Origin of the sequence: Arminella tubonensis, from assembly GCF_003240585.1 — a bacterium.
In the GTDB taxonomy this organism is placed as follows: domain Bacteria; phylum Pseudomonadota; class Alphaproteobacteria; order Rhizobiales; family Rhizobiaceae; genus Rhizobium; species Rhizobium tubonense.
The window spans coordinates 110,790-223,357 of record NZ_PCDP01000001.1 but is presented as its reverse complement, the minus strand read 5'-3'; the positions used below and the strand labels follow the sequence as shown (position 1 = coordinate 223,357).

The following is a 112,568-nucleotide window of genomic DNA, read 5'->3' as shown; positions in this document are numbered from 1 at the left end:
GCTCCGAGGTTTCCGGCCGTTTCGATCTGGCACGGAAACGCTGATCGGGTGGTGTCGAGCAGCAATGCCGATGCGTCGGTGTCGCAGTGGCTTGGCGTTCACGGGTTGAAGAAGACGGCGAAGCCGAAGAAGCAGAACTTCGACGGCGGAAATCGCCAGCAGTGGCTGGATGCCAACGGGGTGCCGATCGTCGAACTGGTGGTATTGGATGGATTTGGCCACGGCATGCCGGTAGGGCAACCTACAAAAGCAAAGCGCCCCGCCAACGAGACGGAGCGCTTTATGTTGCCGGCGGCGCTTTCCGCGGCCGAAGAGCTCATCAAATCCTGGAAACTCGGCCGGCTCTAGGGGTCGGTTTCGGAGTGTCTGACGGCTAGTTCTGCTGTACGGAGACACCGTTCTTGTCGATATTCATCTGTATGCCATCGGGCTTCTTTTCCTCACGATAGAGGTAGGTGCCAAGACCGATGACGACAACCACGAGTGCGCCGATGATGAGATATAGTCCGCTTGAACGATTCAATGATTGTCCCCTGACAAGATGATGATTCCGCAACGGAAACGCGCTCAAGGCGTTTTCGTTCCAGGGCTCGTTGCAATTTTTGCTTGCGGGTTCAGTCGTCGTTCGTGGCGTTCAGGTTTTCAGGCCGGATGCCCTCTTCCTCGTCCCACGACTTCATGCGTACGCCTGGTCCGCCCGAATCCTGGCTGCCACTCGGCAGGAACAGGATGCCACGCGCCTCGAGGGCGGCGCGAACGGCCGTAATCGCCTTGGCATCGGCGGATGCAATATCGCTTTCGATGGTTTGGATGGAGGCGACCGGCAGCTTGCTGTCAGCCGCCAAGTCTTCCGTGCTTAACCCGACCATGGCGCGCGCGCCACGTATTTGTGCTGCTGTTATCATGCCTGAAATTCTAGGGCTCTTTCGGACTTTCGCAAGAGGGCAGGCACATGATAGCCAAGCAGATCGAAATAGATTTCCTCTGTCTGATCGGCCATGCCGGCAATCGTGTAACGATCCTTGCGACGTCGCGCTTCGGCAGTAAACGACTGCAGTCTTTCCGCGTTGGCAAAGTCGAGCATCGCATCGGCGAGAGGTGAGGGATCGTCCGTATTGGCGATCATCAGTCCATTCCTGCCGGGATCGAGAACCATGCGGGCGCCACCGACATCGGTGAGTAGCAGCGGTTTACCGCCAGCCGCGGCTTCCAGCATCACATAGGACATGGCTTCATAGCGGCTCGGCATGACGACGACGTCGAACGCGTCTATTGCCGCGGGGCCCGGGATGTCGCTTCGAAGTTGGGCGCGACCCGTCAGCCCGGCCGCCATGATCCGCGCTTCGATGTCGGCGGCCATCTCGCCGGTGCCGATCATCAAGAGACGCGCGTTCGGCAGTCTGGCGGCGATCCGTGAAAAGGCATCGACAATGCGCTCGGGTGCCTTCTGCCTCGTCAGGCGTCCAACGAAGCCGAAGAGGAGGGCATCGGTGGGAATGCCGTAGCGCGCCCGGATCGCGGCGCGCTGGCCAACAGGAGGCGACGCGACGCCGTTGACGACAACGCGAAGCCGCTGCTCCGGGATGCCGATCGACAAGGCGTGGTTATATTCATCGCGGGAAACACAGATGACGCGATCGGAGAAATGGGTGCCGAGCAATCGCTCGATGCCGCCGAAGATCACCCGGCCCTTCGATCCAAGCGTCGGGTCCATCGTTCGGAACGCGTGTGGGGTGTAGATCACCGGCGTATGCGGGCCCGGCAGGCGCAGACGGGTGAGGGCGCCGGCCTTCGAGCTGTGGCCGTGGATAAGGTCGAAGGGTCCATGCGCGAGCGCAATGCGCCTGATCTGCCGCCACGCCGAAATGTCGGAAAGCCCCGGTGATCGCTGCATGTCGACCGGGTGCACGGCATCCAGACCTAATCCTTCGAGCTCGGCGACAAAGCGGTCCTCGGCGCGAACGGGGGAATAGACGGCGGTCACTGAGTGGCCGCGGTGCTGCATCGCCCGGCAGAGATCGAGAAAGTGGCGGCCGGAGCCGCCGCCGCTCGGCTCGAGGACCTGGAGCAGCGACAGCCGCCTGAGGCGGATATTGACGTTCATCTGGCAATTTCCCCCCGCGCGAGACGGTACTGGTAGCGCTGTTCCAGCGCGCCGCAGCCCCAGACGATGCCGATCAGCATGTAGAGATGTCGCCAGTGGTCGGTATCGATGACGTTGCCGATGCCGACATGGCCGAGGATGACGATCCAGGCGATCATCAGGAAGGGCTGCCAGGGACGCTCCTTCAGGAGGTTGCGGAAGCCGATATAGATGGTCCAGCAGATCATGCTGACCCAGCAGGTGAAGCCGAGCCAGCCGTAAGTGGTCAGCGTCTTCAGCCAGATATTGTGCTCGTCCTCGCGGAAGAGCGTGCTGAAGACCAGTGGTCCGATACCGAGCGGCCGTTCCATCGACAGCATGAAGCCGATCCGGTGACGTTCGAAGCGTCCGAGGTGACCGCCGTCATAGTCCTGCACGAGCTGCGTCCGGGTCGAGAACAGGTCGCTCACCTGATGGAATTGCAGCGCGATGATCAGTCCGACGACCATCAGCAGGATGGCGGCCAAAGACATGACCAGGATGCGCAGCCGAAACGTGTTGCTGCGATGTTTGAGCAGCATGAAGAAGATCAGCGCGACGGCCGAAAAGCCGAATAGGCCCCACGCAGCACGCGAGAACGACAGGAAGATGCCCAAGGCGAGGACGGAAAGCCCCAGCGCCTTCAGCGGCGCCTTCTTGATATCCCCGATCAGAATCCCGTGAATGAGGTAAAGCGTCGGAGCGACCAGGTAGGGGCCGAAGACGTTGGGATCCTGGAATGCACCCATGGCGCGGTCATAGCGCGTGAAGATGCCGAAGCCCGGAAAGGCATGGAAATAGCCAAGGATACCAAGGCTTGCGGTGATGATGGCAGCGATGACCCAGGTATTGAAGATCAGCTTTAGCCGGTTCGCGTTGTCCTCGATGATGGCCGCGTAGAACACGGCGCTCAGCGCCAGGAAAGTGGAAACCGCGACGTAGATCGGCCCGTCGAGATGGCCGCCACCGAGATCGCGCATCTGGGTCAGCGACAGCATGCCGCCAACGTTGAAGGTCAAGAATAGCGCCAAAAGCGGCGCGACGCTGCGCGAAATCCTGAGGCCCAGGATGAACCAGAGACCGATGATGAGCGCAAGCCACAGCTCATAGGGCGCCGGCTCCGCTATCACGAAACCAGAGAGGAAGACGCCGAGTGCGACACAGGCCGTGCCGGCAAGACGCAGCGTGGCCAGCTGCGGTTGCGTGACCCTCGCATTGCTGGGTGCGATCGCGCTCAATATGCATTTTCCGTGTTGAGAAGGCGGAATGGGGTGAGGAACAAAATCTTCAGGTCAAACAGCAGCGACCAGTTCTCGATGTAGTAAAGGTCATAGGCGGTCCGGAATTTGATCTTGTCGTCATTGTCGATCTCGCCGCGCCACCCGTTGATTTGAGCCCAGCCGGTAACGCCGGGCTTCACGCGATGGCGGGCAAAGTAGCCTTCGACGACATCGCTGTAGGTACGGCTCTGGGTCTGCGCCAGCACGGCATGCGGCCGTGGGCCGACAAGCGACAGGTCGCCGAGCAGGACGTTGAACAGCTGTGGCAACTCATCGATCGAGGACTTGCGAAGGAAGCGGCCGAGCGGGGTCACGCGCGGATCGTTCTTGGTCACGGCGTTGCGCGCCGTCGGGTCGGACATCTCGGTGTACATCGAGCGGAATTTGAAGATATTGATGATCTCGTTGTTGAAGCCGTGGCGCTTCTGCATGAAGAACACCGGCCCCTTGGAGGTCGCCTTGACCGCGATGGCCGCGCCGACCATCACCGGCCAGAGCAGAACTAGCGCAAGCACGCTGAAGGCGATGTCGAAGATCCGCTTGGCGACGGAATCCCAATCACGGATCGGCTTGTTGAATATGTCGAGCATGGGCACGGCGCCGACATGCGAATAGGCGCGGGGACGGAAGCGCAGCTTGTTGGCGTGTGCCGCGAGGCGGATGTCAACGGGCAGCACCCAGAGTTTCTTCAAAAGCTGAAGTATACGGGCCTCGGCGCTCATGGGCAGCGCGATGATCAGCATGTCGATGCGCGTCAGCCGGGCGAACTCGACGAGTTCGGCCACCGTGCCGAGCTTCGGATAGCCGGCGACCACGACGGGCGAGCGCTTCTCGCCCCGATCGTCGAAGATACCGCAAATGCGGATATCGTTATCGGTTTGATTTTCGAGCGCCCGGATCAATTCCTTCCCGGCCTGACCGCCGCCGACGATCACCGCGCGTCTTTCCATCACGCCGTTTCGCGCCCAGTGGCGGATGCCGACGGCAAAGAGAATTCGTTCGATCAGAAGAAAGGCCGCGCCGACCAGAAACCAGGCGGTAATCAGGCGCAAGGAGTAGATATGATCGGCCCCCAGCAGCGCGGTGATTGCCGCAAGCGCGGCAAGCGGAACCGCCCAGGACATCAGGATGCGCGGCAGAAACCGCATCCGCGCACGCAGGGCAGGCAGCCTGTAGCCCTCGCCGATTTGAAGGATAGCGATCGTCAGCGCCGAAACCGTTGATGCGACAGTTGCCTGCACCAGAAAGAGTTTCGTCCCGAAGCCCATGTGGAGGTGAAAGACAGCGATGCCGATGACCAGCAGGGACAGGAATTCGAAGAGGCGAAATTGGCCGATAATCATCGTCGGCGTATAATTGCCTTCGCGAAGCTGATCGGCGATCTGACGAGCGAAAGAGTTGATGCCGCTGTCTTGCTCAACCTTTTCGCCTGCCTCGCGAGCCCGGACTTGCGCGACCTGCTTGCGGAGATTTTCGAGGTCGAACTGCTCGCGCTTCTCGATTTTAGTCATCGATTTTTCACCTGGTCATTGCCCAGGCGAAGCTCTAGCAAAAGGCCCCTAATGCACGCTTATGAAGATGAGTCGCATTTTATGCTTCGGCCGAAATACCCAGTATTTCATTGTATAATTTTAGGACATCCGCCGCCATGACCCGTGCGGAGAACACCGATTGGATCATCTTGGCCTCCGGCATTGTCTTTTCACGCCAGCGAGGTTCGGTGATCGCTTCAGCCATGATGCGCGCCAGATCGTCGGCGTCATTCGGCTCGGCAAGGCCGGGGCTCATTGGTCCGAGCGCTTCCGGAATGCCGCCGACCCTTGTCGCGATCACTGCCTTGCCCGCCGCCAGAGCTTCGAGAACGATATAGGGCATGGATTCGGCCCGAGAGGGAACGACGATGTTCTGCGACATCCCGAAGGCTTCTTCGATGCGCATGGCCGGCAGCATCCCGATCCGGTGGCCGAGGCCCCGTTCCGTCATCATGGTTTTGTATTTTTCCTTGTCAGGCCCGTCGCCGATCATCAAGGCGGACAGCGGCCGTCCGACCCGTCGCTCGGTTCTGGCGAAGGCATCCACAAACAGATCGGGACCCTTAAGGTCCCGCAGCATGCCGACATATATGAAATTCACCGAATCCGAACGGCTCGGCACAGGTCGGAAATCCCTTTCGCTGATGCCGTTGTAGATCAGCTGTGATCTGGTGATCGGCACTCCGATCTTCCTCTCATAGGACTTTCGCTCGAAATCGCAGATGAAGATCAGCGCATCGGTGAAGCGCTCCAGCAGGCGTTCCGCCGGCAGCACGAACAGACCTGGCAGAGAGAAACGCGAGAAGTGAAGGCTTCCGCCATGCGCGGTATAGATGCGGGCAACGCGATACCTGTTCACCTGCAAGGCTGAGCCGATGATGCGCGCCAGCACGCCGCCCTTGGCGCCGTGCCCGTGCAGCACATCCGGCCGCAAACTCTTGATCGTTTTGTAACCACTCCACAATGTCGCGACATCGGAAAGTCCGATGGACCGGGCGATAGGTATCCGTGTCAGACCGAGGGATAGAAAAGGCCGGATGTCCTCGAACAAGCCGTCCTCGTGTTCGCCGCCTGTCGTGCTGTCGCATAGGATGCCGACTTCATGCCCCGCTCTGCTGTGCTCTTCCGCCAGATCGCGGACATGGCGGAAAATTCCGCCGATGGGCGACCTGAAGCAATGAAGAATGCGAAGCGGCTTTGCCATGAACGATCAGAACAGCCGTTCTCGAACATAGATCGTGTCGCCGGCGAGAACCGGATCGGAAATCCTGACGCGACCGGTCATGACCTGGCCGTTGATCTTGCGGGTGACATCGGTGTTCCCCTGGTAGGCCCGCGGCGAAAAGCCCCCGGCGACCGCGATGGCGTTCTGGATTGTCATGCCGGGCACATAGGAATACTGCCCGGGCTGGCCGACCTCGCCCATGATGTAGACGGAGCGATAGCGGTCGACATCGATGGTGACGTCGGGGTCGCGAAGATAACCCTGCTTCAGCTTTTGTGCGATTTGGCCGGAAAGCTGCTGCGGCGTCTTTCCGCGGGCAGGGACCTGTCCGATCAGCGGGAACGCGATGTAGCCGGCCTGATCGACGGTGTAGGTGTTGGTCATGCCCTCGGCGTCGAACACGGTAATCCGCAGCCGGTCGCCGCTATCGAGCGTATAGGGCTGGATCGTTGCCTGACTGAAGGCTCTGGGCGCAGGCTGATAGCTCATGCAGCCGCTCAAGCCGAAGCCCAAGCCTGCAATGCCGACTGCCAGAAGGATCTTTGGCTTTGCGAAGGCCATCATGCGCTCACAGAAAAGTGGAAATCACAGACGTCGTTATCGATCCGTTAGGGTTAACGCTCAGTAAATTAAACGGGAAATTTCTAGGGTAGTTGCGATTTAAGGGGAGGCGGGGCGCCGACGGTACTTTAACGCTTGGGTTACCATAGTCGTTTACGGTGCGGCGAAACTACATCTCGGAGTGCGGTATGTCCGGCGCAAACAACAATCAGCAAGACGTCGACATTGATCTTGGACAACTCTTTCGCGCCGTATGGCAGCGTCGCGCCAAGGTCATTGTCATCACGCTTGTCGGTGCCAGTCTTGCTTTTGCCGCCGCCAAGATCATTTCTCCCGAATATCGCAGCGAAACCAGGCTCCTGATCGAGCCCCGCGCGGCGGCCTTCGCCACGACGACGACCGAAGGTGCTGCTGCCAATGCCGGTTCTCTCCTCGACGAACTGAACATCGCCAGCCAGGTGCAGATCCTCCAATCGGCCGATTTGATTAAGCAGGTCATCACTGAGCTGAAACTCTATGACCGTCCGGAATTCGAGGCGAGCGGCAAGAGCTCTGCGCTCTCCGACATTCTCGTCGCCATGCACCTGAAAAAGAGCCAACTCGAAAAGGCGCCGGAAGAGCGAATGCTCGACGCCTTTGTCGAGCGCCTCCAAGTCTACCAGATCAACACCTCGCGCGTCATCGGCATCAGCTTCACCTCGCGAGACCCGGAATTGGCAGCAAGCGTGCCCAACGCGATGGCGAAGGTATACCTGTCGACGCAGAGCGGGGCGAAGCTCGACAGCAACTCCGAGGCGACGCGCTGGCTCGAGCCGGAAATTGCCAGCCTTCGCGAAAAGGTCAGCGAGGCCGAGAAGAAGGTTGCCGACTATCGCACCGCCAACGGCCTGCTGCAGACGAGCGATACCAGCACTTTTTCGAACCAGCAGTTGACTGACATTTCCGGCCAGCTTGCCCAGGTGCGCGGCGACAAGGCCAACGCCGATGCCCGCGCTCAGGCAGTACGCAATGCCCTATCCTCCGGACGTTCCACCGACACGCTGGCCGATGTCTCCGGCTCGCAGAATATGCAGCGCCTGAAGGCGACCGAATCCAATCTCGAATCCCAGATATCGGACCTGTCGACGACATTGATGAACGGCCACCCCAAGCTGAAAAGCCTCCGTGCCCAGCTTGCCGACATCCGCCAGCAGATCGATCGTGAAACCAAGAAGATCCTTGCCAGTATCGAGAACGAGGCCAAGGTCGCCGAGCTGCGCGAGCAGCAATTGCTGCAGCAGTCGAACGTTCTGAAGGCCGACAGCGCCCGCGCCGGCGAAGACACCGTCGGCCTGAACGCGCTGGAACGCGAAGCGACCGCCGAGCGCCAGTTGCTGGAAACCTATCTCGCGCGCTACCGCGAAGCCGCATCCCGTTCCGACAAGAATTCGAGCCCCGCCGATGCGCGCGTGGTCTCGACGGCCAGCGCGCCGGCCGATCCTTATTTCCCGAAAGTCGTTCCGATCGTGGTCGTAGCGGCGTTGGCCACGTTCATCCTCACCTCCATCGTGATCATGCTGATCGAACTTTTCAGCGGCCGCGCGCTGCAACCGGTTCGCTCCGCCGACGAGGAGCCCGTCGTCGAGCGAAAGAAGATGCTGAGCGCCCGGCGCACCCCGACCAAGGTCGGCAGCCAACCTGCAGCGTCGGCAAGTATGCTCTCCGTTGCCGCCGACGACGAGCTGGCGCGCGAGATGGAGCAATCTGTCGATTTTGGCGCCGAGCCCGTTACCCGCTCGGCGGAAGAGCCGCCGGAGCCGGAAGAGGATTTTTCGATCCAGTCCGTGGCAGACTATCTGCTGCAGCGTAGCCCGAGCATTGTCATTGCCATTTCGCCCACCGGCGACAACGGTTCGACCGCCACCGTCATGCTGGCCCGGACGATCGCCGATGCCGGCCGGCGGGTGGTTCTCGTCGACATGACCGGCACGGCCTGCCCAACGCGATTGATGGCGGAAAAGCCCGGTCTGCCCGGTGTCACCGATCTTCTCTGCGGAGAGGCTGCCTTCGGCGATACGATCCATCCCGATCGCCTTTCCGACGCCCATCTGGTGCCGCAGGGTACAAGCGACGTGAAGCGCGCCATGCGGGGCGCCGATCGGCTGGCGCTGATCCTGGACGCGATGTCGTCAGCCTATGACATGGTGCTCGTTGAATGCGGCGCTGCCGACGTCGATGGCGTCGCCCGGCTCACCAGCAGCAAGGACGCGGAAATCATCCTGTCGATGCCCGAGCCGGATGAGGACCAGTTCATTGCCGCGATGACGGAGTTCCAAAAGGCTGGGTACGAACACTTGATCCTGATGTCCGGCTGGCGCAAGGACGCTCCTGGTTCGGAGCGCCATGCCGCCTGAGGCGGATGAGGGTCAATCCCTTTCCGCGTCATCCGGGGCGGCGCGACGAGCGGTCCGCGCCCGCAGGCGTTGGACAAAGCCATAAACCTGTCGATTGGCTTTGATGGCAGCTTTGGTGTGCGTAAGGCTTCGTTGCGCCAGAGCCGCGACCCGGCCGAGCGCCGAGATCGGCAGGATGACATCATGCTGCACAGTCTCGACCGGGCACCACGATCGCTTGTAGGTCTGGTCGCCGATTCCAAAGTCGAACAGCGCGATGCCCTGATGATGAAAATGCTCGATCATTAGCCAGAAAAGCAGCTCGCCCGGGCTCGTCTCCGGAACCAGCGTTTCGTCGATCGCGGCGAACTGGCAGATGATGTGATCGCCCTTGCGCGAAACGGCCGCAACCGCGGGAATATGCCCTTGATGCATGCCTTTCAGCTGCAGGGCATGAATCTCAAGCGCGACGTAGGCGCCATCATCGTTCCTAAGGCCGGTAAGCCCTTGCAGGAAATTCCGTGTTTCAGGCGATTGGAAAACGTCAGGGAGACCCGCGGTCTTGAAGCGCTCGGCCTTCAGGTCAAAGAAGAGTTGCAGCAACCGATGCCGATCCTGCGACGTGGAGGCGATCAGGTGGTCGTAACCACCTTTCTCATCGAGCATGCGTGTCTGCTGTCGATATTTCTTGCGGCGTCTCTTGGCGTTGACCTGCTTCAGGGTTGTCTCGAAGCTGTCGAGAAACGGCAGCTGGAAGGCATGGTTTTGATTTTCGATACTGGGCAGACTGGCCAGCGGACTTTGGTGGCCACGCCATTCGAATGGCACGTTCTGTAACAGCAGGACGTCGACCTTGCCCTTCAAGGCACGGGTGATCTGTTCCTGATGGAATGCCGCGAGGTGACCCACGCTCTCAAGAAATTCGACAGCGAATAGGCCGGTATTGATGTTGCTCCCCTGGGCGCCAATGAACTGCGCACGGCGTACCATGTTCGAGCGAACGATTTCCAGCGGCAGGATAAAGACCGTGCGCTCGCCGATCGATCCTCGGATGATCGCCAAAGGATTGCGGTAGACCTCGACCCAGGTCGCGCACCAGTCGAAACTCTGGTGGATCGATGCCAGGTTGTCCGTTTCCAGTGCCCGCCATTCAGCTTCAAGAGGCTGCATGCTGTCGACGATTTCTACCCGCAAGACATCGGCCCCCAACGCCTCCGGCGTAGCGTTGGCTGCGGACGCATCGATATTTTCCGCAAGCGTTCTTGCGGTTTGCCTGATATCCGGTTTCGGCATCTGCACCGAGGCGACTCCGATCGAGGGGTTTCGATGCGGATGATAGTCGGCGGACGGCGCATTTATGGTTTACGTGCGTAAGGCCGCCCGTAATTTCCGTCGACTAGGGTTATTCCGCCGTTAATCTCCACCGGACGATTATTGCTGCTTGGGGCCGGCCATCCATTTGATCAGCAGCATGGCAGGCAGGATCCAGAGCAGGCCGCTGAAGAAGAAATAGGTGAGGTGTATCCACCACGGAGAAGCGCCCAGCGCATTGACCGCCACCGTCGTTGCAATGAAGGCATAGCCGAGCACCAAGACGATCAACAGGATCGTGCCGATGAATTTGCGCAGGCGAACGGGCATGAATGAGATACTTTCGTGGTCGGTGGATAGCCGCCAGTTTCTTCCGCGACGGCATGCCGCAAAGGCTTGGGTCTTGTTTTGCACGGCCCCATGGGGCAAATCAACAGCCGGATCGAAGGAGACACCATGGCTGTCGCAAATATAACGTCGGAACAGGCCGTCCTTGGCGAAATGGCCCGCCAGGATCGCAATCGTCGGGCAGTCCGTATCTGGCTCGGCTTGGTGCTTTTGGCACTCTTCTGTCTCGTCATCGTCGGCGGCGCAACGCGGCTGACCAACTCGGGTCTTTCGATCACCCAGTGGCAGCCGATCCATGGCGTCATCCCGCCGCTGAATGCCACGCAGTGGCAGGAGGAGTTCGATCTATACAAGCGCATTCCGCAATTCCAGCTAATCAACAAGGACATCACCGTCGATGATTTCAAGAGCATCTTCTGGTGGGAATGGGCGCATCGGCTGATTGCCCGTGCCATGGGCGTCATCTTCGCGGTGCCGCTGATCTTCCTCTGGCTGACCGGCCGCATCGAAAAGCGCCTGCGCCTGCCGCTGATCGGCATCTTCCTGCTTGGTGGACTACAAGGCGCGATCGGCTGGTGGATGGTCTCGTCGGGGCTCGAGGCGCGCACAGATGTCAGTCAGTATCGCCTGGCAACGCATCTGATCACCGCCTGCCTGATCTTTGCGTCATGCATGTGGATCATGCGGGCGCTATCGCCGCATTCGAGCGACGCCGCACCGACCCGCTATTCGGCCAAGCTCGCGGGACTGATCGCATTCATGGCGCTCTTCCAGATCTATCTAGGCGCGCTGGTCGCAGGCCTCGATGCCGGGCTTTCCTACAATACCTGGCCGCTGATGGACGGCGCGGTCATTCCGGGCGGGCTATTCGCCGAAACGCCCGGCTGGATCAATTTCTTTGAAAACCCGAAGATGGTCCAGTTCGTCCACCGGCTCGGCGCCTACGCGCTGCTGGCCGTCGTCCTCATCAACATGATCGTTTCTCTGGCAACCGCCCCGCGCACAACCCATGCCCGCCGCTCGATCGTCCTCTTCGTGCTGGTCCTGATCCAGGCAGGCCTCGGCATTTCGACGCTGGTGATGCAGGTGCCCCTGGATCTGGCACTCACCCACCAGGCCGGCGCCCTCATCGTCTTCGGCTTCGCCATCGCCAACTGGCGCGGCTTCTATGGCGAGTATCCGCACGAGACCGTCTTGCAGGTACGTAGCTAGCGATTGGAATTTGGAGCGCTACGAGCAGGTGCGTAGCGCTCCTCCGCCAACATCCGCCGCACGATCTTCGCAAAGGCCAATCGTTCCGCGATATTCTCGTCTGCCTCCGCCGACTGCTTGTTCTCCATCGACCAGCATATCGACAATCCCGCATGCGCAGCCGCGTAGTGCAGGATCTTAATTTCTGAGCAAGAAATTGCCTCGGAAAAACGCGCCGTCAAGGTCGCAATCCGCGAAGGGTCGAGGATGTCACCGGCCGCGCCCAATGGGTTGCCGAACACATTTGCCACATCATAGGCGGGATCGCCGATCAACCCTTGTGGATCGATCGCCAGCCAGCCGCGCGCACCGCCTCCGATTATGTTGTCATGGTGCAGATCGCCATGTAGCGGCTTCACGTCGGTCTGGTTGCCGAGAATATCCTCCGCAAGGGTCGCCGTCCAACGCAGGATCTCCGCAAACGCGGGATCGATTTGACGCCCGGCCTTGGCGAACAACGATGTGAAATGTTTGCGAAGAGGTATCAGTTCGACCGCAGGAGGGGACGCCGACCCCGCGTGCAATTTATGAAGCACATCCAGAATGACATCCGTCGCCTTGTAGTCACCGAATTGACGCTGGAAGTCCCGCAGGAGCAGTCCACCTGCATCTTCAATGAGGCACGCATTCTGATCGCGATCGAGGAGGCGGATTGCGCCGTTGCCCTCGCGCCATTCGAGAAACGCCATGCCCGGCAGCTCGTTCATACCATCGGGCTTCAATATCTTGACGATGGCGGCAGGAGCATCATCCCGCTCGACGCGATATACAAGGCTGCTTCTTGTATCTGCAATCGCCACGGCGGTAGCGATCGCCCAACGCTTACGGAGACGAAGCGGGATATCGCCTTGGCTCATCGGCGTCACGCCGAAAGCATCAGATCCATGTTCTGAACCGCAGCACCCGAGGCACCCTTGCCGAGATTGTCGAGCAAGGCGACAAGATTGACCTGTGAGGTGCCAGGCGTCCCGAAGACGAACAGCCTCATAGTATCCTTGCCCTCGAGCTCCACCGCATTGACGCGAGGCAGTGCCCGGCTTTCGGCAAGCGGCACGACCTCGACGATGTCCTGACCGGCATAGTGCGCGGAAAGGGCAGCATGGATACTCTCCAGCGTGGCGCCGGGGACAAGACTGTCGAGATGCAGTGGTACTTGGACGATCATGCCTTGGGCGAACTTGCCCACCGACGGTGAAAAGATCGGCGCGCGGTCGAGCAGGCCATGCGTCGTCATCTCCGGCACGTGCTTGTGGTTCAGCGGCAGGCCGTAGAGGAAGTGAGGCGAGGTGATAGCATCCGCATGATCGGGATTTTCCATCTGCGCGATCAACTGCTTGCCACCACCGGTATAGCCCGAGACCGCATTGACCGTCACCGGATAGCTGTCCGGCAGGATACCGGCAACGCGAAGCGGCCGGATCAGGCCGACGGCGCCTGTCGGGTAGCAACCGGGGTTGGCGACCAGCCGAGCCCGCCTGATCTTCTCGCCCTGGTCCTTGTCCATCTCGGCAAAGCCATAGGCCCAGCTGGGATCGACCCGGAACGCGGTAGAGGTGTCTATGACGCGGACGTTGTTATTGGCGGAGACCATCTTCACCGCTTCGCGCGACGCATCGTCGGGCAGGCAGAGAATGGCGATATCGGCGCCGTTGAGCATGTCCTCGCGCATCGCGGCATTGCGCCGTTCCGCTTCCGGGATTGACAGAAGCTCGACATCACGGCGGTTGGCCATGCGCGTGCGGATCTGCAGGCCCGTGGTTCCGTGTTCGCCATCGATGAAGATCTTCGGTGCCATGTTCGTCCTGCGCTTTCAGTGGGTTCGCAATGTTTTCGGAATCAGTTTGGCATGCAGTTGATTCAAAATGATAACAGCCGGGTCAACGATTGTGGGAGCGTCGTTCGGCGTTGAGCCCGAGCATATACATCGCGACCGTGGCCCCTGCAATGGCAGTGATATCGGCGTGATCATAGGCCGGCGCGACCTCGACCACATCGGCGCCGCGGATGTCGAGCTGATGCAGCCGTTGCAACACCGCGAGAATCTTGGCGCTCGAAGGTCCGCCAGAAACCGGCGTTCCGGTGCCCGGAGCAAAGGCCGGGTCCAGGCAGTCGATATCGAATGTGAGATAGGCCGCCGCGCCCTTGGTGTGGGAGATGATATGCGAGGCAATCTCCGCGGCCGACATGTCTTCCAACTCATGGCCGTAGAGGATGCGAATGCCGCAATCCTCCGGCGCGTGAGTACGGACGCCGATCTGGATGGAACGATCCGGATCGATAAGTCCCTCCTGCACTGCACGGGCCACAAAGGAACCGTGGTCGATCCGCCCGTTGTTGTCCGGCCAGGTGTCCTGGTGCGCATCGAACTGCACCAGGGCGAGTGGCCCATGCCTCGCCGCATGCGCCTTCAATAGCGGCCAGGTAACGAAATGGTCGCCGCCGAGCGTCAGCAGGAACGCGCCGCTGTCGAGGATGATGTTCGCCTGCCGCTCGATCGCGTCAGGTGTGTCCTGGTGATTGCCGTAGTCGAGCAGGCAATCGCCATAGTCGATCACCGCCATCTCGGCGAAGAGATCGCGGTTGAAGGGGTATTGCGGGTCATTGTCGAAGATCGCCGAAGCGCGGCGCATGGCCTGCGGTCCGAAGCGTGCACCGGGCCGGTTCGAGGTCGCCGCGTCGAAGGGAATGCCCCAGACGACGGCATCGGCGCCGTCGAGCTGCTTGGTGAAGCGGCGGCGCATGAAGGAGAGGGCACCAGCGAAAGTCGGGTCGCTTGCTGCGGACCTCAGTTCCCCCGCGGTAAAGGCGTGGTCAATCGACTTGTTCGCCAAGGCGTTCTCCTTCCACGAGATCAAAAGAATAGGCGCGCTCGACTTTGGCGACCCGCACTTCGTAATGTTTGTACCATCTCTCGCGCCCGAGCTTCTGGGCGGCAAGGTGGGCGACGACATTCTTCCAGGCAATGATGCTCTTCTGGTCGCGAAAGAAGGCATTGGTAATGCCGAAGCCATCAGCCCTACGTGCACTTTCGATCCCGAGACAGCCGTCCTGGGCCAGCGCCAGCTCTTCCATCCGATCCGCCATCGCGCCATAGCCGTGGTCGCCCTCCGTGCGGGCGGATGAGAACGCGACGATATAGTAGGGCGGCTCCGGCGTGGCCGCGAAAGGCGAAGATTGTGTCTTACTCATGGCTCATGTCCTTAGGGACAAAAGGTCGTAAGCGACCGAGCGCCGGAATGCAAGGCGGGAGCGCGGCGACCCTCGAAGGAAGGGGGCTGGGGCGGGCGATGGTAGCCACACCTCGTGGTTCGAGAGGCTGCGATCTCCCCTTCTCCCCTCGGGGAGAAGGTGCCCGAAGGGCGGATGAGGGGGCTTCCGCGGGACTCTAAGCATCTGAAACGCAGAATCCAAACAAAGCAAACTCTCGCCGTGCCGCCCCCTCATCGCCTCGCTACGCTCGGCACTTCTCCCCGAGGGGAGAAGGGGGAGATCGCGGCAAGGGCGGCGGTAAGCCTCTGTCTCCGGCGTACGCGGGTGCCTAGAGCCTTCTCGGCAGATACGTCAGTGCAGATACTAAATGCCACGACTGAAATGCCTGGCAATGAAGTGGTCGATCGAGATGCGGCCCGGGCCACCGGCGATGATCACGAGGAAGCAGACGGCCCAGGTGCCATGGGTTGGCCAGGCGTCGGGATAGACGAAGATCTCGATCACTAGCGTCATGCCGAGAAGCGCCAGCGCCGACAGCCGGCTGGCAAATCCGATCACCAGCAGCAGCGGAAAGAAATGCTCTGCGAAGGCCGAGATATGAGCCGCAAGCCATGGGTCGACGAACGGCAGTTTGTATTCGGTCTCGAAGAGATAGACGGCGTTGTCGGTGACATGCCAGCCATCGACCTTCGTCTGCCCTGACTGCCAGAAGACGGCGGCGATCGAAAGCCGCGAAATCAGGGCAATGAGATCGTGCGGGATAAGGTCGAGGAGCCGGAGGATGGCGTAGAATTTTTGCGGCAGGGTTCGCACCGCCATCGGCTCCAGTGTCATTTCGTCGTTCATGGTCATTCTCCGGATGTCGGTTCAGCTGATCGCCGTGATCGCGCCGGCATGAAGGGCGCCGGCAAGGTTGGCGGAAAGATCGAAATCGTCCGCCTCTTCAGTCGCAAGCTCCATTGCGGTCCCAAGCTCCGCACCGTCGGCCAGCGCCTGAAGGAAAGCCGCGCCTCCGGGCGGGAGCCGTTGCACGAGAACGGTCATCTGCGGACGCACGATGAGCGCGTCTTCCCCGGCCCAATCCTCGATCGGCGTAAGGGTCATCTCGCCAACGTTCATCGCCCAGATGGTGACGGCAGGATGTCGCGAGCGGACGATCGAGGCCGAGGGATGCAGGGTAAACGTCAACGACGGAAGGCGCTCGGCGGGTAGGGATGCAAATGCCGATGTGTCCAGTGGAGCCGCATCGGCGGCGTGATAGGCTCTCCCGCGAGCCGCCTCGAGCCGGATGACGTCGGGCAGGTACCCCACGCTTTCCGCTGGCTCGAAGGTCTCGACGAAATCGGCGAATTCATCGCCGTAGTTCAAAAGCAGCGGCGAGCGTGGCGGATGAAGCCTGATGAATTCATGGGCCATCGCGGCGAAGAACTCTTCGCCGACGATCTTCTCCGCCATGGGGAAGCGCGACGCCAGCGCGCCGATGAGCCCAACCGCGACATTGTTGCGATAGACACGAAAGCGGCGTTCCGGGCGCGGGCCGTTCCAGGACGTAAGACCCTCCGGAACCGGTTCATCGGTGTCGAGCAGGGCGCCGGCGAACCGGGTTTGGATTGCGATGGACATGATCGTTCCTCAGGCAGCTCGGCGCGCGCCGCAGCGCTGCAGGTTCGCATTGGCGGCCTGTGCTTCGGCGGAAAGAATCGGCCACTCGGGCACGTCGTTGTCCCATTCGACCAGGCTCGCGATCGGTCCGGCCCGGGCGATCAACTCTTCATAAAGTGCCCAGACAGGATCTTTCACCGGCGTGTCGTGCGAGTCGATCAGCAGTGGTGCGCCTGTGTCGTCGACTGTTTCGGAATGGCCGCTCAGGTGAATTTCCCGCACCCATTGGACGGGAAAGCGGGCGAGGTAGTCGCGCGGGTCCATGCTGTGGTTGGTCGAGGCGACAAAGACGTTGTTGACGTCGAGCAGCAGCCCGCAGCCGGTTCGGTTAGCGACGGCGGCAAGGAAGTCAGTCTCGGCGATCGTGCTTTCCTCGAAAAGCAGATAGGTCGCCGGGTTCTCGAGCAGCATCTGCCTACCGAGGAACGTCTGCACCTCGTCGATGTGTTCACTGACGTGGGCCAGTGTTTCGTCTGTGTAAGGCAACGGCAGGAGATCGTTCAGGAACACGGTGTCATGGGTCGACCATGCCAGATGCTCTGAAAAACTCTCGGGTTCGTAACGGTCGCAAACGATCTTCAGGCGCGAGAGATGATCCTTGTCGAGCGGCTGCATCGAACCTATCGACAAGCCGACCCCGTGGATCGACAGGGCGTAGTCCTCGCGCAGACGACCGAGCTGGGCATGCGGTGGCCCGCCGGCGCCCATGTAGTTCTCAGCATGGACCTCAAAAAAGCCGATGGGCTGCCGTTCGGAATTGATCTGCGCAAAGTGTTCCGGTTTGAAACCGACACCGGCCCTGCGGGGAAGCTTTGATGATTTCATGGCGAAACTCCTTCGTGCGTTCGGGTGGCGGCGCGGCCGGGACAGCGCCGCCGGTCTTTGCGGAATTCAGATATGAACTTGGCTTTAGTGGAGGTTCAGACGGGGGCCGGGCCTGGCGTCAGGGTGCCGTGGCCATTCGGGGTCTTGGTTGTTTCGCAGGTTCCGCCCGGGACGAGCTTCCAGGAATTCTGCTGGTAGTCGACCTTTGCGGTGCCGGCGCAGGTCGTGCCCGCTCCTGCGGCGCAATCGTTCTGGCCCTTCATGGCAACGCCGAAGCACTTTTCCTTGGGCGCGGCCGAGGCCGGAACGCTGCCGAGCAATGTGAGTGCAGCGGCAACCGAGGCTGCAAAGGCGACTGCGGGAATCTTGGTCATGATAATCTCCGAAGTTCTTGTAATTTAGTGGGAGTGAGCGTCGGCGATAGATCAGGCCGCCGTCAGCGAGCCGTGGCCCTTGGGGGTCTTCATCGAGACGCAGGAGCCGGTCGGAACCAGCTTGAAGGACATCTTGTCGTAGTTGACCTTCGACTTGCCGGCGCAATCATGTTTGCCGGCCGCGCAATCGTTCTGGCCCTTGAGAGCAACGCCGTAGCACTTTTCCTTCGAGGTATCGGCAGCGGAGGCAGGCACTGCCGCAACGGATGCGAGAGCGGAAGCAAGCGAACCGGCAAGTGCCAGAGTGATGATGCTGGTCTTCATGATTTTATCTCCGTAACAAATGCGAGCCGTTATTGGCTTGCATCGACGTCTACGGAGCGCTCTCGGCAAACATTACACGCTGGGCGAAAAAAATTTCAAAAACGGAATTGTTACGATATCAAAGGCGCATCGAGGGAGAGCGACGTATGTGGGAACGATGCGTGCAGATATCCGGCTGCGCGACAAAGCTGAGAAATATGGCCGCTGCCGGTAACAAAACCGTGTGTTTCGCCGTAGTGAGAAGTGCTGAATGAATTATTCGGCGCGCGAAAGAGAGTGGGCGGACTGGATGCGCGCGGCTATGGCTGGCGATACGCAAGCCTATCACCGCTTCCTGTCCGCCGTGACGCCGCATCTGCGGGCCATGGCGCGCAGGCGTTGCGATCATTTTGGCGCGCCGCTGAGCGAGGCGGAAGACGTGGTGCAGGAAGTGCTGCTGGCGATCCATCTGAAGCGCGGGACATGGGATGCTTCGCGTCCGATCGGCCCGTGGATATCGACGATCGTCCGCAACAAGATGATCGACAGCCTGCGTCGGCGCGGGCGTCACGTGAACATACCCATCGACGATGTCATCGCGACACTGGAGGCGGAAGAACAGGTCGACGCCCTGGATCGGCTCGATGTCGATCACATGTTGGCGCTGCTGAAGGATCCGCAGCGCACGATCGTTCGCTCGATTTCAGTCGAGGGTACCAGTGTCCGCGAAACGGCTGATCGACTGAAAATGACGGAAGGTGCGGTGCGCGTGGCGCTGCACCGGGCCTTGAAGGCGCTGGCCGCCTTGTATCGGAGTGAAATTAGTGGAGACCAATGACTTCATCAACCTTCTAGCGCAGGATGCGCCGGTTCGCTCCCGGATCGGGCGGACGTTGGCGCTTGCGGCGGGGGTCGGCATTCTGATTTCAGGCGCGATGTTCTTCGCTGGCATCGGCTTTCGCGACGACATAGCAACTGCCATCCAGACGAACCGCTTCCTCTTCAAGTTCGTCTTCACGATCGCCCTGGCAGCGACTGCGTTCAGCCTGGTCTACAGGATCGGCCGCCCCGGTGTTCCGCTCAAGCTCTGGGGCTGGGCGCTTGTCGCTGCGCCGCTTTTGCTTGCTGCAGCGGTTTTCACTGAAATGGCTGTCATGCCGGCAGATAGCTGGAGCGCACGCATGGTCGGCCACAACGCCCGCTTCTGCCTGACCTTCATTCCGCTTCTGTCGATCGGGCCGCTCGCCTGCTTCCTCTTCGCGCTGAGGCAGGGCGCGCCGGAAAGGCCCGGCATCGCCGGTGCGGTTGCCGGCCTTGCCGCAAGCGGCATCGCCGCCACCTTCTATGCTTCGAACTGCACGGACGACAGCCCGCTGTTCGTCGCGCTCTGGTATCCGATCGCAATCGCGCTCGTCACCCTGGTCGGCTACATCGCCGGATCGAAACTGCTGCGCTGGTAGCGATCGAATATTTCAACGCTGTACAAACGAAAAGGCCGGGTAGAAACCCGGCCTTTTGCAAATTTGGATATCGAAGCGATTAACGCTTGGAGAACTGGAACGAACGACGGGCCTTGGCCTTGCCGTACTTTTTACGTTCGACCACACGGCTGTCGCGGGTCAGGAAGCCACCCTTCTTCAGGACCGGACGCAGGCCCGGCTCGAAGTAGGTGAGGGCCTTGGACAGACCGTGACGAACAGCACCGGCCTGGCCGGAAAGACCGCCGCCGGCAACCGTTGCGATGATGTCGAACTGGCCATCGCGAGCAGCAGCAACGATCGGCTGGCGCAGGATCATCTGCAGAACCGGGCGTGCGAAGTATGCGAGGTAGTCCTTGCCGTTGATGATGATCTTGCCGGAACCCGGCTTCAACCATACGCGGGCAACCGCGTTCTTGCGCTTGCCGGTCGCATACGAGCGTCCGAGCGAGTCGACCTTGCGAACGTGAACCGGAGCAGCTGCTTCCGACGACGTGCCGAGATCCTTCAGGGAAGAGAGGTCAGCCATTATCAGGCGCTCCTTGTGTTCTTGCTGTTCAGCGCTGCAACGTCGAGAGAGACGGGCTGCTGAGCTTCATGGGGATGGTTCGAACCGGCATAGACGCGCAGGTTCTTCATCTGGCGACGGCCGAGCGGGCCGCGCGGAACCATGCGTTCAACAGCCTTTTCGAGAACGCGCTCCGGAAAGCGGCCTTCGATCAGCTGGCGAGCCGTACGCTCCTTGATGCCGCCGGCATAACCGGTGTGCCAGTAGTAAACCTTGTCTTCGTACTTCTTGCCGGTGAATACGACCTTGTCGGCATTGATGACGATGACATTGTCGCCGTCGTCGACATGCGGTGTAAAGGTCGGCTTATGCTTGCCGCGCAGACGCATTGCGATGATAGAAGCGAGACGGCCAACGACGAGCCCTTCGGCGTCGATGAGCACCCACTTCTTCTCCACCTCTGCAGGCTTCTGGGAGAAGGTTGCCATGTTGTATACTCTCTTTTAGGACCCTTGACCCGAAGGCATCAGGGCGTTTCTTGTTGCTTGAATTGACGCGAGCGAGCTCACGTCAAAAAGAAAGCAGCCCCGGAAGGCTGCGATCTGGTGCGGCTTATAAGATGTTGGCGCGAACAGGTCAATATCGATAATTTGGACGATTGGAAAAATTCCGTAACAAAATCAACTAGTTGAATATACGGTATTATGGTACCACATTATTTGCCGGAATTGCATCTCACCTCAGCCTTAAAATCAGCACGCCGGCGGCGATGATGGCGCCGGCGATATAGCGCCAGATGCTCGATTTTTCCTTCAGCACGACCACCGAAATCACCAGCGCGAAAAGGATCGAGCTTTCGCGCAATGCCGCGACAGTTGCGACCGGCGCCTTGGTCATCGCCCAGAGCGCGATGCCGTAGGAAGCGATCGAGCCGCCGCCGCCGATCAGTCCGCGCCACCAGTTGTAACGAACATGGGCCGCGACCGCATAGACGCCGCGACGCGAGATCGCCCAGGCGAACAACAGCACCGGCGGCAACAGTGCCATCCAGAGCGTATATGAAATGGGATTGCCGGCACGGCGTGCCCCGATGCCGTCGACATAGGTATAGGTGGCGATGACGCAGGCATTGGCAAGCGCCAGCATGATCGCATGCCGGCCACCTTTTCGGGCTTCGAAGGCAAGCGTCAGGATACCGGCGCAGATCGTCATGACGCCGATGAGCGCCCCTCCGGACAGCGTCTCCTGCAGAATGAAGCCGCTGGTCGCGACGATGATCAGCGGGGCGACACCGCGCATCAGTGGATAGACGAGCCCGATGTCGCCGGCGCGGTAGGCGGCTGCCACCAGCTGGAAATACATGAACTGCAGGATGGCGGACGCGCCGATGAATGGCCACGCCGCGGGGAGGGGATAGGGCAGGAAAGCCAGAAACGGCAGGGCGGTGACCGCGCCGCCGGCCGATACCAATGCCGCATCGAGGGATTTGTTGGTCCCGGCCTTGATGATCGCATTCCAGGTGGCGTGAAGCAGCGCGCCGAAGAGAACGAAGGCGATCACATCGACGGACACGGATACCTCGGAACTTGTTGGTGCAGGCAGCAATGTGGCCGCATGTGGAAATATCCGCGCCATATGATCGGCAATAGCACGAAAGGCAACTTATTTTGCGAAACATGACTGCTTCTGAAATCTACCTTTACGTGCGTTGAATCTGAATTGTGCGCCGCACCATCCCAGATTACTTTTCAAGGCTTGCTACTCAACTATGAGATGTTACTAATAAGTACGTGAACAAAACATGCATATAACGGGTATATTATGGCATCGCGCAGGTCGGATAACACCGTGTTCCCGACGCTGTTCCAAAACGACACGATGGCCACCATTTCACAGAATCAAAATTAGAGAACAGTAACTAAACCATGCGATGCGCACGGCCTTCCAGCACGGGAACGGTCCACGGCAAATGCGGATCAAGGTATGATTATGCGGTGGTGATCGAAATCGGACGATGGGCGGCATATGTAGACCGGGCAGCTCTGGTCTCCCTTTGTCGGGATGTAGGTCCGGTAAGCGTAAAAGCCGATGTCGCAGGCATCGCGGTCTGCGACAAATCGATCGTACAGCGTCATGTTTCTAACGCGCTCGGCCGGATAGCGCAGGATGACCGCGCGTTCCCGCAAAATCAGCGCCTGGGCCTGGGGGCAGGTGTAGGACAGGGCGTTGTATCGGTTGATGGCGAGCGCCGGGGTCGCTGCCGTAGAGGCGACGACCAGACCAAGCAGAACAATCTTTTTCATCGGGATGATCCTGACTTCGACTATGATCCCTATATACGTTTGATCTGCCGAAAAAGTTCACCCGGATCAGGGCGTGAACGCAGTCGTGATCGAAGCCGGAGGAGGGTCGAGATGAACCATGATCACTATGACAATTCCTATATCGCCGATATTTTGCGAAGCGTGAAGACCATCGCGCTCGTCGGTGCATCGCCCAACGCTTTGCGCCCGAGTAATGAGGTCATGGGCTACCTGCTGTCCAGGGGATATCGCGTTATTCCCATCAATCCCGGGCAGGCGGGAAAAGAGATACTGGGCCAGACCGTCTACGCCAAACTTGGGGACATCCCCGAGCCCGTCGATATGATCGATGTCTTCCGCGCGCAGGAATTTCTATATTCCGTCGTGGACGAGGCGTTGGCGCTCAAGCCGCTTCCGTCCGTTATCTGGGGCCAGCTGGAAATTCGCAACGATGCGGCGGCGGCAGTGGCGGAAGCAGCCGGAATCAAGGTCGTGATGGACCGGTGTCCTGCCATAGAAATCCCGCGTCTGCTGGCTGCCTGAGACTGTCACCCGCGACATTGGGCGATGGATTTTCTACGACAGCGCGCAATCGGGGTAATATCGCGGTTAACTTTGCCGCTCGAGACGATATGATCCTCCACGCTCGGATAAAGAGCCACGGGAGGATATGATGGCGACCAATAAACCTGGCTTCGATACGCTGGCGATCCACGCAGGCGCGCAACCGGATCCGACCACCGGGGCACGTGCAACCCCGATCTACCAAACAACATCTTTCGTTTTCCAGGATTCCGACCATGCAGCCGCATTGTTCGGGTTGCAGCAGTTCGGCAATATCTACACCCGCATCATGAACCCGACGCAGGCTGTACTTGAGGAGAGGGTGGCAGCGCTCGAGGGGGGCACGGCAGGTCTTGCGGTGGCATCAGGCCACGCGGCGCAGATGCTCGTCTTTCACACCATCATGCAGCCGGGCAGTAATTTCGTCGTCGCCAACAGACTCTACGGTGGTTCGATCAACCAGTTCGGCCATGCCTTCAAGAACTTCGACTGGCAGGTTCGCTGGGCCGACCCGGCAGACCCGACGACCTTCGAGAACCAGATCGACGACCGGACGCGCGGCATCTTCATTGAGAGCCTCGCCAATCCCGGCGGCACCTTCGTCGATATCGCAGCCATCGCTGCGGTCGCAAAGAAGCACGGCCTGCCGTTGATCGTCGACAACACCATGGCGAGCCCATACCTCATTCGCCCGCTCGAACACGGCGCCGATATCATCATTCACTCGCTGACCAAATTCATGGGCGGACACGGCAATTCTATGGGCGGCGCCATCGTCGACGGCGGCACCTTCGACTGGTCGGCGTCGGGAAACTATCCGATGCTGTCGGAGCCCCGTCCCGAATATAATGGCATCGTGCTGCATTCCACATTCGGCAATTTCGCCTTTGCCATAGCCTGCCGCGTTCTTGGCCTGCGCGACCTAGGCCCCGCCATTTCGCCTTTCAATGCGTTCCTCATCCTCACCGGTATAGAGACGCTGCCGCTTAGAATGCAGCGCCATAGCGACAACGCCATTGCCGTCGCCCGCTGGCTGAAGACGCATGAGAAAGTGGCCTGGGTGAACTATGCCGGCCTCGAGGATGATCCCAACTACGCACTCCAGAAGCGCTATTCGCCGAAGGGCGCCGGTTCCGTCTTCACGTTCGGCCTGAAGGGCGGCTATCCCGCAGGCAAGACGCTCGTCGAAGGATTGGAGCTGTTTTCCCACCTCGCCAATATCGGCGATACGCGCTCGCTGGTGATCCATCCGGCATCGACCACGCACAAGCAACTGACCGACGAACAGAAGATCATCGCCGGCGCCGGCCCTGATGTCGTCCGGCTGTCGGTCGGTATCGAGGATGTGAAGGACATCATCGCCGACCTCGAGCAGTCGTTGTCGAAGATATAGTGAAAGGATGCCGCTGCGACCATTTGCGGTCGCGGCATCGGGGGGAAAGTATGCCAACTTATCTGAAATTGGATACCGCCGGGATCGAGCCGGAGACGGGTACGCCGGCCGCCGATCGCCTCGTCTCCGGCGCTCCCCAATTCACGACTTGGAATGTGGAGGAAGCCGAGGGCGGCCTCTATGCCGGCATATGGGAAGCGACCCCGGGCAAGTGGCGCATCGTCTATGACGAATGGGAATATTTCCACGTTCTTGAGGGGTATTCGGTCGTCACGGAAGACGGCGGCGAGGCTACCCACTTGCGCGCTGGCGACCGGATGATCTTGAGACCTGGCTTCAGGGGAACCTGGGAAGTGATTGAAACGACTCGTAAGGACTATGTGATCCGACTGTAGCCGATGGTTCGATCGAGCGAGCGACGGCCCATTTTTATTCGAAATTGCTAATGTTGTTAACCAGGCGTTTAGCCCGCTTAAACGTGGCCTCGCATCGGCGTGCTTAGTCCCGGAAAAAACGTGTCATTCGGCTTTCATGGAAATGTCATCAAACTGAAACATTGCGGCTATAGAGCCATCCCTGTCGCTGGGAGATTGACGCGTCCAATGAACCATCTGGCTATCCATGCGCCTGCTCCCTCGCCATCCTTTCATCACTTGAGGAAGTGAATTCATCATGATCGACCATAAATTCCGTTCGCTTTGCCTTTCCGCAGGCCTCGTCGTCGCCATGGCTGCTTCGGCCTCGGCTGCCGACCTCACCGGCGCCGGCTCGAGCTTCATCGCGCCGGTTATGTCCAAGTGGGCCGAAAACTATAAGGCTGCGACGAACAACGCCGTCAACTACCAGTCGGTCGGTTCGGGCGCCGGCATCAAGCAGCTCCTCGACAAGACCATCGTATTCGCCGCTTCGGACAAGCCGATGAGCGACGCTGACCTCGAGAAGAACGGCGTTGCCCAGTTCCCGATGATCTCCGGCGGCATCGTCGTTTCCTATAACATCGACGGCGTAAAGCCGGGCGAACTCGTTCTCGACGGCAAGACGCTGGCCGACATCTTTCTTGGCAAGATTGCAAAGTGGGACGACGCGGCCATCAAGGCCCTCAACCCCAACCTGAAGCTGCCTTCCACGGCGATATCAGTCGTTTATCGCGCCGACAGCTCGGGCACGACCTTCAACTTCACCGATTACCTGTCGAAGGTTTCGCCGGAGTGGAAGGAAAAGGCTGGTTCGAACACGACGGTCGAATGGCCGGTCGGCTTCGGCGCTAAGGGTTCTGAAGGCGTTTCCACCACTGTCAACCAGACGGCTGGTTCGATCTCCTACGTCGAATATTCCTACGTCGTTGCCAACCACATCGGTTTTGCGAAGATGAAGAATGCTGCCGGCAAGGTTATCGAGCCGAGCCTCAATACGTTCGAGGCTGCTGCTTCGAGCGCCGATTGGGCCCATGCCAAGAACTTCAACCTGATCGTCACCAATCAGCCGGGCGAAAAGAGCTGGCCGATTGCAGCTTCGACCTGGGTCATGCTTTACAAGAAGCCGGCCGATGCCGCTGCCAACGATGAAGCCCTGAAATTCTTCAAGTGGGCCTATGAGAAGGGCCAGAAGGAAGCGACTGGCCTGTCCTACCTTCCTGTTCCGGAAGCCGTTGTTAAGGTTGTCCAAGAGTCCTGGAAGAAGGACTTCGGCACGAAGTAATTTCGGCTGAGAAGTTGCGGCGGACAGGGTTTGGCCCTGTCCGCCTTTCGTGACAGGACAAGGGGAAATCGATGGCCGACGCGATTGAGACGGCTGGATTCCAGGCAGTGGATACCAGCGCCAGCACCAGGAAATTCCGGATACAGGATCGGATTTTCTATTTTATGACGCTTGGCTCGGCTTCTCTTGTCGTGCTTTTGCTGCTGGCAATCCTTGTGGTTCTTGTCATCGAAGCCTTGCCGACCTTCCAGACCTTCGGGTTTTCGTTCCTTTGGGGCACGAAGTGGAGCGCTCCCGCCGATATCTTTGGTGCTGTGCCGGCCTTGGTCGGCACATTGGTGAGCTCGCTCATCGCCATGCTGATTGCCGTTCCTCTGGGCATCGGTATCGCCATCTTCCTCACGGAACTTTGCCCCGGCAACCTGCGACGTCCGATCAGTACGGCCATCGAGCTTTTGGCCGGCGTTCCCTCTATCATCTACGGCATCGTCGGTCTGTTCATTCTCGTGCCGTTGATGCAGACCTATGTCCTGCCCTTCCTTATGATGACGATCGGCCAGGTGCCGTTGATCGGCCTGCTGTTCCAGCCACCGGCGCCGGGCGTCGGCCTGTTGACGGCAAGCCTCGTGCTGTCCATCATGATCCTGCCGTTCATAACCGCCATCTCGCGTGACGTGTTCAGCACCGTGCCGCCAATGCTGCGTGAATCCGCTTACGGCACGGGTATGACCACTTGGGAAGTGGCTCGCTACATCCTGATCCCCTATACACGTCGCGGCCTCGTCGGCGGCATCATGCTCGGTCTTGGCCGCGCGCTTGGCGAAACCATGGCCGTCACCTTCGTTATCGGCTCGGTGAGCCGTCTGCAGGCGTCGATCATCTCGCCGTCCACCACCATTTCCGCCCAGATCGCGAATAATTTCGGCGATGCCGACGGTCTGCAATTGTCGAGCCTGATGGCGCTCGGCCTGCTCCTGTTCGTCCTTTCCTTCTGCGTGCTTGCGGTGGCGAGATGGATGATCGGTCGCGTCGATTCGCTTTGAGGAAAGAACCCATGGAAAATGCAATTCGTCAGAATATCGTGTCGCGGCGCTATGGGAAGAACCGGGTGATGATGGCCTTGTGCTTCCTTGCGGCCATCGTCGGCCTGTTCTTTCTCAGCGTGATCCTTGTAAGCTTGCTTTACCGCGGCGTATCGGCGCTCAGCCTCGACGTGTTCACCATGTCGATCCCGGCCCAGGGCTCGCGCGGCGGCCTGATCAACGCCATCTACGGCACCGCGCTGGTCACCGGCCTTGCCATCCTGATCGCCGCACCGATCGGCATTCTCGCCGGCACCTATCTGGTTGAATATGCCAACGGCTCCAAGCTTGCCGAGGTCGCTAAATTCCTCAACGACATCCTGCTGTCCGCGCCTTCGATCATCATCGGCGTGTTCGTCTATGGCGCCGTGGTTGTACCCATGCACGGCAACTCTGCCATTGCCGGCATCCTCGCGCTGGCGTTGATCGCCCTTCCGGTCGTTAACCGCACGACGCAGGACATGCTGTTGCTGGTGCCAAATTCGCTTCGTGAGGCGACCGCAGCACTCGGCGCGCCGCGCTGGAAGTCCATGACGATGGTGATCTACCGTTCCGCCTGGGCGGGCATCCTCACCGGCATCCTGTTGGCCGTCGCCCGTATCAGCGGCGAAACCGCGCCGCTTCTCTTTACGGCCGGTTACAGCAAATTCATGAATTCGAGCCTGACCGGTCCGATCGCCACGCTGCCGGTTGCCATCAACACGCTCGCCGCCGATGCCGGCGAGGATCTCAAGCAACTTGCCTGGGCCGGCGCACTGATTATCACCCTTACCATCCTTGCCATCAACATCCTTGCCCGTGTCTTGAGTGGGCGCCGCCAGTGACGCAGCTGCCGAACGATAGGAATGCAACCATGAACATGAGCGATAACAATTTCGAGCGCGTCGCCGCACAGCCGGGGAAGGACGCCGTTTCCCGGTCGGGTCTCGCAACGCTCGCGAAACTTGAAGTGAAGAACCTCGATTTTACCTATCAGAACGGTCATCGCGTTCTGAAGGGTGTGAATATGGACATCCGCAAAAATGCGGTCACCGCCTTCATCGGCCCTTCGGGTTGCGGTAAGTCCACGCTGTTGCGCACTTTCAATCGGATGTATGATCTCTATCCGGGCCAGACGGTTGGGGGCGAGATTCTGCTGGACGGCAACAGTATTCTCACCAAGGACGTCGATCTGAACGCTTTGCGCGCCAAGGTCGGCATGGTGTTTCAAAAGCCCACGCCGTTCCCGATGTCGATCTATGAAAACGTCGCTTTCGGCATTCGGCTATATGAGAAGGTCTCCAGGGCGGAAATGGACGCCCGCGTCGAAGCGGCGCTGACGGAAACCGCGTTATGGAGCGAAGTGAAAGAAAAGCTGCACCAGAGCGGACTTAGCCTTTCCGGCGGTCAGCAGCAGCGCCTCTGTATCGCGCGCGCCATTGCTCTTCGCCCCGAAGTCCTGCTGCTCGACGAGCCGACCTCGGCTCTCGACCCGATCTCGACCGCCAAGATCGAGGAACTGGTTTCTCAGCTGAAGCGCGATTTCACGGTCGTCATCGTCACGCACAACATGCAGCAGGCAAGCCGCATCTCTGATAACACCGCCTTCATGTATCTCGGCGAACTGGTGGAATACGGTCAGACCGAACAGATATTCCAGGCGCCGAAGACCAAGCGCACGGAAGACTACATCACCGGTCGCTACGGCTGATATCCAAGCTTCGTCGTGCTTTCGAATGGCGTGCCCAAGGGCGCGCCATTTTTGCGTTCAGGCACATTGATCATGACTTGAGGAAGATTGGATAAGGGATTCGATGGATTCCCTTATCTCGCTTCGTTCACCACGCCAGCTCAAGCTTGTTCAGCCCGTGGAAGTGATAGACGTCCTTGACCTCAGGCGCCCTCGACAACTTCAACCCAGGCAACCGCCTGAAGAGAATGGGCAGCGCGATATTGAGCTCCAGCCGGGCCAGCGGCGCGCCGATGCAGAAGTGGATGCCTGCGCCGAATGACAGGTTCGGCGCCTCCTGTCGGTCCGGCTTGAAGGCGAGCGGATCGGAGAATTTGGTCGGATCGAGATTGGCGGCGGCCAGGATCATCGCCACCTTGTCGCCGCGCTGGAAGGAGACGCCGTCGATCTCGGCCGGCTCCAGCGCCCATCGCTGAAAAATATGGACAGGCGCGCAGATGCGCAGCGTTTCCCCGACCGCGCGTTCCGTCGCGGCATCGTCCTTGAAGATGTCCTCCGGAGAATGGCCGCTTTCGAGAATGGCGCGGACGGAGTTGCCGATTTGGTGGACGGTCGCCTCATGGCCGGCATTGAGCAGCACGATCGTTGTCGAAACGAGTTCCTCGTCGGTCAGGTACTGACCTCTGCGTTCGGTGGTGATCATATGGGTCAGGAGATCGTCGCGCGGATTGGCCCGGCGCTCGCGGATCACCGTTTTCACATAGTCGGCGAACTCCGCCGCAGCCTGGTCTGCCGCATCCTCGTCGTGGCGGGTCCGGCCGAACATGTACATGCGCACATAGGAATGCGACCATTTCAGCAGTTGCGGCCCCATTTCTTCGGGAATGCCGATCATCCGGGATATCATCGTGACGGGGATCACATCGGCGAAAGCGGACAGGAGTTCGACTTGGCCCTTGTGCTGGAATTCATCGATCAGCCGGTTGGCAAGTTCGGCGATCTCAGGCTTCATCTTCTCGACATGACGCGAGACGAAGGCGCGATTGACGAGGGTTCTGAGCCGCGTGTGTTCCGGAGGCTCGATCTCCAGAAGCGAATGCCGTTCGGCAAGATCAAAGTTCTTCAGGTGGGGCAGAGGTTCCGCCATCCCGAGCTCTTCGCGCGTCGCGATATGCAGGATCTGCCGCCCGAAGCGTCGGTCGCGCAAAAGGCCGTTCACATGGTCGTACCCGGTGAAATACCACTGCTTCTGCTGTTCCCAGTAGAAGGTAGGACAGTGGGCGTGGAGCGCCGCATAGACCGCGTTCGGGTTGCTGTAGAAAGCCGGGTTGCTGGCGTCAAGGGAAACGCGGCGCGCGGCTGCATCGATGGAAAGAAAGGGGGGTATCATCATGGTCCGAGGATTACCCCAATAATTCCGGGGAGAAAAGGCCCGACCCCCTACCTCCCGGAGAGGGTGCCCAGGCGGCGCAACGCGTGGATCTGGTCATCGAGGCTGGGCACGAGTTCGCCGCTGTTCGCATCCGGTTGAAGCTCGTGCGCCATCGCAGCCTCCTCCTCGTTGAAGACGATCGAGCAATTTCGTCCGGCACGCTTGGCGGCATAAAGGGCGCGATCTGCGGCCGAGACGAGCCTGTCCCATTCTGCCGCCGCCATCGGCGCGATTGCGATACCAACGCTTACGCTGGCTGTAACCAGCGCTGTGCCGGCCAGAAGCGGCACGCGGCAGAATTCAGTCCGGATCAGCTCGGCGATCGCCTCCGCCTCCGTCTGATCGCCGACCATGACAAACGCGATGAACTCCTCCCCACCCATGCGGCCGAACGCGCCGCCGCGCGGGATGAATTTTCGGGCCATGCGGGAAAATTCGCACAGCACCTTGTCGCCCGCCTGGTGGCCATGAGTGTCGTTGATGCGCTTGAAATGGTCGAGGTCGAATAGAAGTGCTGCGATCTTGCGCGACGGATCTGCGGCTTTCGCCGTCATTTGGCTGAAGGATTCCTGCAGTCCGCGCCTGTTGAGGACCGATGTCAGTGAATCCGTTATCGTGAGCGCCCGCAGGCGCCGTTCGGATCGCTCCATCAGCAGCCGCCCAGTGAGGGCGATGGACATCGTTATCAAAAGCGCGCTCCCAAGCGCGGAAACCGCGCGATAGTTCATGGCGGCGGTTTCAGACGGTCGCATGACGACCATGGCGAGCGCAACGAAGAAGCAAAGGCAGGCGAAGGCCATGAAGACGAAGGCAAGCGGTACCCGCACTGCTTCGCGGCCATACCTGGAAGGACGAACGGCCGCGGCGAGCAATGTCGCACCTGCGGCTCCGGCGAGATTGTAGAGCACGACGCGATTGGCAAAGCTCTCGCTCACCCAAGGCAGGAAGATGCCGGCCAGCCAGATTGCCGGAGGCAGCAGCGCCGACCATTCGGGCTTTCGCCGATCCATGAGGTAGAATCCGGCAATCCATGCACTTTCGCCCAGGAGCGCCAGCGCGTTGCCGATCCCGATGGAAAGGAGACTTGGGAGAAAGCCGCTCGCGGCGACGAGCGCAAAGCCGATGGCGCTGGTGACTAGACCCAGAGACCACATCAGATACACCCAGGCCTTCCGGTCGTGGTGCCAGGCAAGCAGTAGCACTGCCGCGAGCGTCACAGCCTCTGAGCACCAGATGGTCAGTCCTGTCGTGATGTTGAACACTGCGGTCGTTTCTCCTGCACCGCTCCATCAATACCGATATAGGTTGGCAAGTCCTTTACGCGCGTGACGAAGTCCTGCTCTGAGGCCCCCTCAGGCGATTTTTTCCGGCGCAAGGTAAATCAGAGGTTGTCGGGAAGGCGTTCACCCTTCCTTCACCTGCAGCCGAGAAAAACTGGCCGTGATGGCGCAGGCTAACCGCACATTAATTGCTATCTGGAAGAAAGCCGCTGGAAACCCTATCTGAGGTCGCCCCGCCGGCAATACGGTTCTTGACGTTATCCCTTTGCGCGTCTTGAAGTGCAGGGCAGGGACACTCTATGTAGGGGTGACAGATTTTTATTCGATTCCCGGCGTTTTCGCCGTCGGGTGCAAGTTTGACAAAGGACGCAAATGAGAAATCCAGTCGATACCGCTATGGCTCTGGTGCCGATGGTCGTGGAGCAGACCAATCGCGGCGAACGGTCCTATGACATCTATTCGCGCCTGTTGAAGGAACGCATCATCTTCCTGACCGGCCAGGTCGAGGATCACATGGCGACGCTGGTCTGCGCCCAGTTGCTCTTCCTCGAAGCTGAAAATCCTAAGAAGGAAATCGCGCTATACATCAACTCCCCTGGCGGCGTCGTCACCGCCGGCATGGCGATCTATGACACGATGCAGTTCATCAAGCCTGCCGTGTCGACGCTCTGCATCGGCCAGGCAGCCTCCATGGGCTCGCTGCTGCTCGCAGCCGGCGACAAGGACATGCGCTTCACGACACCGAATTCCCGCATCATGGTTCACCAGCCCTCAGGTGGTTTCCAGGGGCAGGCGTCCGATATCGAGCGTCACGCCCGCGACATCATCAAGATGAAGCGTCGCCTGAACGAAATCTACGAAAAGCATTGCGGCCGCACCTACGAGGAAGTCGAGCAGACGCTCGATCGCGATCACTTCATGTCCGCCGAAGAGGCAAAGGACTGGGGTCTGGTCGACAAGGTGCTGACGTCGCGTGCTGAAATGGAAGGCGATGCCGCCGCGTGATCATCCACATGGTGATGTCTTCATCGTCCACATGGTGATGTCTTCATCGTCCCGGTGGTAATGCCTTCATTATCCCCAGGGCAATGGCTTCATTATCCACGGGACGGTGTCTTCCGCGCCACAGTTCTATCCCATTTGTGATTGAATAGGGGTTTAATCTGGTACGGAACACGGTAATAGTAAGTGTTAATGCTATGTAGAGTTTTTATGACATAGCGTTCGGCATTCGAAGGGGAATTCGTTGCCACCGAGGCCCGGACATGATTGTGTGGGCCTCGTTCAGTACCCCGAGGAGCGCCTTCACCGGCAAGAGCTCCAATTCATGGAGCACGGTCGGCGGGCGCATTGAGTGGACCGCCATTTCGATCTGGAAATGCGGCGTGCTGGAAGGAAAGTGATATGAGCAAAGTCAGCGGCAGCAACGGCGGTGACTCCAAGAATACCCTGTATTGTTCATTCTGCGGCAAGAGCCAGCACGAAGTCCGCAAGCTGATTGCCGGACCGACGGTGTTCATCTGCGATGAATGCGTCGAACTTTGCATGGACATCATCCGTGAAGAAAACAAATCTTCGATGGTCAAGTCCCGCGATGGCGTTCCGACGCCGCAGGACATCATCAAGGTTCTCGACGAATACGTCATCGGCCAGAGACAGGCCAAGAAGATCCTGTCCGTTGCCGTTCACAACCATTACAAGCGCCTGGCGCACGCCTCGAAGAACGGCGATGTCGAACTGTCGAAGTCGAACATCCTGCTCGTCGGCCCGACAGGTTGCGGCAAGACCTATCTCGCCCAGACGCTGGCCCGCATCATCGACGTGCCGTTCACCATGGCCGATGCGACGACGCTGACCGAAGCCGGCTATGTCGGCGAAGACGTCGAAAACATCATCCTGAAGCTTCTCCAGTCCGCCGACTACAACGTCGAGCGCGCGCAGCGCGGCATCGTCTATATCGACGAAGTCGACAAGATTTCGCGCAAGTCCGACAACCCGTCGATTACCCGCGACGTGTCGGGCGAGGGCGTGCAGCAGGCATTGCTGAAGATCATGGAAGGCACGGTCGCCTCCGTACCGCCCCAGGGCGGACGCAAGCACCCGCAGCAGGAATTCCTGCAGGTCGACACGACGAACATCCTGTTCATCTGCGGCGGCGCCTTTGCCGGTCTCGACAAGATCATTTCTGCCCGTGGCGAAAAAACCTCGATCGGCTTTAGTGCTTCGGTCAAGTCAGCGGACGATCGCCGGGTCGGCGAAGTGCTCCGCGAACTGGAGCCGGAAGATCTGGTCAAGTTCGGCCTGATACCGGAATTCATCGGCCGTCTGCCTGTTCTGGCGACGCTAGAGGATCTTGACGCCGACGCACTGATCCAGATCCTGTCGGAGCCGAAAAATGCGCTGGTGAAGCAGTATCAGCGCCTGTTCGAGATGGAAGACGTGGAACTGAACTTCCACGAGGACGCCCTTCGCGAGATCGCTCGCCGGGCCATCATCCGCAAGACGGGTGCTCGCGGCCTTCGGTCGATCATGGAGAAGATCCTGCTCGATACGATGTTCGAACTGCCGGCTCTGGAAGGCGTTCGCGAAGTCGTGATCTCGGAAGAGGTCGTTCGCGGCTCCGCCCGTCCGCTTTACATCTATGCCGACCGGCAGGAAGAGAAGGCGAACGCTACCGCCTGATACTTGCCGTATTCCGGACCATTCTGGGGCTCGTCATCGACGGGCCCCTTTCTATTTGAAAAATCGCGCAGTTTTCTGATAAGGTTCGGGATAAGGTGGCCGTAACGCAGGTCGAGCCGTTGCGAAGAATTGAAGTCGCGGCGATGATGGAATGATTCTGTATGCGTCGGCGAACAGGTCGAAAGCCCTGTTTGCCCCGGTCACCGGTAGCGTTTTTGGAGAGCCGGTTGTTCCATGTGAGTTTATGTGTTCCCATTGTAATATGCCCGACACAATCCCGAGCGGCGGGCATGATGCATGGCTTGAAATCGACAGCGTGAAGCTCCACTTCTAACCCAAGTGAGAGAAGCTGGCCTTTCCGACATAAGGCCGGCAGAGAGCCCGGAAACGGGACGATGGAAAGGAATTGATATGACGAAGAAAACCTCTGCGGCTAACGAGAGCATTGCCTATCCGGTATTGCCGTTGCGCGACATCGTGGTTTTCCCCCACATGATTGTGCCGTTGTTCGTCGGACGGGAAAAGTCGATCCGTGCCCTGGAAGAAGTGATGGGTTCCGACAAGCAGATCATGCTCGTCACCCAGATCAACGCCAGCGACGATGATCCGGCACCCGATGCCATTCACAAGGTCGGTACGGTTGCCAACGTGCTGCAGCTCCTGAAGCTGCCGGACGGTACGGTGAAGGTGCTGGTCGAAGGCCGCGCCCGCGCCGAGATCGACAACTACACCGCTCGCGAAGACTTCTACGAAGCCATGGGTCATACGCTCGAAGAGCCTGATGAGGATCAGGTCGAACTCGAAGCGCTTAGCCGTTCCGTCGTTTCGGAGTTCGAGAGCTATGTGAAGCTCAACAAGAAGATTTCGCCGGAAGTGGTTGGCGCCGCAAGCCAGATCGACGATTACTCGAAGCTCGCCGATACGGTCGCGTCGCATCTGTCGATCAAGATCACTGAAAAGCAGGAAATGCTGGAAACAACCAGCGTCAAGGGCCGCCTGGAAAAGGCGCTCGGCTTCATGGAAGGCGAGATTTCGGTTCTGCAGGTCGAAAAGCGTATCCGCTCGCGCGTCAAGCGCCAGATGGAGAAGACCCAGCGCGAATACTACCTGAACGAACAGATGAAGGCGATCCAGAAGGAGCTCGGCGACGGCGAGGAAGGCCGCGACGAGATGGCCGAGCTGGAAGACCGCATCGCCAAGACCAAGCTGTCCAAGGAAGCCCGTGAAAAGGCCGATGCCGAGCTGAAGAAGCTGCGTCAGATGAGCCCGATGTCTGCGGAAGCAACCGTCGTGCGCAATTATCTCGACTGGTTGCTTGGCATTCCGTGGAACAAGAAGTCCAAGGTCAAGGTCGATCTCGCGGCTGCCGAGAAGGTGCTGGAAGCGGATCACTTCGGCCTGGACAAGGTCAAGGAACGCATCGTCGAGTATCTGGCCGTGCAGGCCCGCGCCTCGAAGCTGAAGGGTCCTATCTTGTGCCTCGTCGGCCCTCCCGGCGTCGGCAAGACCTCGCTTGCCCAGTCGATCGCCAAGGCGACCGGCCGTGAATATGTACGCATGGCGCTCGGCGGCGTTCGCGACGAAGCCGAAATCCGTGGCCACCGCCGCACTTATATCGGTTCGATGCCCGGCAAGGTCATCCAGTCGATGAAGAAGGCAAAGAAGTCCAACCCGCTCTTCCTGCTCGACGAGATCGACAAGATGGGCATGGATTTCCGTGGCGACCCGTCATCGGCTTTGCTTGAAGTGCTGGACCCGGCGCAGAACTCGACCTTCATGGACCACTACCTTGAAGTCGAATACGATCTGTCCGACGTGATGTTCATCACGACCGCCAATACGCTGAATATCCCGGCGCCCCTGATGGACCGCATGGAAGTCATCCGTATCGCCGGCTACACCGAGGACGAGAAGCGCGAAATCGCCAAGCGGCACCTGCTGCCGAAGGCCATCAAGGAGCATGCGCTGCAGCCGGAGGAATTCTCCGTCAGCGACGACGCCCTGATGGCGATCAGCCAGCAGTATACCCGCGAAGCAGGCGTTCGTAACTTCGAGCGCGAGTTGATGAAGCTGGCCCGCAAGGCCGTGACTGAAATCATCCGCGGCAAGTCCAAGTCGATCGCCGTGACTGCGGCGAATATCGACCAGTATCTGGGCGTTCCACGGTTCCGCCATGGCGAAGCCGAGCGCGAGGATCAGGTCGGTGTCGTAACGGGTCTCGCATGGACCGAGGTCGGCGGCGAGTTGCTGACGATCGAAGGGGTGATGATGCCGGGCAAGGGCCGCATGACGGTCACCGGCAATCTGAAGGAAGTGATGAAGGAATCGATCTCCGCGGCGGCATCCTATGTCCGTTCGCGTGCCGTCGATTTCGGCATCGAGCCGCCGCGCTTCGACAAGAGCGACATCCACGTCCACGTTCCTGAAGCGGCAACGCCGAAGGATGGTCCGTCGGCTGGCGTCGCGATGGCGACTGCGATCGTCTCGATCATGACAGGCATCCCCGTCAACAAGGATGTCGCAATGACCGGCGAGATCACGCTTCGAGGTCGCGTGCTGCCGATTGGCGGACTGAAGGAAAAGCTGCTTGCTGCCCTGCGGGGCGGTATCAAGACTGTTCTGATCCCGGAAGAAAACGCCAAGGACCTGGCGGAGATCCCGGACAACGTGAAGAACAACATGGAGATCATTCCCGTTTCCCGTATGGGCGAGGTGATCAAGCATGCGCTGATCCGCAGACCGGAGCCGATTGAGTGGGACGGATCGATCGAAACGCCCGTCATAGCCACGGTCGAAGGTGTGGACGATCTGGGGCAGACATTGGCTCACTAAGCCAGCGGTTGCCACATTTATGACAAATTGGAAAGAAACGCGGAAAAGGCCGGCATTTATGCCGGCCTTTTTTGTGAAAACTCCACCAGAGCGCTTGCTTTTCCTTATTTTGCAGGGCTTTTGGGTTGCGGCGGGCCTGAGCATACGTATTCTGCGCCCGGCTTACAGATGAGTCGTTTCATACCAGAAGAAAGGGATGGAAACATGAACAAGAATGAACTCGTGTCCGCAGTTGCTGAAAAGGCTGGCATCACCAAGGCTGACGCAGCATCTGCTGTGGACGCTGTTTTCGACGCCGTCCAGGGCGAACTGAAGAACGGCGGCGACGTTCGCCTGGCCGGTTTTGGCAGCTTCACCGTTTCGCACCGTGCAGCCAGCAAGGGCCGCAATCCGTCGACCGGCGCTGAAGTCGATATCGCTGCGCGCAACGTGCCGAAGTTCACACCCGGCAAGGGTCTGAAGGAAGCCGTCAACGGCTGAATCCATTCTCGTCTGACCGTCGCTGCCTGACGTCGCCGTCGGCGGCAGATGGTCAGCAGAGTTGAAAGAGGGTCCGGCTCGCGCCGGACCCTTTTTTCGTCTACCAGCGCTGGTGAACGTGCGGCGCAATCAAACGGTCGTAGATTTCCCGGGTCGCCGTCATGACATCGGCCGAAAGCGGCGAAAGGCTTGCAGCCGCTGCATTGGCCTTGGCCTGCTCGGCATTGCGGGCGCCGGGGATGACCACGGTGACCGCGTCGCTCATCAGTATCCAGCGCAAGGCAAAGGCCGCCATGCTCGCACCGGCTGGTACAAGCCTGCGCACTTCCTCGACTGCCTGGAGACCCACCTCGAACGGGACACCGGCGAAGGTCTCGCCAACGTCGAACGCCTCGCCATTGCGATTGAAGTTGCGGTGATCATCGCTCGCAAACTTGGTGTCCCGGGTGATCTTCCCGGACAACAGGCCGCTGGCCAGCGGCACGCGGACGATGACGGCAATTTCCTTGCGGCTTGCTTCCTGGAAAAACAGGTCGGAGGGGCGCTGGCGGAAGATGTTGTAGATGATCTGGATGCTGACGACGCCGGGGAATTCGATCGCCTTGAGCCCCTCTTCAACGGTCGAGACGCTGACACCGTAGCCCTTGATCTTGCCGGCCTTCTGCAGGTCGTTCAGCCCTTCGAACACGTCAGGCCGATAGAGCACCTCGGTCGGCGGGCAATGCAGCTGTACCAGGTCGAGGCTTTCGACACCCAGGTTCTTGAGGCTGCGGTCGATGAAGCCCTCGAGATTGGCCTTGGTGTAGCCGTCGGCGACATGCGGGTTGAGGCGTCGGCCAGCCTTGGTCGCCACCATCGGGCGTTGGCCGCCGCGGCTTTTCAGCACATCGGCGATGATCTTCTCGGAGCGACCGTCGCCATAGACGTCGGCCGTGTCGATGAATGTCATGCCCGCGTCGAGCGCCGCATTGAGTGCGGCGCGACCGTCCGCTTCGCTGACATCGCCCCAGGCGCCGCCGATCTGCCAGGCGCCGAAGCCGACATCGCTGACGATGAAGGGCGTGCGGCCGAATGCGTGATGTTTCATGAGAAAATCCTCCGTTTGCATTGGATGGCCTTGGCAGTAGCAGCCGAGCCGCTGCCGGGCAATCGACCACATATCGCAATGTCATGACATAGGCGGATGACAACACGAAACAACGCGGGAAAGCCCGGGATGAACAGCGGAAGCCGTATCAATCGCCCCATTATTTTTCTAGAAGAATACCTCAGATGTCGATCGATGACCGGAGCGCATGTCCTCTTTCAGTTTCATCCACGCCGCCGACCTGCATCTCGGCAGCCCCTTCCAGGGGTTGGCCTTGAAGGATGCCAATATCGCGGCGGTTTTTGTCGAGGCCAGCCGCAAGGCGTTTTCGACACTCATCGACCGCGCCATCGAGCGTCGGGTCGATTTCTTCGTCATCGCAGGTGATGTCTACGACGGCGACTGGAAGGACAACAAGATCGGTCTGTTCTTCAATCGCGAAATGGCGCGGCTTGAGCGTGCCGGAATTCCGGTCTTCTTCCTGCGCGGCAACCACGATGCGGACAGCGTCATCACCAAGACCATTACTCTGCCTTGCAACGTCTATGAATTCCCCACAGGCAAGCCGGGGTCCTTCCGGCTGGATCACCTGAAGGTCGCGTTGCACGGCCAGGGCTTTGCCGACCGCTCCGCCTCCGACAACCTCGCGCTCGCCTATCCACCGCCCGAGGCCGGTTGGTTCAATCTTGGCGTTCTCCATACCTCGCTCACCGGCAGGGAACCCCACGCGCCTTATGCACCTTGCTCCGTCGAGGATTTGCGCTCTCGCGGCTATGATTACTGGGCGCTCGGCCACGTCCACGACTACGAAGAAGTATCGACCGATCCCCATGTGATTTTCCCCGGCAACCTCCAAGGGCGTAGCATCCGCGAGCGCGGCGCCAAGGGCGCGGTCTTCGTCACGGTCGAGGATGGCCGCATCGCGCTGGAACGCCTGATCGTCGACGAGGCCCGGTTTGCACAGGTCGAGGTAGCAGTCGAGCCGGAGGACGATCAGTCCGCCATCCTGCGCCGGGTCGAACACGCGGTGCAGCCACTTGTCGGCGAAATGGAAGGCCGCATGATCGCTCTGCGGGTCCGCCTGGTCGGCGTGACGCCTCTGAGGGGCGCTATCGCTGCCAACCGCAATCAATGGCGCGACGAGGTGCAGGCAGCCTGTCACCGCTGCCACGAGGATATCTGGCTGGAGAAACTGGAACTGCGTCTCGATCAGCCTGCGGACACGGCAGGCGACACGGCGGTCGGCGCCTCGCTAGATCTCGGCCGATTGCTGGCTGAACATGCGGGCGACGCCGATCTTGCATCCGAGGCAGATCGGCTGGTAGCCGAGATCGCTGCCCGGCTGCCGAGCGGTTCCGGAGCGGGCGAACTGCCGCTCGACGACAGCATCGAGATGCTGGTCGAGGAGGCCCGCCAGCTTCTGCTCGCACGCGGGCAGGGGGCCGCCTGATCCATGCGCTTTAACAGGCTCGATATCATCCGCTATGGCGCACTGACCGATCGCGCACTCGATTTCCGCGCCGATGCTCGGCTGCACGTCATCTACGGGCCCAACGAAGCCGGCAAGTCGTCGGCCCTCAGCGCGATCTCGGATCTGCTATTCGGGTTCCCGCGCGGCAGCGCCCGCTTCAACTTTCTGCATGATGCCGCGACACTGCGTATCGGCGCCACGATCTCAGCCCGTGACGGCTCGAAACTCGACTTTCGCCGCCGCCGGGGCAACAAGAACACGCTGCTCGGAACCGACGAGAAGGAAGCAGCGCTGCCCGAAGACGCATTGTCGCCGTTCATCGGCAATCTCGGCCGCGATGTCTTCGAGCGCGCCTTCGGCCTCGATTCTGATCGTCTCCGGCTCGGTGCCGCCGCCATGCTGCAGAGCGGCGGCGAGATCGGCAGTCTGCTGTTTTCGGCGGCATCCGGCCTGACTGGTCTTTCGCGCCTGCGGCTGTCGCTCGACGGCGAAGCGGACAGCATCTATGCGCAACGGCGATCGAAGGATCGCTCATTCTATCAAGCGCTCGATCGCCACGACGAAGCCCGTAAGGCCGAGCGCGAAAACGAATTGAAATCCGGCGACTGGAAAAAGCTGGTATCCGAAGCCGCAGGTGTCGAAAGCGAACTCGCGGCGCTGCAGGCCGAGCGCCAACAGACCAAAACGGCGCTGGATCACCTGAAGATGTTGAAGAAGCTCGATCCCATGCTGCGGGAGATCGATATCGAGCAGGCGGCGCTTCTGGATTTCGCCGATCTGCATGCGCTGCCGCCGGGCTTCGAACAGCATCTCTCCGAGGCGCTGGACATCAGGAGCGCAAGCGAGACAGCCCTGCGTACCGCGGAAGACGATATCGCCCGTCTGGCAGATGAACTTGCCACATCGGAGCTGGATAGCGCTGTGCTCGATTCAGCCGGTGCCATCATGGGGCGCTATGCCGAAAAGGGCGCCTATCTGAAGGCCCGGGAGGATATTTCCCGCGTGAACGGCGAAGTCGAGGATTTCGACATCAAGCTGACCCAGCTCGCCCGCAAGCTCGGGCTGGAGGTCGATGGCGACGGCCTGGAACGTCGCCAGCCAGCCGAAGCCGATCTCGTGCGATTGCGTGTCCTTGCCACTGAAGGTCGGGAGCTGACGCGCAGCTATGCCGACATCCGTCGTCGGCTGCAGGAGGAGCGAAACCGCCTTGCCAAACTCGAAGGCGTCGACAGATCCGGCCGATTGATCGACCCGAAACCCTATCTCGACCAGATGGCGGCACTGCAGCCCGATCTCGCAGATTTGCAGCGGCTCGATAAGCTGCAGGTGAGCGCGGAACGGGAGGAGGCGGTGCTGGCGGAAGCCGTGGCGCGGCTGCAGCCTGATGTTGTCGATCTCGACCGGTTGCTGTCCACCGCCTTGCCGGACATTGCCATTCTGACCGAGGAGCGCCGCCGGATCGACGAATTGCGCACCGCGGCTCTGGATGCGGCCGCCAGGCTTGCCGCCCAGGAAGCGGAAAAGGCGGAACTCGAGAGTAGCCGCGCCGCGCTCGAAGGCGGTGGAACGATCGTCACCCGCGAGGACATCGCTGCGGCTCGTGCCGATCGAGACGTGCTGTGGCAGACCTACGCAAAGACTCCGGAGCCGGCCGCCGTCGCCCCGTTCGAACGGTCCATCGCGGAGGCGGACCGCTTGGCAGACCTGGCACTGGCGGATGCCGAACGTGTCTCCCGCCACGCCCAGATCACGGCACGGCTCGCCGCACTCGATCCGATGATCGTCGCGGCGCAACGTCGGAGAGACACCGCCGATGCAGCCCTTTCCGCGGCTAACGCAGAATTCCATGCGCTCTTCGCCGCCGTCGGCATCGTGCCGCTTGCGCCCGAGCGAATGATCGAGTGGCGACGCGCGGTCGACGGGCTCATCAAGCAGCGCCAGGTGGTGCACGGCCTTCAGGACGAACTGGCAACATTGCGCCTTGCCGGCGACCGGCTCGCACCGGCGCTGGCAGCGCTCGCCGAAGCTACGGGTCTTTCAGGCGGCGAATCGCTGCCGCCGAGGGCGCTTGGGCGGGCGTTGTTCGCGCATGTATCCGACCTCGGCCAGCGCTGGACGGACAGCCGCTCGGCCGAAGGCGAGCGTCTTTCGATCATCGAAGCAATTAGCAGGCACGAAGAACGCGAGACCGCGCTAAAGGCCGAGGCCGAGGATTGGCAAAACCTGTTCGCCGATGCGGCCGGTCGCATCGGCCTATCCGAGGGCGCCACCGTCGACATGGTCGAAGCCGCACTCGACCTCTGGAAAGAGGTGCCGCCGGCGCTGGCCGAGCGCGAAAACCGCCGCCGGCGCGTCCGCGGCATGCTGCGCGACATCTCCGCCTTCGAGGAAGCGGTGCGGGCGGTGGTGCGAGATGTGGCTCCCGAGCTTTCGTCTTATTCTGCCGATGCCGCCATGGATGTCCTCAGGGACAAGGCGATTGCCGCCAATGCCGATCAGCAGCACCGCACGGGCCTGTTGAAGGCCGTGGAGGCGGCCGAGCATCGCCTGGCGCGCTGCAGGCAAGCCGCAGCCACAGCAGAGGCGGCGCTTGCCGCGCTCGCCGCAGTCGTGCCTGACGCCGATGACCTGACACTGTTGTTGGCACGACTGCGCGAGCATCGCGATTTGCTCGGACGGCTCGCCGCCAGCCGCCGGCGTTTTCAGGAGCAAGCGGAAGGGCAGCCGGAAGATGTCGTTCGGGCTGGCCTGGTCGACTTCGTCCGTGTCGAGGCGGACCTCGAGATCGAGCGTCTGGAAGCTCTCGATGCGACCCAGCTCCGGCGCTTCGGCACCCTCTCGGCGCAGCTCGCCGAAAACGACCGTCAGCGAAAGGCTCTGGAAAGCGGCGTCAGCGCCGAATACGCCGTCTTCGAGAAACTATCCGCCGAGCAGGAAGCCAAGGATCTCGCCCGCCAGTGGGTGGTGCTGAAGCTTGCGGCGCATATGCTCAACGCCTCGATGGAGTCCTATCGCGAGCAGCAGGCCGATCCTGTCATGACGCGCGCCGGCGAGCTTTTCTCGCTGCTCACGGGCAATCGTTTCGCCCGCCTTGTACAGGACTACGGCGGCGACGATGAATTGCAGCTGCTGGCCGAGCGCACCGGTGGCGAGCGCGTGCCGCTCGATGGCTTGAGCGAAGGCACCGGCGATCAGCTTTATCTGGCGCTGCGGCTGGCCTTCCTGGAGGACTATTCCGCTCGGAACGAGCCGCCGCCGCTGGTGGTCGACGACATCTTCCAGACATTCGACGACGATCGCACCGCCTCGGGCCTCAGGGCGCTTGCGGGCACCGCAGACCGCTTCCAGACTATCCTCTTCACCCACGAGACGAGCGTGGTTGAGATCGCCAAACAGGAGATCGGAGCCGGCCTCGACCTCATCCGGCTCTGACGCTCAGCGCGGTCGCATATTCGTCGGTGACAGCCTTCATCGCTTGGTTGATATCCTTGTATGGCATAGGCTGACCAGCGATCGGTCGACAAACAACGTCAAAGCTACCAAGGGAGATTGGTCATGGAAATAAAGCCCTCCGGCTCACGCCCGTCGATGAAGGCGCCGGCAGAATATTTCACCGGTGCCGTGCATCAGGAGCCGCTGAATCAGGCGCCCGACCCAGCCCGCGTCCAAGTCGTCAGCGTCACATTCGAGCCCCGCGCCCGCACGGCCTGGCACACCCATCCCTACGGTCAGACCTTGATCGTCACCTCGGGCAAGGGCCTTGCCCAAACCCTAGGCGGGGAAATCCGCGAGATCAGCGTCGGCGACGTCGTGTGGTTCGCGCCGGGCGAAAAACATTGGCACGGCGCCAGTGCCGAAACTGCCATGACCCACATCGCCATCCAGGAAATGCAGGACGGCAAGGCGGCCGATTGGATGGAATATGTGACGGACGATCAGTACCGGGGAGGGTGAGGCGCGCCCATCCTGCAGTGCGCCGCATCGTATTTCGATGAGAGATCAAGGCAGAGAATCAATGTCGGTGTCGACGATTTCTTCGACAACGACTTGTTTCCCGGTCATCGGCGTCATCCGCCTGCACTTGCAGTCGATGCTCGATGCCATGTCAATGTCTTGAATTCGTGGGCGCGGGCGATAGATTCGTGTGGAACAAGGGTGTTGATGGGGAGGCCAAAAACATTTCGTGGTCTGTCATTGATTTGTATTCAAACCTGCTTGACACCAAAAGACGAACCCCGTAGTTAGCCGCTCATCGAACGGCAAGGCCGGTTTGATTGGGTGCGAAAGCATCCGGAGTACTTGAAATGAATTGCGGGTGTAGCTCAGTTGGTTAGAGTGCCGGCCTGTCACGCCGGAGGTCGCGGGTTCGAGCCCCGTCACTCGCGCCATTTCAAGTAAAGGCAGGTCGCGCCGCGACTGCTCTCTTCGGACTTTTGGCCAGGCCTCTAGGGGCCACCTTATATATGCGCGGGTGTAGCTCAGTTGGTTAGAGTGCCGGCCTGTCACGCCGGAGGTCGCGGGTTCGAGCCCCGTCACTCGCGCCATTTCAACACAAGTCCTTACGATGTCTAATGAATTTGCTGCACCTGCGAAACCGCTTTCCGGGCTCTTCGCCGATTTGCCGCGACATCATTGCATCGTCTTGATAAAACCGATTTAGCCGGGCTCCAAATGACGCATTCAAAAGCCTTGCGCCCGCGCTCCGGCTGCGCTAACCACGGCTTGTTGCAACACTCTTTCGCTTGCTGGGCAATTGCCCTGAAGCGCCGCCCGGCGCTCCCCCGCAGGCAGGGATGGACATGATGACTGGACTACTCAGTTCCTATATTCCGATAGCGATTTTCATTGGTATTGCCCTGGTTATCGGCCTGGCATTGCTGATCACTCCGTTCGCCGTCGCCTTCAAGGCGCCCGACTCGGAAAAGCTTTCGGCCTATGAGTGCGGCTTCAACGCATTCGATGACGCCCGCATGAAATTCGACATTCGCTTCTATCTCGTGTCGATTCTCTTCATCATCTTCGATCCGGAAGTCGCCTTCCTCTTTCCCTGGGCGGTGTCCTTCAGCGACATCGGCTGGTTCGGACTGTGGTCGATGATGGTTTTCCTCGCCGTTTTGACCATCGGTTTCATCTATGAATGGAAAAAGGGAGCCCTCGAATGGGAGTAGCACCAGGCAATTCGACGCTGGTCTCACCACAGCCCAAGGGCGTTATCGATCCCAGCACGGGCAAGCCTGTCGGCGCCAACGATCCGTTCTTCGGCGAGATCAACAATGAGCTTGCCGACAAGGGCTTTCTGGTTACGTCGACCGACGAGCTGATCAATTGGGCCCGTACCGGCTCGCTGATGTGGATGACCTTTGGTCTGGCCTGCTGCGCCGTCGAGATGATGCAGGTCTCGATGCCCCGTTACGACGTCGAGCGCTTCGGCTTCGCGCCGCGTGCCTCGCCGCGCCAGTCCGACGTCATGATCGTCGCCGGCACGCTCACCAACAAGATGGCGCCGGCTCTGCGCAAGGTCTACGACCAGATGCCCGAGCCGCGTTATGTCATCTCCATGGGTTCCTGCGCCAACGGCGGCGGCTACTATCACTATTCCTATTCGGTGGTCCGCGGCTGCGACCGCGTCGTGCCGATCGACATCTACGTACCGGGCTGTCCTCCCACGGCAGAAGCGCTGCTCTACGGCGTGCTTTTGCTGCAGAAGAAGATCCGCCGCACCGGCACGATCGAACGTTAAGGCAGGGGACGAACATTATGAGCGAGGCCCTGGACAAGCTTGCGTCCTATATCGGCGAGGTGCACGGCGACCTGATTTCGTTGTCCGAGATCAAGTACGGTGAACTCACGGTCACCACATCAGCCGACAAGCTGATCGCGCTTCTGCGTTTCCTTCGGGACGACGCGAAATGCGGTTTCATCAACCTGATCGATATTTGCGGCGTTGACTGGCCGCAGCGGCCGGACCGCTTCGACGTCGTCTATCATCTGCTGTCGCCGAAGAATAATCATCGCATCCGAATCAAGGTTCCAACAGGCGAAGAGCAGCCGGTGCCTTCGGCATGCGCGGTCTACCCGGGCGCCGATTGGTTCGAGCGCGAAGCATGGGACATGTACGGCATTCTCTTCACCGGCCATCCGGACCTGCGCCGCATCCTGACCGACTATGGATTCGAGGGTCATCCGCTGCGCAAGGACTTCCCGACCACGGGTTTCGTCGAAGTGCGTTACGACGATGCGGCAAAACGTGTGGTTTACGAGCCGGTCGAATTGAAGCAGGAATTCCGCAACTTCGATTTCCTCAGCCCCTGGGAAGGCACTGACTACGTGCTGCCGGGAGATGAAAAGGCGGCGAAGTGAAGATAAGCGTCATCAATCTGATTGGCGCTTTCGTCTACACCTCGTCCATTGATTATTGCCAGCGCGGAGCGCGTCGCCATGACAGAACATAACGTCCGCAACTTCAACATCAATTTCGGCCCGCAGCATCCGGCGGCGCACGGCGTCTTGCGCCTTGTGCTGGAGCTCGACGGCGAAATCGTTGAACGCGTCGATCCCCATATCGGCCTTTTGCATCGCGGCACCGAGAAGCTGATAGAGACGAAGACCTATTTGCAGGCGGTTCCTTATTTCGACCGCCTCGACTACGTGGCGCCGATGAACCAGGAGCATGCCTTTGCACTGGCCGTCGAAAAGCTGCTCGGCCTGGAAATTCCGATCCGCGGCCAGTTGATCCGCGTACTCTATTCGGAAATCGGCCGCATCCTCTCGCATCTGCTGAACGTCACGACGCAAGCCATGGACGTCGGCGCCCTGACGCCACCGCTCTGGGGCTTCGAGGAACGCGAGAAGCTGATGGTGTTCTATGAGCGCGCCTCCGGCTCGCGCATGCATGCCGCCTACATCCGTCCCGGCGGCGTTCACCAGGATCTGCCGCACCAGCTCGTCGAGGATATCGGCTCCTGGTGCGATCCGTTCCTCAAGGCACTTGACGACATCGACGATCTTCTGACCGGAAACCGCATCTTCAAGCAGCGCAACGTCGATATCGGCGTCGTCTCGCTGGAAGACTGCTGGGCCTGGGGCTTTTCAGGTGTCATGGTCCGCGGCTCGGGCGCTGCATGGGACCTGCGCCGCGCGCAGCCCTACGAATGCTATTCCGATCTCGAATTCGACATCCCGATTGGCAAGAACGGGGACTGCTACGACCGGTACCTGATCCGCATGATCGAGATGCGCGAATCGGTCCGGATCATGAAGCAGTGCGTCAATCGTCTGCTCGGCGATGCCAAGGCCGGTCCATTCTCGTCGCTCGACGGCAAGGTCGTGCCGCCGAAGCGCGGCGAGATGAAGCGTTCGATGGAAGGTCTTATCCATCATTTCAAGCTCTATACCGAAGGCTATCACGTGCCGGCAGGCGAGGTTTACGCCGCCGTCGAAGCGCCGAAGGGCGAATTCGGCGTCTATCTGGTGTCCGACGGATCGAACAAGCCTTACCGCTGCAAGATCCGCGCGCCGGGCTACGCGCATCTGCAGGCCATGGATTTCATGTGCCGCGGCCATCAGTTGGCCGACGTCGCCGCCGTCCTTGGCTCGCTCGATATCGTGTTCGGAGAGGTTGACCGCTGATGAAGCTTCTGCCCGTCGCCATGGCTATCGCGGCCCTCGTGTTTGCTTCGGAAGTCTCGGCTCAGCAGCTGAACTCGAAGTCGACGACGCAGCTCGGCAAGATGGGCCAGGGGGTGGGTCAAGGCGCGACGCAGAGCCCGGGAAATAGCGGCGCGGGCACGGGTTCGCAATCAGCGGACACGCAGTCGACCATGGCCGACCTGGTCTCGCGCGGCTACGAAATAAAGGCCGCGGTTCCCAATGGCGGCGGTAAGTTCATCGTGTTTATGCAAAAGGACAAGACGGCCTACGCCTGCGAATTTTCGTCCCTGACGGGCGCGCGGTGTGGATCCATAAACTGAGATAAGGCGTGAAAGAATGTCCGTTCGTCGACTAGCCGAAGATCAATTCCAGCCTGCAGCCTTCGCATTCAGCGAAGACAATTCGGTTTGGGCACAAAAGACCATCCAGAAATATCCTGAAGGACGCCAGCAGTCCGCGGTGATCCCGCTGCTGATGCGCGCCCAGGAACAGGACGGCTGGGTCACCAAGCCGGCGATCGAGAAGATCGCCAAGATGCTCGACATGGCCTTTATCCGCGTTCTCGAAGTTGCGACGTTTTACACCCAGTTCCAGCTACATCCGGTCGGCAGCCGCGCCCACGTCCAGGTTTGCGGCACGACGCCTTGCATGCTGCGCGGCTCCGAAGCGCTGATGAAGGTCTGCAAGAGCAAGATCCACTCGCATGCCTTCGAGCGCAATGACGACGGCACGCTGTCCTGGGAAGAAGTCGAATGTCTCGGGGCCTGCGTCAACGCGCCCATGGTGATGATCGGCAAGGATACCTATGAGGATCTGACACCAGAGCGGCTCGAAGAGATCATCGATGCCTTTGCTGAAGGCAAGGGCGGCGAGGTTCGCACCGGCCCGCAGATCGACCGGCTGTTTTCAGCGCCCGAGGGTGGATTGACTTCGCTTCTCGATGCCCCGACCAAGACGCCCAAGCCACGGGCAGCTCCGAAGGCCGTTGCGACGGTAGCCGTCAGCGTTCCGCCGGCTGAAGCAGGTCGGCCGAAGAGCACCGACGCTGAAACGAACCCGGCGCTGAAGAGCCCGGCCGATGGCAAGACGGCGCTTCCCGCAAGCGACCCGAAGGCAGTACCCGCGAAAGCGGACAACACCGCTGTCGGTGCGGCAAAGCCATCTCTCGAAGACAAGAACCGTCCCGGCTCGATCGAAAGGCCGGCAACGCCGGACGATCTGAAGATGATTTCCGGCGTCGGTCCCAAGATCGAGACCATTCTCAACAGCATCGGCATCTTCACCTTCGCGCAGGTCGCGAGCTGGAAAAAGGCCGAGCGCGAGTGGGTGGATAGCTATTTGAGCTTCCACGGCCGCATCGAGCGTGACGACTGGGTCAAGCAGGCAAAGGCTCTCGCCAAGGGTGGCGAAGCGGAATACATCAGAGTCTTCGGCAAGAAGCCGAGGTAGAGGTTCAGCATGTTACTAGATCAGGATCGCATCTTTACCAATATCTACGGTCTCAAGGACAAATCCCTGAAGGGCGCGATGAGCCGCGGCCACTGGGATGGCACCAAGCAGATCCTCGAAAAGGGTCGTGACTGGATCGTCAACGAAATGAAGGCATCTGGCCTGCGTGGTCGCGGTGGCGCCGGCTTCCCGACCGGCCTCAAATGGTCCTTCATGCCGAAGGAAAGCGACGGCCGTCCGCATTATCTCGTGGTCAACGCCGACGAGTCCGAGCCCGGCACCTGCAAGGACCGTGACATCATGCGTCACGATCCGCACACGCTGATCGAGGGCTGCGTCATCGCCTCCTTCGCGATGGGTGCCAATCACGCCTATATCTACGTCCGCGGCGAATACATCCGCGAGCGCGAAGCCCTGCAGGCAGCGATCGACGAATGCTATGATTTCGGCCTCCTAGGCAAGAATAACAAGCTCGGCTACGACATTGATATCATTGTTCATCACGGCGCCGGCGCCTACATCTGCGGCGAAGAGACGGCACTCCTCGAAAGCCTGGAAGGCAAGAAGGGCCAGCCTCGTCTGAAGCCGCCGTTCCCGGCCAACATGGGCCTTTACGGTTGCCCGACGACTGTCAACAACGTCGAATCGATCGCTGTTGCCCCAACCATCCTGCGCCGCGGCGCGACCTGGTTCTCCTCGATGGGTCGTCCGAACAATGTCGGCACCAAGCTGTTCATGCTCTCCGGTCACGTCAACCGCCCCTGCACGGTCGAAGAAGTGATGGGCATCACCTTCCGCGAACTGGTGGACAAGCACGGCGGCGGCATCCGTGGCGGCTGGGACAATCTGCTGGCAGTCATTCCGGGTGGCGCTTCCTGCCCGATCGTGCCAGCGAAGGACATAATCGATTGCCCGATGGATTTCGACGGACTGCGCGCCGTCGGCTCTTCCTTCGGCACGGCCGCTGCAATCGTCATGGACAAGTCCACCGACGTCATCAAGGCGATCGCCCGCATCTCGGCCTTCTTCAAGCATGAAAGCTGCGGACAATGTACACCGTGCCGTGAAGGCACCGGCTGGATGTGGCGCGTGATGGAGCGGATGGCCAAGGGCAACGCCCAGAAGCGCGAAATCGACATGCTGTTCCAGGTGACGAAGCAGATCGAAGGGCATACCATCTGCGCGCTTGGCGATGCCGCTGCCTGGCCGGTGCAGGGCCTGATCCGGAATTTCCGTCCGGAAATCGAACGACGCATCGACTTGTATACGGCCAACGCGATGGAACACGGCGTCGCGCTCGAGGCGGCCGAGTAGGGGGTGATGATGACGAACTCTGCAGACACACGGCAGGAAAGCGGAGCGGCCGATCGATCGGCTGAACTCGGCCGGATGGCTGCCGAGATGCTGCAGAATTCGCCGCTTATCTCGGTCAACCCGTTGATGGCGCATCCGGCTGCGGCAATGGCGGCTGCAACCGCAATCGGCTTCAGCGTCACGTCGCAGATGGCCGGAGCGTTTTTGGGGGCGCTTCAGGGTGCCTTCGACATCGGCAACAAGTTCGCCGCGTCGATCGAGGCGCAGAAGGAATTCGGAGCGGCCGAGCCGGTCGCTGCGATGACTGTTGCCTCTGTTGCACCGCAACCGATCGTGAAAGACCCCCTGCCGGCTAGACCGAAGGCCGTGGCGAAGCCGCAAAAGACTGCTGTTGCCAGCCGCAAGCCGGTGGTTAAAGCGGATGATCTGAAACGGATTTCGGGCATTGGTCCGAAGCTTGAACAGGTCTTGAACCAGCGTGGCATCAAGGCTCTCGCCGATATTGCTGCCTGGACCGAGGCCGACGTCACGCGGATCGACGCGGAACTCGGTTTCGAAGGCCGGATCACCCGCGACGATTGGGTGGGTCAGGCGAAGTTGCTCGCGCCGAAGGCGTCGCGCAGGAAATGACGATTTTCCGGCTGACCCAAGCGGCCGGGGAAGGAATGATGACGGCAGTCGAGCATTCGGGCGAGGCCTGAAGATGCGGTGGCCGGGTCGCTGAGCATGCCGGGCATGCTTCGACCAAGGTGATTGTGAGCAATACCGATGCCGCGCGGCTGCGATGTCGCCCGGCGGCTGACGGTGTTGCGGTCATGAAATTGTTTGCGGCCAGGAACGGCTGCAAGTGCGAAACAGGACTGAGTGGACTATGGCAAAACTGAAGATTGACGGTAAAGAGATCGAAGTCCCGGATCATTACACGCTCATCCAGGCATGTGAGGAAGCCGGCGCCGAAGTCCCGCGCTTCTGCTTCCATGAACGTTTGTCGGTTGCCGGCAATTGCCGCATGTGCCTCGTCGAGGTGAAAGGCGGCCCGCCGAAGCCGCAGGCATCGTGCGCCATGGGCGTGCGCGACATTCGCGGCGGCCCCAACGGCGAGCTTCCCGAAGTCTTCACCAACACACCGATGGTCAAGAAGGCCCGCGAAGGCGTGATGGAATTCCTGCTCATCAACCATCCGCTCGATTGCCCGATCTGCGATCAGGGTGGCGAATGCGATCTGCAGGACCAGGCCATGGCCTTCGGCATCGACAGCTCGCGCTATCAGGAAGACAAGCGCGCCGTCGAGGACAAGTATATCGGACCGCTCGTCAAGACCGTGATGAACCGCTGCATCCACTGCACGCGCTGTGTCCGCTTCACCACTGAGGTCGGCGGTATTTCCGAACTCGGCCTGATCGGTCGCGGCGAGGATGCCGAGATCACGACCTATCTCGAGCACGCTATGACCTCGGAGCTGCAGGGCAATGTCGTCGACCTCTGCCCGGTCGGCGCGCTGACCTCCAAGCCGTTCGCCTTCACTGCCCGCCCGTGGGAACTGAACAAGACCGAATCGATCGACGTCATGGACGCGCTCGGCTCCGCCATCCGCGTCGATACGCGAGGCCGTGAAGTCATGCGCATCCTGCCGCGCGTCAACGACCAGATCAACGAAGAGTGGATCTCCGACAAGACCCGCTTCATCTGGGATGGCCTGAAGACCCAGCGCCTCGACAAGCCTTATGTCCGCCGCGACGGACGTCTGCAGCCCGCCACTTGGGGCGAAGCTTTCGCAGCGATCAAGACGGCAGTTTCTGCGACCACAGGCGACAAGATCGGCGCGATTGCCGGCGATCTTGCCTCGGTCGAGGAAATGTATGCGCTGTCGGAGCTGGTCAGGTCACTCGGATCGGAAAATCTCGACTGTCGGCAGGATGGGGCGGCATTCGATCCGTCGCTCGGCCGCGCCAGCTACCTCTTCAACCCGACCATCGAAGGCATCGAAGCGGCTGACGCGCTGCTGATCGTCGGCGCCAATCCTCGTTTCGAGGCAGCGGTGCTGAACGCCCGGATACGCAAGCGCTGGCGGCGCGGCAAGTTCCCGATCGGCGTGATCGGCGAAGGCGGCGAGATGCGCTACGAATACGAATATCTCGGCGCCGGTCCCGCGACGCTGAAGGACATCGTCGATGGTGGCCATGCTTTTGCCGAGGTCCTGAAGAATGCGCAGAAGCCGATGATTATCGTTGGCCCTGGCGCCTTCATCCGCGACGACGCGGCCGGCGTGCTCGCCAGCGTCGCAAAGCTCGCGGTTTCTGCCGGCGTGGTGACTGAAGGCTGGAATGGACTTGCAGTCCTTCATACGGCAGCATCGCGCGTCGGCGGCCTTGACCTCGGCTTCGTGCCGGGCGCCAACGGCGTCAATGCCGCAGCGATGATGACGGCAATGGACGTGCTCTTCCTGCTCGGCGCGGACGAACTCGATTTCTCGAGCAAGACGGCGAAATTCACCGTCTACATCGGCTCTCACGGCGACAACGGCGCCCATAACGCTGATGTCATTCTCCCGGCTGCGACCTATACCGAAAAGTCGGGCATCTGGGTCAATACGGAAGGCCGCGTCCAGATGGGCAATCGCGCCGGTTTCGCGCCGGGCGACGCGCGCGAGGACTGGGCCATCATCCGCGCCCTTTCCGACGTGCTTGGCAAGAAGCTTCCCTTTGATTCGCTGAGCGAATTGCGCGCCAGGCTCTACGCGGCTTTCCCGCATTTCGCCGGTATCGATGAGATTTCGCAAACGGACAGCGCCAAAATTGTCGCACTTGCGAAGAAAGCCGGGAAGATGGGCAAATCCGCATTTGCGTCGCCGGTGAAAGACTTCTATTTGACGAACCCGATAGCGCGTGCTTCGGCCGTCATGGCGGAGTGCTCGGCATTGGCCCGCAACAATTTCCAGGCTGCGGCAGAGTAAGGGCAGGGGACAATGGACTTATTCTTTTCGACCTATGTCTGGCCGGCGATCGTCATGGTTGGCCAATCGCTTCTTCTCCTGGTCTGCCTGCTGATCTTCATCGCCTATATCCTTCTTGCCGACCGCAAGATCTGGGCGGCTGTCCAGCTGCGCCGTGGTCCGAACGTCGTCGGACCGTGGGGCCTTTTCCAGTCCTTCGCCGACCTTTTGAAGTTCATGGTCAAGGAGCCGATCATCCCGGCGGGCGCCAACAAGGGCGTCTTCCTGCTCGCGCCGCTCGTCTCGGTGACCTTGGCGCTTGCGACCTGGGCGGTCATTCCGCTCGCCAACGGCTGGGTCATCGCCAATATCAATGTCGGCATTCTCTATGTGCTGGCGATATCGTCGCTGGAAGTCTACGGCATCATCATGGCCGGCTGGTCTTCGAATTCGAAATATCATTTCCTTGGCGCGCTTCGCTCCGCTGCCCAGATGGTGTCCTATGAAGTCTCCATTGGCTTCGTCATCGTCACGGTGCTGCTCTGCGTCGGCTCGCTGAACCTGACCGACATCGTCAACTCGCAGCAGGTCGGTCTCGGCACCAAGCTCGGCCTGCCATCGTCGTTCCTCGACTGGCACTGGCTGTCGCTGTTCCCGATGTTCATCGTCTTCTTCATCTCGGCGCTGGCTGAAACCAACCGTCCGCCCTTCGACCTTCCGGAAGCAGAATCGGAATTGGTCGCCGGTTTCATGGTGGAATATGGCTCGTCGCCATACATGATGTTCATGCTCGGCGAATATGCCGCCGTGGTGCTGATGTGCTCGCTGACCACAATCCTCTTCCTTGGCGGTTGGCTGCCTCCGGTGGATATCTGGATCCTCAATTGGGTCCCGGGCGTCATCTGGTTCCTGTTGAAGTCCTGCCTGGTCTTCTTCATGTTCGCCATGGTCAAGGCATTCGTTCCGCGCTACCGCTATGACCAGCTCATGCGTCTCGGCTGGAAGGTCTTCCTTCCGATCTCGCTCGCCATGGTCGTTATCGTTGCATTCGTGCTGAAGCTGACGGGGTGGGCATGATCATGTCGCTCCTCGCTTCAAGCAGATTTGGAGAATAAGATGGCCGGATTTACAAACACCATCAACTCGCTGTTTCTGAAGGAATTCGTCGGCGCATTCTTTTTGTCGATGCGCTACTTCTTCAAGCAGAAGGCCACGATCAACTACCCCTTCGAAAAGGGTCCGGTCAGCCCGCGCTTTCGCGGCGAGCATGCGTTGCGTCGCTATCCGAACGGCGAAGAGCGCTGCATCGCCTGCAAGCTTTGCGAGGCGATCTGTCCTGCCCAGGCCATCACCATCGAAGCCGGTCCGCGACGCAACGACGGCACCCGCCGCACGGTGCGCTACGATATCGACATGGTGAAGTGCATCTATTGCGGTTTCTGCCAGGAAGCCTGCCCGGTCGACGCGATCGTCGAAGGGCCGAACTTCGAGTTCGCGACGGAAACGCGTGAAGAGCTGTATTTCGACAAGGCGCGGCTTCTTGAGAATGGCGACCGCTGGGAGCGCGAAATCGCTCGCAACATCTCGATCGACTCGCCATACCGCTGAGACGGAATTTGAATATGCCGTGATGGGCGGCGCAATCGTCCACCGCCGTCAGGGCTCAACTTAGACCAGGGCTTCGCCGCGCAATTGCGAGCGGAGTTCGATCGGGCAGGGACACTCCCGACTGTTCGGGCGCCAACTGCCCGAGGGAAGATGAAAAAGGCACCAACATGGGTCTGCAGGCTCTTTTTTTCTATCTGTTCGCCTTTATCGCGGTGGCGTCGGCGTTCATGGTCATTTCGGCGCGGAACCCGGTCCATTCGGTCCTGTTCCTCATCCTGACCTTTTTCAACGCGGCCGGGCTCTTCCTTCTTCTAGGGGCAGAGTTTCTGGCGATGATCCTGCTCGTCGTTTATGTCGGCGCCGTGGCGGTTCTCTTCCTCTTCGTCGTGATGATGCTGGATATCGACTTTGCCGAACTCCGCTCGGGCATCCTGGCATATGCGCCGATCGGCGCGCTTGTCGGCATTATCCTGGCAGCGGAACTGATCGTCGTGGTCGGCGGCAGCGTAATTTCACCTGTCATCGCCAAGACGGTCGCGATGCCGATCCCGGCACTCTCCGCCAAGACGAACACCGCCGCCCTCGGCGACGTGCTCTATACCAACTACGTTTATTTCTTCCAGATCGCCGGTCTTGTGCTGCTGGTTGCGATGATCGGCGCCATCGTCCTGACGCTGAGGCATCGCCTCAACATCAAGCGCCAGAATATTCCGCAACAGGTTGCCCGCACGCCCGCGACCGCCGTCGAGGTGGTCAAGGTCAAGCCCGGGCAGGGCGTTTGAGCTGAGACGCGAGGGTTAAAGGAACAACAACATGGTCATCGGACTTTCCCACTACCTCACGGTCAGCGCCATCCTCTTCGTGCTCGGCGTCTTCGGCATCTTCTTGAACAGGAAGAACGTCATCATCATCCTGATGTCGGTCGAGCTGATCCTGCTTGCGGTCAATATCAACATGATCGCCTTCTCTTCCTTCCTCAACGATATCGTCGGGCAGGTCTTTGCCCTGTTCATCCTGACCGTTGCTGCTGCCGAGGCGGCCATCGGGCTTGCTATTCTCGTTGTCTTCTACCGAAACCGCGGTTCGATCGCCGTGGAAGACGTCAATATGATGAAGGGCTGATACAGCTATGTTTCTATATAAGGCTATCGTCTTTCTTCCCTTGATCGGCTTCCTGATTGCCGGCCTTTTCGGCCGCGCGATCGGCGCCAAGGCATCGGAATACGTTACCACCGGCCTGATGATCGTGTCGGCTATCCTGTCCTGGATCGTCTTCTTCACCGTCGCTCTCGGCGCGCCACATGAGGGGCCGATCAAGGTCGAAGTCCTGCGCTGGATACAGTCCGGAGGCATCGATGCCTCCTGGTCGTTGCGGATCGATACGCTGACGTCAGTGATGCTCATCGTCGTCAACACGGTCTCGACGCTCGTGCACGTCTATTCGATCGGCTACATGCATCACGATCCGCATCGGCCGCGCTTCTTTGCCTATCTGTCGCTTTTCACCTTCGCGATGTTGATGCTGGTGACCTCCGACAACCTGGCACAGATGTTCTTCGGCTGGGAAGGCGTCGGCCTGGCCTCCTATCTGCTCATCGGCTTCTGGTTCAAGAAGCCGTCCGCATCTGCCGCTGCGATAAAGGCCTTCGTCGTCAACCGCGTCGGCGACTTCGGTTTCGTGCTCGGCATCGCCGGCATCTTCGTCCTCTTCGGCTCGATCAATTTCGACGTCATCTTCGGCAATGCGCAGAGCTTCGCCTCTGCCCCTGCCGGCGACATAGCGCTCAATCTCTTCGGCATGAAGCTCAATCACTCGCAAGCGCTGACCGGCATCTGCCTGCTTCTCTTCATGGGCGCCATGGGCAAGTCGGCACAATTCCTGCTGCACACCTGGCTTCCGGACGCGATGGAAGGCCCGACGCCTGTGTCGGCGCTCATCCATGCCGCGACCATGGTTACCGCCGGCGTCTTCCTGGTCGCCCGCATGTCGCCGCTGTTTGAGCTGTCGCCGGATGCGCTCATGTTCGTGACCGCCATCGGCGCGATTACCGCATTCTTCGCGGCCACCGTCGGTCTCGTCCAGAACGACATCAAGCGCGTCATCGCCTATTCGACCTGCTCGCAGCTCGGCTACATGTTCGTGGCACTCGGCGTCGGCGCCTATGGTCCTGCGATCTTCCACCTGTTCACCCACGCCTTCTTCAAGGCGCTTCTGTTCCTCTGCGCCGGCTCGGTCATCCATGCCGTCGGCGATGAGCAGGATATGCGCCGCATGGGCGGCCTGCGTCACCATATCAAGCTGACCTACTGGATGATGATCATCGGCACTCTCGCCATTACGGGCGTCGGTGTTCCCTTCACGCCGATTGGCTTTGCCGGCTTCTTCTCCAAGGATGCCATCATCGAGGCTTCCTATGCCTCGCATAGCCCAGTCGCAGGCTTCGCGTTTACGCTGCTGGTCATTGCAGCATTGTTCACGAGCTTCTATTCCTGGCGATTGATTTTCATGACCTTCTACGGCAAGCCGCGCGCTTCGCACGAGGTCATGCATCATGTTCACGAGTCGCCGAACGTCATGCTCATCCCGCTTTATCTCCTGGCACTCGGCGCAGTCTTTGCCGGCGTCGTCTTCCACAGCGAATTCATCGGGGAGAATTTCGAGGGCTTCTGGAAGGGTGCGCTGTTCCTGTTGCCGGACAACAAAATTCTCGAGGAGATGGAGCATGTGCCGGCCTGGGTCGAGCTCAGCCCGTTCATCGCCATGGTGCTCGGCTTCGTGACCGCCTGGTACATGTATATCAGGTCGCCCGAAACGCCGAAGATCCTCGCTCGTCAGCATCGGATTCTCTATCAGTTCCTGCTGAACAAGTGGTACTTCGACGAGCTCTACGACTTCCTGTTCGTTCGCACCGCCAAGCGGCTCGGACGCTTCCTCTGGAAGCAGGGGGATGGCGGCATCATCGATACCTACGGCCCGAACGGTGTCGCGGCCCGAGTCGTTGACGTCACCAACCGCGTGGTTCGCCTGCAGACCGGATATCTCTACCACTACGCCTTCGCGATGCTGCTCGGAATTGCAGCCCTCGTTACCTGGATGATGCTCGGGAGTGCCCTTTGATGACCGATTGGCCTATTCTTTCAACGGTCACCTTCCTGCCGCTGGTCGGCGTGGTGCTCCTGCTTCTGATGCGCGAGGACGGCCCGAACGGCCGTCGCAACATCCTCAACATCTCGCTGCTGACGACCGTCTTCACCTTCGTCGTGTCGCTGTTCATCTGGATCGGCTTCGATAACGCCAATCCGGGTTTCCAGATGGTCGAGACGCACGGCTGGCTCGGCACGGGTATCGGCTATCATCTCGGCGTCGACGGCATCTCCATGCTGTTCGTCATCCTCACCACCTTCCTGATGCCCTTCTGCGTGCTGGCGAGCTGGCTCTCGGTCGAGAAGCGCCTCAAGGAATACATGATCGCCTTCCTGGTCCTCGAGACCATGATGACAGGCGTCTTCGTGTCGCTTGATATCGTGCTGTTCTACGTCTTCTTCGAAGCCGGCCTGATCCCGATGTTCCTGATCATCGGCGTCTGGGGTGGCAAGGATCGCGTCTACGCCAGCTACAAGTTCTTCCTCTATACGCTGCTCGGCTCGGTCCTGATGCTGCTCGCCATCATGGCGATGTATTGGCAGTCCGGAACGACCGATATCACCGCGCTGCTTGCCTACAAGTTCCCGCCGCATATGCAGACATGGCTATGGCTTGCCTTCTTCGCGTCCTTCGCCGTGAAGATGCCGATGTGGCCGGTGCATACATGGTTGCCCGACGCACACGTCCAGGCGCCGACGGCAGGCTCGGTTATCCTTGCCGGTGTCATGCTGAAGCTCGGCGGTTACGGCCTGATCCGCTTCTCGCTGGCGATGTTCCCGGACGCGTCGGCCTATTTTGCACCCTTCGTCTTCTCGCTCTCCGTCATCGCGATTATCTACACCTCGCTGGTGGCCCTGATGCAGGAGGATATCAAGAAGCTGATCGCATACTCGTCGGTGGCGCACATGGGTTATGTGACCATGGGTGTCTTTGCCGCCAATACTCAAGGTGTGCAGGGCGCGATCTTCCAGATGCTGTCGCACGGCATCGTCTCCGGCGCGCTCTTCCTCTGCGTCGGCGTTGTCTACGACCGCACCCATACCCGCGACATCGCGGCTTATGGCGGCCTCGTCAACAACATGCCGAAATATGCAGTGGCGATGATGATCTTCACCATGGCCAATGTCGGTCTTCCCGGCACCTCGGGCTTCATCGGCGAATTCCTGACCCTGATCGGCGCCTTCCGCGTCAACACCTGGGTCGCGCTGTTCGCGGCAACCGGCGTCATCCTGTCGGCTGCCTATGCGCTCTGGCTCTACCGCCGCGTGATCTTCGGCGCGCTGGAAAAGGAAAAGCTGAAGGCTCTGCTGGATCTTTCGCCGCGCGAACAGCTCATTCTCTATCCGCTGATTGCACTGACGATCTTCTTTGGCGTCTATCCGGCTCCGATCTTCGACGCGACGGCCGCCTCGGTGGACCTGCTCGTGAACAACTACACTGCAGCCCTGCACGCCGCGCACGACGTTGCGCTGTCGATGAAATGATGACGGGACTTTTTGGCTATGACCGCTGACACAATTTTTGCCAGTCTGCAGCTCTCCTTCCCGGAGATCATTCTCGCGATCGGTGCGCTTGCGCTGCTGATGATCGGCGTCTTCGCCGGGGAACGGTCCGGTCCCTTCGTGACCGTACTTGCGATCGCCCTGCTGATCGTCGCCGGCCTCTGGATCATTTTTGTCCCGAGCGTCGGTCTCGGCTATGGCGGCGCCTATCTTTCCGACGGCTTCTCGCGCTTCATGAAGATCGTTGCGCTGATCGGCTCGAGCGTCGCGATGTTCATGACGATCGGCCAGGCGCGCGAGCAGCAGCTGGATCGTTTCGAGTTCCCGGTGCTGCTGTTGCTGGCGACCCTCGGCATCCTGCTGATGATCTCGGCCCACGACCTGATATCGCTCTATCTGTCGCTGGAGCTGCAGTCGCTGGCACTCTACGTCGTCTGCGCCATCAATCGCGACAGCCTGAAGTCGACGGAAGCCGGCCTCAAATATTTTGTCCTCGGAGCCCTTTCGTCGGGAATGATGCTCTACGGCATGTCGCTGGTCTATGGCTTCACCGGCCATACCACCTTTGACGCGATTGCCCTGGCGCTGTCGTCCGAAACTCGTTCGCTGGGCCTCGTCTTCGGCCTGGTCTTCGTGCTTGCCGGCCTCGCGTTCAAGATTTCCGCCGTGCCGTTTCACATGTGGACGCCTGACGTATACGAAGGCGCGCCGACCCCGGTCACCGCTTTCCTGGCTGGCGCCCCAAAGGTCGCGGCCATGGCGATCCTGACACGCCTGGTTATTACGGCCTTCCAGCCGATCCTCCACGATTGGCAGCAGATCATCGTGTTCATCTCGATTGCGTCGATGGTGCTTGGCTCCTTCGCTGCTATCGGTCAGCGCAACTTCAAGCGACTGATGGCATATTCGTCCATCGGCCACATGGGCTACGCGCTGGTTGGTCTCGCCGCCGGCAACAAGACCGGCGTGTCCGGCGTGATGCTTTACATGGTCATCTACATGATCATGACGCTCGGCACCTTCGCCTGCATCATGGCGATGCGCCGCAAGGACGGCCGCCATGTCGAGAGCATCAGCGATCTCGCCGGCCTTTCCTCGACCAATCCGTTCATGGCAACGGTGCTGACCGCCCTGATGTTCTCGCTGGCCGGTATCCCTCCGTTGGCAGGCTTCTTCGCGAAGTACTTCGTGTTCGTCGCGGCGATCGAGGCCAAGCTCTATGCGCTGGCAATCATCGGCGTGCTGGCATCGGTTGTCGGCGCCTACTACTATCTGCGCGTCGTCAAGGTCATGTGGTTCGATGAGGCGACCGACGAGTTCACGCGCCCCGCCGGCGAATTGCGCCTCGTCTATGGTCTCTCTGGCCTATTCGTGATCGCTTACGTCCTCATCGGCGGTCCGATTGGCGGCGCCGCCGATCTGGCCGCCGCGACGCTGTTTTGATGGCTGACAAAACCGGACGCCGGAAGTCGCTTGTCGACTTCCGGCACGACGCGCTTTTAGAAACGACTTCTACCAATAGCGAATGCATGGCCCGCGCCCGTGCTGGCGACGCCGGCAATCTGTGGGTTACCGCGGAGCGCCAGACCGGTGGCCGCGGTCGCCGTGGTCGCGCCTGGGTTTCCGAGCCAGGCAATCTCTATGCCTCCCTTCTGCTGATCGATCCCGCTCCGCTGGAGCGCCTCGGCTCGCTGCCGCTGGCGGTCGCGGTCGCGGTACACCAGGCGGTGCGTGAAGTCCTGCCGCCGGCATCGGAGAAGGTCGAGGTAAAATGGCCGAACGATATCCTGATCGGGCGAAAGAAGACCTGCGGCATCCTGATCGAGGGTGAAGCCTTGCCCGATGGGCGCTATGCGCTGATCATCGGCGTCGGTATCAATGTTTCCTCCATGCCCGAAAACCCGCTATATCCGGTGACGTGCCTGCGCGAGCAGGGAGCGTCCGTGTCATCGGAAGAGCTTTTCGCGCATCTCTACGCGTCGATGGCAGAAGCGCTCGATGTGTGGGACAGCGGCCGGGGCATCCGGGAGATAACTGCGCAGTGGCGACACGTCGCCTGCGGCATAGGCGAAAAGATAACAGTAAACCTGCCCGAGCGGTCGATTTCCGGCCATTTCGCAGGAATCGATGATAGTGGCTTGTTGATGCTCGACACCGGTGCAGGCAGGATCGTGATGATCGCCGCAGGCGATGTCTTTTTCGGATGATGGATTAAAGAACAGTATGGCGAACCAAGACGAATTGGTGTTCCTTCCGCTTGGCGGTGTAGGCGAGATCGGTATGAATCTCGCGCTCTACGGCTACGGGCCCAAGGACCACCGGCAGTGGATCATGGTCGATTGCGGCGTGACCTTTCCAGGACCGGACTTGCCAGGCGTCGATCTCGTCCTGCCTGATATCCGGTTCCTCGCCAAGGAGCGCAAGAATCTCAAGGCGATCATCATCACCCACGCGCATGAAGACCACTACGGCGCGTTGAACGATCTGTGGCCGGGTCTCAATGTGCCCGTCTATGCCTCGGGCTTTACGTCAGGCATGCTGGAAGCGAAGCGCAATTACGAGAAATCGCGCGGCGAAATTCCGATCACGCCCTTCAAGGCAGGTGATCGCGTTAACATCGGCCCGTTCAGTGTTGAGGGCGTCGCGGTCAATCATTCGATCCCCGAGCCGATGTCGCTGATGATCCGCACGCCGCTCGGCAATATCCTCCACACCGGCGACTGGAAGATCGATCACGAGCCGTCGCTCGGCCCGCTCACCGACGAAGCCCGCTTCCGCCAGCTCGGCGACGAAGGCATCCTGGCGCTGATGTGCGATTCGACGAACGCCATGCGTGACGGCGTTTCGCCTTCGGAAAAAGATGTCTCGGAATCACTGCGCAACATAATCGAGAATGCCGAAGGACGGGTCGCGATCACCACCTTCTCCTCGAATGTCGGGCGTATCCGCACCGTCGCCGAGGCGGCAGAAGCAGCCGGCCGCGAAATCCTCCTGCTCGGCAGTTCGCTGAAGCGTGTTGCCAATGTCGCCCGCGACGTTGGGCTGATGGAAGGCGTGAAGCCGTTCATTGCCGAAGATGAATATGGCTACATCCCGCGGGACAAGGTCGTCGTAATCTTGACCGGCAGCCAGGGTGAGCCGCGCGCAGCACTCGCAAAGCTCTCCCGCGACGAGATGCGCAATGTTGCACTGACCTCCGGCGATATCGTCGTGTTTTCCTCGCGCGCCATCCCGGGCAACGAAAAAGCCATCCAGGATATCAAGAACGGCCTGGTGGAGCAGGGGATTCATATCGTTACCGACAACGAAGCCCTGGTCCACGTTTCCGGCCACCCCCGCCGCAACGAGCTACAGAAGATGTACCAATGGACCAGGCCGAAGGTCCTCGTTCCGGTACACGGCGAGGCAGCCCATCTCGTCGCGCAAAAGGAACTCGCCGAGCAGTCCGGTATTTCGCTCGTGCCCCGCGTCAGGAACGGCAACATGCTACGTCTCGCGCCCGGACCGGTCGAGGTCATCGATGACGTGCCGCATGGTCGGATCTACAAGGACGGTTCGCTGATCGGCGATTTCGAGGAGATGGGCATCGGCGATCGCAAGAAGCTGTCCTTTGCCGGCCATGTTTCGGTTGGCGTCGTGCTCGACGGCAAGTTCGATATCATCGGAGATCCGGATGTTGTTGCCATTGGCCTGCCGATCTATGACGACGAGGGCGAGGAGATGGAAGATACGCTGTTCGACGCGGTCGTCAGCGCCGTCGAAAGCATCCCGCGCGCACGCCGCAAGGATCTGGACATGCTGCAGGAGGCGGTGCGCCGTGCAGTTCGATCCACCGCGAACAACATCTGGGGAAAGAAGCCTGTCGTTACAGTCTTCATGAACAAGGTCTGAGAATAGGCCGACAGGGAGGTGTCGATGCTCGGACGCGTCAATCACGTTGCGATTGCCGTGCCGGATCTGGCGGCGGCAACGGCTGCATATCGCGACCAGCTCGGCGCTTCGGTCTCCCAGCCCCAGCCCTTGCCGGAGCATGGCGTAACTGTCGTTTTCGTTGGCCTGCCGAACGCCAAGGTCGAACTGCTGGAGCCGCTCGGCGAGGGATCGCCGATCGCCGCCTTCCTGACAAAAAACCCCGACGGCGGCATGCATCACATCTGCTACGAGGTCGACGACATCCTCGCAGCCCGCGACCATCTGGTTGCCTCTGGGGCGAGGGTGCTTGGCAACGGCGAGCCGAAGATCGGCGCCCACGGGAAATCAGTGCTCTTCCTGCACCCCAAGGATTTCTTCGGGACGCTGATCGAACTCGAGCAACTGTGACATTAGAGCGCTATCGCACGCTTTGAACGACGGCACCTTTGGTTCTATAGATATGGCGTGAGGAAGAGCGCGCCGCCTGGCGGCCAAATGCGCATGCCTGAGGGAGCAGAAACATGATCCAACCAATTCTGTCGACGCTGGCGGTTTACTTCGTCGTCTGGTGGATCACGCTGTTCGCCATCCTGCCGATCGGCATGCGAACCCAGGAAGAAGACAACGAGGTCGTCCTCGGTACCGTCGCCAGTGCCCCGACGAAATTTCGTGCGGTGCGAGTCGTTTTGCTGACGACCCTGGTTTCGGGCGTGATCTACGGGACCTGGTTCATCTGTTCGAACTATCTTGGCATCAACATAGATTCGATCCCGGTCATCGTTCCCCGCTACCAGTGATCGCGATGAAACGGTGTGTCACGAGGCCGTCACACTTTTAGGGCAAACAACACCCGCGTCGACCTGCTCGGCAGGCGCTGCGGCCATTTTTTCGTGCGATAAAATCGCCTCATTTGTTTGAACGCGGGGGGAGTTGACGCGAAGGCAAAAAAAAACAAGGCGGTTAGCCTTGTTTTTAAGTTTCGCGTGATCCTTATCCGTTGCCGGGGCAGCGACTAGCGCGCCTAAGATCTGATCCTCCCAAGACTTGACCGCGAGAACGACAAGAATTTAACCTCCTTGCCTCTTTTGTGGGCTGAAACTAGCTCAAAGAATAAGCTTTGTCATCTGTTTTTTTGCATTTTTGCTACACTCGCGCAAAATTTTTCTGTTGACAAGTTTTTCTTATAACACCTTATAAATACGCGTATTTTTGAAGTGCGCTAAAAATTTAGCGTTCTCTTTGAAGCCATTTAGAGCCATCGCGCGATGGCTGCCGAGATGCGGGTTTCTTTCCGCCGACGAAGCAGATATGAACGCCTCCAGCATTAACTTATTGTGCGATTCCACGCCGAGAACCCGTCAAACCATCTGGAAGTTGCCATGCGTCTGTCACGTTACTTCATGCCGATCCTGAAGGAGAACCCCAAGGAAGCGGAAATCGTTTCCCACAGGCTGATGTTGCGCGCCGGCATGATACGCCAGCAATCGCAGGGGATCTATTCCTGGCTGCCGCTTGGCAAGCGCGTTCTCGACAAGGTCAACGCCATCGTCCGCGAAGAGCAGAACCGCGCCGGCGCCATCGAGTTGTCGATGCCGACGCTTCAGTCGGCCGAGCTCTGGCAGGAAAGCGGACGCTACGATGCCTACGGCAAGGAAATGCTGCGCATCAGGGACCGGCAGGACCGGCCCATGCTGTACGGCCCGACCAACGAAGAGATGGTGACGGACATCTTCCGTTCCTACGTCAAGTCCTACAAGGATCTGCCGCTCAACCTCTATCATATCCAGCTCAAGTTCCGTGACGAGATCCGTCCGCGGTTCGGCACCATGCGTTCGCGCGAATTCCTGATGAAGGATGCCTATTCCTTCGACCTCACGCGCGAGGGCGCCGAGCATTCCTACCGCAAGATGTTTGCTGCCTATCTCAGGACATTTTCGCGGCTGGGTCTGCGCGCTATCCCGATGCGCGCGGATACCGGCCCGATCGGCGGCAATCTTAGCCACGAGTTCATCATCCTGGCGGATACCGGCGAATCGGAAGTGTTCAGCCACAAGGATTTCGTCAATTTCGACATTCCTTCGGCGGATACGGATTTCGATGATGTCGCAGGGTTGCAGAGCATCTTCGACCAATGGACGTCAGTCTACGCGGCCACGTCCGAAATGCACGACGAGGCTGCCTTTAGCGCCATTCCAGAAGCTGAGCGCCTTTCAGCCCGCGGCATCGAAGTTGGCCACATCTTCTATTTCGGCGAAAAATACTCAGAGCCGATGGGCGCCAAGGTCCAGGGACCCGACGGCAAGGAGCACTTCGTTCACATGGGCTCCTATGGGATCGGCCCGACCCGGCTGGTGCCTGCCATCATCGAAGCGTCGCATGATGAAAACGGTATCATCTGGCCGGCCTCCGTGGCGCCATTCGACATTGTTGTGATCAACATGAAGTCCGGCGACGAAGCCTGTGATTCTGCCTGCGAAAAGCTTTATTCCGCGTTCATGAAGGCCGGCAAGGACGTGCTGCTCGACGACCGTGACGACCGCGCGGGAACCAAATTCGCCACGGCGGATTTGATCGGTGTGCCGGTGCAGGTCATCGTTGGTCCGCGCTCCGTCGCAAGCGGCGAAGTGGAAGTCAAGGATCGCAAGACCGGCGCGCGCGAGACAATGACGATTGAAGCGGCGGTCAACCGACTTGTTGGCTGATTGAAGGATAGACGAATGGCGGTAAGCAGCGCGGCAGTGGATCAGCAGGCAAAGACATCAGTCGCAGGTCCTGCGTCGCGTCCGTTTTCAGTCTTCGAACGGCTGGTCGCCTGGCGCTATCTGCGCGCCCGGCGCAAAGAGGCTTTCATCTCCGTCATCGCCGGCTTCTCGTTCATCGGCATCATGCTGGGTGTCGCGACCCTGATCATCGTCATGGCCGTCATGAACGGCTTCCGCACCGAGCTGATCACACGCATCCTCGGCCTCAACGGCCACATCATTGTCCAGCCGGTCGACACGCCGTTGAACGACTACGCAGCGCTTGCGCAGAAATTTGCAGCAGTCCCCGGTGTCACCATGGCGATACCGCTTGTCGAAGGTGAAACGCTTGCCTCCGGCAAGGGCGGGGCTGGAACCGGCGCCCTTGTCCGCGGCATGCGCGCCGAGGACCTGACCAAGCTCAAGACCATTTCCGGCAACATCAAATCGGGCGATCTCGTCGGCTTTGCCGCGGGCGGGGGGGTCCTCGTCGGCTCACGCATGGCGCAGCAACTGGGCCTTTCCGCCGGCGACCAGATCACCCTTATAGCGCCTGATGGTGACGTCACGCCCTTCGGCGTCAATCCACGTGTGAAATCCTATACAGTCTCGGGCATCTTCGAGATCGGCATGTCGGAATACGATGCCTCGATCATCTTCATGCCGCTCGAGGAAGCGCAGCTCTATTTCAACGCGCCCGGTATCGTGCAATCGATCGAACTGTTCATCACCAAGCCGGATGAAGTCGAGGCGTTGAGGCCGCAGGTCGAGGCGGCGGCCGGGCGGCAGGTCTTCCTGACCGACTGGCGTCAACGCAACGAGACATTCTTTTCCGCCCTTGAAGTTGAACGCAACGTGATGTTCATGATCCTGACAATGATTGTCCTGGTCGCCGCCCTGAATATCATCTCCGGCCTTATCATGCTGGTGAAGGACAAGGGCAGCGACATCGCCATCCTGCGCACCATGGGGGCGAGCTCTGGGGCGATCATGCGCATTTTCTTCATGACCGGCGCGGCGATCGGCATCGTCGGCACGCTCGGCGGCGTCCTTCTCGGCGTTGTCGTCTGCGTAAATATCGAGTCGATCCGCCAATTCTTTTCCTGGGTGTCGGGCACGATTCTGTTCGACCCTCAGCTTTATTTCCTCAGCAAGCTGCCGGCGGAAATGGACATCGGCGAGACGGTCACCGTTGTCGTCATGGCGCTCGGCCTGTCATTCCTCGCCACCATCTTTCCCGCCTGGCGCGCCTCGCGGCTCGATCCGGTGCAAGCGCTGCGCTACGAATAGGGACCCCTGTATTTCATGAAACGAAACGTCGTTCTGCAGCTTACCGGCATCGAACGCCATTACGGCCAGGGTGAAACGGTTCTCTCCATTTTGAAAGGTGCGGATTTTTCACTGCATCGTGGCGAGATCGTCGCCCTTGTAGCGCCGTCGGGCACCGGCAAATCAACGTTGCTGCACGTGGCAGGCCTGCTCGAACATCCCGATGCCGGCGATGTTACGATCAACGGCAACCCTTGCAACGGGCTCTCGGACGAACGGCGCACTGCGATCCGTCGCAACGAGATCGGGTTCGTGTACCAATTTCACCATCTCCTGCCGGAATTCTCGGCCATCGAAAATATCATGATGCCGCAATTGATCGCCGGCCTTCCCTGGAAGGAGGCGCGTCAGCGCGCGAGCCAGTTGCTGGATTACATGCGCATCGGCCATCGCGGCGAGCACCGTCCCACCGAACTTTCCGGCGGCGAACAGCAGCGTGTCGCAATCGCTCGTGCCGTCGCCAATGCGCCCTTGGTCCTTTTTGCCGACGAGCCCACCGGCAATCTCGATCCTGAAACCGCGCATTACGTTTTTGACGCACTAGAGGCGCTTGTCCGCCAATCCGGACTGGCGGCCCTGATCGCCACACACAACCACGACCTCGCAGCACGCATGGACCGTCGCGTCACTATCAGCGACGGCAAGGTGGTCGAATTTTGATAAAGGTCACGCTCAAGGTTTGATCAACCCGCCGCGGTAGTACAATTCATAAGCCTCCCGCCCGGCCACCACAATGACCTCGCGCCCGCTGAAATGGGCGCAATCGCCAATATTGCGATCGTGATAACGGGCGAGTTCATGGTCGAAATCCAGACCGCCGAGAAATCTCTTCTCTTCGACATACATATACTGCAGTGCGGCTTTGATGACTTTTCCTGCTATCGCCGCGTCGATCAGCATCGGCTCCAAAATCCGCCCGAAATAGTTCATCGCCCATACCGGCTCTTCATTAGCCCAAACCACTTCCTGGCCGGCAAAATCCGTGCCGCCGAAATAGCTGTCAAGGTAGCGCCATCCGCCGACCGCATAGCCGATGTCGTGTGAACCCTGGCGGCATGACGTCGACGGCTCGGCACCGGCGACATAGCTGTTCGACTTCGCATAGACGATGAAATCATTCAGTTCGGCCAGGCTCCACATGTTCCGCTCCGTGTCGATCCATAACGTAGAGTTGCATATCCCATCACCGCTGTAAAGAACATATAGGGAACATAGAAAAACTCGCTCCATTCGCTGGCACCGTTAACAATCGCAATAAATTCACCGAAATTGCGATTGACTCGTGAACATAAATGGAACATACAGGAAACATAACGAGCAAGGAGAGGCCTAATGACTGACTTTATCAGAGACGTCGCCGCGTTTACCTCCATCGTCATGTTTGTCGCCAGCTTTTCTATCATCGTAATGGCGATGTGATTTTCAACCGGCCGACGGCGCCGCTGCAGCTGTGATTTACGGGATAACGTCTGGACTCTGTCTTCCGCAATGCCGACAATGGGCCCGATTCATTCGGGCGTACGAGAAGGCTTATTATGGCGGAAGCAAATGGCAGTGCAGGCGTCCCTCTGGGGCCGTCGCCGGGTTTTGTGCATCTGCGAGTCCACTCCGCCTATTCCCTTCTTGAAGGCGCTTTGCCTCTCAAGAAGATCCTGGCCAAGGCAGTCGGCGACAATCAGCCGGCAATCGCCATCACCGATACGAACAATCTCTTCGTCGCGCTGGAGTTTTCTCAAAAGGCGATGGAGGAGGGCTTGCAGCCGATCATCGGCTGCCAGGTGTCGATCGATATGGAAGACGGTGGCGAAACTGAAAAGCGCAGCGGTCAGCATGCGCTTGCCAAGCTTCCGGCGATCGTACTTCTCGCCGCGTCCGATCGGGGCTACGAGCGTCTTGTCGATTTGGTCAGCCGCGCATACCTTGGCGGCGACAGCAGTCAGACAGTCCATATCAATGCGTCCTGGCTTGAGGAAATAGGCACCGAGGGCTTGATCGCTCTGACGGGGTCGGTTGGTGGTCCCGTCGACCTGGCCTTCAAAGAAGGCCATCCGGCGCTGGCACTAGCCCGAATTCTTCAGTTGAAGCGACTGTTCGGTGATCGGCTTTACGTCGAGCTTCAGCGGCACGGAACTTTCGATCGCCGGCATGAGCAGAAAATGGTGACGCTGGCTTATGAGCACGACCTGCCGTTGGTCGCGACCAACGAGGCGTTCTTTCCCACACGCGACGATTATGACGCCCATGATGCGCTGATGGCCGTCGCTCACAATGCTATCGTCTCGGACGACAGCCGTTTCCGCCTGACGCCGGACCACTATCTGAAGAGCCGGGCCGACATGGCAAAACTCTTCGCCGATCTGCCGGAGGCTCTGGCAAATACCGTCGAGATCGCCGAGCGCTGCGCTTTCGTGCTCGATACGAGAAAACCGATCCTGCCGCGTTTCACGGGCGCCACCGATGATGCCGAAGAGGCGGAGCGGGCGGAGGCGCTGGAACTGCGCAACCAGGCAGTCGAGGGCCTCGACATGCGTCTGGCCACGCTCGGCATGGCGCCGGGATATGAGGAAAAAGTTTATCGCGACCGGCTGGAATTCGAACTCAGCGTCATCGAGCGCATGAAGTTTCCGGGTTACTTCCTGATCGTTGCCGATTTCATCAAATGGGCAAAGCAGCATGACATCCCCGTTGGCCCCGGTCGCGGTTCGGGCGCGGGCTCGCTGGTCGCCTATGCATTGACCATCACCGATGTCGATCCGTTGCGTTTCTCACTTCTGTTCGAGCGCTTCCTCAATCCGGAACGCGTCTCCATGCCGGACTTCGATATCGACTTCTGCCAGGATCGCCGCGAAGAGGTGATCCGCTACGTCCAGCAGAAATACGGTCGCGAGCAGGTGGCGCAAATCATCACCTTCGGATCGCTGCAAGCTCGCGCAGCACTACGCGACGTCGGTCGTGTGCTTGAAATGCCCTACGGACAGGTCGACAGGATCTGCAAGCTGGTACCAAACAACCCGGCCAATCCGACCACATTGGCAAAGGCGATCGAAGAAGAGCCGCGTTTCCAGGAGGAGGCCGACAAGGAGCCTGTTGTCGCCCGGCTGCTCGACATCGCGCAGAAGATCGAGGGCCTCTATCGCCACGCCTCGACGCATGCAGCCGGCATCGTCATCGGCGATCGACCGCTGTCGAAGCTGGTTCCGATGTATCGCGATCCGCGCTCGGATATGCCGGTCACCCAGTTCAACATGAAGTGGGTCGAGCAGGCGGGCTTGGTCAAGTTCGACTTTCTCGGACTGAAGACGCTGACGGTTCTGAAAACGGCCGTGGATTTCGTGGCCACGCGTGGCATATCGATCAATCTGGCCACCATCCCGCTCGACGACAAGGAGACTTACGACAAGCTTTCGCGCGGCGAGACGGTCGGCGTGTTCCAGGTGGAAAGCCAGGGCATGCGTAAGGCGTTGCTCGGCATGCGGCCGGACTGCATCGAGGACATCATTGCGTTGGTGGCGCTTTATCGACCGGGTCCGATGGAAAACATTCCGGTTTACAATGCCCGCAAGCACGGTGAGGAGGAGCTGGAATCGATCCATCCGATGATCGACCATCTGCTGAAGGAAACGCAGGGCGTCATCGTCTATCAGGAACAGGTGATGCAGATCGCGCAGGTGCTTTCCGGCTATTCGCTCGGCGAGGCCGACCTTCTGCGCCGCGCCATGGGCAAGAAGATCAAGGCGGAAATGGACCAGCAGCGGGCCCGTTTCGTCGAGGGGTCGATGAGGAACGGCGTTTCGAAGCCGCAGTCGGATATGATCTTCGACCTGCTCGCAAAGTTTGCCAACTACGGCTTCAACAAGTCGCATGCAGCGGCCTACGCGATTGTCTCCTACCAGACCGCCTATATGAAGGCGCACTATCCGGTGGAGTTTCTGGCCGCCTCGATGACGCTCGATATGGCCAACACCGAAAAGGTCAACGACTTCCGCCAGGATGCCAAGCGCCTCGGCATCGAGGTGGTGGCGCCATCGGTGCAGACCTCCTTCCGTCATTTCCAGACGGGAGACAACCGCATCTATTATGCGCTGGCCGCGATCAAGGGTGTCGGAGAATCGGCGGTCGACCATATCGTCGAGGTGCGTGGCGATACGCCGTTTGCCAGCCTCGAGGACTTCTGCCTGCGCATCGATCCGAAGCAGATCAATCGCCGGGTGCTGGAAAGCCTGCTTTTCGCCGGAGCGTTCGATTGTTTCGGCATCGACCGCGCGCAGGTCATCGGCGGATTGGACCGGGTTATCGGCTACGCGCAACTCGCGCAGGAAAACAAGCGCAGCGGCCAGTCCGATATGTTCGGCAGTGGCTCAGGCTCAGGCCCGGAGCGGATCTCCTTCCCGCCCTTCACGCCCTGGCTTGCCTCGGAGCGCCTGTTGCGGGAATTTCAGGTGCTGGGCTTCTACCTCACCGCCCACCCACTGGATGCCTACAACGCGGTCCTTACGAAGTTGCGCGTCCAGACCTTCGCCGATTTCTCGGCAGCGGTGAAGCAGGGCGCCGGCAATGCGCGGCTTGCCGGAACCGTCATCTCTAAGCAGGAGCGCAAGACGCGGACCGGCAACAAGATGGGCATCTTCGTCTTTTCAGATTCGTCGGGCCAATTCGAGGCTGTCATGTTCTCGGAGATGCTGGCGCAGTATCGCGACGTGCTGGAGGCCGGCAAATCCTTCGTCATCACGGCGGCTGCTGAAGAGCGTCCGGAGGGCATCAGCCTCAGGCTGCAGACGGTCCAGTCGCTGGAAGAGAAATCACTGCAGATGCAGAAGGCGTTGCGCGTCTATATCAGGGACTCCGGACCTTTGAAGATGGTCTCGGCCCATTTGAATGCCAAGGGCGACGGCCTCGTCTCCTTCATCGTCATCAAGGAAGAGGGCAAGCGGGAGGTCGAGGTCGAACTGCCGAACAAATACCGCATCACACCGGAGATAGCCGCAGCACTCCGCTCCGCGCCGGGTGTTATCGACGTGGAACTGGTATGAGGGGCTGACGTACTCAGCCCCTGTTCGAAGAACCGCCGTTCTTGGTGATAGTGATGAAATCGGTGCCGTCGCCGGTCTCGGGGCCGACGCCGGTATCGGAGATGGTCAGCGAAGATCCGGCGGTCAACATATCCTCGATTTTTCGGCGCGCATCGTCGGGAATGGTGATCCGGTCGAGAGCATGGCCGGCGGCATTGAGCGAACCCGATTGTTCCTCGCTGGTAATACCGAGCCGCTTCATGGCGTCTCGCGACAGGTTGTTTTCCAATGTCACGCCATACCACTCGGCCTTGCCGTCGATCTTGTCGACGTCATGAGCGGTGAAGAAATGCGTGCCGAGCGCCTCTTCGGGATCGGCGATGGCGGCGGGCGCCTCGAACACCGGCTTGAAGGCCTGGCGCACCATCACCTCGCCGTTCGGCGGTTCGCCCTTACCGGCGATGGCGTAGACTGCTTTCATCAGTTCGGCGCTCACCAGCCCGCCGGTTGTCGTGACATTGTGGGCCTTCTTGAAATCCTGGATTGCCTGCACCGTCGTCGGTCCCAGCATCCCGTCAGGCGCGCCAGCATCGTAGCCCATGCCGGTCAGCAGAGCTTGAAGATCGCGGACATTCCCACGCAGGTCCCGTCGCGTGATCAGGATCCGCAATGGCGCCTGGTCGGCAAGTGCGAGCCGGGGGGCAGCGGGAGGAACTGGCAGAGAGGCCGTATCGTTCGTCGCCACCTGGATCGGTTCGCTCTTTGGGAGGAAGGCGGCGTTGGTCGGCCGCAGTTGCAGATCGGAAAACAACGGCAGGTCCAGTGCGGGAGCGGATGGCTGAAACAGCGTTGCGTGCTCGATCGGTTGCGGAACGAGCGGCTGGTTGGTGATGACCACGTGCACTCCGGGAGCCGTCATCTGATAGAGCTTCTGGGCAAAGGATTTCGGCATGCGCACGCAGCCGTGCGAGGCCGGATATCCCGGCACATACCCCGATTCATGCAGCGCGATACCGGACCAGGTCAGCCGCTGCATGAAGGGCATGGGCGAATTCGAGTAGATATTCGAAGCATGGTAGCGCTCCTTCTCCAGTATGGAGAAGATGCCGTTCGGCGTCGAGTGACCCTGTTTTCCTGTCGAGACTTTCGACGTCGCCACGACCTGATCGCCGTCATAGACGGCAAGTGACTGCCTGTCCGTTGAAACAACGATCTGCAGAGTGCGCGCATCCGCTGCAAACGCGGGAGGGGTAAGGGCGGTGGCCGAGAGCAGGCCGATCCCCAGGAAAAGACGCAACATGTTGACATACCAAAACGCAATACTCGTGGTGATGACGTTAGACAGGGAAGTTTAAGGAAGGCTTGAAGAAAGGCGCCACGCCGCGCCTGTATTTTGTCGGGGATTTCCCTGGCCAGGCAGTCCGACGTCGAGCATGCTCGATTGCAGCACAATGTCTTTTATGTAATGCTAATATATAGATGGCTAACAACGGCGGTCGGCATGCATGTTAACGTGATCGATACATTGGATGATCTGATTGCGCTCAGGCGCAATTGGGATCATGTCTACGAGGCGGATCCCGAGGCGAATTATTTTCTCTCCTGGAGCTGGATTTCGACTTGGTTCAAGTCGCGTTCCGCTCCTTGGTTCGTTCTTGCGGCAAAGCTGGAACCCGAAGATGCCTCCTATGTCGGTTTCTTTCCCTTGCAGCTCGGAGCGGGGCTCGAGAAGGGCCGGGGCTTTCACAATACGCTGGCGATGGGCGGCTCCTATTTCGCGACTTACACCGGCGTTCTCTGCAATCCCGAGAGCGTCGACAATGTGATGGCTGCGTTTGCCGACCGCATTAGGGCCTTTCGGTGGACCAGCCTCAATCTCGACGACATCTTCATCTCGCCGGATCGACTGCGGCCGTTTCTCGAAGCTTTTCCGGCTCCTGAATTCGCAACCGCCAAGGTGGCGCGCCCACCCCATGTGACGGAGGATGGCCAAAGTATCGACCATGACGTCTATATCTATATCGATCTGCCGGATGACTTCGAGAGCTTCCTGAATGTGAATCTCGGCCCCAAGACCCGCAGAAATGCCCGGCGCGCGCTGCGGGCGCTGGAAACATCCGAGGACTTGCGCATCGTGCCCGCCACCGCGGAGACGATCGAAAGGGACCTGGAGCTCTTTTATGGCTTCTGGAAAACGCAGTGGGCGCCGACCAATCCGCGCTACGCCGCCTATATTCTCGATTGCTGCCGGACCATGTTCCTCGACTGTTTTCGCGACGGCTCGCTCTTTTTGCCGGTGCTTTGGCAGGGCGATAGAGCCATTGGCGTTCAGGTCAATTTTCTCGATCCGGCGAAAAGGCGCTTCATCAACTTTCTCACCAGCCGTGATTTGACGGTCCATCATCCGGGGCCGAGCTTCTTGCTCCATTGCTATTGCATCCGATGGGCGATCGAAAATGGCTACGCCATCTACGACCTCGGAACAGGCGACTACGCCTACAAATATATGTTCGGTTCGGAAGAGCACATCGTCGAGAAACTGCGGATCACCACCCGGACAGGCAGGAACAATGGCGAGCGGCTCGATCCACGCAGCTTGCCAATGGTTTTCAACGCGGCAAAGCAGCTTCACGCCTCGGGCGACCTGGCAGACGCCGCGATTGGCTGCCGTCAAATCCTCGCGGCTGATCCCATGCATGCCGCCGCCAAGGCGCTCTACAACGAGATTATAGCCAGGCAGAATGCAGATCGCGAGGCAGGGCCCGAAGGCGCCACCGTCGCCACGGCATTCGCCAATCATCGCGCCGGCGATCTGCAGGAGGCGGAAAAGGGCTATCGGGCCGTACTGGCTGTCGATCCAGTCGATTTCGATGCTGCCCATCAACTCGGCGTCCTGCTTCTGCAGCGTCGCGATCCGAAGGCTGCGGAGATGGAAATACGCAGGGCGCTCGAGATCCGCCCCGATGCGGCATCGGCCCACTGCAACCATGGCAATGTCCTGGCAATTACCGGCGACTTCGAGGGCGCAATCGTCAGCTATGACAGGGCGATCGAACTTGAGCCCCGGCACGCGATCGCCTTCAACAATCGCGCCAACGCGCTTCGGCGCGTCGGGCGCTTTGACGATTCGCTGGCGAGCTATGAAGCAGCGCTGACCCTGCAGCCGGAATATCGCCAGGCAAGCGACAATCGCGCCGCCCTGATCCGGGAACTCGAGGGCAAGGCCCTGTCGGAGGTCTGATCGATCAGCTATCGCGCTTGCCGCTGCCGAAGGTATAGCCGGTCTCGACGGTCTTGTTGCCGAACTTCTCACGCAGCTTATCCATCGCCGCTTCCACAGCCGCGCGTCGGGTCGCCTTTTCGTCGATGAGATCGGGCGGATCGGCGCGAGCATCGTCGCAAAGATCGGTAACGCCAATCCCGATCAGCCGGAATTTGGTGCCGTTGGTCTCGCCTTCGAGTAGCCGCAGACCGGTCCGGAATATCCGGTCCGCAAGCTGCGTCGGATCTTCCAGTCGTCGATTGCGCGTCCGGCCCTTGAAGTCCGAGGTCTTCAGCTTCAGCACCACGGTCTGGCCCGCGATGCCGCTCTTCTTCAGCCGCCGTGATACTTTTTCGGAAAGACCGCGCAGGATCGGGACCAGATCGTCATACTTCGAGATGTCCTCGAAAAATGTCGTCTCGGCCGAAACGCTCTTGGCCGGATCGTTGAGGTGCACATCGCGATCGTCGATGCCACGGGCGAGCCGATAGAGCCGCTGGCCCATTGAGCCGTAGCGGCGCATCAGGTCGCCTTCGTCCATGGTCTGCAGCTGGCCGATGGTGCGGATGCCGTCGCTCTCCAGCGTCGCCGCAAACGCCTTGCCGACGCCCCATATGGTCGTCACCGATCGTGGTGCCAGGAAGGAGACGGCTTCTTCGCGGCCGATGACCGAAAAGCCGCGCGGCTTGTTGAGGTCTGACGCGACCTTGGCAAGGAACTTGCAATAGGACAGGCCGACCGAGACCGTGATGCCGATTTCGCTTTCGACGCGCCTGGCGAATTTCGCAAGGGTACGGGCAGGGCGGTCCTGATGCAGGCGTTGGGTGCCGGCGAGTTCCAGAAACGCTTCATCGATCGAGAGCGGTTGCACCAGCGGCGTCAACTCCTGCATCAGCGCACGCACCTCGCGCCCGACACGGCTGTATTTCTCCATATCAGGGCTTATTACGATCGCCTGCGGACAGGCCTCCAGCGCCTTGAACATCGGCATGGCCGAGCGGACGCCGTGAATGCGGGCAATATAGCATGCCGTGGAGACTACGCCCCGCTTGCCACCGCCGATGATCACTGGCTTGTCGGCCAGCTCCGGGTTGTCGCGCTTCTCGACAGCCGCGTAAAAGGCGTCGCAGTCGATGTGGGCCAGCGTCAAATCGTTGAGTTCACGATGATAGACCAGCCGAGGGCTGCCGCAGGCACGGCAACGCTGCCGAACCGCCTGCTGCTCGCTCAGGCAATCGCGACAGAAGCCGGGAGTTTTGTCACTTTCCGTAGTCATGTGATGAGAACAAACATTGAACATTGCAACTTTATGCCCTATGCCTGTGGTTCTCAAGGTGCGAACGGGAGTTTGGTGTGGAGGAATTCGGAACGCTACCGCTGACGCCGGATCGCTGGGACGATTTCGAAACGCTCTTTGGTCCGAGCGGCGCGTGTTATGGCTGCTGGTGCACCCATTTTCGCATTCCCACCGCCGAACGAAAACTCATGGATGGAGACGCGAAGAAGCAGTTCATGAAGAGCCGCGTCATGGCAGGCCCCGCACCCGGGGTTCTTGGCTATATCGGCAAGCGTCCCGTCGCCTGGGTCCAGGTCGGCGCGCGTTCGGAACTGCCCAAATGGAATTCGCTGAACACCGTCTCCAGGCCGCTGGACTCAGCGGATGCAGACGACCCGGCTGTCTGGGCCATCAGCTGTTTTTTCATGAATGCCCGCGACCGTGGAAATGGATACAGTCACCGCATGCTCTCGGCCGCGGTCGAATTCGCTCGGTCGTCCGGCGCCCGCATTGTCGAGGGGTGTCCGATCGAGCGAACGAAGCAGTCGAAATCGGTCGGCCTCTATGTCGGGTCCGTCAGAATTTTTGAGGCGGCGGGATTTTCCGAAGTGGCAAAGCGGAAGGACGGCCGGCCCCTGATGCGGCTCGACCTTTGAGCGCGACCTCAAGATGTTTCAGCGCCGGACGTGCGCGCGGATCAGTTCGGCCGCTTCATTCCAGCTCGCAGCACTCAGGACGCCTTCCGAAGGAGCAGGCGCAAAGGCTCGGAAATCCGCATTTGCCATCATGGTGATGAGCAGGCATTCGGGAACATACTCTCGCACTGAATGGAGATTTCGCGCGATATCATCGATGAAGATGACAGGAAGTGCCCTGGCGCCATGCAGTTGCGCCACGACGGGCCCCTTCGGCTGCACGGTTGCGATCATCGGAAAGCCAAGCTCGAACCGATCGAGCAATGCGCGGCGGACGGGTTGGTGGCGGGGTGGCATCGCGGTCAGAAAGACGATGTCGACGTCGTCGGAAAGCGCGGCGAGCGTTTCGACCGCGCCGGAGGCGGGTATCTGCCACTGGTCTTGCGTGGTGAAGAAACTCTCCTGAAAATCCGAAATAACGGTGTCATCAGGCTCCGTTCCGTCCAGAAGCGAAACAATATTGCCATGCAATCGAAATGAACGCGGAAGAAGATCGTAGTTATTGGCGCGAAGAAACGTGGTAAAAGGAGAAATGAACTCGAGAACGACTTCATCGATGTCGCAGACGACAAGCGGCCTGTCGCGTAGCCGGACATGATCGATGTCCAGAAGATCGGTCACAATCAATACTCCCCGGAGGAAAGACCGGGGGGCGAGAAGTGTGCCGAGGCTGCGGCAACCGCTTCAGGCGGCGTTCCCGAAGCCTCACAAAATGCCATCAACGTCGGCTCGTGGTTCATCAGAAAGTCCAGCATTCCCGCGAGAAAGCCGGGATCGTTGACAGCGCCGCGGACCTGCGCCGGCTCGATACCGGTCAACGCCAGGAAACGACCGAACATATCGGGCTCGTTCGCCAGCCAGGCGAGGACGGCAACGGCTGTCTCCTGCGGGTCCGTGGAAGATATCTTGGACTTCTTGAAGTTGCTTTGCATTTCGGACGGTGAATTACCTATTTCTCAACCAAATGCCGATAGCATCGGGCTCTCGGATTTATGGAATCGGTGTCTTCGCGACCTTATATTTTCGGTTGGCGGATTCAAGGCCGGTCATAAGGACAGCATATCATGCCCAAACAAGTGATGATCGTGGAAGACAACGAGCTTAACATGAAGCTCTTTCGCGATCTGATCGAAGCGTCCGGTTACACGACGATCCAGACCCGTAATGGCATGGAAGCGCTCGAACTGGCCCGCAAGCACCGACCTGATCTAATCCTGATGGACATCCAACTCCCGGAAGTTTCGGGCCTTGAAGTCACGAAATGGCTGAAGGAGGATGACGACCTGCACGTTATTCCGGTCATCGCCGTGACGGCCTTCGCCATGAAGGGCGATGAGGAACGGATCCGCCAGGGCGGGTGCGAGGCCTATGTCTCCAAACCAATTTCGGTTCCGAAATTCATTGAAACGATCAAGACCTATTTGGGCGACGCCTGAGCGTTGGAAAAGGACTTATGACCGCGCGAATTCTTGTGGTTGACGACATTCCTGCCAACGTGAAGCTGCTCGAGGCTCGGCTGGTCGCCGAGTATTTCGAAGTGCTGACCGCCGACAATGGGCCGGATGCCCTCGCCATCTGCGAGCGCACTCAGGTCGATCTGATCCTTCTTGACATCATGATGCCCGGCATGGACGGCTTCGAGGTCTGCGAGCGAATAAAGGCCAACCCGCGCATCGCGCATATTCCCGTTGTCATGGTCACCGCCCTTGATCAGTCCGCCGATCGCGTCCGCGGTCTCAAGGCGGGTGCGGACGACTTCCTCACCAAACCCGTCAACGATCTTCAGCTGATCTCGCGCGTAAAGAGCCTGCTGCGCCTGAAGACGCTAAGTGATGAATTGCGGACGCGCGCCGAGACCGCGCGCAATATCGGCATTGAGGATGTGCTGCGTCTGGGCGAGGGGCGCCTGGAGGAGGGCGCACATGTGCTGCTCGTCGACGGGCGCGCGAATTCTCAGGAACGGATCATCAGGGCATTGAAGCCCATTGCCGAGGTCACGGCCATGTCGGATCCGCAGGCGGCGTTGTTCGAAGCGGCTGAGAGCGCTTTCGAGCTCGTCATCGTCAATTCGAATTTCGAGGACTACGATCCATTGCGCCTGTGCTCGCAGCTCCGCTCGCTGGAGCGGACGCGGTTCCTGCCGGTTCTCCTGATCACCGAGCAGGGCGCCGACGAGATGACCGTCCGAGCGCTGGAGCTTGGCGTCAACGATTATATCGTTCGCCCGATCGACGGCAATGAGCTCGTCGCTCGTTGCCTGACGCAGATCCGCCGCAAGCGTTATAATGACCGTCTGCGGGCCAGCGTCCAGCATACGATCGAGCTCGCCGTTACCGATGCGTTGACCGGCCTCAACAATCGCCGCTATCTCGACAATCATCTGTCTGTATTGTTCAAGCGCTCTATGGTCCGTGGTCGTCCGCTCTCTGTGCTGATCACCGATATCGATCGCTTCAAGACCGTGAACGACACCTACGGACATGATGCGGGCGACCAGGTGCTGAAGGAGTTCGCGTCCCGCATTCGCTCGACGGTCCGGGGTGCCGATCTGGCCTGCCGCTATGGCGGGGAGGAATTCGTGGTTGTGATGCCGGATACGCCGGCGGACGTTGCCGCCGCCATCGCCGAACGATTGCGCGCGGCAGTTGAGAGCATGCCGTTCACTCTACGAGATACCGGGCATGCTCTGAATGTGACGGCCTCATTCGGCATATCGTCGAGAATCGATGCGGTGGAGACGGCGGACCAGCTCATCAAGCAGGCCGACCTGGCGCTCTACGCTGCGAAAAACAGTGGTCGCAATCGGGTCGTCGCTGCAGCCGCCTAGCGCGATCGATCGGGCCGCACGGTGGTTTCGGATGAAATTCCGACCGATTTTGGTAGTTGTTGCAAAACTTTAATCTACCTATTTCGGTCGTCAGCAAACGCCGCGCCCTTAGCGGCGGCAACACAATATCGGTGATCGAAAACCAGAATAATCCGCATTCCCTCGCGTCATGAAATTTTTGGTGACCGTTTTCTGCGGTCAATACTTAGAGGTGCAGACGGTTGCGCCAAGTAATACAGAGATTGTTATGGACTATTGGCAAGAAGACTAAAGTTTTCAAAAAAAGATAGAAAAAACTAACTGTATATCGGTAGATATATTTCAGAATTTCTCCACTATTCTTGTTGTTTTCGACCTGAAATTGTGATTATTTGCTAATATTCACCTGTGCCAGAGCGGGAATCTTAACCATAGAACGACGCAACCTCGTCCTGACGTTAAGAATCTGTTGATTTTAATTGGCTTTCGGTCAAATTTATAACCATATGAGGACAAGCCCGTAAGAAGGGCAAAGATACCCCATGATGCTCAGGTCCGCCGCATCTCCTGGGTCGTGGGGTCGGCCGGCTAGTAAGCATATCTACGCGGTTCCTCGTGCCGCTTGCAAACTAGTCGGCCCCCAATTGAAAACGCCGCCTTCCCCAGGGGAGCGCGGCGTTTTTCGTTGCATGACGTTGGGGTATCTCGACGCTGCATTCGCACGCCTGAAGGGCGGCTCGAGGCTCATGGTCTGCAAGGCGGCGGAAACGAAAAAGGCGCGATCCTTGCGGACGCGCCCTTTAAAACCGAGACAACCAAGATTTTACTTGATCTTGGTTTCCTTGAACTCGACATGCTTGCGTGCAATCGGGTCATACTTCGTCTTTGTCATCTTGTCGGTCATCGTACGGCTGTTCTTCGTCGTGACGTAGAAGGAACCGGTGTCGGCTGTCGACAGCAGCTTGATCTTGATTGTTGTAGCCTTGGCCATGGTCGTCCTGCCTTTAAGTGAAATGATTCCATGGACGACCGATCCGGGTCCACGGCTAATTCTGGCGCGAAATTACAAATCGCGCCCCAAAAGTCAACCCCTGTTCCCCATGAACATCAGTCGGATCGCGGAAAGGATGACATAAAGCCCGAAGAAACCGGCGATACACCATGCAAATCCGTTTGCCCCTGAGATGTCGATGGCGGTGCCGATCGCTTGCGGCCCGGCAACAGTGCCGACTGCGTAGCAGAAGACGAAGGCGGCATTTGCGGCTGCCAGATCGGGACCTGTCAGGCGCGATCCGAGGTGACTGAGCCCAACGGTATAGAGGCCTGAAACGCAGCCGCCCCAGAAGAGCAGTACGGCTGCCATCAACAGCCAGTTTGTCGCGAGGAACGGCAATAGGAGCGCACCGACCAGCCCCATGCAGGCCATTGCCGTCAAGAGCGGACGCTTGTCGGAAAGCCGGTCGGAGAGCAGCCCGAGGGGAATCTGGAACACGACATTGCCTACGCCCATCATCGTCAACAGCAGCGCCGCCTGCGACTCGCCGAATCCCGAGCGCGTGGCGTAGATCGGGAAGAGCGCCAGACCGCCGGCCTCGACAGCACCAAAAACGAAGACTGCGGCGGTCGCTGTCGGCACAAGGAAGACGTAGCGCATGAAATGCAGCTCCGGCTTTTCTCCAAGCACCGGACTTTCGTTCCTGGCGATGAAGATGGGAATGGCAGCGACGAGGATGGCGCAGGAGCCGATCGCAAAGGGCAGGAGGCCTTCGCTGCCGACAAGGGAAAAGATAAGCGGTCCGGCGGCAAAGCCGAGTGACAGAACGGTGGCGTAGAGCCCGAGGACGAACCCTCGCTTGGTCGGCGGCGAAGCTGCGTTGATCCAGAATTCAGACAGGATGAAGAGCGTCGTCGTCGCGCCGTGAAAGACCAGGCGCAATGGGAACCAGAGCCAGAAATCTTCGGCGTAGTAAAAGCCGAGGGCGCTGATGGCTGAAAGCACGACCGCCCACAGCATGGTCTGTGCGACGCCGAATCGGTGCGCCAGCCGCGTGGTGATCGGCGCGGCGATCATTGCGGCGACACCTGCCATGGCGGTGTTGAGGCCGATCAGGGTGGAAGGTATGCCACGTTTTTCAAGGATGATGCTGAGGAGGGGAAGGCCGAGGCCTATTGCGATGCCGACGGAAGAGATCGACGAGATGGCGGCGAAAAGCGATGGCCAATGAATTTCTTCGACATGGCCGACTTTGCCGTTCGTCGGTTCAGACATGAATTGATCCTTAGAGCATGTGGCGGACGGGCAGTCCGCGGCGCAAGAAATAGAAAGGCACGGCACGGCCAAATCCAAGTGACGGACCGGCCTTCATCAGCTCGATTACATCGCCCAAAACCATCTTTGTAATGTCCGGCATGTTCAGACAAGAAATGTCTCCGATGTCAAGCCATTGCAGATCAAGCAACTCTCGCGAATCGCGAATGTGCGATGGATCGATGCCGGCTTCGTCGGTGAAGGTCAGGAAGAAACGCGTATCGTAGCGACGGGGAAATCCGGGCGGTGTGATCGCGCGCGCGACGTATCGCAGGCTGGCGAGTTCGGCGGCTCCGGAAGTATCGCCTGTTGATGATTGCTGTCCGCCGAACTGCAGTCCCGTCTCTTCCGCCAGTTCCCGGATTGCTGCAAGCGCCAGTGCCCGGGCACCGCGAACCGTCATCGGCCGCCGGTTTGAGGCAAGGAGCTTCTCCGTGACCAGCGGGTGCAGGTCGCTTGCGAAGGGGCGCCTGAAATCGCCGGCGTCCCTGCGTCCGCCGGGAAAGACGTAGAGACCGGGCATGAACGCATGTGCTGCAGCGCGTCGGCCGAGGAGGACGCGAGTGTCTCCGCGTGACCGGTCTATCAGGATCAGGGTCGCCGCATCCTTCGGTCTCGCGACCGGTCCGCCAAGCGCTGCCTCTGGCGATCCGCTCACGGTTCGCCGCTTCCATCGTCGAATTCATCCGGCTTGTCGTCGTGACCGCCAAAGCCGTGCATCCTCAGCGCCCATTGAAGCCCGATGACGCCCCCCTTGATCGGCTGGATAATCAGGAGTGCAGTCAGGATCGTAATCGGCGCCCAGATCGCAAGAGTGAGCCACATGGGCAGATGGTGCAGCGTGTCGGTCAGCATATAGCCGCCGACGACCACGTGACCGAGAACGAGGATGACCAGATAGGGAGGAAGGTCGTCGGAGCGCTGGTGAAATATCTCCTCGTTGCAGACGGGACAGTGTTCCACCGGCTTCAGGAAGGCACGGAAAAGTCTGCCGTCGCCACAGTTGGGGCATCGGCCCAGCATGCCACGCATGATCGAGCGGCCGAGCGGGCGCTCGGCTTCGCTGGGTTTGCCGTACCGAGCAATCGTCGGATCGGACTGGCCGTTCATTGTCATTCTGTCCTCCTGCCGCCGCCAGCAGTGGCTATTTATCTGCGGCCGCGCGGTGGCCTCGTACCGGCTTTCCGGTGGGCCGGGCCTGCGTTGCGGCGCCCCGATTTGTGAAACGAGCGCATGGCGGTTGGCATTTCGCGTCCTTCGCTCAACATCTCGAACCGCAGCGCTCCGGCAAGCGGGATCGCCTCCGCCAGCTTGACGCGGACGCTGTCGCCGAGGCGATAGCCGAGACCGGTTTTTTCACCTGTCAACGCCTGATGGGCCTCGTCATAGATGAAGTAGTCGTTGCCAAGCGTAGATATAGGAACGAAACCATCGGCCCCATAGTCCGGAAGGGCAATAAAAAGCCCCGCTTTGGTGACGCCGCCGACACGGCCGTCGAATTCTTCCCCGACACGGCTGCTCAGATGATGCGCAATCAGCCGATCGACCGTCTCGCGCTCGGCGGCCATGGCGCGGCGTTCGAAGGTGGAGATTTCAGCGGCGATGTCGTCGAGAGCCGCTTCCTCTTCCGGCGTGATGCCGCCTTCGCCGAGCCCGAGCGAGCCGACGAGGGCGCGATGGACGATCAAGTCGGCATAGCGGCGGATCGGCGAGGTGAAATGTGCATATTTCATCAGATTGAGGCCGAAATGCCCGATATTCTCGGGGCTGTAGATCGCCTGGCTCTGTGATCTCAGAACCATTTCACTCACCATCGTCTGATGCGCCGTGCCTTCCGCTTTCGCCAGGATGCCGTTGAAGTTGTTGGCCCGCATGTTGCCGCCCTTGACAAGCGAGATGCCAAGCGTGGCCAGAAACTCACGCAGGATCTCCTGCTTGGCAAGCGTCGGGCCGTCGTGGATGCGATAGATCAGCGACTGGCGCTTCTTTTCCAGCGTCTCGGCGGCGGCGACGTTGGCCTGGATCATCATTTCTTCGATGAGCTTGTGCGCGTCAAGCCGCGGCGGCACGACGACACGGTCGACCGTGCCGTCCGGCTTCAGCAGGATCTTGCGCTCCGGCATGTCGAGCTCGAGCGGTTGGCGACGATCGCGACCGCGCTTCATGACGTCGAACGCATGGTAGAGCGGCTTCAGGATCGGCTCGAGCAAGGTGCCGGTCTTGTCGTCGGGGTTGCCGTCGATTGCCGACTGCGCCTGCTGGTAGGAGAGTTTTGCAGCGCTCTTCATCATGATGCGGTGGAAGGTGTGGCCGATCTTGCGTCCATCCTTCGAAAAGACCATCCGCACCGCTAGCGCCGGACGGTCGACGCCTTCCTTCAACGAACACAGATCGTTCGAAATGCGCTCCGGCAGCATCGGTACGACGCGATCCGGGAAATAGACTGAATTGCCGCGCTTCAACGCCTCGCGATCGAGGGCCGAACCGGACCGGACATACCAGGAAACGTCGGCGATCGCGACCGTGACGATGATGCCTTCCTCGTTGTCGGGCGAGGGGTCCATTTCGGCGTAAACCGCGTCGTCATGGTCCTTGGCATCAGGCGGATCGATGGTGATCAGCGGCAGGCTGCGCCAGTCTTCGCGGCGCGACATGGTCGCCGGCTCGGCGGCTTCGGCGGCGTCGATGACGGGCAGGGGGAAGATGTTTGGAATGCCATGGGCGTGGATGGCGATCATCGAAATCGCCTTCTCCGAGCCAGTCGAGCCGACAATGGTCAGAACCTTGGCACGCGGCAGGCCGAAACGGCCAAGCCGCGCCACCTCGACTTCAATCAGGTCCCCATCCTTGGCGCCGCCGACATCATCGGGATCGATGACCATCTCCTCGCCGCGCCGCTCGACCGGCATAAGCCTGCCGCCACCGCCCGGCGTTTCGCGAAAGACGCCGAGCGTCGCGGTGCCTCGCTTGTCGAGAACCTTGATGATCCGCGCGGTATAGGCAGGCCCGCCATGATGCGAGGCCGCAAAGATCTTCGCGAGAATGCGGTCGCCAAGCCCGGCGACAGGAGCCTTGCCCTTGCCGTTGCGGCCGGCAGGGGAGGACGATTGCCGGATGGTGACAGCCGGTGCTACTCCGGCATCCTCAGGCCATTCGGCCGGTCGGCCGATCAGTTCGCCGTCCTTGTCGCGGGTCGTGATGTCGAGCACCGTCACCGGAGGCAGCGCACCGGGCCGGATGAGCGACTTGCGGCTCTTCTGCAGCATGCCCTCTTCCTCGAGGTCGCGCAGAAGGTCCTTGAGCTCGACGCGTTGCTCGCCTTTCAGCCCGAACGCCTTGGCAATCTCGCGCTTCGAGGCCTGCTGTGGATGGTCGGCAATGAAGCGCAAGATGACGTCGCGCGGCGGCAGCACACCGTGAATGATATTCAGCGGCTCCGCGGCCGGCGCATTGGTGGTCGCGCGAACATGTTTGCCCGCGCGTTGGCCGGTTGAAGGAAATCTGCCGCGCGGTTCTCTGGTCACTATGCGCTCTTCTTCGCTGTCTTGGCGGCTGGCTTCTTTGCAGTCGTCGCCTTCGGTTTTGCCGTGGCTTTGGTTGCCTTGCTTGTCGCGGCTGCCAGCTTGGCTTTGGCAGGAGCTTTCGCCTTCGCCTTGGTTTTCGTGCCGCCCGGCTTGCCACTCTTTTCGACGATGAGGGCGAGTGCCTCCTCGACCGTCACGCTCTGCGGGTCCTTGCCCTTCGGAAGCGTTGCATTGACCTTGGCCCAGTTGACGTATGGTCCGTATTTGCCATCGCGGACGGTAATCTTGCCGCCATCGGGGTGGTCGCCGAGCTCCTTCAGCGCTGCCGGCGTGCCGCGCCCGCCGCCGGGGCCTTTGGCCTGCTTCTCCGCAAGAACGGTGACGGCGCGATTGAGCCCGACGGTAAAGACGTCTTCGACGGTTTCGAGATTGGCGTAGCCGCCGTCATGCAGCAGGAATGGCCCGTAGCGACCGATGCCGGATGAGATCATCTTGCCGCTTTCGGGGTGCTTACCGATGTCGCGAGGCAGCGCGATCAAGGCCATTGCCTTCTCGTAGTCGATCTCCTCCGGCTTCCAGCCCTTCGGCAGCGAGGAACGCTTGGCCTCCTTGCCATCGCCACGCTGGATATAGGGCCCGAAGCGGCCGCTGCGCAGCGTCAATTCTTCGCCGGTGACAGGATCCTTGCCGAGGTTCTTCGGCTCGTTGGCCCCCGACGCGTCCGCCTCCGCACCGCCCTCGGACGAAAGCTGGCGTGTGTAGTTGCAGTCCGGATAGTTCGAGCAGCCGACGAAGGCGCCGTACTTGCCGAGCTTCAATGACAGATTGCCGGTGCCGCAGACCTGACAGATACGCGGATCGCTGCCGTCTTCGCGCTTGGGGAATACGAGCGGCGCCAGCGTCTCGTTCAGCGCGTCCAGCACGTTGGTGACGCGCAGTTCCTTGGTGTCTTCGATCTGGGCGAAGAAGGCGGTCCAGAATTCGCGAAGCACATCCTTCCAGTTCAGTTCGCCGGCCGAGATGCGATCGAGCTTCTCTTCGAGATCGGCCGTGAAATCATATTCGACGTAGCGCGTGAAGAAGCTCTCGAGGAATGCCGTGACCAGCCGACCCTTTGAATGCGGCACCAGCTTGCGCTTGTCGATCGTCACATAGTCCCGGTCGCGCAGCGTCGCCAGCGTCGCGGCATAGGTCGAGGGCCGCCCGATGCCGAGCTCTTCCATCTTCTTGATCAGCGTCGCTTCCGAATAGCGCGGCGGCGGCTCGGTAAAATGCTGGGTCGAATTGATCTTTTGCTTCGCCAGGTTTTCGCGGGCGTTGATCTCCGGCAGCCGACCGTCCTCGTCGCCATCATCGCTCTGCTCGCCGTCTTCCTTCTGGTCGGTGTAGGCCGCAATGAAGCCATCGAAACGGATCACCGAGCCAACGGCGCGAAGTCCGGCTTTCTCACCATTATTATCGGCAAGTATCTCCACGGTCGTCCGCTCGATCTCCGCCGACGCCATCTGGCTGGCGATGCCGCGTTTCCAGATAAGGTCGTAGAGGCGGCTCTGATCGGCGTCGAGATAGTCGCGGACCTTGTCCGGCGAGCGATTGAAATCAGTCGGTCGAATAGCCTCGTGCGCCTCCTGGGCGTTCTTTGCCTTGGTGGCATAGAAGCGGGCCTTCTCAGGCAGATAGCGCTTGCCGAACTGGTCGACGATCGCGTCGCGGGCAGCGTCGATGGCCTCCGGCGCCATTTGTACGCCGTCGGTACGCATATAGGTAATGAGACCGACCGTCTCGCCGCCTATGTCGAAGCCTTCGTAGAGCCTCTGCGCCACCTGCATGGTGCGGGATGCCGAAAAGCCGAGTTTCGACGAGGCTGCCTGCTGTAGTGTGGAAGTTGTGAAGGGAGGACCGGGATTGCGCTTGACCGGCTTTGCCTCGACCGTATCAACGACATAGCTTGCACCCTCAAGCAGCGCCTTCAATTTGGCTGCGTCTTCGCCGTTGCCGATCGAACGCGCCTGCAATCGCTTGCCATTGGCCACAACCAGGCGTGCTTCAAACTCGTCACCCCTCGGTGTCTTCAGCAAAGCCGAAAGGTTCCAGTATTCCTCGGTAATGAAGCGTTCGATCTCGGATTCACGGTCGCAGACGAGGCGCAGCGCAACCGATTGTACGCGTCCAGCCGAACGAGCGCCGGGCAGCTTGCGCCACAGCACGGGAGAAAGATTGAAGCCAACCAGATAATCCAGGGCGCGGCGGGCAAGGTATGCATCCACCAGCGGCACATCGATGTCGCGCGGCTGTGCCATCGCGTCCAACACCGCCTTCTTGGTGATGGCGTTGAAAACGACGCGCTGCACCTTCTTGCCGTTGATGACCTTCTTCTTGTTCAGCAGATCGAGAACGTGCCAGGAAATAGCCTCGCCTTCGCGATCCGGGTCAGTCGCGAGAATGAGACCGTCTGCCGTTTTCATGGCATCCGAGATATCCTTCATCCGCTTGGCGGACGCGCTGTCCACCTCCCACAGCATCTCGAAATCCTGATCCGGCAGGACCGAACCGTCCTTCGCCGGCAGATCGCGCACGTGGCCGAAAGACGCAAGCACCTTATATCCAGGTCCTAGATATTTATTGATCGTCTTGGCCTTCGAAGGCGATTCCACCACTACAACATTCATCATGATTCTCTAAATATGAGGTCGCGCCGGCTGGGAAGGGGGCGGTGCATCCCGGTAGTTTCCACTTTCCGGTTCTCCGACATGGACAGGGAAATCGCTTCGGTCAAGGGGTACGCCTCATTTTTACTCACCTCAACGCAATACAACTTATGGATGATTAACTGTGTATTGCAATTTAAGATAAACGGTCTATCGTCGTATATATGTTGGTGGAACAATGATCCGGCAACCCCAACCACCGCTTCGACGGGAACGATAAATGATGCCAAAAGTCAACAAGATCGCCGACGGCGCCTCCGCCGCCCGCAATAATATTATATATATTAGAGATATGCTCGGGGAGCTTCGCAAGGTCGCGGAGAGAGAGGGTGCCGACTTGCTGTGCTATCTGATCGAGATGGCATATGTAGAAGCCGGCGATCTTCAGGCTGGTACGCAGTCCTTCTCAATCCAGCATCGCAAGCGAAACTAATCCACCCGGATGGCGATGCAGGCGGCCTGCAATATCCAATTCCAGCAGAACGAGATAGACCGAGGAGGCAGCGAGCCCGGTATGCCGGATGACATCGTCAATGTCGACAGGTGTAGGCCCGAGCGCATCGGTGATCCGTGATCGCTCGCTGTCATCAGGCGGCAGCCTCATCGGCTTGTCGTCCGGCTCCCCCGGTTCCTCGACCACGGGGGTCGAAAAAAGATCAAGTTGGGACAGCGGCGCCAGCGCTTCGATTACATCTTCAGAACTCGTGGCGATCATCGCGCCATTTTTCAGCAACCCGTTGGTTCCCTGGCAACGCGGATCGAGTGGCGACCCCGGCACGGCAAACACCAGCCTGCCGCACTCGCTGGCAAGCCGTGCGGTGATCAGCGAGCCGGAACGCGTCGCCGCCTCGACGACGACGACGCCGAGCGCTACGCCCGCGATCAGGCGATTTCGCCTGGGAAAGTCGCGTGCCCGCGGTTCCCAGCCAAAGGGCATTTCGCTGATGGCGAGGCCGTTGCCGTTCCATATTCGTCAAGTAGCCCGAGATTCTCAGGCGGATAAGGCTGATCGAGACCGCCGGCCATCGCCGCGATCGTGCCAGTGTCGAGGCTGGCACGATGGGCTGCAGTATCGATACCGCGCGCAAGACCTGAAATCACGGCATAACCTGCGCGTCCGCAATCCCGGGCGATCATCGCCGCAAATTTGGCACCGCTGATCGAAGCATTGCGTGACCCGACAATTCCGACGGCAGGCCGTGTTCCGGTCGTCAGGTCTCCCTTGACGGCGAGGAGCGGCGGAGCCCCGTCGATCTGCCGAAGTGCCGGCGGATAGTCTGGCTCGCCGATACCGACGAAACGGGCGCCGAAACGCTCTGCCGTGTCGAGTTCGCGTAGCGCATCCTGCTCGCCGGCGATCCGTATCGCCCTTGTAGCACCGCCGCGCTGAGACAGTTCCGGCAACATGGCAAGCGCGGTCTCGGCCGAGCCGAAATGGTTGATGAGGTCGCGAAAAGTTGCAGGGCCGACATTGTCGGAACGGATCAACCGGAGCCAGGCGATCCTTTGTTTTTCCGTCAGCGCAATTCCCGTTCGTCTTGCGCTGTCTGCCTTCATTACCCCTTTGCCCCGATCTTGCTTTCCGTGCCCGCTGCAAGCCGGGCGATATTGGTCTTGTGTTTCCACCACGAAATGACGGTCATGACTGCCATGGCGGCCGCGACCTTGTCGGCGCCCAGTATCCACAATGCAACCGGAATGACAAGCGTTGCAACCAATGCGGAAAGTGAGGAATAACGGGTGGTGAACGCAAGCGCGAGCCAGATGATGGCAAAGGCAGCAGCCATCAGAGGAGCAAGGCCTAGAAGAATGCCGAGATAGGTCGCGACGCCCTTGCCTCCCTTGAAGCCGATCCAGACTGGAAAGATATGGCCGATGAATGCGGCAAAACCGGCAACGATGCCTGCTTCCTCGCCGAATAGTGCGTAACCGATGAGGACCGCCGCCGTGCCCTTCAGGGCATCGAGGAGGAGGGTGGCTGCGGCAAGCATCTTGTTGCCTGTCCGCAGCACGTTCGTCGCACCGATATTGCCGGAGCCGATTTTGCGAACATCGCCAAGCCCGGCCATCCAGGTCAACACCAGTCCAAAGGGTATCGAGCCGAGAAGATAGCCGATAACAAGCGACGCAAGTGCGATCGGCAGGGTGACCTGCCAGGTCGTAAATCCGGTCATGATGATATTCCCCACAAATATCGGTCGATCAGAGAGAATGGACGCATTTGCCCGCCACGTAGGTTGCAACGGCGCGGCCGCTGAAGCGTGCATCTTCGAACGGCGTATTCTTCGAACGCGAAAGAAGCATGTCCTTCGCGACCAACCAAGGTTCGTCGAGGTCGATCAGGGTGATGTCGGCTTTCGCGCCGGGCTTCAGCGTGCCGGCCTCGAGACCGAAAATCTGCGCCGGCCTCGTCGACATCGCGTCGATCAGACGCATCAGCCCGACTTGGCCGTTATGATGCAGGCGAAGGGCCGCAGCCAGCATGGTCTCAAGCCCGACTGCTCCGTCCTCGGCTTCCGCGAAAGGCAAGCGCTTGGTGTCGACGTCTTGCGGATCGTGCGACGAGACGATGATGTCGATCGTGCCGTCGGCAAGCGCCTCTACCATGGCGATGCGGTCGTCCTCGGAGCGCAGCGGCGGATAAAGCTTGAAGAAGGTGCGGTATTCGCCGATGTCGTTCTCGTTCAGCGAAAGATTATTGATGGAGATGCCGCAGGTGACCTTTGCGCCGCGCTCCCGGGCGACCCGGATCGCCTCGGCCGATTCGGGAATAGAGATCATGGCAGCATGATAGTCGCTGCGGGTCAGCGCCGCGATCCTGAGATCGCGTTCGAGGGGGATCAGTTCCGCCTCCTTGGGGATACCGGAAAGCCCGAGCCAGCTGGCGAGCAGCCCCTCATGCATCACGCCGTTGGCACCGAGATGCTTGTCGCGTGTTGCGCAGGAAATCACCGCACCGAATTCACGGGCATAGGTCATGACGCGGCGAAGCACCTGGGTGTCGTGAATGCCAGTGTGCCCGTCCGTGAAGGCGACCGCGCCGGCTTCCCGGAGCAGCCCGATCTCCGTCATCTCCTGGCCGGCGAGGCCCTTGGTGATGGCGGCGGCGGGATAGACATTGACAACGGCCTTGTCGCGCGCCGTTTTCTTCACGAATTCAACAAGGGCGATATCGTCGATGACAGGATTGGTGTCGGGCATCATGATGAAGGAGGTAACGCCGCCTGCCGCCGCTGCGCGGCTGGCCGAGGCGATCGTCTCGCGGTGTTCGCCGCCGGGCTCGCCGACATGTACGCGGGCGTCGACAAGACCAGGTACGGCGATGAGACCGCTGCAGTCCCTGATATCTGCGCCTTTCGGTACGGCGTGGTTTTGCGCATCCTTGCCGGCCGCGACGATGATGCCGTCTTCGACGATGATATGGCCGACCTCATCGAGATCGCGCGACGGGTCGATGATGCGGGCGTTCCTGAAGACGATCGAGTTGCTCATGCGCCAACTCCGTCGGCTCGCGGTCCCTGATTCTGCGACACTAGCAGTGTCTCCATGACAGCCATGCGAACCGCGACCCCCATTTCTACCTGCTCGGCAATGACGCTCTGCGGCCCGTCGGCCACCTCCGATGCGATCTCGACGCCGCGATTCATCGGCCCCGGATGCATCACCAGCGCGTCTTCCTTCGCCGCTTTCAGCGTCTCCGCATCAAGGCCGTAGAAGTGATAGTATTCCCGGACCGAAGGGACGAAGGCGCCTGACATGCGCTCGCGCTGCAGCCGCAGCATCATCACGACATCGGCGCCCGCCAGGCCCTCTTTCATCGAATGAAAGACTTCGCAGCCCATTTCCGCAATGCCGGCCGGCAACAGTGTAGACGGCGCCACGACCCGGACACGGGCGCCCATGGCGTTGAGCAGAAGAATGTTGGAGCGCGCTACACGCGAATGCAGCACGTCGCCGCAGATCGCCACGACAATGCGCGATAGCTTGCCCTTGGCCCGGCGGATGGTCAGCGCATCGAGAAGCGCCTGCGTAGGATGCTCGTGCTGGCCATCGCCCGCGTTGACGACGGAGCAGGACACTTTCTGCGCAAGGAGCGCTGCAGCCCCGGCGCTGGAATGGCGGATGATCAGGACATCGGGACGCATAGCGTTGAGCGTCATCGCCGTATCGATCAGCGTCTCGCCCTTTTTCACTGAGGAATTTCCGACCGACATGTTCATCACATCCGCGCCGAGCCGCTTTCCGGCCAGCTCGAATGACGCCTGCGTCCGTGTGGATGCTTCGAAGAAGAGATTGATCTGTGTCAATCCACGAAGCGTCGACGTCTTCTTTTCTCGTTGGCGACTGATCTTCACCGCCTCGTCCGCTCGGTCGAGAAGATAGGTGATATCCTGCTCGGTCAGGCCCTTGATGCCGATGAGGTGCCGGTGGGGAAAGAAGACCATGAACCTGCCTCTGGATGTCGTCAGGGCGTCTATAAAGAGTAGGTCCCCGCGGGGCAAGCGCGCGCTGCGGGCAACCACATCTGTTTCCCATGCAATTTAACGCGAATCCCGGTAGAGCAGGATGGGGACGAGCGGAAACTTACAGTTTCCCTTGCCATTTTCTTACTCTAGAAGCGTCTTATGACACAATCGACCCGGACAGAAGAAACCCTCGCCGAACTGAACCAGCCAAGCCTCTGGTCCGGGATAAATGCCTATCGTTCAGATCCGCTGGTTGTCGATCTCACCTCCGGCCTGCCGCGGTCGATCCGCGAAGATCTGGAGCAGATGGGGCGTTTCGTGACGTCGCATGAGGCGCAGGAACTGGCCCGGATGGCAAACCAGGGGGTGCCGCAACTGCACACCCACGGCCCGCGCGGCGAGCGGTTGGATGTCGTCGAGTTCCATCCGGCCTGGCACGCGCTGATGCGCCGCTCGATGTCGATGGGCCTGCACTCCTCGATATGGGACCCGCAGGCGGACCCCGAGGCAAAAGGCCAGGCGCACAAGGTGCGTGCAGCCCGCTTTTACCTGACAGCGCAACTGGAATGCGGCCACCTCTGCCCGCTGACGATGACCAGCGCCTCCGTGGCGGCGATGATGGCCTCGCCGGCGGTCCAGAAGGACTGGGCGCCGAAGATCCTGTCGCGCAAATATGATTCGACGAACAAGCCTGCGATGCAGAAATCCGCCGTCACCATCGGCATGGGGATGACCGAGAAGCAGGGCGGCACCGATGTGCGTGCCAACAAGACGAGCGCCGAGAAAGTCAGCGAGGGCATCTACCGGCTGTCCGGCCACAAATGGTTCATGTCGGCCCCGATGAGCGACGCATTTATAATGCTGGCACAGACGGGCGATGGAATGGGTTGCTTCCTGGTGCCCCGCCTTCTTGAAGACGGCTCCGCCAACGGCCTGCAATTCCAGCGGCTGAAGGACAAGATCGGCAATCGCTCCAACGCGTCCTCGGAAGTCGAGTTCAACGACACTTTCGGCTTCCTGCTCGGCGCGCCCGATGGCGGCGTTCGCACTATCCTCGACATGGTCACGCTGACGCGCCTCGACTGCGCCTTGGCCTCGGTCGGCATCATGCGCGCCTCGCTAGCCGAAGCGGTCCACCACACCCGCGGCCGCAGCGTTTTCGGCAAGATGCTCGTCCACCAGCCCATCATGACGCGCGTGCTTGCGGATATGGCGCTTGACGTCGCCGCCGCCACTGCTCTTTCGTTCCGACTGGCCGAAGCATTCGACAAGGCCCGCGACAGCGCCGAGGAAGCAGCCTTTGCCCGTGTGATGACGCCGGTCGCAAAATACTGGTGCTGCAAGATCGCCCCTGGCCTGATCTACGAGGCGATGGAATGCATCGGTGGCAGCGGCTACATCGAGGAGCGCCCGATCGCTCGTCACTATAGGGAAGCGCCTGTCAACGCCATCTGGGAAGGTTCCGGCAATGTCATGGCGCTGGATCTTCTGAGAGTCTTGAACCGGGGCAGGGATCTCTTCGAGATGGTTTTCGCAGGCCTTGCACGCGACCTGGGTCCGGCGGGCAAGAAGACCATCGACGTGCTCCGGGCCGCCATGGCTCTCTGCGAGCGAGACGAAGGGGCGGCACGCCTGCTGATCGAGCAGATGGCGCTCGCCGCCGGCGCCGCCGAGCTCTATCGCCTCGGCGCGGGCAAGATCGCCGATGCCTTCATCGAGACGCGTCTGGCAGGCGGCTGGCGCTCGACTTACGGCATGCTCGATAGCCGATTCGATGCCAGCTACATCGTCGACCTGCTTTATCCGCCGGCGACATAGGCGGATGATCCTGCCATGGGGAAAATATGATCAACCTCCGCCCCGTCGATATGGCAGATATCGATAGTCTGTACGCAATTTCGCTGGCGACAGGTGATGCGGGCGGCGATGCGTCCTCGTTGTATCGAGACGGACGCATGATAGGGCACATCTATTCCGCGCCTTACGCCCATTTCTGCGCCGAAAGCTCGTTCGTTGCGGAAGACGGGCGCGACGTCGTCGGCTATATCGTGGGTGCCTTGAATACGCGCGCCTACGAGGAGCGGCTCGAACGCGATTGGTGGCCGCAACTTCGACAGGCTTACCGCGAGCCCTCGGGCGAGCGATCGGCGTGGGATGCCGATCAGCAGCGCAGCTTCATGATCCATCACCCGCGCAGGACTCCAGAGGCGATTATCGATGCCTTTCCAGCGCATATTCATATGAATCTGCTGCCACGAACACAGGGACTTGGCGTCGGAACTGCATTGCTCGATCTATGGCTGTCAACGGCGCGCAGCGCGAAGGTAAGAGCAGTTCACCTTGGGGCCAGTATCGCCAATGAAGCTGCCGTGCGCTTCTGGCAATCCCGCGGCTTCAGCCCGTTGCAGCTGCTACCCTCTATCCCGTCGGGCACGACGGTCTGGCTCGGGCGGTCGATTTAAGGTCTCGACTAAATCCACAACTTTCAGGCCGGGCGCCCGTCGGGACCGTTGTCCACCCGAAGATCGCCTGTTAATCACCACCCAGTGACAATCGGGATTGATGGAATATGCCGAACGCAATTGCGGTTCTCGAAAAGCCACTGGACGGCCGGGCCAACCCAGAAAAGCGCGTGCGAGATCGGGCCGGGACCGAACGCGCCATTCTCGATGCCGCCAAGCGACTGCTGGCTAAGGAAGGCTTCCAGGGTTTCGGCATCAATGCCGTTGCCCGCGGCGCCGGTTGTGACAAGCAATTGATCTATCGCTACTACGGCGGGCTCGATGGGCTGGTCGAGGCGATCGGGGCCGATCTCGGCGGCTGGGTGAAAGAGCGAATCCCCGAAGATGCTGGCGGCATGTTTCTTCTAACCTACGGCGACCTCATGGAGCGCCTGATCGTGCTTTTCATCGAGGCGCTGCGGGACGATCCGCTGATGCGCAAGATCGTCGCTTGGGAAATCTCGGAAAACACCGAGCAGGTGAGGCGGCTTTCCGAGGCTCGCGCCAAGGCGTTGGCCCTTTGGATCGACCGCATGCGCGGTTCTTTGACGGCGCCCAAAGGCGTGGACGCGGTTGCCGTCAACGCCGTGCTTATCGCGGCCGTCCAGCACATGGTTCTCTCTTCGGCAACCAGTGGCCAGTGCGCGGGCCTTTCTCTCAAAAGCCAGAAGGATTGGGAGAAGGCGACGGTTGCAGTCAAGCGGATAGTTCGCGGCATCTACGGCTAAGTATTTGAGCCGGTTACCGAATGTCGCTCTATGCACAGGGCCGTTAACCTTAACAATTGGTTTACGTTGCGCACCCTCGGTTAAGGCGCGAATGTGCGCTGCAACTGTTTGTTAACCAACGTGTGCCCATGGGAACCAAGCCCTTCAAAGTCGCATTTCTCGTTGCGTCGATGTTGTTTTTCGCCGTGCTGGCACTCGATATTGCCGTGCCGGCATTGGTCCTCAGCGCGATGGCGTTGTCGAATTGGCTGGTATTGTCTTCCAGCCCGCAAGCCTATCAGCGTGAAAGGGCAGCCGCATGAAGTGGTTTCTGATTTTCTGGGCCGGCCCCATCTTTTTTCTCGGCAGCTGGTATTGGCTTTCCTACTACGACATGAGCTTCGGCGTTTTCATGTATACGCGCCAGATGCATGACCTGGTGTTCCAGATTTACGGAAACATTCTCGGCATTCCTCCGGAAACCATCCCGCCGCTTGTCATGCGCGCGATCGTCTTCGATACCTTCCTGGTCTTTTCGCTGATCGCCTATCGCAAGCGCAAGGTCATCAAGGCCTGGTGGGAGGCGCGTCAGGCGTCGAAGTCCCGGTTGTCGCGCCTTGCCAGCGACGAAAGCCTGTCGAGCGCCCCCTGAAGGATGAAGCTTGCCGCGGCGGAATCGATGCGATCCGCCCGTTTGGCTCGAGACACGTCCATCGAGATCAACGCGCGCTCAGCAGCCACCGTCGATAGTCGTTCGTCCCAGAAGACGAAGGGAAGGGCGGTCTTTTCAGACATGTTGCGCACGAAGGCGCGGGTCGCCTGAACCCGAGGCCCCTCCGAACCATCCATATTGACCGGCAGACCGATGATGAAGGCTGCCACCTTTTCCTTGTCGGCAAAATCCAGCAGCGCCATGGCGTCCTGCGTAAATTTCACCCTGCGGATGACCGTGCGAGGGGTCGCCAGAGTTCGACCGATATCCGACATGGCTAGCCCGATCGTCTTCGTGCCGAGGTCTAGCCCGGCCACGGCCTGGCCCGGCTGGAGTGTTGCGGCAAGGTCTTCGATGGTCAGCGTGGTCATCAGGCGTTTGTCTCGTCAAAAGAAATTGAACGGCATGCGGCTTCTCTTTGCCGCTGCATCGGCTATGTCCATAGCATCCCGACGCGCTTTTGCATCAGACTATTGAAGGAGCAGACAAATGAAGATCACCTGGCTTGGTCACGCCGCATTCCGCATCGAAACGGCAAGCGCGAAAATCCTGATCGACCCGTTTTTTACGCATAATGCTTCCTTCGCCGGTCTCGACGTCAAGGAGGTAACTGCCGGCATCACCCATATCCTCCTGACTCACGGCCACGGAGATCATGTCGGCGATACGGTCGCGATTGCCAAGGAAACCGGGGCGGTTGTCCTAGCCAATGCCGACCTCGCCGCCTGGCTTGGCAGCAAGGGCGTCCAGAAGCTCGAAATGGGCAACACGGGCGGCACCGTCCCGCTCGGTTCGTTCACGGCGACCTTCACCAACGCCCTGCATTCCTCGGCGCAGATCACCGAGGATGGCGTCTCGCATGCGCTCGGCAACCCCAACGGCCTGATGCTGCATTTCGAGGACGAGGCAAGCCTGCTGCACATGGGTGACACCGACATCTTCTCCGATATGGCTCTCATCAACGAACTGCATCAGCCCGACATCGGCATCGTACCGATAGGCGACCGATTCACGATGGGCGGCGCCGTCGCAGCGCTCGCCTGCCAGCGCTTCTTCAACTTCAAGACCGCCATCCCCTGCCACTACGGCACCTTCCCGATCATCGACCAGACACCGGAGAAGTTCGTGACCGGCATGGAAGGCTCAACGACGAAGGTCTCAGCGCCGAAGCCCGGCGAGACGCTGTCGTTCTGATATTTCCCCCGTTGCACGCGGCGGACATGGCCTTTATAGCGGGTAGGAAAATCCTATCCGGAGAATGCCATGTCCGTCGATCTTGCCACCGTGAAGCGCGTTGCGCATCTTGCCCGCATCGCCGTCAGTGATGTCGAAGCCGAGCGCATGATGGGCGAATTGAACGGCATCCTCGGCTTCGTCGAACAGCTCTCCGAAGTCGACGTGACCGGGATAGAGCCGATGACCTCGGTTACGCCGATGGTGATGAGAAAGCGCGTCGACGCAGTCACCGACGGCAGCAAGGCAGACGACATCGTCGCCAATGCGCCGCTGACCGACCAGAATTTCTTTCTCGTGCCCAAGGTCGTCGAATAGGCGTCGCCAGGCCGGGTCGGCGCATTCGCCGACACGCCCCCAACGACCCCACTCCTTGCGTGCAGCCCTTTCAGACGTGAAGTGAACAGATAAGATGAGCGAACTCACCAGCCTGACCATTGCCGAAGCTCGCGACAAGCTGCGCGCCAAGGAGATCACCGCGACCGATCTGACGGCGGCCTACCTCTCTGCGATCGAAGCAGCCAATGGTGCGCTCAATGCCTATATCAAGGTAACGTCAGACAAGGCCCTCGACATGGCCAAGGCGTCCGATGCGCGCATCGCTGCCGGAAACGCCGGTGCGCTCGAGGGCATCCCGCTTGGCATCAAGGACCTTTTCGGCACCGAAGGCGTCCACACCCAGGCCTGCAGCCACATCCTCGACGGCTTTGAGCCGCGCTACGAATCCACGGTCACCCAGAACCTCTGGAACGACGGCGCCGTCATGCTCGGCAAGCTCAACATGGACGAGTTCGCCATGGGCTCCTCCAACGAGACCTCGCATTATGGGCCGGTGATCAACCCCTGGCGCGCCACGGGTTCCAACCAGCAGCTCGTGCCGGGTGGTTCTTCCGGGGGCTCGGCCGCAGCCGTTGCCGCGCATCTCTGCGCCGGCGCTACCGCAACGGATACCGGCGGCTCGATCCGCCAGCCGGCAGCCTTTACCGGTACGGTCGGCATCAAGCCGACCTATGGCCGCTGCTCGCGCTGGGGCGTGGTCGCGTTTGCCTCCTCGCTTGACCAGGCAGGCCCGATCGCCCGCGACGTTCGCGATGCCGCCATCCTCCTGAAGTCGATGGCAAGTGTCGACGCCAAGGACACGACCTCGGTCGACTTGCCTGTCCCCCATTATGAAGCTTCGCTCGGCCAGTCGCTCAAGGGCATGAAGATCGGTATTCCGAACGAATACCGTGTCGACGGCATGCCGGAAGAGATCGAGAAGCTCTGGCAGCAGGGCATCGCCTGGCTGAAGGACGCTGGCGCCGAGATCGTCAATATCTCGCTTCCTCACACCAGGTACGCGCTTCCGGCCTACTACATCGTCGCCCCCGCTGAGGCGTCTTCGAACCTCGCTCGCTACGACGGCGTGCGCTACGGCCTGCGCGTCGACGGCAAGGACATTGCCGACATGTATGAGAAGACCCGCGCTGCCGGCTTCGGGACCGAGGTGAAGCGCCGCATCATGATCGGCACCTATGTGCTCTCGGCCGGCTACTACGACGCCTATTATCTGCAGGCCCAGAAAGTACGTACCCTGATCAAGCGCGACTTCGAGCTCGCCTTTCATGCAGGCGTCGACGCCATATTGACCCCGGCCACCCCGTCCTCCGCCTTCGGCGTCGCCGACGAAGACCTCGCGGCAGATCCCGTCAAAATGTACCTGAACGATATCTTCACCGTCACGGTCAACATGGCCGGCCTCCCGGGTATCGCCGTCCCTGCCGGTCTCGACAAGAAGGGCCTGCCGCTCGGCCTGCAGCTCATCGGCAAGCCGTTCGACGAGGAAACCTTGTTCAAGACCGCGCATGTCATCGAACAGGCGGCCGGCAAATTTTCGCCTGCTAAGTGGTGGTGAACTAAGCTTGCAGTGAAATGTAGCGGTGCATTGCAGCAATAAAGGTGCCGATAACCCCGCAGGGAACGCTTCAAATCCCTTCGGCATCTGGAAAAAGCGGTTCCACGGTGTTTTACTTGCCCCGGAAAGCCTGGGGCCCCTATGATCCATGTCCGCAATGCGCGTGAAGGCGAAACAGATATACTGACGGCTATTGGCTTGCGTGCCTGGCAGAAGGCAATGGCGCCAATCGGCAATACCGATGCGATGCTGGACAGCGCCCGCGATGCATTTTCGAATTTTGTCAGGGATAGCTGGTTGACGATATCAGTCGTCGAGAGAAACGGCATGGTGGCCGGCTGGGCCGCGCGTGAGGGGCTGGACGAGACCATTTCCGATTTCTGGATCGATCCGGCTAACCTGCGGCAGGGACTTGGCTCGGCGCTGCTGGCGCAGATCGAGAAGGATATCGCCGATCAGGGCTTCGACAAGGTCGCGCTGCAGACCCACTCCGGCAATGCCGAGGCGATCGGCTTCTTCAAGGCGCATGGCTATGCGATCCACTGGCTTTCGGTCGTCTATTCACCGAAGCTCGACCGCGACCTGCCGACCGTCGGTCTGTCCAAGATGCTCGTCGATGTGACCGACGGCACCTACGGACCGGGCATATAGCCGGCCCGAAAGCCTTGCACCGGCCAGCCATTTCCTTTACCTCACAACAGCACAAGAACAGCATTTCAAGAGCATCCCATGACCCTTGTCGACGTCCGCACGCCAGATCCGAAACGCTTCATTCCCGGCGCCACCGGCGACTGGGAAATCGTCGTCGGCATGGAAGTCCACGCGCAGGTGCTCTCCAAATCAAAGCTCTTTTCTGGCGCATCGACGGAGTTCGGCAAGCCGGCCAATTCCAACGTGTCCCTGGTCGACGCGGCGATGCCGGGCATGCTGCCCGTGATCAACGAGGAATGCATCAAGCAGGCGGTGCGCACCGGCCTCGGGCTGAAGGCGCAGATCAACAAGCGCTCGCTGTTCGACCGCAAGAATTATTTCTATCCCGACCTGCCGCAGGGCTATCAGATATCGCAGTTCAAGGACCCGATCGTCGGCGAAGGCAAGATCGTGATTTCGATCGGCCCGGATCGCCAGGGCCAGTTCGAGGACGTCGAAATCGGCATCGAGCGCCTGCATCTTGAGCAGGACGCCGGCAAGTCGATGCACGACCAGCATGCGACCATGTCCTATGTCGACCTCAATCGTTCTGGCGTCGCGCTGATGGAAATAGTCTCCAAGCCGGACATGCGGTCTTCCGACGAGGCAAAAGCCTACATGACGAAGCTGCGCTCGATCGTGCGCTACCTTGGAACCTGCGACGGCAATATGGACGAGGGCTCGATGCGCGCCGACGTCAACGTTTCCGTCCGTCGTCCCGGCGGCGAGTTCGGGACGCGCTGCGAAATCAAGAACGTCAATTCCATCCGCTTCATCGGCCAGGCTATCGAATACGAGGCACGCCGCCAGATCGGCATCCTCGAGGACGGCGGCTCGATCGACCAAGAGACCCGGCTGTTCGACCCCAACAAGGGCGAAACGCGGTCGATGCGCTCCAAGGAAGATGCGCATGACTACCGCTATTTTCCCGATCCGGACCTGCTGCCGCTCGAGTTCGACGATGCCTTCATCGAGGCGCTGAAGGGCGAACTGCCGGAACTTCCTGACGACAAGAAGGAACGCTTCGTCCGTGATATGGGCCTGTCGATCTATGATGCGTCAGTGCTGGTTTCGGAAAAGGCTATCGCCGACTATTTCGAGGCAGTCGCCGCCGGTCGTGACGGCAAGCTGGCCGCCAACTGGGTCATCAACGACCTGCTCGGGTCTCTGAACAGAACCGGCAAAGGCATTGAGGAGACTCCGGTTTCGCCAAATCAGCTCGGCGCGATCATCGATCTCATCAAGGACGAAACCATCTCCGGCAAAATCGCCAAGGACGTGTTCGAGATCGTGCTTACTGAGGGCGGCGACCCGGCAGAGATCGTCGAAAGCCGCGGCATGAAGCAGGTAACCGACACGGGCGCCATCGAAAAAGCGGTCGACGAAATCATTGCCGCGAACCCGGACCAGGTCGCCAAGGTCCTGGCCAAGCCGACGCTTGCCGGCTGGTTTGTTGGTCAGGTCATGAAGTCGACCGGCGGCAAGGCCAACCCGCAGGCCGTGCAGGCGCTGGTGAAGGCCAAGCTCGGCATCGAGGAATAGCCGATGTATTTCGTCCGCACAGCCGGCGAGCGCGATCTGGACAAGGTTCGCGCACTGCTGGGAGAGACGTGGCATGCGACCTATGACAGCCTATATGGGGCGGCCAAGGTCGATGAAATCCACGCCTCCTGGCACTCCGTCGCTACGCTGAAGACACGGTTGGAGAAGAAGCATTCAGAGTTCGTCGTCGCCGACAGCGGCAAGGAGATCGGCGGCATGGGCTACGCCACGATGTCCACCGAGATGGCCAAGACGGCGTTGCTCCATATGCTCTATGTGCGCCCGTCGCTCCAGCGCCAGGGCATCGGCCGCGATCTGTTTGCTGAGTTGGAAACCTGCTTTCCCGACGCTGAATTGATGCGGGTCGAGGTCGAGCCGGAAAATGCGGCCGCTATCGCCTTCTACGAAGGGCTCGGCTTCGACCAGGTTGGCCGAAACGAAAATGCCGGGCCGAAACAATCAGGCATGCCGACATTGGTCTTCGAAAAGTCATTGGCGCAACATTGAGTGTCTTAGGGGCGGCAAGATGAACGGTGTGCCTATCCTGATCCGCGAGGCGCGCGAGGACGACCTTCCGGCGCTTATCGCGCTTTTCGCGGCAGACATGGTTGGTGGACATGGCGACACCACGGCTCCGGAGGCATATCCCGAATACCTGCGAGCCTTCAGAGCCATAGAAACGTCTCCTGATCAGACGCTTCACGTTGCCGAACGCGAGGGCGAGATCGTCGGTACCTTCCAGACGATGAGCACGACCTCGTTGACCGGACGCGGCTCATCCTCGATGATCATCGAGGCCGTGCAGACCCGAAGCGATATGCGCGGGCAGGGTATCGGTGCCTCGATGATCGAATTCTGCATCGCTGAGGCAAAGCGTCGCGACGTCAGGCTTGTGCAACTCACCTCGAACGCAGCACGCAAGGATGCCCACCGTTTCTATGAGAGACTGGGTTTCAAACCGAGCCATCTCGGCTTCAAGATGGCCTTGAAATGAGCCTTCCTGCAATGGGAATCACTGGACAAGAAAGCTGTCAGGCGGCATAAGCGAGGGATCGAATTCTGGTCCCGCTTGAGCTCCCAAAGCCGAGTACCAAGGAAATGACATGAAGAATCTCCTTTTGCTGATGTTTACCTGGTGGAACGGCCAGACCATGGGCACGCGCTTTTATACCTGGCGCTTCGGCAAGCGTGTCGGCGAAGACGAATTGGGCAATGTCTACTACGAAGGTGGCATGTCGTCCTACGGTCTTCAGAAGCGCTGGGTGATCTACAAGGGCTACGCCGAGGCTTCGGCCATCCCGCCTGGCTGGCATGGCTGGATGCACCACCGCACGGACGTCCCTCCGTCCAAGGAGGACTATGTCGCCAAGGATTGGCAGGTCGGGCACCGTCCTAATCCGACTGGTTCGCCGCAGGCCTATCGTCCGCCCGGCTCTCTGGCCGTTGCTGGCGAGCGTCCCCGCGTGACGGGCGATTATGACGCTTGGACGCCAGGTGGCTGAGCGGGTCAGCTGACCCGCCCTTTGGCCACAATTTGCGTTTACGCGCTGAGGATGCCGGCGGCGAAAACGCCGTGGCATCGCGACCGACACCACGCTGGAGACTGGCGGATATGACGTTTTTCACGCGGAGCGCTTCTTTGCGTGCGACAGCAGGGTTGATACTCGCCACCGGCCTCAGTGCGTTTTTGGCGCCCAATGCCGAGGCTGCACGCATTGCCAATCCGGTTGCCGTCTTTTCCGGTCTCGACAAGATCACCGGTCGTATCACCACGTTCGATGTCTATCTCAACGAGACGGTCCAGTTCGGCGCTCTGCAGGTGACGCCGAAGGCCTGCTATTCGCGCGACGATACCGAGCAGCAGAAGGTCGATGGCTTCGTCGAGGTCGACGAGATCACCCTCGATCGACGCATCCGCCGCATCTTTACCGGCTGGATGTTTGCCGCCAGCCCCGGCCTCAACGCCGTCGAGCATCCGATCTATGACGTCTGGCTGAAAGAGTGCAAGCAGAAGTCCGACGTACCAGCGCCAGGCGCACCGAAGACAAACTGACTCCAAAGGCTCTTCAGAACGTAAGGTTCGGCGATTCCATCGCCTTGGCTAGCATCCGAGCATACTCGTCCTTGGGGACATCGATGGCGCCGAAGTTTTTAAGGTGCTCGGTGGTGAATTGCGTGTCGAGCAGGGTGAAGCCTTTTTCCTGCAATCGCTCCACCAGATGCACGAGACAGATCTTCGAAGCGTCGGTGCGACGCGAAAACATGCTCTCGCCGAAAAACGCTGAGCCTAGCGAAACACCGTATAGCCCGCCGACCAACTCGCCGTCATCCCATGCTTCGACAGAATGCGCATGCCCGACCTTATGGAGCGCGGAATAGAGCGTCCTGATGGTCCGGTTGATCCAGGTGCTCGGACGACCGCTGGTATGCTCGGCACAAGCCGCTATGACACTGTCGAAATCCCAGTCGAAACGGATATCGAACGGTTTGCGCCGTACGGTCTTGGCAAGACTTTTGGAGACGTGAAACGTGTCAAGCGGCAGGACGCCGCGAAGCTCTGGCTCTACCCAGAAAATCTCGGGATCGTCGGCCGATTCCGCCATCGGAAACAGCCCGATGGAATAGGCGCGCAAAAGGATTTCCGGCGTAATACCAGGTGACCTTCTGCGCGTTCCTCCCATGCGATATCCTCAGACTGAGGTTTTGGCCAGATATTGTTCCAGCCAATGGATATCATAGTCGCCGTTGGCGATATCCTGGTTCGAAACCAGATCCTGAAACAGCGGCAATGTGGTCTTGATGCCATCGACGACGAATTCGTCGAGTGCGCGGCGCAGGCGCATCATGCATTCCACCCGGGTGCGCCCGTGAACGATCAGCTTGCCGATCAGGCTGTCGTAGTAGGGCGGGATCTTGTAGCCCTGATAGGCGCCGGAATCGATTCGGACGCCAAGGCCGCCGGGTGCATGGAAATGCGTGATAGTGCCGGGCGAGGGCACGAAGGTGCGCGCGTCCTCGGCGTTGATCCGGCATTCGATGGCATGGCCGTGAAAATGGACCTCGTCCTGCGTTACAGACAGTCCGCCGCCGGAGGCAACGCGGATCTGCTCGTGAACGAGGTCGATGCCGGTGATTGCTTCGGTGACTGGATGCTCAACCTGCAGACGGGTGTTCATTTCGATGAAATAGAACTCGCCGTTCTCGTAGAGGAATTCGATCGTGCCGGCGCCGCGATATTTCAGCTTCTTCATCGCATTGGCGCAGATCTGGCCGATCTTCATACGCTGTTCGACGTTGAGCGCAGGCGAATTGGCTTCTTCCCAGACCTTCTGGTGTCGCCGCTGCAAAGAGCAGTCGCGTTCGCCGAGATGGACTGCATTGCCTTCGCCGTCGCCGAAGACCTGGACTTCGATGTGGCGCGGGGTGCTGAGGTATTTTTCCATGTAGACGGCTTCGTTGCCAAAAGCCGCTGCCGCTTCCGTCCGGGCCGTCGACCAGGCTTCGACAAGGTCATCAGCAGAGGTCGCAACCTTCATGCCGCGCCCGCCGCCACCGGCCGTGGCCTTGATGAGCACAGGATAACCGATCTCGGCCGCCGTCTTCAGCGCATCAGCCTCGGTCTTCACTTCGCCATCCGAGCCGGGAACGACCGGGATGCCAAGCTCGACCGCCGTCAGCTTGGCGGTGATCTTGTCGCCCATGAGGCGGATATGCTCGGCCGTCGGGCCGATGAAGGTGATGCCGTGCGCTTCCAGAATGTCTGCAAACTTGGCGTTTTCCGACAGGAAGCCATAGCCTGGATGCACGGCGTCTGCGCCAGTGATCTCGCAGGCAGCGACGATCTGGTGGATATTGAGATAGCTGTCGCGGGCCGGCGGGGGCCCGATGCAGACGCTCTCGTCCGCGAGCCGGACATGCATCGCATCGGCGTCCGCTGTCGAGTGCACGGCGACGCAGGCAATGCCGAGCTCCTTGCAGGCGCGCAACACGCGAAGGGCGATCTCGCCGCGATTGGCTATGAGTATCTTGGAAATCATTGGCATGCCCTACTCGATGACGACGAGGGCTTCGCCGTATTCAACTGGTCGGCCATCCTCGATGAGAATTTCGGTGACCTTGCCGGAGCGCGGGGCGGGAATCTGGTTCATCGTCTTCATGGCTTCGATGATCAGCAGTGTCTGGCCTTCCTTGACCGTCTTGCCGACCTCGATGAAGGGCGGGGTGCCGGGAGCGGACGCCATATAGACGGTTCCGACCATGGGAGCGCTGACGACGTTATCAGGATTGCGAACCGGAGCCGCTGGCGCCGCAGCCACCGCACTTGCCGGCGCGGCCGCCGGAGCATGGCTCATCATCGGCGCCTGGACATATTGCGGCGTACCGGCGCGCGAGACGCGGATGCGCAGATCATCCTGTTCGACCTCGATCTCGGTCAGGTCGGTCTCGTTGAGGATGTTCGCCAGATCGCGAATGAGTGACTGGTCGATACCCGATTTCTTATCAGCCATGGAGTTGTGCCCTGTAATTCTTGTTATTGCGTGATGTTCTTCAGCGCGTGCAGCGCCAGGATATAGCTGTGAGGCCCGAAGCCGCAGATCATGCCCTTGGCAGCAGGAGCGATCATCGACTTGTGTCGAAATTCCTCACGCGCATGGATATTGGAGATGTGAACCTCCACCACCGGGACGGAAATCGCCCGGATCGCATCGTGCATTGCGATTGAAGTATGCCCATAAGCGCCGGGATTGATCGCCACGCCCACCGCGCGCTCGTCGGCCTCGTGCAGCCAGTCGACAAGGACGCCTTCGTGGTTGGTCTGCCTGAAGTCGATCGTAAAGCCCAGTGTCTCTCCGACCGACCGACAATCCGCCTCGATATCCCCAAGCGTCTTGCCGCCATAGATACCCGGCTCGCGCTTGCCGAGCGCATTCAGGTTGGGTCCGTTCAGGACGAAAATCGTTGGCGTCATCAGAGGTTCCGTCAAAGTAGAGCGCAACCTATAGACTCCCAAGGACTTGGAGGAAAGCCCTTAGGACATAGGTCACGCTTGTCCACAGTGTTAGAACACTCTGAATCCGGCGATTTAATGAGCAATGGTTTAGCAGGTGGTCTTTCCACACGCGCGCACGTTGTCCACCTTCTGCGCAATGACGTCGACGCCGACCGCGCCGGAGATCGCCTCGTTGCCGATGATGTAGGAGGGAGTGCCTGTAAGGCTGAGATCGGTTGCCAGCTGGTAGGTCTCCTTGACCGATTCGCTGTTCGGGCTCGCCGCCATCTCCTTGCGGATGTCATCCTCCTTGACGCCGAGCGAGGTGGCCACCTCGATGGCGCTGTCCTCGGAGGCGCGTCCGTCGCTGCTTAGAAGCTTGTGGTGGAAGTCGGCATATTTTTCGGGAGCAAGCTTGCGGAAAGCGTCGGACACCTTGGACGCGGCAACCGAATCCGGGCCGAGGATCGGGAACTCCTTCAGGACGAAGCGGATGTTCTTATCCTTCTGCAGCAGCGAATCCATGTCGCTCAGCGCATGCCGGCAGTAGCCGCAATTGTAGTCGAAGAACTCGACGACAGTCACGTCGCCCTTGGGATTACCCAGGGTAACGTCGTATTTGGCGTTGAAGATCGTCTGCTTGTTCTCGGCGACCGCCTTGTTGGCCTGTGTGAGCCGCGCCTCTTCCTGCTTCTTGTCCAGCGCCGCCTGCGCGTCCAGCAGAACTTCCGGATGCTCCATCAGATATTGTTTGATGAAGTCGCCGAACTCCTTCTTCTGATTGTCGTCGAGGGCGGCGGCTGGCTGGAAAAATGCCAGCGAGGCGAGGACCGCAGCGGCGGAAACGGCCATCAGGGTCTTGGGAAAAAGGGCCATGGAAAATCCTCGTGATCTGTTCATTCGGGAGCGTTATTTGTTTCCGGATACCATCGCAAGGTTAAAATCCACCGACGCGAAGCGGCAATTTACGGTGTGCCCGCCATTCCTGAAACAGGAAATATCATGACAACGCAGCAATCGCGGGATTGTGAACAGCGGATTATTGCGGCAATTGTCTGACCGCAACTCCATTCGAGGACATATCGATCTTGTTTTCCTTATCAAAGCGCAGCGCAGTCGAGCCGTTTCACGCCATGGATGTTCTGGCCGAGGCGACGAAGAGGCGGCAGGCGGGGCACGCCGTCATCTCCATGGCCGTCGGCCAGCCGTCCCACCCGACGCCAAAGGCAGCGCTGGTCGCCGCTAGAGAGGCGCTCGATCACGGCCGCATCGGCTATACCGACGCGCTTGGCACGCAGGCGCTCAGGCAGGCGATCGTCGAGCACTATCGCCTACGGCACGGGCTTGCCATCGACCCGCAGCGCATCGCGATCACCACAGGCTCCTCTGCGGGTTTCAACCTTGCATTCTTGGCGCTGTTCGACCCGGGTGACTGTGTCGCAATCGCCCGCCCGGGCTATCCGGCCTACCGCAACATCCTCGCCGCCCTCGGCCTGGATGTCATCGAGGTGCCCGTGACGGCGGAAACGCATTTCACACTGACGCCTGAGAGCCTGGAGGCGGCACAGGCAGCAAGTGGAAAGCGCCTTAAGGGTGTCCTGCTGGCCAGTCCCGCAAATCCGACCGGCACGGTGACGGGCAGGGAAGGGCTGAAGGCACTGGCCGACTATTGCGCCGCCCAGTCGATCGCCTTCATCTCCGACGAAATCTATCATGGCCTGACTTTCGTCGGCGAGGAGACCAGCGCGCTCGAGATCACCGACGAGGCGATCGTCATCAACTCCTTCTCGAAATACTATTGCATGACCGGCTGGCGAATCGGTTGGATGGTGTTGCCCGAACGGCTGGTGCGCCCCATCGAGCGTGTCGCACAGAGCCTCTATATCTCCCCGCCCGAGCTCTCCCAGATTGCCGCGAAGGCTGCATTGTCGGCGGGCCTCGAATTGGACGTCTACAAGGAAAGCTACCGCCGCAACCGCGACCTGCTGACGCGCCGCCTTCCCGAGATCGGTTTTTCCATAGCCTCGCCGATGGACGGCGCCTTCTATGCCTATGTGGATGTCAGCCGCTTCACCAACGACAGCATGCTTTTCGCCCGCAAGATGCTGGCCGAGATCAACGTCGCAGCGACGCCCGGCCTGGACTTCGATCCGATCGAAGACCACCACGCCATGCGCTTCTCCTACGCCGGCTCGAATGCCGAGATCGAAGAGGCTGTCGAACGGATTGCCGCGTGGCTCAAATAGAGTCTGTTTTCAGGGCGTTGCGGCGATGTGCGGAATCGTAATGCGAGCGCGTTGATTCAAAACATCAACACGAAGCCACCGGATACGCCTGGCTGACGCCCAGGGTGAGACCTCACCTGGGGCGCACAGGCCAAGGGCCGGAGCCTCGAAGGACGAGGGCGCTTGCTCGACAGCTAGCCGCACGGGAGCGCCGAGGCCGCCGCAAGCCCTTCTCCCCTCGGGGAGAAGGTGCCCGGAGGGCGGATGAGGGCCTCTCACCGGCCACTACCGACTTCGACAAATGCAGAATTCTGACAGGCTTCTATCGTCGTACCGCCCCTCATCGCCTCGCTTTGCTCGGCACTTCTCCCCGAGGGGAGAAGGGGGAGATTGCGGCACGGCCTGCGGTAACCCTTGTATTAGCTGAGGCACGATTCGCTAAAACTGCCTCGAAGGACGAGGGCGCTTGCCCTGCCGTCTGCCGCCAAACGCAAAAATCCGGCCGCATCGCTGCGGCCGGATCTGATCAGTCTTCACCGAACATTATCTTTCAGAAGAAGCCGCGGCGCTGCCACCAGCCGGCTTTCTTCGGCTTGCCGTCGCTGTCGGTCGCCTCGGCAGTGCGGGTGGACTTCACCACCGGCTCGGACGACGAGACGTTCGACTGCCGGTTTGCGCGGGCAGGCTTCTCTACCTCTGCTTCGCTCTCGGCAACGACGGCGACGCTCGCAAGCTCGGTCACCGTCTCCGGTTCGACCGCAGCCACTGTCTCCGCAACCGGTGCTTCCACCAGTGCTGCATCGGCCTTCGGCTTCCGGCCGCGACGCGGCTTGGCCGGCTTGACATCGTCGGCGACGGTCGCAACCGCGTCGATGGCGGCAACGGCAGGTTCGATTTCAGCTTCCGCAACTGCTGCGACTTCGCTGACATCGACGACGGCTGGTGTCGTATCTACCTCACCGGCATCCTCGCCTTCGGAGCCTTCGCTGCCTGCGTTTTCACCGTCTGCAGTGAACTCGCCGTTCTCATCGCGATTGCGGCGACCGCCACGCTTGCCGCGACGGCGGCGCTTGCGCTTCTGCGGCTCGTCGTCACCAGCTACAGCAGGCGTGGCGCTTGCTGCGTTGTCGTCTTCGCTGTCGTCCTCATCGCCATCCGCGTCGTCATCGCCATCTTCGGCAGACGAACCGGCAGCATCCTGCGTACCCTGGCCTTCGCCGGGGCCGTTCTTGCCGCGCCGACGGCGGCGACGCTTGCGCTTGCGATTGCCATCGCCTTCGGAGCGAACAACAGCCTGCTCGACGGGGGCAGCCTTTTCTTCGATCTCTTCGTCTTCGTCCTCATCCATCTCGATGATGACATCGTCGTCGTCATCTTCCGGAATGGCGGCAAAGTTGAACAGGGTCTCGATCTTCACTGGATTTTCAACGGGCTCGCCACGATCGATCGCAAAGTGCTGAGCGCCGACGGTGCTGTCTGCACCGATGATGATCGAAACGCCGAAACGGCTTTCATAGTCGACGATCGTGCCGCGCTTGTGGTTGAGCAGATAAAGTGCCGTCTCCGGCGTGCAACGAACGGTGATGTCGTGCGTCGTGTTCTTGAGGAGATATTCCTCGATGCCGCGCAGGACATGCAGGGCGACGGACGACTGCGAACGCACCAGACCGGTACCTCCGCAATGCGAGCAAACCTGGGTCGTGCTTTCGAGCACCGATGCGCGAATGCGCTGGCGCGACATTTCCAGAAGACCGAAGTGCGAGATGCGGCCGACCTGAATACGGGCGCGATCGTTCTTCAGGCATTCCTTCAGCTTCTTCTCGACGGAGCGGTTGTTGCGCTTCTCTTCCATGTCGATGAAGTCGATGACGACGAGGCCGGCAAGGTCGCGAAGCCGAAGCTGGCGGGCGATTTCTTCCGCGGCCTCGAGGTTCGTCTGGAGAGCAGTATCCTCGATCGAGTGCTCGCGGGTCGAACGGCCGGAGTTCACGTCGATCGAAACCAGCGCTTCCGTCTGGTTCATGATCAGGTAACCACCGGATTTCAACGTTACCTGCGGCTGCAGCATGCGATCGAGCTGCGCCTCGATACCGGAGCGCGAGA

At 60.1% G+C, this 112,568-nt stretch carries 109 protein-coding genes, 2 tRNA genes and 1 pseudogene (2 of these 112 cut by a window edge); 65 read left to right on the top strand and 47 right to left on the bottom strand.

Annotated features, from left to right (window positions below; all coding sequences use genetic code 11):
* Positions 1-348 carry the 3' portion of an extracellular catalytic domain type 1 short-chain-length polyhydroxyalkanoate depolymerase gene (locus CPY51_RS01175; RefSeq protein WP_111158220.1) on the top strand. The gene continues 663 nt to the left of window position 1, outside the view, so the window shows 348 of its 1,011 coding nt (coding positions 664-1,011); its start codon lies beyond the left edge, outside the window; its stop codon occupies positions 346-348.
* Positions 349-373: 25 nt separating this feature from the next.
* Here the strand turns inward: CPY51_RS01175 and CPY51_RS32655 are convergent, their stop codons facing one another.
* The 7 genes from CPY51_RS32655 to CPY51_RS01140 all read right to left on the bottom strand — a co-directional run bounded on the left by CPY51_RS32655 (position 374) and on the right by CPY51_RS01140 (position 6,720).
* On the bottom strand, positions 374-523 hold the full coding sequence (locus tag CPY51_RS32655; protein WP_195909384.1) for a hypothetical protein: 150 nt from the start codon (positions 521-523) through the stop codon (positions 374-376).
* Positions 524-614: 91 nt separating this feature from the next.
* The gene (locus tag CPY51_RS01165) at positions 615-905 is read right to left on the bottom strand and encodes a helix-turn-helix domain-containing protein (protein WP_111158218.1); all 291 of its coding nucleotides are present in this window, start codon (positions 903-905) and stop codon (positions 615-617) included.
* Positions 902-2,104: a glycosyltransferase gene (locus tag CPY51_RS01160; protein WP_111158217.1), complete on the bottom strand. Its 1,203-nt coding sequence runs from the start codon at positions 2,102-2,104 to the stop codon at positions 902-904. The genes CPY51_RS01165 and CPY51_RS01160 overlap by 4 nt, the downstream gene beginning before the upstream one ends.
* On the bottom strand, positions 2,101-3,360 hold the full coding sequence (locus tag CPY51_RS01155) for an O-antigen ligase family protein (protein WP_111158216.1): 1,260 nt from the start codon (positions 3,358-3,360) through the stop codon (positions 2,101-2,103). The genes CPY51_RS01160 and CPY51_RS01155 overlap by 4 nt, the downstream gene beginning before the upstream one ends.
* A complete protein-coding gene (locus tag CPY51_RS01150; protein WP_111158215.1) occupies positions 3,357-4,913 on the bottom strand; it encodes an undecaprenyl-phosphate glucose phosphotransferase in 1,557 nt (518 codons plus the stop codon). The genes CPY51_RS01155 and CPY51_RS01150 overlap by 4 nt, the downstream gene beginning before the upstream one ends.
* Positions 4,914-4,992: 79 nt before the next feature.
* The gene (locus CPY51_RS01145) at positions 4,993-6,138 is read right to left on the bottom strand and encodes a glycosyltransferase family 4 protein (RefSeq protein WP_111158214.1); all 1,146 of its coding nucleotides are present in this window, start codon (positions 6,136-6,138) and stop codon (positions 4,993-4,995) included.
* 6 nt (positions 6,139-6,144) lie between these two features.
* On the bottom strand, positions 6,145-6,720 hold the full coding sequence (locus CPY51_RS01140; RefSeq protein ID WP_111158612.1) for a polysaccharide biosynthesis/export family protein: 576 nt from the start codon (positions 6,718-6,720) through the stop codon (positions 6,145-6,147).
* Positions 6,721-6,908: 188 nt separating this feature from the next.
* Between CPY51_RS01140 and CPY51_RS01135 the strand changes: the two genes are divergently transcribed.
* On the top strand, positions 6,909-9,113 hold the full coding sequence (locus tag CPY51_RS01135; RefSeq protein WP_111158213.1) for a GumC family protein: 2,205 nt from the start codon (positions 6,909-6,911) through the stop codon (positions 9,111-9,113).
* A gap of 12 nt (positions 9,114-9,125) precedes the next feature.
* Here the strand turns inward: CPY51_RS01135 and CPY51_RS01130 are convergent, their stop codons facing one another.
* Both CPY51_RS01130 and CPY51_RS01125 read right to left on the bottom strand, forming a co-directional pair.
* Positions 9,126-10,391, bottom strand: a complete 1,266-nt coding sequence (locus CPY51_RS01130; protein ID WP_420820651.1) for a GNAT family N-acetyltransferase — start codon at positions 10,389-10,391, stop codon at positions 9,126-9,128.
* A gap of 132 nt (positions 10,392-10,523) precedes the next feature.
* Positions 10,524-10,733, bottom strand: coding sequence for a DUF2842 domain-containing protein (locus CPY51_RS01125; protein WP_111158211.1), 210 nt, complete (start codon positions 10,731-10,733; stop codon positions 10,524-10,526).
* A 126-nt stretch (positions 10,734-10,859) separates the two neighbouring features.
* On the opposite strand from CPY51_RS01125, the gene CPY51_RS01120 reads away from it, so the two are divergent.
* Positions 10,860-11,963 (top strand): COX15/CtaA family protein, encoded by a 1,104-nt coding sequence (locus tag CPY51_RS01120; RefSeq protein WP_111158210.1) that lies wholly within the window; start codon positions 10,860-10,862, stop codon positions 11,961-11,963.
* Here CPY51_RS01120 and CPY51_RS01115 read toward each other — a convergent pair.
* The 9 genes from CPY51_RS01115 to CPY51_RS01075 all read right to left on the bottom strand — a co-directional run bounded on the left by CPY51_RS01115 (position 11,960) and on the right by CPY51_RS01075 (position 18,397).
* The gene (locus CPY51_RS01115; RefSeq protein WP_111158209.1) at positions 11,960-12,859 is read right to left on the bottom strand and encodes an aminoglycoside phosphotransferase family protein; all 900 of its coding nucleotides are present in this window, start codon (positions 12,857-12,859) and stop codon (positions 11,960-11,962) included. The two genes, CPY51_RS01120 and CPY51_RS01115, sit on opposite strands and share 4 nt — an antisense overlap.
* Before the next feature lie 5 nt (positions 12,860-12,864).
* Complete coding sequence (argC, locus tag CPY51_RS01110; RefSeq protein WP_111158208.1) at positions 12,865-13,797, bottom strand: N-acetyl-gamma-glutamyl-phosphate reductase; 933 nt, start codon at positions 13,795-13,797, stop codon at positions 12,865-12,867.
* A gap of 82 nt (positions 13,798-13,879) precedes the next feature.
* Entirely contained in the window at positions 13,880-14,833 is a 954-nt protein-coding gene (gene speB / locus CPY51_RS01105; protein WP_111158207.1) for an agmatinase, read from the bottom strand.
* Positions 14,814-15,191, bottom strand: a complete 378-nt coding sequence (locus tag CPY51_RS01100; protein WP_111158206.1) for an antibiotic biosynthesis monooxygenase family protein — start codon at positions 15,189-15,191, stop codon at positions 14,814-14,816. Before CPY51_RS01100 ends, speB begins: the two co-directional genes overlap by 20 nt.
* Positions 15,192-15,575: 384 nt before the next feature.
* Positions 15,576-16,058, bottom strand: a complete 483-nt coding sequence (locus tag CPY51_RS01095; RefSeq protein ID WP_111158205.1) for a DoxX family protein — start codon at positions 16,056-16,058, stop codon at positions 15,576-15,578.
* 21 nt (positions 16,059-16,079) lie between these two features.
* On the bottom strand, positions 16,080-16,835 hold the full coding sequence (locus tag CPY51_RS01090) for an HvfC/BufC N-terminal domain-containing protein (RefSeq protein ID WP_111158204.1): 756 nt from the start codon (positions 16,833-16,835) through the stop codon (positions 16,080-16,082).
* A gap of 9 nt (positions 16,836-16,844) precedes the next feature.
* Positions 16,845-17,699 (bottom strand): MNIO family bufferin maturase, encoded by an 855-nt coding sequence (bufB, locus tag CPY51_RS01085; protein ID WP_111158203.1) that lies wholly within the window; start codon positions 17,697-17,699, stop codon positions 16,845-16,847.
* A 95-nt stretch (positions 17,700-17,794) separates the two neighbouring features.
* Positions 17,795-18,073 carry a BufA1 family periplasmic bufferin-type metallophore gene (locus CPY51_RS01080; protein ID WP_111158202.1) on the bottom strand — a complete coding sequence of 93 codons (279 nt, stop codon included), beginning with the start codon at positions 18,071-18,073 and terminating at the stop codon, positions 17,795-17,797.
* Between the two features lie 51 nt (positions 18,074-18,124).
* Positions 18,125-18,397: a BufA1 family periplasmic bufferin-type metallophore gene (locus CPY51_RS01075; RefSeq protein WP_111158201.1), complete on the bottom strand. Its 273-nt coding sequence runs from the start codon at positions 18,395-18,397 to the stop codon at positions 18,125-18,127.
* A 250-nt stretch (positions 18,398-18,647) separates the two neighbouring features.
* Between CPY51_RS01075 and CPY51_RS01070 the strand changes: the two genes are divergently transcribed.
* Together CPY51_RS01070 and CPY51_RS01065 are read left to right on the top strand one after the other, a co-directional pair.
* The gene (locus tag CPY51_RS01070) at positions 18,648-19,214 is read left to right on the top strand and encodes a sigma-70 family RNA polymerase sigma factor (protein WP_111158200.1); all 567 of its coding nucleotides are present in this window, start codon (positions 18,648-18,650) and stop codon (positions 19,212-19,214) included.
* Positions 19,201-19,836: an NrsF family protein gene (locus CPY51_RS01065; protein ID WP_111158199.1), complete on the top strand. Its 636-nt coding sequence runs from the start codon at positions 19,201-19,203 to the stop codon at positions 19,834-19,836. The genes CPY51_RS01070 and CPY51_RS01065 overlap by 14 nt, the downstream gene beginning before the upstream one ends.
* Positions 19,837-19,915: 79 nt before the next feature.
* Here CPY51_RS01065 and rpsI read toward each other — a convergent pair whose 3' ends face one another.
* From rpsI to CPY51_RS01045, 4 genes are all read right to left on the bottom strand, one after another.
* The gene (gene rpsI, locus CPY51_RS01060; RefSeq protein ID WP_111158198.1) at positions 19,916-20,383 is read right to left on the bottom strand and encodes a 30S ribosomal protein S9; all 468 of its coding nucleotides are present in this window, start codon (positions 20,381-20,383) and stop codon (positions 19,916-19,918) included.
* Positions 20,384-20,385: 2 nt separating this feature from the next.
* Entirely contained in the window at positions 20,386-20,850 is a 465-nt protein-coding gene (rplM, locus tag CPY51_RS01055) for a 50S ribosomal protein L13 (RefSeq protein WP_111158197.1), read from the bottom strand.
* A gap of 247 nt (positions 20,851-21,097) precedes the next feature.
* Positions 21,098-21,934 (bottom strand): EamA family transporter, encoded by an 837-nt coding sequence (locus CPY51_RS01050; RefSeq protein ID WP_111158196.1) that lies wholly within the window; start codon positions 21,932-21,934, stop codon positions 21,098-21,100.
* 404 nt (positions 21,935-22,338) lie between these two features.
* Positions 22,339-22,665, bottom strand: a complete 327-nt coding sequence (locus CPY51_RS01045; protein ID WP_111158195.1) for a hypothetical protein — start codon at positions 22,663-22,665, stop codon at positions 22,339-22,341.
* Between the two features lie 111 nt (positions 22,666-22,776).
* On the opposite strand from CPY51_RS01045, the gene CPY51_RS01040 reads away from it, so the two are divergent.
* The 7 genes from CPY51_RS01040 to pstB all read left to right on the top strand — a co-directional run bounded on the left by CPY51_RS01040 (position 22,777) and on the right by pstB (position 29,092).
* Positions 22,777-23,208, top strand: a complete 432-nt coding sequence (locus tag CPY51_RS01040; protein ID WP_111158194.1) for a CoA-binding protein — start codon at positions 22,777-22,779, stop codon at positions 23,206-23,208.
* Positions 23,209-23,338: 130 nt separating this feature from the next.
* On the top strand, positions 23,339-24,622 hold the full coding sequence (locus CPY51_RS01035; protein ID WP_111158193.1) for an O-acetylhomoserine aminocarboxypropyltransferase: 1,284 nt from the start codon (positions 23,339-23,341) through the stop codon (positions 24,620-24,622).
* 50 nt (positions 24,623-24,672) lie between these two features.
* A complete protein-coding gene (locus CPY51_RS01030) occupies positions 24,673-25,017 on the top strand; it encodes a cupin domain-containing protein (protein WP_111158192.1) in 345 nt (114 codons plus the stop codon).
* 277 nt (positions 25,018-25,294) lie between these two features.
* The gene (pstS, locus tag CPY51_RS01025; protein WP_111158191.1) at positions 25,295-26,320 is read left to right on the top strand and encodes a phosphate ABC transporter substrate-binding protein PstS; all 1,026 of its coding nucleotides are present in this window, start codon (positions 25,295-25,297) and stop codon (positions 26,318-26,320) included.
* Positions 26,321-26,391: 71 nt separating this feature from the next.
* On the top strand, positions 26,392-27,363 hold the full coding sequence (gene pstC, locus CPY51_RS01020) for a phosphate ABC transporter permease subunit PstC (protein WP_111158190.1): 972 nt from the start codon (positions 26,392-26,394) through the stop codon (positions 27,361-27,363).
* Positions 27,364-27,374: 11 nt separating this feature from the next.
* Positions 27,375-28,226: a phosphate ABC transporter permease PstA gene (pstA, locus tag CPY51_RS01015; protein WP_111158189.1), complete on the top strand. Its 852-nt coding sequence runs from the start codon at positions 27,375-27,377 to the stop codon at positions 28,224-28,226.
* A gap of 29 nt (positions 28,227-28,255) precedes the next feature.
* The gene (gene pstB, locus CPY51_RS01010) at positions 28,256-29,092 is read left to right on the top strand and encodes a phosphate ABC transporter ATP-binding protein PstB (RefSeq protein WP_111158188.1); all 837 of its coding nucleotides are present in this window, start codon (positions 28,256-28,258) and stop codon (positions 29,090-29,092) included.
* A gap of 127 nt (positions 29,093-29,219) precedes the next feature.
* Here the strand turns inward: pstB and CPY51_RS01005 are convergent, their stop codons facing one another.
* Both CPY51_RS01005 and CPY51_RS01000 read right to left on the bottom strand, forming a co-directional pair.
* The gene (locus CPY51_RS01005; protein WP_111158187.1) at positions 29,220-30,464 is read right to left on the bottom strand and encodes a cytochrome P450; all 1,245 of its coding nucleotides are present in this window, start codon (positions 30,462-30,464) and stop codon (positions 29,220-29,222) included.
* A 47-nt stretch (positions 30,465-30,511) separates the two neighbouring features.
* Complete coding sequence (locus CPY51_RS01000) at positions 30,512-31,765, bottom strand: GGDEF domain-containing protein (RefSeq protein ID WP_111158186.1); 1,254 nt, start codon at positions 31,763-31,765, stop codon at positions 30,512-30,514.
* 390 nt (positions 31,766-32,155) lie between these two features.
* Between CPY51_RS01000 and clpP the strand changes: the two genes are divergently transcribed.
* The 4 genes from clpP to hupB all read left to right on the top strand — a co-directional run bounded on the left by clpP (position 32,156) and on the right by hupB (position 37,777).
* Positions 32,156-32,788: an ATP-dependent Clp endopeptidase proteolytic subunit ClpP gene (gene clpP, locus CPY51_RS00995; protein WP_111158185.1), complete on the top strand. Its 633-nt coding sequence runs from the start codon at positions 32,156-32,158 to the stop codon at positions 32,786-32,788.
* 399 nt (positions 32,789-33,187) lie between these two features.
* Positions 33,188-34,465, top strand: a complete 1,278-nt coding sequence (clpX, locus tag CPY51_RS00990; protein ID WP_111158184.1) for an ATP-dependent Clp protease ATP-binding subunit ClpX — start codon at positions 33,188-33,190, stop codon at positions 34,463-34,465.
* A gap of 411 nt (positions 34,466-34,876) precedes the next feature.
* Complete coding sequence (gene lon, locus CPY51_RS00980; RefSeq protein WP_111158182.1) at positions 34,877-37,297, top strand: endopeptidase La; 2,421 nt, start codon at positions 34,877-34,879, stop codon at positions 37,295-37,297.
* A gap of 204 nt (positions 37,298-37,501) precedes the next feature.
* A complete protein-coding gene (hupB, locus tag CPY51_RS00975; protein WP_111158181.1) occupies positions 37,502-37,777 on the top strand; it encodes a DNA-binding protein HupB in 276 nt (91 codons plus the stop codon).
* 100 nt (positions 37,778-37,877) lie between these two features.
* Here hupB and CPY51_RS00970 read toward each other — a convergent pair whose 3' ends face one another.
* Positions 37,878-38,864: an aldo/keto reductase gene (locus CPY51_RS00970; protein WP_111158180.1), complete on the bottom strand. Its 987-nt coding sequence runs from the start codon at positions 38,862-38,864 to the stop codon at positions 37,878-37,880.
* A gap of 208 nt (positions 38,865-39,072) precedes the next feature.
* Between CPY51_RS00970 and CPY51_RS00965 the strand changes: the two genes are divergently transcribed.
* From CPY51_RS00965 to CPY51_RS00830, 28 genes are all read left to right on the top strand, one after another.
* Positions 39,073-40,314, top strand: a complete 1,242-nt coding sequence (locus tag CPY51_RS00965) for a metallophosphoesterase family protein (protein ID WP_111158179.1) — start codon at positions 39,073-39,075, stop codon at positions 40,312-40,314.
* Positions 40,315-40,317: 3 nt separating this feature from the next.
* Positions 40,318-43,767 carry an ATP-binding protein gene (locus tag CPY51_RS00960; RefSeq protein WP_111158178.1) on the top strand — a complete coding sequence of 1,150 codons (3,450 nt, stop codon included), beginning with the start codon at positions 40,318-40,320 and terminating at the stop codon, positions 43,765-43,767.
* 123 nt (positions 43,768-43,890) lie between these two features.
* On the top strand, positions 43,891-44,289 hold the full coding sequence (locus tag CPY51_RS00955; RefSeq protein ID WP_111158177.1) for a (R)-mandelonitrile lyase: 399 nt from the start codon (positions 43,891-43,893) through the stop codon (positions 44,287-44,289).
* Between the two features lie 357 nt (positions 44,290-44,646).
* Positions 44,647-44,723, top strand: a tRNA-Asp gene (locus tag CPY51_RS00950).
* Positions 44,724-44,802: 79 nt separating this feature from the next.
* Positions 44,803-44,879 (top strand) — tRNA-Asp (locus tag CPY51_RS00945).
* 258 nt (positions 44,880-45,137) lie between these two features.
* Complete coding sequence (locus tag CPY51_RS00940) at positions 45,138-45,503, top strand: NADH-quinone oxidoreductase subunit A (protein ID WP_111158611.1); 366 nt, start codon at positions 45,138-45,140, stop codon at positions 45,501-45,503.
* A complete protein-coding gene (locus CPY51_RS00935) occupies positions 45,494-46,075 on the top strand; it encodes a NuoB/complex I 20 kDa subunit family protein (protein ID WP_111158176.1) in 582 nt (193 codons plus the stop codon). Before CPY51_RS00940 ends, CPY51_RS00935 begins: the two co-directional genes overlap by 10 nt.
* Before the next feature lie 17 nt (positions 46,076-46,092).
* A complete protein-coding gene (locus CPY51_RS00930; protein ID WP_111158175.1) occupies positions 46,093-46,695 on the top strand; it encodes an NADH-quinone oxidoreductase subunit C in 603 nt (200 codons plus the stop codon).
* A 78-nt stretch (positions 46,696-46,773) separates the two neighbouring features.
* Positions 46,774-47,964, top strand: a complete 1,191-nt coding sequence (locus CPY51_RS00925; protein WP_111158174.1) for an NADH-quinone oxidoreductase subunit D — start codon at positions 46,774-46,776, stop codon at positions 47,962-47,964.
* Positions 47,964-48,305, top strand: coding sequence for a hypothetical protein (locus CPY51_RS00920; RefSeq protein ID WP_111158173.1), 342 nt, complete (start codon positions 47,964-47,966; stop codon positions 48,303-48,305). Before CPY51_RS00925 ends, CPY51_RS00920 begins: the two co-directional genes overlap by 1 nt.
* Before the next feature lie 16 nt (positions 48,306-48,321).
* Positions 48,322-49,434 carry an NADH-quinone oxidoreductase subunit E gene (locus tag CPY51_RS00915; RefSeq protein WP_111158172.1) on the top strand — a complete coding sequence of 371 codons (1,113 nt, stop codon included), beginning with the start codon at positions 48,322-48,324 and terminating at the stop codon, positions 49,432-49,434.
* A gap of 9 nt (positions 49,435-49,443) precedes the next feature.
* Positions 49,444-50,748 carry an NADH-quinone oxidoreductase subunit NuoF gene (gene nuoF, locus CPY51_RS00910; protein WP_111158171.1) on the top strand — a complete coding sequence of 435 codons (1,305 nt, stop codon included), beginning with the start codon at positions 49,444-49,446 and terminating at the stop codon, positions 50,746-50,748.
* 9 nt (positions 50,749-50,757) lie between these two features.
* Positions 50,758-51,378 (top strand): 5' DNA nuclease, encoded by a 621-nt coding sequence (locus tag CPY51_RS00905; RefSeq protein WP_111158610.1) that lies wholly within the window; start codon positions 50,758-50,760, stop codon positions 51,376-51,378.
* Positions 51,379-51,619: 241 nt separating this feature from the next.
* The gene (nuoG, locus tag CPY51_RS00900) at positions 51,620-53,701 is read left to right on the top strand and encodes an NADH-quinone oxidoreductase subunit NuoG (RefSeq protein WP_111158170.1); all 2,082 of its coding nucleotides are present in this window, start codon (positions 51,620-51,622) and stop codon (positions 53,699-53,701) included.
* Between the two features lie 12 nt (positions 53,702-53,713).
* A complete protein-coding gene (gene nuoH / locus CPY51_RS00895) occupies positions 53,714-54,757 on the top strand; it encodes an NADH-quinone oxidoreductase subunit NuoH (protein WP_111158169.1) in 1,044 nt (347 codons plus the stop codon).
* A 39-nt stretch (positions 54,758-54,796) separates the two neighbouring features.
* Positions 54,797-55,288 (top strand): NADH-quinone oxidoreductase subunit NuoI, encoded by a 492-nt coding sequence (gene nuoI / locus CPY51_RS00890; RefSeq protein ID WP_111158168.1) that lies wholly within the window; start codon positions 54,797-54,799, stop codon positions 55,286-55,288.
* A gap of 167 nt (positions 55,289-55,455) precedes the next feature.
* Positions 55,456-56,070 (top strand): NADH-quinone oxidoreductase subunit J, encoded by a 615-nt coding sequence (locus CPY51_RS00885; RefSeq protein WP_111158167.1) that lies wholly within the window; start codon positions 55,456-55,458, stop codon positions 56,068-56,070.
* A 31-nt stretch (positions 56,071-56,101) separates the two neighbouring features.
* On the top strand, positions 56,102-56,410 hold the full coding sequence (gene nuoK, locus CPY51_RS00880; RefSeq protein ID WP_111158166.1) for an NADH-quinone oxidoreductase subunit NuoK: 309 nt from the start codon (positions 56,102-56,104) through the stop codon (positions 56,408-56,410).
* Positions 56,411-56,417: 7 nt separating this feature from the next.
* On the top strand, positions 56,418-58,406 hold the full coding sequence (nuoL, locus tag CPY51_RS00875; RefSeq protein WP_111158165.1) for an NADH-quinone oxidoreductase subunit L: 1,989 nt from the start codon (positions 56,418-56,420) through the stop codon (positions 58,404-58,406).
* Positions 58,406-59,917 (top strand): NADH-quinone oxidoreductase subunit M, encoded by a 1,512-nt coding sequence (locus CPY51_RS00870; protein ID WP_111158164.1) that lies wholly within the window; start codon positions 58,406-58,408, stop codon positions 59,915-59,917. Before nuoL ends, CPY51_RS00870 begins: the two co-directional genes overlap by 1 nt.
* 18 nt (positions 59,918-59,935) lie before the next feature.
* The gene (gene nuoN, locus CPY51_RS00865; RefSeq protein ID WP_111158163.1) at positions 59,936-61,378 is read left to right on the top strand and encodes an NADH-quinone oxidoreductase subunit NuoN; all 1,443 of its coding nucleotides are present in this window, start codon (positions 59,936-59,938) and stop codon (positions 61,376-61,378) included.
* Positions 61,378-62,142, top strand: a complete 765-nt coding sequence (locus CPY51_RS00860; RefSeq protein WP_111158162.1) for a biotin--[acetyl-CoA-carboxylase] ligase — start codon at positions 61,378-61,380, stop codon at positions 62,140-62,142. Before nuoN ends, CPY51_RS00860 begins: the two co-directional genes overlap by 1 nt.
* 16 nt (positions 62,143-62,158) lie before the next feature.
* Positions 62,159-63,826 (top strand): ribonuclease J, encoded by a 1,668-nt coding sequence (locus tag CPY51_RS00855; RefSeq protein WP_111158161.1) that lies wholly within the window; start codon positions 62,159-62,161, stop codon positions 63,824-63,826.
* A gap of 24 nt (positions 63,827-63,850) precedes the next feature.
* A complete protein-coding gene (mce, locus tag CPY51_RS00850) occupies positions 63,851-64,255 on the top strand; it encodes a methylmalonyl-CoA epimerase (RefSeq protein ID WP_111158160.1) in 405 nt (134 codons plus the stop codon).
* A 113-nt stretch (positions 64,256-64,368) separates the two neighbouring features.
* On the top strand, positions 64,369-64,644 hold the full coding sequence (locus CPY51_RS00845) for a DUF1467 family protein (protein ID WP_111158159.1): 276 nt from the start codon (positions 64,369-64,371) through the stop codon (positions 64,642-64,644).
* A 582-nt stretch (positions 64,645-65,226) separates the two neighbouring features.
* Positions 65,227-66,549, top strand: coding sequence for a proline--tRNA ligase (gene proS, locus CPY51_RS00840; RefSeq protein ID WP_111158158.1), 1,323 nt, complete (start codon positions 65,227-65,229; stop codon positions 66,547-66,549).
* A gap of 15 nt (positions 66,550-66,564) precedes the next feature.
* Complete coding sequence (locus CPY51_RS00835; RefSeq protein ID WP_111158157.1) at positions 66,565-67,878, top strand: lipoprotein-releasing ABC transporter permease subunit; 1,314 nt, start codon at positions 66,565-66,567, stop codon at positions 67,876-67,878.
* A gap of 15 nt (positions 67,879-67,893) precedes the next feature.
* Complete coding sequence (locus CPY51_RS00830) at positions 67,894-68,577, top strand: ABC transporter ATP-binding protein (protein WP_111158156.1); 684 nt, start codon at positions 67,894-67,896, stop codon at positions 68,575-68,577.
* A 12-nt stretch (positions 68,578-68,589) separates the two neighbouring features.
* Here the strand turns inward: CPY51_RS00830 and CPY51_RS00825 are convergent, their stop codons facing one another.
* A complete protein-coding gene (locus CPY51_RS00825) occupies positions 68,590-69,057 on the bottom strand; it encodes a DUF5680 domain-containing protein (protein WP_111158155.1) in 468 nt (155 codons plus the stop codon).
* Positions 69,058-69,452: 395 nt separating this feature from the next.
* Here CPY51_RS00825 and dnaE point away from each other — a divergent pair, with 395 nt between their 5' ends.
* Positions 69,453-72,947 carry a DNA polymerase III subunit alpha gene (gene dnaE / locus CPY51_RS00820; RefSeq protein ID WP_111158154.1) on the top strand — a complete coding sequence of 1,165 codons (3,495 nt, stop codon included), beginning with the start codon at positions 69,453-69,455 and terminating at the stop codon, positions 72,945-72,947.
* A gap of 13 nt (positions 72,948-72,960) precedes the next feature.
* Here dnaE and CPY51_RS00815 read toward each other — a convergent pair whose 3' ends face one another.
* Positions 72,961-74,226, bottom strand: coding sequence for a L,D-transpeptidase family protein (locus tag CPY51_RS00815; RefSeq protein WP_111158153.1), 1,266 nt, complete (start codon positions 74,224-74,226; stop codon positions 72,961-72,963).
* A gap of 201 nt (positions 74,227-74,427) precedes the next feature.
* Here CPY51_RS00815 and CPY51_RS00810 point away from each other — a divergent pair, with 201 nt between their 5' ends.
* A complete protein-coding gene (locus CPY51_RS00810; protein ID WP_195909382.1) occupies positions 74,428-76,167 on the top strand; it encodes a GNAT family N-acetyltransferase in 1,740 nt (579 codons plus the stop codon).
* Between the two features lie 4 nt (positions 76,168-76,171).
* Here CPY51_RS00810 and CPY51_RS00805 read toward each other — a convergent pair whose 3' ends face one another.
* Positions 76,172-77,464, bottom strand: coding sequence for a DNA polymerase IV (locus CPY51_RS00805; RefSeq protein WP_111158609.1), 1,293 nt, complete (start codon positions 77,462-77,464; stop codon positions 76,172-76,174).
* Between the two features lie 77 nt (positions 77,465-77,541).
* Between CPY51_RS00805 and CPY51_RS00800 the strand changes: the two genes are divergently transcribed.
* Positions 77,542-78,120 carry a GNAT family N-acetyltransferase gene (locus tag CPY51_RS00800; RefSeq protein ID WP_111158151.1) on the top strand — a complete coding sequence of 193 codons (579 nt, stop codon included), beginning with the start codon at positions 77,542-77,544 and terminating at the stop codon, positions 78,118-78,120.
* Between the two features lie 18 nt (positions 78,121-78,138).
* On the opposite strand, the gene CPY51_RS00795 is transcribed toward CPY51_RS00800, so the two are convergent.
* Both CPY51_RS00795 and CPY51_RS00790 read right to left on the bottom strand, forming a co-directional pair.
* Positions 78,139-78,783 carry a hypothetical protein gene (locus CPY51_RS00795; RefSeq protein WP_111158608.1) on the bottom strand — a complete coding sequence of 215 codons (645 nt, stop codon included), beginning with the start codon at positions 78,781-78,783 and terminating at the stop codon, positions 78,139-78,141.
* Positions 78,783-79,091, bottom strand: a complete 309-nt coding sequence (locus CPY51_RS00790; protein WP_111158150.1) for a DUF3572 domain-containing protein — start codon at positions 79,089-79,091, stop codon at positions 78,783-78,785. Before CPY51_RS00790 ends, CPY51_RS00795 begins: the two co-directional genes overlap by 1 nt.
* A gap of 132 nt (positions 79,092-79,223) precedes the next feature.
* Between CPY51_RS00790 and CPY51_RS00785 the strand changes: the two genes are divergently transcribed.
* Complete coding sequence (locus tag CPY51_RS00785; protein ID WP_056537711.1) at positions 79,224-79,595, top strand: response regulator; 372 nt, start codon at positions 79,224-79,226, stop codon at positions 79,593-79,595.
* A 17-nt stretch (positions 79,596-79,612) separates the two neighbouring features.
* A complete protein-coding gene (locus tag CPY51_RS00780; protein ID WP_111158149.1) occupies positions 79,613-80,986 on the top strand; it encodes a PleD family two-component system response regulator in 1,374 nt (457 codons plus the stop codon).
* An 802-nt stretch (positions 80,987-81,788) separates the two neighbouring features.
* Here CPY51_RS00780 and rpmG read toward each other — a convergent pair.
* From rpmG to topA, 6 genes are all read right to left on the bottom strand, one after another.
* Complete coding sequence (gene rpmG / locus CPY51_RS00775; RefSeq protein WP_018900182.1) at positions 81,789-81,956, bottom strand: 50S ribosomal protein L33; 168 nt, start codon at positions 81,954-81,956, stop codon at positions 81,789-81,791.
* A gap of 93 nt (positions 81,957-82,049) precedes the next feature.
* On the bottom strand, positions 82,050-83,234 hold the full coding sequence (locus CPY51_RS00770; protein ID WP_111158148.1) for an MFS transporter: 1,185 nt from the start codon (positions 83,232-83,234) through the stop codon (positions 82,050-82,052).
* A gap of 10 nt (positions 83,235-83,244) precedes the next feature.
* A complete protein-coding gene (locus CPY51_RS00765; protein ID WP_195909381.1) occupies positions 83,245-83,931 on the bottom strand; it encodes an NUDIX hydrolase in 687 nt (228 codons plus the stop codon).
* Entirely contained in the window at positions 83,928-84,383 is a 456-nt protein-coding gene (locus tag CPY51_RS00760; RefSeq protein WP_195909397.1) for a DUF983 domain-containing protein, read from the bottom strand. The genes CPY51_RS00765 and CPY51_RS00760 overlap by 4 nt, the downstream gene beginning before the upstream one ends.
* Before the next feature lie 38 nt (positions 84,384-84,421).
* Positions 84,422-86,797, bottom strand: coding sequence for a ribonuclease R (rnr, locus tag CPY51_RS00755; RefSeq protein ID WP_111158145.1), 2,376 nt, complete (start codon positions 86,795-86,797; stop codon positions 84,422-84,424).
* Positions 86,797-89,466, bottom strand: coding sequence for a type I DNA topoisomerase (gene topA / locus CPY51_RS00750; RefSeq protein ID WP_111158144.1), 2,670 nt, complete (start codon positions 89,464-89,466; stop codon positions 86,797-86,799). Before topA ends, rnr begins: the two co-directional genes overlap by 1 nt.
* Positions 89,467-89,725: 259 nt before the next feature.
* On the opposite strand from topA, the gene CPY51_RS00745 reads away from it, so the two are divergent.
* Positions 89,726-89,938 carry a hypothetical protein gene (locus CPY51_RS00745; RefSeq protein WP_111158143.1) on the top strand — a complete coding sequence of 71 codons (213 nt, stop codon included), beginning with the start codon at positions 89,726-89,728 and terminating at the stop codon, positions 89,936-89,938.
* On the opposite strand, the pseudogene dprA reads toward CPY51_RS00745, so the two are convergent.
* The 4 genes and pseudogenes from dprA to CPY51_RS00725 all read right to left on the bottom strand — a co-directional run bounded on the left by dprA (position 89,912) and on the right by CPY51_RS00725 (position 93,950).
* Positions 89,912-91,062: pseudogene (dprA, locus tag CPY51_RS00740) on the bottom strand (DNA-processing protein DprA). The gene CPY51_RS00745 and the pseudogene dprA sit on opposite strands and share 27 nt — an antisense overlap.
* Positions 91,062-91,679 carry a glycerol-3-phosphate 1-O-acyltransferase PlsY gene (gene plsY, locus CPY51_RS00735; protein ID WP_111158142.1) on the bottom strand — a complete coding sequence of 206 codons (618 nt, stop codon included), beginning with the start codon at positions 91,677-91,679 and terminating at the stop codon, positions 91,062-91,064. The pseudogene dprA and the gene plsY overlap by 1 nt, the downstream one beginning before the upstream one ends.
* A 28-nt stretch (positions 91,680-91,707) precedes the next feature.
* The gene (locus tag CPY51_RS00730) at positions 91,708-92,997 is read right to left on the bottom strand and encodes a dihydroorotase (RefSeq protein WP_111158141.1); all 1,290 of its coding nucleotides are present in this window, start codon (positions 92,995-92,997) and stop codon (positions 91,708-91,710) included.
* Positions 92,994-93,950 (bottom strand): aspartate carbamoyltransferase catalytic subunit, encoded by a 957-nt coding sequence (locus CPY51_RS00725; RefSeq protein WP_111158140.1) that lies wholly within the window; start codon positions 93,948-93,950, stop codon positions 92,994-92,996. The genes CPY51_RS00730 and CPY51_RS00725 overlap by 4 nt, the downstream gene beginning before the upstream one ends.
* 180 nt (positions 93,951-94,130) lie before the next feature.
* Between CPY51_RS00725 and CPY51_RS00720 the strand changes: the two genes are divergently transcribed.
* From CPY51_RS00720 to CPY51_RS00705, 5 genes are all read left to right on the top strand, one after another.
* Positions 94,131-95,789 carry an acyl-CoA dehydrogenase family protein gene (locus CPY51_RS00720; protein ID WP_111158139.1) on the top strand — a complete coding sequence of 553 codons (1,659 nt, stop codon included), beginning with the start codon at positions 94,131-94,133 and terminating at the stop codon, positions 95,787-95,789.
* A gap of 26 nt (positions 95,790-95,815) precedes the next feature.
* Positions 95,816-96,433, top strand: coding sequence for a GNAT family N-acetyltransferase (locus CPY51_RS00715; RefSeq protein ID WP_111158138.1), 618 nt, complete (start codon positions 95,816-95,818; stop codon positions 96,431-96,433).
* 107 nt (positions 96,434-96,540) lie between these two features.
* The gene (locus CPY51_RS00710; protein WP_111158137.1) at positions 96,541-97,200 is read left to right on the top strand and encodes a TetR/AcrR family transcriptional regulator; all 660 of its coding nucleotides are present in this window, start codon (positions 96,541-96,543) and stop codon (positions 97,198-97,200) included.
* A gap of 128 nt (positions 97,201-97,328) precedes the next feature.
* A complete protein-coding gene (locus CPY51_RS32650) occupies positions 97,329-97,502 on the top strand; it encodes a hypothetical protein (protein WP_195909380.1) in 174 nt (57 codons plus the stop codon).
* Positions 97,499-97,831, top strand: a complete 333-nt coding sequence (locus CPY51_RS00705; protein WP_111158136.1) for a DUF6105 family protein — start codon at positions 97,499-97,501, stop codon at positions 97,829-97,831. The genes CPY51_RS32650 and CPY51_RS00705 overlap by 4 nt, the downstream gene beginning before the upstream one ends.
* Here CPY51_RS00705 and ruvX read toward each other — a convergent pair.
* Positions 97,768-98,262 (bottom strand): Holliday junction resolvase RuvX, encoded by a 495-nt coding sequence (gene ruvX / locus CPY51_RS00700; protein ID WP_111158135.1) that lies wholly within the window; start codon positions 98,260-98,262, stop codon positions 97,768-97,770. The genes CPY51_RS00705 and ruvX overlap by 64 nt on opposite strands.
* 118 nt (positions 98,263-98,380) lie before the next feature.
* On the opposite strand from ruvX, the gene CPY51_RS00695 reads away from it, so the two are divergent.
* From CPY51_RS00695 to CPY51_RS00655, 9 genes are all read left to right on the top strand, one after another.
* Complete coding sequence (locus CPY51_RS00695; RefSeq protein WP_111158134.1) at positions 98,381-99,085, top strand: metal-dependent hydrolase; 705 nt, start codon at positions 98,381-98,383, stop codon at positions 99,083-99,085.
* A 69-nt stretch (positions 99,086-99,154) separates the two neighbouring features.
* Positions 99,155-99,442 (top strand): Asp-tRNA(Asn)/Glu-tRNA(Gln) amidotransferase subunit GatC, encoded by a 288-nt coding sequence (gatC, locus tag CPY51_RS00690; RefSeq protein ID WP_111158133.1) that lies wholly within the window; start codon positions 99,155-99,157, stop codon positions 99,440-99,442.
* 94 nt (positions 99,443-99,536) lie between these two features.
* Complete coding sequence (gene gatA / locus CPY51_RS00685; protein WP_111158132.1) at positions 99,537-101,018, top strand: Asp-tRNA(Asn)/Glu-tRNA(Gln) amidotransferase subunit GatA; 1,482 nt, start codon at positions 99,537-99,539, stop codon at positions 101,016-101,018.
* Positions 101,019-101,159: 141 nt separating this feature from the next.
* Complete coding sequence (locus CPY51_RS00680; protein ID WP_111158131.1) at positions 101,160-101,669, top strand: GNAT family N-acetyltransferase; 510 nt, start codon at positions 101,160-101,162, stop codon at positions 101,667-101,669.
* Positions 101,670-101,747: 78 nt separating this feature from the next.
* On the top strand, positions 101,748-103,250 hold the full coding sequence (gene gatB / locus CPY51_RS00675; RefSeq protein ID WP_111158130.1) for an Asp-tRNA(Asn)/Glu-tRNA(Gln) amidotransferase subunit GatB: 1,503 nt from the start codon (positions 101,748-101,750) through the stop codon (positions 103,248-103,250).
* 3 nt (positions 103,251-103,253) lie between these two features.
* On the top strand, positions 103,254-103,757 hold the full coding sequence (locus CPY51_RS00670; protein WP_111158129.1) for a GNAT family N-acetyltransferase: 504 nt from the start codon (positions 103,254-103,256) through the stop codon (positions 103,755-103,757).
* A gap of 19 nt (positions 103,758-103,776) precedes the next feature.
* Complete coding sequence (locus CPY51_RS00665) at positions 103,777-104,244, top strand: GNAT family N-acetyltransferase (protein WP_111158128.1); 468 nt, start codon at positions 103,777-103,779, stop codon at positions 104,242-104,244.
* Positions 104,245-104,353: 109 nt separating this feature from the next.
* Entirely contained in the window at positions 104,354-104,752 is a 399-nt protein-coding gene (locus CPY51_RS00660; protein ID WP_111158127.1) for an NADH:ubiquinone oxidoreductase subunit NDUFA12, read from the top strand.
* Positions 104,753-104,862: 110 nt separating this feature from the next.
* Positions 104,863-105,303, top strand: a complete 441-nt coding sequence (locus tag CPY51_RS00655; protein ID WP_111158126.1) for a DUF2155 domain-containing protein — start codon at positions 104,863-104,865, stop codon at positions 105,301-105,303.
* A gap of 13 nt (positions 105,304-105,316) precedes the next feature.
* Here the strand turns inward: CPY51_RS00655 and aat are convergent, their stop codons facing one another.
* The 5 genes from aat to CPY51_RS00630 form a co-directional block, all read right to left on the bottom strand.
* Positions 105,317-105,931, bottom strand: a complete 615-nt coding sequence (gene aat / locus CPY51_RS00650; RefSeq protein WP_111158125.1) for a leucyl/phenylalanyl-tRNA--protein transferase — start codon at positions 105,929-105,931, stop codon at positions 105,317-105,319.
* 9 nt (positions 105,932-105,940) lie between these two features.
* On the bottom strand, positions 105,941-107,293 hold the full coding sequence (accC, locus tag CPY51_RS00645; RefSeq protein WP_195909379.1) for an acetyl-CoA carboxylase biotin carboxylase subunit: 1,353 nt from the start codon (positions 107,291-107,293) through the stop codon (positions 105,941-105,943).
* Positions 107,294-107,296: 3 nt separating this feature from the next.
* Complete coding sequence (accB, locus tag CPY51_RS00640; protein WP_111158124.1) at positions 107,297-107,758, bottom strand: acetyl-CoA carboxylase biotin carboxyl carrier protein; 462 nt, start codon at positions 107,756-107,758, stop codon at positions 107,297-107,299.
* A gap of 23 nt (positions 107,759-107,781) precedes the next feature.
* A complete protein-coding gene (gene aroQ, locus CPY51_RS00635) occupies positions 107,782-108,219 on the bottom strand; it encodes a type II 3-dehydroquinate dehydratase (protein ID WP_111158123.1) in 438 nt (145 codons plus the stop codon).
* 129 nt (positions 108,220-108,348) lie between these two features.
* Positions 108,349-109,116: a DsbA family protein gene (locus tag CPY51_RS00630; protein ID WP_111158122.1), complete on the bottom strand. Its 768-nt coding sequence runs from the start codon at positions 109,114-109,116 to the stop codon at positions 108,349-108,351.
* 212 nt (positions 109,117-109,328) lie between these two features.
* On the opposite strand from CPY51_RS00630, the gene CPY51_RS00625 reads away from it, so the two are divergent.
* A complete protein-coding gene (locus CPY51_RS00625; RefSeq protein ID WP_111158121.1) occupies positions 109,329-110,486 on the top strand; it encodes a pyridoxal phosphate-dependent aminotransferase in 1,158 nt (385 codons plus the stop codon).
* A 529-nt stretch (positions 110,487-111,015) separates the two neighbouring features.
* Here the strand turns inward: CPY51_RS00625 and CPY51_RS00620 are convergent.
* Positions 111,016-112,568, bottom strand: partial view of an Rne/Rng family ribonuclease gene (locus CPY51_RS00620; RefSeq protein WP_111158120.1) — the 3' portion only. It continues 1,279 nt past the right edge of the window; only the last 1,553 of its 2,832 coding nucleotides appear in the window; the start codon falls outside the window, past its right edge — the gene reads right to left on this strand; it ends in the stop codon at positions 111,016-111,018.

What these genes read in the sequence shown, in the direction of transcription:
- CPY51_RS01165 (WP_111158218.1), bottom strand. Translation starts at nt 905, where the DNA reads ATGATAACAGCAGCACAAATACGTGGCGCGCGCGCCATGGTCGGGTTA.
- CPY51_RS01160 (WP_111158217.1), bottom strand. Translation starts at nt 2,104, where the DNA reads ATGAACGTCAATATCCGCCTCAGGCGGCTGTCGCTGCTCCAGGTCCTC.
- CPY51_RS01150 (WP_111158215.1), bottom strand. Translation starts at nt 4,913, where the DNA reads ATGACTAAAATCGAGAAGCGCGAGCAGTTCGACCTCGAAAATCTCCGC.
- CPY51_RS01145 (WP_111158214.1), bottom strand. Translation starts at nt 6,138, where the DNA reads ATGGCAAAGCCGCTTCGCATTCTTCATTGCTTCAGGTCGCCCATCGGC.
- CPY51_RS01140 (WP_111158612.1), bottom strand. Translation starts at nt 6,720, where the DNA reads ATGGCCTTCGCAAAGCCAAAGATCCTTCTGGCAGTCGGCATTGCAGGC.
- CPY51_RS01135 (WP_111158213.1), top strand. Translation starts at nt 6,909, where the DNA reads ATGTCCGGCGCAAACAACAATCAGCAAGACGTCGACATTGATCTTGGA.
- CPY51_RS01125 (WP_111158211.1), bottom strand. Translation starts at nt 10,733, where the DNA reads ATGCCCGTTCGCCTGCGCAAATTCATCGGCACGATCCTGTTGATCGTC.
- CPY51_RS01120 (WP_111158210.1), top strand. Translation starts at nt 10,860, where the DNA reads ATGGCTGTCGCAAATATAACGTCGGAACAGGCCGTCCTTGGCGAAATG.
- CPY51_RS01115 (WP_111158209.1), bottom strand. Translation starts at nt 12,859, where the DNA reads ATGAGCCAAGGCGATATCCCGCTTCGTCTCCGTAAGCGTTGGGCGATC.
- argC (WP_111158208.1), bottom strand. Translation starts at nt 13,797, where the DNA reads ATGGCACCGAAGATCTTCATCGATGGCGAACACGGAACCACGGGCCTG.
- CPY51_RS01100 (WP_111158206.1), bottom strand. Translation starts at nt 15,191, where the DNA reads ATGAGTAAGACACAATCTTCGCCTTTCGCGGCCACGCCGGAGCCGCCC.
- CPY51_RS01095 (WP_111158205.1), bottom strand. Translation starts at nt 16,058, where the DNA reads ATGAACGACGAAATGACACTGGAGCCGATGGCGGTGCGAACCCTGCCG.
- CPY51_RS01090 (WP_111158204.1), bottom strand. Translation starts at nt 16,835, where the DNA reads ATGTCCATCGCAATCCAAACCCGGTTCGCCGGCGCCCTGCTCGACACC.
- bufB (WP_111158203.1), bottom strand. Translation starts at nt 17,699, where the DNA reads ATGAAATCATCAAAGCTTCCCCGCAGGGCCGGTGTCGGTTTCAAACCG.
- CPY51_RS01080 (WP_111158202.1), bottom strand. Translation starts at nt 18,073, where the DNA reads ATGACCAAGATTCCCGCAGTCGCCTTTGCAGCCTCGGTTGCCGCTGCA.
- CPY51_RS01075 (WP_111158201.1), bottom strand. Translation starts at nt 18,397, where the DNA reads ATGAAGACCAGCATCATCACTCTGGCACTTGCCGGTTCGCTTGCTTCC.
- CPY51_RS01070 (WP_111158200.1), top strand. Translation starts at nt 18,648, where the DNA reads ATGAATTATTCGGCGCGCGAAAGAGAGTGGGCGGACTGGATGCGCGCG.
- rpsI (WP_111158198.1), bottom strand. Translation starts at nt 20,383, where the DNA reads ATGGCTGACCTCTCTTCCCTGAAGGATCTCGGCACGTCGTCGGAAGCA.
- rplM (WP_111158197.1), bottom strand. Translation starts at nt 20,850, where the DNA reads ATGGCAACCTTCTCCCAGAAGCCTGCAGAGGTGGAGAAGAAGTGGGTG.
- CPY51_RS01045 (WP_111158195.1), bottom strand. Translation starts at nt 22,665, where the DNA reads ATGAAAAAGATTGTTCTGCTTGGTCTGGTCGTCGCCTCTACGGCAGCG.
- CPY51_RS01040 (WP_111158194.1), top strand. Translation starts at nt 22,777, where the DNA reads ATGAACCATGATCACTATGACAATTCCTATATCGCCGATATTTTGCGA.
- CPY51_RS01035 (WP_111158193.1), top strand. Translation starts at nt 23,339, where the DNA reads ATGGCGACCAATAAACCTGGCTTCGATACGCTGGCGATCCACGCAGGC.
- CPY51_RS01030 (WP_111158192.1), top strand. Translation starts at nt 24,673, where the DNA reads ATGCCAACTTATCTGAAATTGGATACCGCCGGGATCGAGCCGGAGACG.
- pstS (WP_111158191.1), top strand. Translation starts at nt 25,295, where the DNA reads ATGATCGACCATAAATTCCGTTCGCTTTGCCTTTCCGCAGGCCTCGTC.
- pstC (WP_111158190.1), top strand. Translation starts at nt 26,392, where the DNA reads ATGGCCGACGCGATTGAGACGGCTGGATTCCAGGCAGTGGATACCAGC.
- pstA (WP_111158189.1), top strand. Translation starts at nt 27,375, where the DNA reads ATGGAAAATGCAATTCGTCAGAATATCGTGTCGCGGCGCTATGGGAAG.
- pstB (WP_111158188.1), top strand. Translation starts at nt 28,256, where the DNA reads ATGAACATGAGCGATAACAATTTCGAGCGCGTCGCCGCACAGCCGGGG.
- CPY51_RS01005 (WP_111158187.1), bottom strand. Translation starts at nt 30,464, where the DNA reads ATGATGATACCCCCCTTTCTTTCCATCGATGCAGCCGCGCGCCGCGTT.
- clpP (WP_111158185.1), top strand. Translation starts at nt 32,156, where the DNA reads ATGAGAAATCCAGTCGATACCGCTATGGCTCTGGTGCCGATGGTCGTG.
- clpX (WP_111158184.1), top strand. Translation starts at nt 33,188, where the DNA reads ATGAGCAAAGTCAGCGGCAGCAACGGCGGTGACTCCAAGAATACCCTG.
- lon (WP_111158182.1), top strand. Translation starts at nt 34,877, where the DNA reads ATGACGAAGAAAACCTCTGCGGCTAACGAGAGCATTGCCTATCCGGTA.
- hupB (WP_111158181.1), top strand. Translation starts at nt 37,502, where the DNA reads ATGAACAAGAATGAACTCGTGTCCGCAGTTGCTGAAAAGGCTGGCATC.
- CPY51_RS00970 (WP_111158180.1), bottom strand. Translation starts at nt 38,864, where the DNA reads ATGAAACATCACGCATTCGGCCGCACGCCCTTCATCGTCAGCGATGTC.
- CPY51_RS00965 (WP_111158179.1), top strand. Translation starts at nt 39,073, where the DNA reads ATGTCCTCTTTCAGTTTCATCCACGCCGCCGACCTGCATCTCGGCAGC.
- CPY51_RS00960 (WP_111158178.1), top strand. Translation starts at nt 40,318, where the DNA reads ATGCGCTTTAACAGGCTCGATATCATCCGCTATGGCGCACTGACCGAT.
- CPY51_RS00955 (WP_111158177.1), top strand. Translation starts at nt 43,891, where the DNA reads ATGGAAATAAAGCCCTCCGGCTCACGCCCGTCGATGAAGGCGCCGGCA.
- CPY51_RS00940 (WP_111158611.1), top strand. Translation starts at nt 45,138, where the DNA reads ATGACTGGACTACTCAGTTCCTATATTCCGATAGCGATTTTCATTGGT.
- CPY51_RS00935 (WP_111158176.1), top strand. Translation starts at nt 45,494, where the DNA reads ATGGGAGTAGCACCAGGCAATTCGACGCTGGTCTCACCACAGCCCAAG.
- CPY51_RS00930 (WP_111158175.1), top strand. Translation starts at nt 46,093, where the DNA reads ATGAGCGAGGCCCTGGACAAGCTTGCGTCCTATATCGGCGAGGTGCAC.
- CPY51_RS00925 (WP_111158174.1), top strand. Translation starts at nt 46,774, where the DNA reads ATGACAGAACATAACGTCCGCAACTTCAACATCAATTTCGGCCCGCAG.
- CPY51_RS00920 (WP_111158173.1), top strand. Translation starts at nt 47,964, where the DNA reads ATGAAGCTTCTGCCCGTCGCCATGGCTATCGCGGCCCTCGTGTTTGCT.
- CPY51_RS00915 (WP_111158172.1), top strand. Translation starts at nt 48,322, where the DNA reads ATGTCCGTTCGTCGACTAGCCGAAGATCAATTCCAGCCTGCAGCCTTC.
- nuoF (WP_111158171.1), top strand. Translation starts at nt 49,444, where the DNA reads ATGTTACTAGATCAGGATCGCATCTTTACCAATATCTACGGTCTCAAG.
- CPY51_RS00905 (WP_111158610.1), top strand. Translation starts at nt 50,758, where the DNA reads ATGACGAACTCTGCAGACACACGGCAGGAAAGCGGAGCGGCCGATCGA.
- nuoG (WP_111158170.1), top strand. Translation starts at nt 51,620, where the DNA reads ATGGCAAAACTGAAGATTGACGGTAAAGAGATCGAAGTCCCGGATCAT.
- nuoH (WP_111158169.1), top strand. Translation starts at nt 53,714, where the DNA reads ATGGACTTATTCTTTTCGACCTATGTCTGGCCGGCGATCGTCATGGTT.
- nuoI (WP_111158168.1), top strand. Translation starts at nt 54,797, where the DNA reads ATGGCCGGATTTACAAACACCATCAACTCGCTGTTTCTGAAGGAATTC.
- CPY51_RS00885 (WP_111158167.1), top strand. Translation starts at nt 55,456, where the DNA reads ATGGGTCTGCAGGCTCTTTTTTTCTATCTGTTCGCCTTTATCGCGGTG.
- nuoK (WP_111158166.1), top strand. Translation starts at nt 56,102, where the DNA reads ATGGTCATCGGACTTTCCCACTACCTCACGGTCAGCGCCATCCTCTTC.
- nuoL (WP_111158165.1), top strand. Translation starts at nt 56,418, where the DNA reads ATGTTTCTATATAAGGCTATCGTCTTTCTTCCCTTGATCGGCTTCCTG.
- CPY51_RS00870 (WP_111158164.1), top strand. Translation starts at nt 58,406, where the DNA reads ATGACCGATTGGCCTATTCTTTCAACGGTCACCTTCCTGCCGCTGGTC.
- nuoN (WP_111158163.1), top strand. Translation starts at nt 59,936, where the DNA reads ATGACCGCTGACACAATTTTTGCCAGTCTGCAGCTCTCCTTCCCGGAG.
- CPY51_RS00860 (WP_111158162.1), top strand. Translation starts at nt 61,378, where the DNA reads ATGGCTGACAAAACCGGACGCCGGAAGTCGCTTGTCGACTTCCGGCAC.
- CPY51_RS00855 (WP_111158161.1), top strand. Translation starts at nt 62,159, where the DNA reads ATGGCGAACCAAGACGAATTGGTGTTCCTTCCGCTTGGCGGTGTAGGC.
- mce (WP_111158160.1), top strand. Translation starts at nt 63,851, where the DNA reads ATGCTCGGACGCGTCAATCACGTTGCGATTGCCGTGCCGGATCTGGCG.
- CPY51_RS00845 (WP_111158159.1), top strand. Translation starts at nt 64,369, where the DNA reads ATGATCCAACCAATTCTGTCGACGCTGGCGGTTTACTTCGTCGTCTGG.
- proS (WP_111158158.1), top strand. Translation starts at nt 65,227, where the DNA reads ATGCGTCTGTCACGTTACTTCATGCCGATCCTGAAGGAGAACCCCAAG.
- CPY51_RS00835 (WP_111158157.1), top strand. Translation starts at nt 66,565, where the DNA reads ATGGCGGTAAGCAGCGCGGCAGTGGATCAGCAGGCAAAGACATCAGTC.
- CPY51_RS00830 (WP_111158156.1), top strand. Translation starts at nt 67,894, where the DNA reads ATGAAACGAAACGTCGTTCTGCAGCTTACCGGCATCGAACGCCATTAC.
- CPY51_RS00825 (WP_111158155.1), bottom strand. Translation starts at nt 69,057, where the DNA reads ATGTGGAGCCTGGCCGAACTGAATGATTTCATCGTCTATGCGAAGTCG.
- dnaE (WP_111158154.1), top strand. Translation starts at nt 69,453, where the DNA reads ATGGCGGAAGCAAATGGCAGTGCAGGCGTCCCTCTGGGGCCGTCGCCG.
- CPY51_RS00815 (WP_111158153.1), bottom strand. Translation starts at nt 74,226, where the DNA reads ATGTTGCGTCTTTTCCTGGGGATCGGCCTGCTCTCGGCCACCGCCCTT.
- CPY51_RS00810 (WP_195909382.1), top strand. Translation starts at nt 74,428, where the DNA reads ATGCATGTTAACGTGATCGATACATTGGATGATCTGATTGCGCTCAGG.
- CPY51_RS00805 (WP_111158609.1), bottom strand. Translation starts at nt 77,464, where the DNA reads ATGACTACGGAAAGTGACAAAACTCCCGGCTTCTGTCGCGATTGCCTG.
- CPY51_RS00790 (WP_111158150.1), bottom strand. Translation starts at nt 79,091, where the DNA reads ATGCAAAGCAACTTCAAGAAGTCCAAGATATCTTCCACGGACCCGCAG.
- CPY51_RS00785 (WP_056537711.1), top strand. Translation starts at nt 79,224, where the DNA reads ATGCCCAAACAAGTGATGATCGTGGAAGACAACGAGCTTAACATGAAG.
- CPY51_RS00780 (WP_111158149.1), top strand. Translation starts at nt 79,613, where the DNA reads ATGACCGCGCGAATTCTTGTGGTTGACGACATTCCTGCCAACGTGAAG.
- rpmG (WP_018900182.1), bottom strand. Translation starts at nt 81,956, where the DNA reads ATGGCCAAGGCTACAACAATCAAGATCAAGCTGCTGTCGACAGCCGAC.
- CPY51_RS00770 (WP_111158148.1), bottom strand. Translation starts at nt 83,234, where the DNA reads ATGTCTGAACCGACGAACGGCAAAGTCGGCCATGTCGAAGAAATTCAT.
- CPY51_RS00760 (WP_195909397.1), bottom strand. Translation starts at nt 84,383, where the DNA reads ATGAACGGCCAGTCCGATCCGACGATTGCTCGGTACGGCAAACCCAGC.
- topA (WP_111158144.1), bottom strand. Translation starts at nt 89,466, where the DNA reads ATGAATGTTGTAGTGGTGGAATCGCCTTCGAAGGCCAAGACGATCAAT.
- CPY51_RS00745 (WP_111158143.1), top strand. Translation starts at nt 89,726, where the DNA reads ATGATGCCAAAAGTCAACAAGATCGCCGACGGCGCCTCCGCCGCCCGC.
- plsY (WP_111158142.1), bottom strand. Translation starts at nt 91,679, where the DNA reads ATGACCGGATTTACGACCTGGCAGGTCACCCTGCCGATCGCACTTGCG.
- CPY51_RS00730 (WP_111158141.1), bottom strand. Translation starts at nt 92,997, where the DNA reads ATGAGCAACTCGATCGTCTTCAGGAACGCCCGCATCATCGACCCGTCG.
- CPY51_RS00725 (WP_111158140.1), bottom strand. Translation starts at nt 93,950, where the DNA reads ATGGTCTTCTTTCCCCACCGGCACCTCATCGGCATCAAGGGCCTGACC.
- CPY51_RS00720 (WP_111158139.1), top strand. Translation starts at nt 94,131, where the DNA reads ATGACACAATCGACCCGGACAGAAGAAACCCTCGCCGAACTGAACCAG.
- CPY51_RS00715 (WP_111158138.1), top strand. Translation starts at nt 95,816, where the DNA reads ATGATCAACCTCCGCCCCGTCGATATGGCAGATATCGATAGTCTGTAC.
- CPY51_RS00710 (WP_111158137.1), top strand. Translation starts at nt 96,541, where the DNA reads ATGCCGAACGCAATTGCGGTTCTCGAAAAGCCACTGGACGGCCGGGCC.
- CPY51_RS32650 (WP_195909380.1), top strand. Translation starts at nt 97,329, where the DNA reads ATGGGAACCAAGCCCTTCAAAGTCGCATTTCTCGTTGCGTCGATGTTG.
- CPY51_RS00705 (WP_111158136.1), top strand. Translation starts at nt 97,499, where the DNA reads ATGAAGTGGTTTCTGATTTTCTGGGCCGGCCCCATCTTTTTTCTCGGC.
- ruvX (WP_111158135.1), bottom strand. Translation starts at nt 98,262, where the DNA reads ATGACCACGCTGACCATCGAAGACCTTGCCGCAACACTCCAGCCGGGC.
- CPY51_RS00695 (WP_111158134.1), top strand. Translation starts at nt 98,381, where the DNA reads ATGAAGATCACCTGGCTTGGTCACGCCGCATTCCGCATCGAAACGGCA.
- gatC (WP_111158133.1), top strand. Translation starts at nt 99,155, where the DNA reads ATGTCCGTCGATCTTGCCACCGTGAAGCGCGTTGCGCATCTTGCCCGC.
- gatA (WP_111158132.1), top strand. Translation starts at nt 99,537, where the DNA reads ATGAGCGAACTCACCAGCCTGACCATTGCCGAAGCTCGCGACAAGCTG.
- CPY51_RS00680 (WP_111158131.1), top strand. Translation starts at nt 101,160, where the DNA reads ATGATCCATGTCCGCAATGCGCGTGAAGGCGAAACAGATATACTGACG.
- gatB (WP_111158130.1), top strand. Translation starts at nt 101,748, where the DNA reads ATGACCCTTGTCGACGTCCGCACGCCAGATCCGAAACGCTTCATTCCC.
- CPY51_RS00670 (WP_111158129.1), top strand. Translation starts at nt 103,254, where the DNA reads ATGTATTTCGTCCGCACAGCCGGCGAGCGCGATCTGGACAAGGTTCGC.
- CPY51_RS00665 (WP_111158128.1), top strand. Translation starts at nt 103,777, where the DNA reads ATGAACGGTGTGCCTATCCTGATCCGCGAGGCGCGCGAGGACGACCTT.
- CPY51_RS00660 (WP_111158127.1), top strand. Translation starts at nt 104,354, where the DNA reads ATGAAGAATCTCCTTTTGCTGATGTTTACCTGGTGGAACGGCCAGACC.
- CPY51_RS00655 (WP_111158126.1), top strand. Translation starts at nt 104,863, where the DNA reads ATGACGTTTTTCACGCGGAGCGCTTCTTTGCGTGCGACAGCAGGGTTG.
- aat (WP_111158125.1), bottom strand. Translation starts at nt 105,931, where the DNA reads ATGGGAGGAACGCGCAGAAGGTCACCTGGTATTACGCCGGAAATCCTT.
- accC (WP_195909379.1), bottom strand. Translation starts at nt 107,293, where the DNA reads ATGCCAATGATTTCCAAGATACTCATAGCCAATCGCGGCGAGATCGCC.
- accB (WP_111158124.1), bottom strand. Translation starts at nt 107,758, where the DNA reads ATGGCTGATAAGAAATCGGGTATCGACCAGTCACTCATTCGCGATCTG.
- aroQ (WP_111158123.1), bottom strand. Translation starts at nt 108,219, where the DNA reads ATGACGCCAACGATTTTCGTCCTGAACGGACCCAACCTGAATGCGCTC.
- CPY51_RS00630 (WP_111158122.1), bottom strand. Translation starts at nt 109,116, where the DNA reads ATGGCCCTTTTTCCCAAGACCCTGATGGCCGTTTCCGCCGCTGCGGTC.